General features: G+C 73.6%; 92 protein-coding genes and 1 pseudogene (1 of these 93 running past the window's edge). 28 read left to right on the forward strand and 65 right to left on the reverse strand.

Annotated elements, in window-relative coordinates:
* Positions 1 to 262 precede the first annotated feature (262 nt).
* The 3 genes from NX801_RS12570 to thyX all read right to left on the reverse strand — a co-directional run bounded on the left by NX801_RS12570 (position 263) and on the right by thyX (position 4,130).
* Positions 263 to 1,948, reverse strand: a complete 1,686-nt coding sequence (locus NX801_RS12570; protein WP_258787641.1) for a ribonuclease J — start codon at positions 1,946 to 1,948, stop codon at positions 263 to 265.
* Positions 1,949 to 2,247: 299 nt separating this feature from the next.
* Positions 2,248 to 3,147 (reverse strand): 4-hydroxy-tetrahydrodipicolinate synthase, encoded by a 900-nt coding sequence (gene dapA, locus NX801_RS12575; protein WP_258787651.1) that lies wholly within the window; start codon positions 3,145 to 3,147, stop codon positions 2,248 to 2,250.
* 242 nt (positions 3,148 to 3,389) lie between these two features.
* Positions 3,390 to 4,130, reverse strand: a complete 741-nt coding sequence (thyX, locus tag NX801_RS12580) for an FAD-dependent thymidylate synthase (RefSeq protein WP_258787652.1) — start codon at positions 4,128 to 4,130, stop codon at positions 3,390 to 3,392.
* A gap of 372 nt (positions 4,131 to 4,502) precedes the next feature.
* Between thyX and NX801_RS12585 the strand changes: the two genes are divergently transcribed.
* Both NX801_RS12585 and NX801_RS12590 read left to right on the forward strand, forming a co-directional pair.
* Positions 4,503 to 4,745, forward strand: a complete 243-nt coding sequence (locus NX801_RS12585; protein ID WP_258787654.1) for a hypothetical protein — start codon at positions 4,503 to 4,505, stop codon at positions 4,743 to 4,745.
* A gap of 308 nt (positions 4,746 to 5,053) precedes the next feature.
* Positions 5,054 to 5,644, forward strand: a complete 591-nt coding sequence (locus NX801_RS12590) for a hypothetical protein (protein WP_258787656.1) — start codon at positions 5,054 to 5,056, stop codon at positions 5,642 to 5,644.
* Position 5,645: 1 nt separating this feature from the next.
* Here the strand turns inward: NX801_RS12590 and NX801_RS12595 are convergent, their stop codons facing one another.
* From NX801_RS12595 to eccD, 6 genes are all read right to left on the reverse strand, one after another.
* Entirely contained in the window at positions 5,646 to 6,098 is a 453-nt protein-coding gene (locus NX801_RS12595) for a DUF485 domain-containing protein (RefSeq protein WP_258787658.1), read from the reverse strand.
* Positions 6,098 to 6,853, reverse strand: coding sequence for a 4-hydroxy-tetrahydrodipicolinate reductase (gene dapB / locus NX801_RS12600; RefSeq protein ID WP_258787659.1), 756 nt, complete (start codon positions 6,851 to 6,853; stop codon positions 6,098 to 6,100). The genes NX801_RS12595 and dapB overlap by 1 nt, the downstream gene beginning before the upstream one ends.
* A 254-nt stretch (positions 6,854 to 7,107) precedes the next feature.
* Positions 7,108 to 8,487, reverse strand: coding sequence for a M16 family metallopeptidase (locus NX801_RS12605; protein WP_258787660.1), 1,380 nt, complete (start codon positions 8,485 to 8,487; stop codon positions 7,108 to 7,110).
* Positions 8,484 to 10,712, reverse strand: coding sequence for a polyribonucleotide nucleotidyltransferase (locus NX801_RS12610; protein ID WP_258787661.1), 2,229 nt, complete (start codon positions 10,710 to 10,712; stop codon positions 8,484 to 8,486). The genes NX801_RS12605 and NX801_RS12610 overlap by 4 nt, the downstream gene beginning before the upstream one ends.
* Before the next feature lie 572 nt (positions 10,713 to 11,284).
* Positions 11,285 to 11,575, reverse strand: a complete 291-nt coding sequence (gene rpsO, locus NX801_RS12615) for a 30S ribosomal protein S15 (RefSeq protein ID WP_006346214.1) — start codon at positions 11,573 to 11,575, stop codon at positions 11,285 to 11,287.
* Positions 11,576 to 12,053: 478 nt separating this feature from the next.
* Entirely contained in the window at positions 12,054 to 13,592 is a 1,539-nt protein-coding gene (gene eccD, locus NX801_RS12620) for a type VII secretion integral membrane protein EccD (protein ID WP_258787662.1), read from the reverse strand.
* Between the two features lie 477 nt (positions 13,593 to 14,069).
* On the opposite strand from eccD, the gene eccCa reads away from it, so the two are divergent.
* Complete coding sequence (gene eccCa / locus NX801_RS12625) at positions 14,070 to 18,041, forward strand: type VII secretion protein EccCa (protein WP_258787664.1); 3,972 nt, start codon at positions 14,070 to 14,072, stop codon at positions 18,039 to 18,041.
* 78 nt (positions 18,042 to 18,119) lie between these two features.
* Here eccCa and NX801_RS12630 read toward each other — a convergent pair whose 3' ends face one another.
* From NX801_RS12630 to eccB, 7 genes are all read right to left on the reverse strand, one after another.
* Positions 18,120 to 18,422 (reverse strand): WXG100 family type VII secretion target, encoded by a 303-nt coding sequence (locus NX801_RS12630; RefSeq protein WP_258787666.1) that lies wholly within the window; start codon positions 18,420 to 18,422, stop codon positions 18,120 to 18,122.
* A gap of 79 nt (positions 18,423 to 18,501) precedes the next feature.
* Positions 18,502 to 18,846 (reverse strand): WXG100 family type VII secretion target, encoded by a 345-nt coding sequence (locus tag NX801_RS12635; RefSeq protein WP_258787667.1) that lies wholly within the window; start codon positions 18,844 to 18,846, stop codon positions 18,502 to 18,504.
* Positions 18,847 to 18,915: 69 nt separating this feature from the next.
* Positions 18,916 to 20,028, reverse strand: a complete 1,113-nt coding sequence (locus NX801_RS12640; protein WP_258787669.1) for a S8 family serine peptidase — start codon at positions 20,026 to 20,028, stop codon at positions 18,916 to 18,918.
* Between the two features lie 178 nt (positions 20,029 to 20,206).
* On the reverse strand, positions 20,207 to 21,877 hold the full coding sequence (locus tag NX801_RS12645) for a hypothetical protein (RefSeq protein ID WP_258787671.1): 1,671 nt from the start codon (positions 21,875 to 21,877) through the stop codon (positions 20,207 to 20,209).
* 6 nt (positions 21,878 to 21,883) lie between these two features.
* Positions 21,884 to 22,303 carry a DUF2563 family protein gene (locus tag NX801_RS12650; RefSeq protein WP_258787674.1) on the reverse strand — a complete coding sequence of 140 codons (420 nt, stop codon included), beginning with the start codon at positions 22,301 to 22,303 and terminating at the stop codon, positions 21,884 to 21,886.
* A 155-nt stretch (positions 22,304 to 22,458) separates the two neighbouring features.
* Entirely contained in the window at positions 22,459 to 23,715 is a 1,257-nt protein-coding gene (gene mycP, locus NX801_RS12655) for a type VII secretion-associated serine protease mycosin (RefSeq protein ID WP_258787676.1), read from the reverse strand.
* A 14-nt stretch (positions 23,716 to 23,729) separates the two neighbouring features.
* Positions 23,730 to 25,256, reverse strand: coding sequence for a type VII secretion protein EccB (gene eccB / locus NX801_RS12660; RefSeq protein WP_258787678.1), 1,527 nt, complete (start codon positions 25,254 to 25,256; stop codon positions 23,730 to 23,732).
* 291 nt (positions 25,257 to 25,547) lie between these two features.
* Between eccB and eccE the strand changes: the two genes are divergently transcribed.
* The 9 genes from eccE to NX801_RS12705 all read left to right on the forward strand — a co-directional run bounded on the left by eccE (position 25,548) and on the right by NX801_RS12705 (position 38,211).
* A complete protein-coding gene (eccE, locus tag NX801_RS12665) occupies positions 25,548 to 26,954 on the forward strand; it encodes a type VII secretion protein EccE (protein WP_258787679.1) in 1,407 nt (468 codons plus the stop codon).
* Positions 26,954 to 27,664: a hypothetical protein gene (locus NX801_RS12670; protein ID WP_258787680.1), complete on the forward strand. Its 711-nt coding sequence runs from the start codon at positions 26,954 to 26,956 to the stop codon at positions 27,662 to 27,664. The genes eccE and NX801_RS12670 overlap by 1 nt, the downstream gene beginning before the upstream one ends.
* 401 nt (positions 27,665 to 28,065) lie before the next feature.
* Positions 28,066 to 28,299, forward strand: coding sequence for a DUF397 domain-containing protein (locus tag NX801_RS12675; protein ID WP_258787681.1), 234 nt, complete (start codon positions 28,066 to 28,068; stop codon positions 28,297 to 28,299).
* 235 nt (positions 28,300 to 28,534) lie between these two features.
* Complete coding sequence (locus NX801_RS12680) at positions 28,535 to 31,924, forward strand: SCO5717 family growth-regulating ATPase (RefSeq protein WP_258787887.1); 3,390 nt, start codon at positions 28,535 to 28,537, stop codon at positions 31,922 to 31,924.
* 226 nt (positions 31,925 to 32,150) lie between these two features.
* Positions 32,151 to 34,061, forward strand: coding sequence for an ABC transporter substrate-binding protein (locus NX801_RS12685; RefSeq protein WP_428986132.1), 1,911 nt, complete (start codon positions 32,151 to 32,153; stop codon positions 34,059 to 34,061).
* 7 nt (positions 34,062 to 34,068) lie between these two features.
* Positions 34,069 to 35,163, forward strand: coding sequence for an ABC transporter permease (locus tag NX801_RS12690; protein ID WP_258787682.1), 1,095 nt, complete (start codon positions 34,069 to 34,071; stop codon positions 35,161 to 35,163).
* Complete coding sequence (locus NX801_RS12695; RefSeq protein WP_258787683.1) at positions 35,160 to 36,167, forward strand: ABC transporter permease; 1,008 nt, start codon at positions 35,160 to 35,162, stop codon at positions 36,165 to 36,167. Before NX801_RS12690 ends, NX801_RS12695 begins: the two co-directional genes overlap by 4 nt.
* Entirely contained in the window at positions 36,164 to 37,159 is a 996-nt protein-coding gene (locus tag NX801_RS12700; RefSeq protein ID WP_258787684.1) for an ABC transporter ATP-binding protein, read from the forward strand. The genes NX801_RS12695 and NX801_RS12700 overlap by 4 nt, the downstream gene beginning before the upstream one ends.
* Positions 37,156 to 38,211, forward strand: coding sequence for an ABC transporter ATP-binding protein (locus tag NX801_RS12705; protein ID WP_258787685.1), 1,056 nt, complete (start codon positions 37,156 to 37,158; stop codon positions 38,209 to 38,211). The genes NX801_RS12700 and NX801_RS12705 overlap by 4 nt, the downstream gene beginning before the upstream one ends.
* Before the next feature lie 424 nt (positions 38,212 to 38,635).
* On the opposite strand, the gene NX801_RS12710 is transcribed toward NX801_RS12705, so the two are convergent.
* The 8 genes from NX801_RS12710 to rimP all read right to left on the reverse strand — a co-directional run bounded on the left by NX801_RS12710 (position 38,636) and on the right by rimP (position 47,643).
* Complete coding sequence (locus tag NX801_RS12710) at positions 38,636 to 39,574, reverse strand: bifunctional riboflavin kinase/FAD synthetase (RefSeq protein ID WP_258787686.1); 939 nt, start codon at positions 39,572 to 39,574, stop codon at positions 38,636 to 38,638.
* A 413-nt stretch (positions 39,575 to 39,987) separates the two neighbouring features.
* The gene (gene truB / locus NX801_RS12715; RefSeq protein WP_258787688.1) at positions 39,988 to 40,896 is read right to left on the reverse strand and encodes a tRNA pseudouridine(55) synthase TruB; all 909 of its coding nucleotides are present in this window, start codon (positions 40,894 to 40,896) and stop codon (positions 39,988 to 39,990) included.
* Entirely contained in the window at positions 40,893 to 41,426 is a 534-nt protein-coding gene (gene rbfA / locus NX801_RS12720) for a 30S ribosome-binding factor RbfA (protein WP_258787690.1), read from the reverse strand. Before rbfA ends, truB begins: the two co-directional genes overlap by 4 nt.
* A gap of 131 nt (positions 41,427 to 41,557) precedes the next feature.
* Positions 41,558 to 41,851 carry a DUF503 domain-containing protein gene (locus tag NX801_RS12725; RefSeq protein ID WP_258787691.1) on the reverse strand — a complete coding sequence of 98 codons (294 nt, stop codon included), beginning with the start codon at positions 41,849 to 41,851 and terminating at the stop codon, positions 41,558 to 41,560.
* A gap of 329 nt (positions 41,852 to 42,180) precedes the next feature.
* Positions 42,181 to 45,282, reverse strand: coding sequence for a translation initiation factor IF-2 (gene infB / locus NX801_RS12730; protein WP_258787692.1), 3,102 nt, complete (start codon positions 45,280 to 45,282; stop codon positions 42,181 to 42,183).
* Positions 45,283 to 45,431: 149 nt separating this feature from the next.
* Complete coding sequence (locus NX801_RS12735) at positions 45,432 to 45,710, reverse strand: YlxR family protein (RefSeq protein ID WP_258787694.1); 279 nt, start codon at positions 45,708 to 45,710, stop codon at positions 45,432 to 45,434.
* A gap of 350 nt (positions 45,711 to 46,060) precedes the next feature.
* Positions 46,061 to 47,092, reverse strand: coding sequence for a transcription termination factor NusA (gene nusA, locus NX801_RS12740; RefSeq protein WP_258787696.1), 1,032 nt, complete (start codon positions 47,090 to 47,092; stop codon positions 46,061 to 46,063).
* Between the two features lie 2 nt (positions 47,093 to 47,094).
* On the reverse strand, positions 47,095 to 47,643 hold the full coding sequence (rimP, locus tag NX801_RS12745) for a ribosome maturation factor RimP (protein WP_258787697.1): 549 nt from the start codon (positions 47,641 to 47,643) through the stop codon (positions 47,095 to 47,097).
* Positions 47,644 to 47,802: 159 nt separating this feature from the next.
* On the opposite strand from rimP, the gene NX801_RS12750 reads away from it, so the two are divergent.
* From NX801_RS12750 to NX801_RS12765, 4 genes are all read left to right on the forward strand, one after another.
* Positions 47,803 to 48,417, forward strand: a complete 615-nt coding sequence (locus NX801_RS12750) for a hypothetical protein (RefSeq protein ID WP_258787699.1) — start codon at positions 47,803 to 47,805, stop codon at positions 48,415 to 48,417.
* Positions 48,414 to 48,830: a ferritin-like domain-containing protein gene (locus tag NX801_RS12755; RefSeq protein WP_258787701.1), complete on the forward strand. Its 417-nt coding sequence runs from the start codon at positions 48,414 to 48,416 to the stop codon at positions 48,828 to 48,830. Before NX801_RS12750 ends, NX801_RS12755 begins: the two co-directional genes overlap by 4 nt.
* Positions 48,831 to 49,050: 220 nt before the next feature.
* Positions 49,051 to 49,977, forward strand: coding sequence for an aminoglycoside phosphotransferase family protein (locus NX801_RS12760; RefSeq protein WP_258787703.1), 927 nt, complete (start codon positions 49,051 to 49,053; stop codon positions 49,975 to 49,977).
* 235 nt (positions 49,978 to 50,212) lie between these two features.
* On the forward strand, positions 50,213 to 51,181 hold the full coding sequence (locus NX801_RS12765; protein WP_258787704.1) for a slipin family protein: 969 nt from the start codon (positions 50,213 to 50,215) through the stop codon (positions 51,179 to 51,181).
* Positions 51,182 to 51,452: 271 nt separating this feature from the next.
* On the opposite strand, the gene NX801_RS12770 is transcribed toward NX801_RS12765, so the two are convergent.
* From NX801_RS12770 to NX801_RS12810, 9 genes are all read right to left on the reverse strand, one after another.
* Positions 51,453 to 53,162 carry a proline--tRNA ligase gene (locus NX801_RS12770; protein WP_258787705.1) on the reverse strand — a complete coding sequence of 570 codons (1,710 nt, stop codon included), beginning with the start codon at positions 53,160 to 53,162 and terminating at the stop codon, positions 51,453 to 51,455.
* A gap of 39 nt (positions 53,163 to 53,201) precedes the next feature.
* Positions 53,202 to 53,789 carry a GNAT family N-acetyltransferase gene (locus NX801_RS12775; RefSeq protein WP_258787706.1) on the reverse strand — a complete coding sequence of 196 codons (588 nt, stop codon included), beginning with the start codon at positions 53,787 to 53,789 and terminating at the stop codon, positions 53,202 to 53,204.
* A 15-nt stretch (positions 53,790 to 53,804) separates the two neighbouring features.
* On the reverse strand, positions 53,805 to 54,650 hold the full coding sequence (locus NX801_RS12780; RefSeq protein WP_258787707.1) for a GNAT family N-acetyltransferase: 846 nt from the start codon (positions 54,648 to 54,650) through the stop codon (positions 53,805 to 53,807).
* A gap of 303 nt (positions 54,651 to 54,953) precedes the next feature.
* Entirely contained in the window at positions 54,954 to 56,111 is a 1,158-nt protein-coding gene (ispG, locus tag NX801_RS12785) for a flavodoxin-dependent (E)-4-hydroxy-3-methylbut-2-enyl-diphosphate synthase (RefSeq protein ID WP_258787709.1), read from the reverse strand.
* Positions 56,112 to 56,352: 241 nt separating this feature from the next.
* On the reverse strand, positions 56,353 to 57,654 hold the full coding sequence (locus tag NX801_RS12790) for a M50 family metallopeptidase (protein ID WP_258787711.1): 1,302 nt from the start codon (positions 57,652 to 57,654) through the stop codon (positions 56,353 to 56,355).
* Positions 57,651 to 58,901 (reverse strand): 1-deoxy-D-xylulose-5-phosphate reductoisomerase, encoded by a 1,251-nt coding sequence (gene dxr, locus NX801_RS12795; RefSeq protein WP_258787713.1) that lies wholly within the window; start codon positions 58,899 to 58,901, stop codon positions 57,651 to 57,653. The genes NX801_RS12790 and dxr overlap by 4 nt, the downstream gene beginning before the upstream one ends.
* Before the next feature lie 304 nt (positions 58,902 to 59,205).
* Positions 59,206 to 61,164, reverse strand: coding sequence for an acyl-CoA dehydrogenase family protein (locus NX801_RS12800; protein ID WP_258787714.1), 1,959 nt, complete (start codon positions 61,162 to 61,164; stop codon positions 59,206 to 59,208).
* Positions 61,165 to 61,476: 312 nt separating this feature from the next.
* Positions 61,477 to 62,919 carry an aldehyde dehydrogenase family protein gene (locus NX801_RS12805; RefSeq protein WP_258787716.1) on the reverse strand — a complete coding sequence of 481 codons (1,443 nt, stop codon included), beginning with the start codon at positions 62,917 to 62,919 and terminating at the stop codon, positions 61,477 to 61,479.
* Positions 62,920 to 63,216: 297 nt separating this feature from the next.
* A complete protein-coding gene (locus tag NX801_RS12810; RefSeq protein ID WP_309505826.1) occupies positions 63,217 to 64,065 on the reverse strand; it encodes an EamA family transporter in 849 nt (282 codons plus the stop codon).
* A 786-nt stretch (positions 64,066 to 64,851) separates the two neighbouring features.
* Between NX801_RS12810 and NX801_RS12815 the strand changes: the two genes are divergently transcribed.
* Positions 64,852 to 65,688 (forward strand): DUF4190 domain-containing protein, encoded by an 837-nt coding sequence (locus NX801_RS12815; RefSeq protein ID WP_258787718.1) that lies wholly within the window; start codon positions 64,852 to 64,854, stop codon positions 65,686 to 65,688.
* Positions 65,689 to 65,691: 3 nt separating this feature from the next.
* On the opposite strand, the gene NX801_RS12820 is transcribed toward NX801_RS12815, so the two are convergent.
* From NX801_RS12820 to NX801_RS12830, 3 genes are all read right to left on the reverse strand, one after another.
* Positions 65,692 to 66,354 carry an SAM-dependent methyltransferase gene (locus tag NX801_RS12820; RefSeq protein ID WP_258787720.1) on the reverse strand — a complete coding sequence of 221 codons (663 nt, stop codon included), beginning with the start codon at positions 66,352 to 66,354 and terminating at the stop codon, positions 65,692 to 65,694.
* A gap of 98 nt (positions 66,355 to 66,452) precedes the next feature.
* Positions 66,453 to 68,012 (reverse strand): PucR family transcriptional regulator, encoded by a 1,560-nt coding sequence (locus tag NX801_RS12825; protein ID WP_258787722.1) that lies wholly within the window; start codon positions 68,010 to 68,012, stop codon positions 66,453 to 66,455.
* Positions 68,013 to 68,999: 987 nt separating this feature from the next.
* Positions 69,000 to 71,063: an ATP-binding protein gene (locus NX801_RS12830; protein WP_258787724.1), complete on the reverse strand. Its 2,064-nt coding sequence runs from the start codon at positions 71,061 to 71,063 to the stop codon at positions 69,000 to 69,002.
* A 472-nt stretch (positions 71,064 to 71,535) separates the two neighbouring features.
* Between NX801_RS12830 and gabT the strand changes: the two genes are divergently transcribed.
* Entirely contained in the window at positions 71,536 to 72,870 is a 1,335-nt protein-coding gene (gabT, locus tag NX801_RS12835) for a 4-aminobutyrate--2-oxoglutarate transaminase (RefSeq protein ID WP_258787726.1), read from the forward strand.
* 549 nt (positions 72,871 to 73,419) lie between these two features.
* A complete protein-coding gene (locus NX801_RS12840; protein WP_309505827.1) occupies positions 73,420 to 74,121 on the forward strand; it encodes a phosphatase PAP2 family protein in 702 nt (233 codons plus the stop codon).
* On the opposite strand, the gene NX801_RS12845 is transcribed toward NX801_RS12840, so the two are convergent.
* The 7 genes and pseudogenes from NX801_RS12845 to NX801_RS12875 form a co-directional block, all read right to left on the reverse strand.
* Positions 74,048 to 74,506 (reverse strand): hypothetical protein, encoded by a 459-nt coding sequence (locus NX801_RS12845; RefSeq protein ID WP_258787728.1) that lies wholly within the window; start codon positions 74,504 to 74,506, stop codon positions 74,048 to 74,050. The genes NX801_RS12840 and NX801_RS12845 overlap by 74 nt on opposite strands.
* A 219-nt stretch (positions 74,507 to 74,725) precedes the next feature.
* Complete coding sequence (locus tag NX801_RS12850) at positions 74,726 to 76,144, reverse strand: NAD(P)/FAD-dependent oxidoreductase (protein WP_258787730.1); 1,419 nt, start codon at positions 76,142 to 76,144, stop codon at positions 74,726 to 74,728.
* A 34-nt stretch (positions 76,145 to 76,178) separates the two neighbouring features.
* A complete protein-coding gene (locus NX801_RS12855; protein WP_428986133.1) occupies positions 76,179 to 77,069 on the reverse strand; it encodes an ABC transporter permease in 891 nt (296 codons plus the stop codon).
* Positions 77,069 to 77,992 (reverse strand): ABC transporter permease, encoded by a 924-nt coding sequence (locus NX801_RS12860; protein WP_258787732.1) that lies wholly within the window; start codon positions 77,990 to 77,992, stop codon positions 77,069 to 77,071. The genes NX801_RS12855 and NX801_RS12860 overlap by 1 nt, the downstream gene beginning before the upstream one ends.
* A 119-nt stretch (positions 77,993 to 78,111) precedes the next feature.
* A pseudogene (locus tag NX801_RS12865) lies at positions 78,112 to 79,245 on the reverse strand (ABC transporter ATP-binding protein); the annotation flags it as partial.
* 456 nt (positions 79,246 to 79,701) lie between these two features.
* Entirely contained in the window at positions 79,702 to 80,949 is a 1,248-nt protein-coding gene (locus tag NX801_RS12870; protein WP_258787734.1) for an ABC transporter substrate-binding protein, read from the reverse strand.
* A 44-nt stretch (positions 80,950 to 80,993) separates the two neighbouring features.
* On the reverse strand, positions 80,994 to 82,499 hold the full coding sequence (locus NX801_RS12875; RefSeq protein ID WP_258787735.1) for a gamma-aminobutyraldehyde dehydrogenase: 1,506 nt from the start codon (positions 82,497 to 82,499) through the stop codon (positions 80,994 to 80,996).
* A 235-nt stretch (positions 82,500 to 82,734) separates the two neighbouring features.
* On the opposite strand from NX801_RS12875, the gene ybiA reads away from it, so the two are divergent.
* Complete coding sequence (gene ybiA / locus NX801_RS12880; protein WP_258787736.1) at positions 82,735 to 83,283, forward strand: riboflavin biosynthesis intermediates N-glycosidase; 549 nt, start codon at positions 82,735 to 82,737, stop codon at positions 83,281 to 83,283.
* Between the two features lie 268 nt (positions 83,284 to 83,551).
* On the opposite strand, the gene NX801_RS12885 is transcribed toward ybiA, so the two are convergent.
* Positions 83,552 to 84,370 (reverse strand): DUF4190 domain-containing protein, encoded by an 819-nt coding sequence (locus NX801_RS12885; protein ID WP_428986134.1) that lies wholly within the window; start codon positions 84,368 to 84,370, stop codon positions 83,552 to 83,554.
* 489 nt (positions 84,371 to 84,859) lie between these two features.
* Here NX801_RS12885 and NX801_RS12890 point away from each other — a divergent pair, with 489 nt between their 5' ends.
* The 3 genes from NX801_RS12890 (at position 84,860) to NX801_RS12900 (ending at position 87,530) form a co-directional block, all read left to right on the forward strand.
* Positions 84,860 to 85,885, forward strand: coding sequence for an adenosine deaminase (locus NX801_RS12890; protein WP_258787894.1), 1,026 nt, complete (start codon positions 84,860 to 84,862; stop codon positions 85,883 to 85,885).
* 173 nt (positions 85,886 to 86,058) lie between these two features.
* Positions 86,059 to 86,760 (forward strand): glycerophosphodiester phosphodiesterase, encoded by a 702-nt coding sequence (locus tag NX801_RS12895; protein ID WP_258787896.1) that lies wholly within the window; start codon positions 86,059 to 86,061, stop codon positions 86,758 to 86,760.
* The gene (locus tag NX801_RS12900) at positions 86,757 to 87,530 is read left to right on the forward strand and encodes an SAM-dependent methyltransferase (protein WP_258787737.1); all 774 of its coding nucleotides are present in this window, start codon (positions 86,757 to 86,759) and stop codon (positions 87,528 to 87,530) included. The genes NX801_RS12895 and NX801_RS12900 overlap by 4 nt, the downstream gene beginning before the upstream one ends.
* Positions 87,531 to 87,632: 102 nt before the next feature.
* Here the strand turns inward: NX801_RS12900 and NX801_RS12905 are convergent, their stop codons facing one another.
* Positions 87,633 to 88,169, reverse strand: a complete 537-nt coding sequence (locus NX801_RS12905; protein ID WP_258787738.1) for a hypothetical protein — start codon at positions 88,167 to 88,169, stop codon at positions 87,633 to 87,635.
* Between the two features lie 176 nt (positions 88,170 to 88,345).
* Positions 88,346 to 89,782, reverse strand: a complete 1,437-nt coding sequence (locus NX801_RS12910; RefSeq protein WP_258787739.1) for a gamma-aminobutyraldehyde dehydrogenase — start codon at positions 89,780 to 89,782, stop codon at positions 88,346 to 88,348.
* A 218-nt stretch (positions 89,783 to 90,000) separates the two neighbouring features.
* Here NX801_RS12910 and NX801_RS12915 point away from each other — a divergent pair, with 218 nt between their 5' ends.
* The 4 genes from NX801_RS12915 to NX801_RS12930 all read left to right on the forward strand — a co-directional run bounded on the left by NX801_RS12915 (position 90,001) and on the right by NX801_RS12930 (position 94,635).
* On the forward strand, positions 90,001 to 90,492 hold the full coding sequence (locus tag NX801_RS12915) for an Lrp/AsnC family transcriptional regulator (protein WP_258787741.1): 492 nt from the start codon (positions 90,001 to 90,003) through the stop codon (positions 90,490 to 90,492).
* Positions 90,477 to 91,865, forward strand: coding sequence for an aspartate aminotransferase family protein (locus NX801_RS12920; RefSeq protein WP_309505828.1), 1,389 nt, complete (start codon positions 90,477 to 90,479; stop codon positions 91,863 to 91,865). Before NX801_RS12915 ends, NX801_RS12920 begins: the two co-directional genes overlap by 16 nt.
* Positions 91,866 to 92,749: 884 nt before the next feature.
* Positions 92,750 to 93,493 (forward strand): ABC transporter ATP-binding protein, encoded by a 744-nt coding sequence (locus NX801_RS12925; protein ID WP_258787742.1) that lies wholly within the window; start codon positions 92,750 to 92,752, stop codon positions 93,491 to 93,493.
* Entirely contained in the window at positions 93,475 to 94,635 is a 1,161-nt protein-coding gene (locus NX801_RS12930) for a hypothetical protein (RefSeq protein ID WP_258787743.1), read from the forward strand. The genes NX801_RS12925 and NX801_RS12930 overlap by 19 nt, the downstream gene beginning before the upstream one ends.
* Before the next feature lie 100 nt (positions 94,636 to 94,735).
* On the opposite strand, the gene NX801_RS12935 is transcribed toward NX801_RS12930, so the two are convergent.
* From NX801_RS12935 to rpsB, 9 genes are all read right to left on the reverse strand, one after another.
* A complete protein-coding gene (locus NX801_RS12935) occupies positions 94,736 to 95,821 on the reverse strand; it encodes an ABC transporter ATP-binding protein (RefSeq protein WP_428986135.1) in 1,086 nt (361 codons plus the stop codon).
* 91 nt (positions 95,822 to 95,912) lie between these two features.
* Complete coding sequence (locus NX801_RS12940) at positions 95,913 to 97,628, reverse strand: ABC transporter permease (protein WP_428986136.1); 1,716 nt, start codon at positions 97,626 to 97,628, stop codon at positions 95,913 to 95,915.
* Positions 97,604 to 98,740 carry a thiamine ABC transporter substrate-binding protein gene (locus NX801_RS12945; RefSeq protein WP_258787745.1) on the reverse strand — a complete coding sequence of 379 codons (1,137 nt, stop codon included), beginning with the start codon at positions 98,738 to 98,740 and terminating at the stop codon, positions 97,604 to 97,606. Before NX801_RS12945 ends, NX801_RS12940 begins: the two co-directional genes overlap by 25 nt.
* A 422-nt stretch (positions 98,741 to 99,162) precedes the next feature.
* Positions 99,163 to 100,275: a dual-specificity RNA methyltransferase RlmN gene (gene rlmN, locus NX801_RS12950; RefSeq protein ID WP_258787746.1), complete on the reverse strand. Its 1,113-nt coding sequence runs from the start codon at positions 100,273 to 100,275 to the stop codon at positions 99,163 to 99,165.
* Positions 100,276 to 100,588: 313 nt separating this feature from the next.
* Positions 100,589 to 101,752: a phosphatidate cytidylyltransferase gene (locus NX801_RS12955; RefSeq protein ID WP_258787747.1), complete on the reverse strand. Its 1,164-nt coding sequence runs from the start codon at positions 101,750 to 101,752 to the stop codon at positions 100,589 to 100,591.
* A complete protein-coding gene (gene frr / locus NX801_RS12960; RefSeq protein WP_258787748.1) occupies positions 101,752 to 102,309 on the reverse strand; it encodes a ribosome recycling factor in 558 nt (185 codons plus the stop codon). Before frr ends, NX801_RS12955 begins: the two co-directional genes overlap by 1 nt.
* A 204-nt stretch (positions 102,310 to 102,513) precedes the next feature.
* On the reverse strand, positions 102,514 to 103,278 hold the full coding sequence (pyrH, locus tag NX801_RS12965; protein WP_258787749.1) for a UMP kinase: 765 nt from the start codon (positions 103,276 to 103,278) through the stop codon (positions 102,514 to 102,516).
* A 158-nt stretch (positions 103,279 to 103,436) separates the two neighbouring features.
* Entirely contained in the window at positions 103,437 to 104,273 is an 837-nt protein-coding gene (tsf, locus tag NX801_RS12970) for a translation elongation factor Ts (protein ID WP_258787750.1), read from the reverse strand.
* A 98-nt stretch (positions 104,274 to 104,371) separates the two neighbouring features.
* Complete coding sequence (gene rpsB / locus NX801_RS12975; RefSeq protein WP_258787751.1) at positions 104,372 to 105,283, reverse strand: 30S ribosomal protein S2; 912 nt, start codon at positions 105,281 to 105,283, stop codon at positions 104,372 to 104,374.
* A 276-nt stretch (positions 105,284 to 105,559) separates the two neighbouring features.
* On the opposite strand from rpsB, the gene NX801_RS12980 reads away from it, so the two are divergent.
* Positions 105,560 to 106,201 carry a M23 family metallopeptidase gene (locus NX801_RS12980; protein WP_258787753.1) on the forward strand — a complete coding sequence of 214 codons (642 nt, stop codon included), beginning with the start codon at positions 105,560 to 105,562 and terminating at the stop codon, positions 106,199 to 106,201.
* Here NX801_RS12980 and NX801_RS12985 read toward each other — a convergent pair whose 3' ends face one another.
* The 10 genes from NX801_RS12985 to lepB (NX801_RS13035) all read right to left on the reverse strand — a co-directional run.
* Positions 106,202 to 106,843, reverse strand: coding sequence for a class I SAM-dependent methyltransferase (locus tag NX801_RS12985; RefSeq protein WP_258787755.1), 642 nt, complete (start codon positions 106,841 to 106,843; stop codon positions 106,202 to 106,204).
* Between the two features lie 227 nt (positions 106,844 to 107,070).
* Positions 107,071 to 107,631: a TetR/AcrR family transcriptional regulator gene (locus NX801_RS12990; RefSeq protein WP_258787899.1), complete on the reverse strand. Its 561-nt coding sequence runs from the start codon at positions 107,629 to 107,631 to the stop codon at positions 107,071 to 107,073.
* Between the two features lie 53 nt (positions 107,632 to 107,684).
* Positions 107,685 to 108,521, reverse strand: a complete 837-nt coding sequence (gene whiG, locus NX801_RS12995) for an RNA polymerase sigma factor WhiG (protein ID WP_258787757.1) — start codon at positions 108,519 to 108,521, stop codon at positions 107,685 to 107,687.
* 296 nt (positions 108,522 to 108,817) lie between these two features.
* Positions 108,818 to 110,080 carry a DNA-processing protein DprA gene (gene dprA / locus NX801_RS13000; protein WP_428986138.1) on the reverse strand — a complete coding sequence of 421 codons (1,263 nt, stop codon included), beginning with the start codon at positions 110,078 to 110,080 and terminating at the stop codon, positions 108,818 to 108,820.
* 512 nt (positions 110,081 to 110,592) lie between these two features.
* The gene (locus NX801_RS13010) at positions 110,593 to 112,206 is read right to left on the reverse strand and encodes a YifB family Mg chelatase-like AAA ATPase (protein ID WP_258787759.1); all 1,614 of its coding nucleotides are present in this window, start codon (positions 112,204 to 112,206) and stop codon (positions 110,593 to 110,595) included.
* Positions 112,206 to 112,568, reverse strand: coding sequence for a YraN family protein (locus tag NX801_RS13015; protein WP_258787761.1), 363 nt, complete (start codon positions 112,566 to 112,568; stop codon positions 112,206 to 112,208). Before NX801_RS13015 ends, NX801_RS13010 begins: the two co-directional genes overlap by 1 nt.
* Positions 112,569 to 112,797: 229 nt before the next feature.
* Positions 112,798 to 113,106: a DUF2469 domain-containing protein gene (locus tag NX801_RS13020; protein ID WP_258787763.1), complete on the reverse strand. Its 309-nt coding sequence runs from the start codon at positions 113,104 to 113,106 to the stop codon at positions 112,798 to 112,800.
* Between the two features lie 66 nt (positions 113,107 to 113,172).
* Positions 113,173 to 113,742 carry an NUDIX hydrolase gene (locus NX801_RS13025; RefSeq protein WP_258787902.1) on the reverse strand — a complete coding sequence of 190 codons (570 nt, stop codon included), beginning with the start codon at positions 113,740 to 113,742 and terminating at the stop codon, positions 113,173 to 113,175.
* 4 nt (positions 113,743 to 113,746) lie between these two features.
* The gene (gene lepB / locus NX801_RS13030; RefSeq protein WP_258787765.1) at positions 113,747 to 114,505 is read right to left on the reverse strand and encodes a signal peptidase I; all 759 of its coding nucleotides are present in this window, start codon (positions 114,503 to 114,505) and stop codon (positions 113,747 to 113,749) included.
* Between the two features lie 208 nt (positions 114,506 to 114,713).
* On the reverse strand, positions 114,714 to 115,343 hold the 3' portion of the coding sequence (gene lepB, locus NX801_RS13035) for a signal peptidase I (protein ID WP_258787767.1). 468 nt of this gene lie beyond the right edge of the window; 630 of the gene's 1,098 nt are visible here — the last part of the coding sequence; its start codon lies off the right edge, out of view; the stop codon is at positions 114,714 to 114,716.

A 115,343-nucleotide genomic window follows, 5' to 3' on the forward strand; every position in this document is an offset into this window, starting at 1 on the left:
CTTTTTCCGCTTCCTGCTCTCGGAATTTCGTATCCAGCGGCCACTGGGGGCCTTGCCTTCCGGTTCCGTCTTTCGACTTTCCCTTTCGGCGGTTCCGACTTTATCAGAGATTCTGAGTCGGTATTTCCACCGCTTCCCTGAAGCGCTGCGGACACACGGTGGTGCCGGGCTTCCCGGTCGGGCGGAGCCGTCAACGTACTGGAGCGGGGCGCTCGGATGCAAATCCGGGGCGCCCCGCTCCTGTTGTGGCCCTTCGGACCGGTCAGACCTCCACGACGACCGGGAGGATCATCGGACGCCGGCGGTAGGTGTCGGAGACCCACTTGCCGATCGTGCGGCGGATCAGCTGCTGGAGCTGGTGGGGCTCGACCACACCGTCCTGGGCGGACCGGTTGAGCGCGTCCTCGATCTTCGGGAGCACCGCGTCGAAGGCGGCGTCCTCGATACCGGAGCCGCGCGCCTGGAGGTGCGGGCCACCGACGATCTTGCCGCTGGAGGAGTCGACCACCACGAAGACCGAGATGATCCCCTCGTCCCCGAGGATCTTGCGGTCCTTGAGGTGGACGTCGGTGACATCGCCGACCGAGAGGCCGTCGACGTACACATAGCCGGCCTGGACCTTGCCGCTGATCTTGGCCTTGCCGTCGATCAGATCCACCACCACGCCGTCCTCGGCGATGACGATGCGGTCCTTGGGGACGCCGGTCAGCGCGCCCAGCTCGGCGTTGGCGCGGAGGTGCCGCCATTCGCCGTGCACCGGCATCAGGTTCTTCGGCTTGCAGATGTTGTAGAAGTACAGCAGCTCGCCGGCCGAGGCATGGCCCGAGACATGGACCTTGGCGTTGCCCTTGTGGATGACGTTGGCGCCCCAGCGGGTCAGGCCGTTGATCACGCGGTAGACCGCGTTCTCGTTCCCCGGGATCAGCGAGGAGGCCAGGATCACGGTGTCGCCCTGGACGATCCGGATCTGGTGGTCGCGGTTGGCCATCCGGGACAGCGCGGCCATCGGCTCGCCCTGGGAACCCGTGCAGACCAGTACGACCTCGTGGTCCGGCAGGTCGTCCAGGGTCTTGACGTCCACGACGAGGCCGGCCGGCACCCGGAGGTAGCCGAGGTCCCGGGCGATGCCCATGTTCCGGACCATCGAGCGGCCGACGAAGGCGACCCGGCGGCCGTACTCGTGGGCGGCGTCCAGGATCTGCTGGATGCGGTGGACATGGCTGGCGAAGCTCGCCACGATGATGCGCTTCTGGGCACCGGCGAAGACCGAGCGCATCACGTTGGAGATGTCGCGCTCGGGCGGGACGAAGCCGGGGACCTCGGCATTGGTCGAGTCGGAGAGGAGGAGATCGATCCCCTCCTCGCCGAGCCGGGCGAAGGTCGGCAGGTCGGTGAGCCGGCGGTCCAGCGGAAGCTGGTCCATCTTGAAGTCGCCGGTGTGCACGACCATGCCCGCGGGGGTGCGGATGGCGACCGCCAGGGCGTCCGGGATGGAGTGGTTGACCGCGACGAACTCGCAGTCGAAGGGGCCCAGCCGCTCACGGTCGCCCTCGGACACCTCCAGGGTGTAGGGGCGGATCCGGTGCTCCTGGAGCTTGGCCTCGATGAGGGCGAGCGTCAGCTTGGAGCCGATCAGCGGGATGTCCGGCTTCAGCCGCAGCAGGTAGGGGACGCCGCCGATGTGGTCCTCGTGGCCGTGCGTGAGCACGATGCCCTCGACCTGGTCGAGACGGTCCCGGATGCTGGTGAAGTCGGGCAGGATCAGGTCGATGCCGGGCTGCTCCTCCTCGGGGAAGAGGACACCGCAGTCGACGACGAGCAGGCGGCCGCCGTACTCGAAGACCGTCATGTTGCGGCCGATCTCACCGAGGCCGCCGAGCGGGGTGACGCGCAGGCCGCCCTTGGGCAGCTTCGAGGGCGCGCCCAGTTCGGGATGCGGATGACTCAAAAGACTCTCCTCACCATGCGCGCCACGTACCGCGGAGGCACGTGGCGCGCATGTCATGTCGTGCACTTGCTCTGGTCGGGTGGGGACGGACCGGCTGAAGATCGTTCCGTGCCGCTCCCCTCGTTCGCCCCGTCCGCGTCGGCTGGGCCGGCTGGGCCGGCTGTTCCCTCGGGGTGCTTCGGGCGCTGTGGCGCGCCGCGCGCCTCGGCAGGGCCGTACGGTTCGGGCAGTTCGGTGGATGTGGCCGGCTTAATACGATCTTGCGGTCCGCTGGTCGTATTCAGTTATGAAGTCTGTGGCTAGAGCTGTACCCCGCCGGCGCCCAGATCGATCTTCAGCTGGGCGGTCTCCTGGGCGGTCAGCTCCACCAGCGGCAGGCGCAGCGGGCCGCCGGGCAGGCCCTGGAGGGCGAGGGCGGCCTTGGTCGTGATGACGCCCTGGGTGCGGAACATGCCGGTGAAGACCGGCAGCAGCCGCTGGTGGATCTCGGTGGCCTTCTGGACGTCCCCGGCGAGGTGGGCCTCGATCAGGGCGCGCAGCTCGGGGGTGACGACATGGCTCACGACCGAGACGAAGCCGACCGCGCCGACGGAGAGCAGCGGCAGGTTGAGCATGTCGTCGCCGGAGTACCAGGCGAGGCCGGAGCGGGCGATGGCCCAGCTGGCGCGGCCCAGGTCGCCCTTGGCGTCCTTGTTGGCGACGATGCGCGGGTGCTCGGCGAGCCGGACGATCGTCTCGGTGTCGATCGGGACGCCGCTGCGGCCGGGGATGTCGTAGAGCATCACCGGCAGCGCGGTGGCATCGGCGATGGCCGAGAAGTGACGGTACAGGCCCTCCTGCGGGGGCTTGTTGTAGTAGGGCGTCACGGCGAGCAGGCCGTGCACGCCGGCGCGCTCGGCGGCGAGGGCGAGCTCGACGGAGTGGCGGGTGTCATTGGTGCCGATGCCGGCGACGACGTGGGCCCGGTCACCGACCGCCTCCAGTACCGCCCGGACGAGCTGGTCCTTCTCCGCGTCACTGGTGGTCGGGGACTCACCGGTGGTGCCGTTGATGATCAGGCCGTCGTTGCCCGCGTCCACCAGATGGGCGGCGAGTCGCTGAGCGCCGTCGAAGTCGAGTGCGCCGTCCGCCGTGAAGGGCGTGACCATGGCGGTGAGGACCCGCCCGAAGGGGGTCTGCGGAGTGGAGATCGGAGCCATGGGTAACACGCTACTCGCTGCTCAGCGCGTGAGGTCCCTTCGGGGACGTCTAATCAGGGGGAGCCCGGCACTGCCTGCTCGGGGGTTCAAGCAGTGCCGGGTCCGTTTCGTCAGCCTAGATGAACTTCACATAACGCCGCAATACGGACGCTTCAGGCGGCTGACCCGGCGGCCCGGAGGGCGGACGGCGACGGCACGACCACCCTCCCCGCCGGGCCCGGACGTCCGTCGGCGGCGGCGTGTCAGGGGGCGACGCGACCGTTGGCGTTGAACGCGGCGTAAGTGAGCGGCATCAGCTTCGCCCACTCCCGCTCCATCCGTTCGCCCACCATCTCGATCTCCCGCTGCGGGAACGAGGGCACCTTCGCCTGCTCGTGCTGGGTGCGCAGGCCGAGGAAGTGCATCAGCGAGCGGGCGTTGCAGGTGGCGTACATGGACGAGAACAGGCCAACCGGGAGCACCGCCCGGGCCACCTCGCGGGCGACCCCGGCCGCCAGCATCTCCTGGTACGCCTCGTAGGCGTCCAGGTACGAACGCTCCATCGTCCGGCTCACCAGGGCGTGCTGCTCCTCGCTGCCCTCGACGAAGACGTACTTACCGGGGCGGCCCTCCTGGACCAGCTTCCGGGAGGTGTCCGGGACGTAGAAGACCGGCTCCAGACGGCGATAGCGGCCCGACTCCTCGTTGTAGGACCAGCCGACCCGGTGCCGCATGAACTCGCGGAAGACGAAGATCGGGGCACTGATGAAGAAGGTCATCGAGTTGTGCTCGAACGGGCTGCCGTGCCGGTCGCGCATCAGGTAGTTGATCAGCCCCTTGGAGCGCTCCGGGTCCTTGTGGAGCTCGTCGAGCGACTGCTCACCGGCCGTGGAGACCCGGGCGGCCCACAGCACGTCCGAGTCGGCCGCGCTGTGCTTGACCAGCTCGACGGTCACCTCGCTGCGGAACGTGGGCTTGAGGTCTTCGGCGGGGGTGTCGCTCACCGGCGGGTCCTTTCACATGCGTCGCTCGGGCGGCGACAACTCTACGGGCCGCCACCGACAGCGTCGGACAGCGGCCGGCGGCCGGGGACACCGGTTGACGGTCATGGACACCGGCTGACGGCCGGGGGCACCGGCTGACGGGGGGCGCGGCCGGGACCGCCGGGACATTCTTCGGATGATCTGGGGAATTCGGGCACCAAATGGCTGTCGCGTACGTCTCATTCGACAGCGGGGGTCGGCCCCGCCCGGCGATGCCGTCCCGGTCCCGTCCGGACCGGACCGGTGCTCCCGTACCGGCCGCCCCGCCACCCGTCCGCACCGCCCGTTCGTCCGTCCGTCCGTCCGTACCGAGAGATCCAGGAGAGTCCCCAGATGTTCCGCCGGCGTGAGGCCGTCCCGTTCGCGTTCGTCGCCGAGTCCGAGCGTTTCCAGAGCAATGTCACTCCCCCGCCCCGGCAGCGTGCGAGCCTGCCGCAGCTTGCCGGCCGCGGTCTGGTCGGGCTGACCGTCGTGGCCGGCCTGGTCGGTTCGCTGCTCTTCGGCCTGCCCGCGCTGGAGGCCGGACCGGCCGCCGGCCAGCACGCCCAGCAGTCCGAGGCGTCCGACGGCCGCTGATCCGCCCCCGGCCGGCCGCTCGGGGCCCGGACCGGCCATCCGGCCGGCCGGCCCCTGAGCGGGTGCCTGCCGAACACCCGGCACCGGTCCCGGCCGGAGCCCGGCTGACACCCGAACGGCCCGGGACGGCCCGGGACCGCGCCGTCCCGGGCCAGGGCCGGGAGCCGCGCGGGAGCGCCGTACCGCCGCTCCCCCACCGCTCCCGCACCGCCTCGTACGGCCCCCTGCGGTGGCCGGTCCTCGGAGGCCTGGGTAGCCTCACCGGGCACACCCCCCTTGCCGAGCGTGTGTGTGAGTGAGGATCCTCCGTGCCCCTGTCCTTTCTGACGGCCGACCGTGCCGCCGACGAGACCCCCACGACCGCCGGGCTCACCGGTGACAGCGCCCTGCCGTTCGACGATCACGACGCCTGGCGCCGGCCGTACCGTCCGGGGCCGTGGCGGGTCGGGGCGGCCGCGCTGGCGCTGCTGCCCGCCGCGTTTCTGCTGCTCGCCGCCGTGGGGCTCGTCCTCACCGGCGCCCTGACGGCGGCGGCCGTCAGCCTGGGCGCGGCGCTGCTGGTGATCGCCGCCGCGCTGCGCCTGCTGCGCATGGGTGTCTGGGTGAGCCGGCACGGAGTCCGGCGCGTCGGCTTCCTCGTCGCCCGGACGGTGCCGTGGGCGCGGGTGGCCTCGATGCGGACGACGCAGCAGCCGGTGCGGCTGCTGGGGCTGCCGCGCACCGTGCAGGGGCAGGCGCTGGTGCTGACGGAGCGCGGCGAGCGGGCACAGCCGGACGGCGGCCGGAAGCTGGTGCTGCTGACCGACCGGAACGCGGACTTCCTCTCCCGGGTGGAGGCGTTCGACCGGGCCGCCGACACCGTGGAGGCCTGGGGCGAGGAGTACGCCGTCCGGGGCTGAGTCAGCTTCCGGCGGGCCGGCCCGCGCGCAGCGCGATGGCGCGCTTCATGGCCTCGCGGGCGCGCGGGGTGTCCCGGGCGTCCTGGTAGGCGACGGCCAGCCGGAACCAGCAGCGCCAGTCGCCCGGGGCCGCCTCGGTCTCGGCGCGGCGCCGGGCGAAGACGGCGTCGGCGGAGTCCCGGTCCACCCGGCCGGACGGGGTGCGCTCCAGTTCGTCCACCGGCAGGCCGCCCTCGGCCTCCAGCTCGGCGGCGAGCCGGTTGGCGCGCAGCACGAACCGGGTGTTGGCCCAGAGGAACCAGGCGCCGATGGCCGGGATGACCAGGGCGGCGATCCCTATGGCGACGGTGACGGGGGTGCCGAGTCCGATGAGCGCCACGGCCCGGCCGCCGACCAGGACGAAGTAGACGACCAGGACGGCGGCGGTGACGGCGTACGACAGTTTGGCGCGCATCAGCCCAGGTCCAGGAAGTGTTCCAGGCCGAAGGTGAGGCCCGGGGCGGAGCCCACCCGGCGGGCGCCCAGCAGGATGCCCGGCATGAAGCTGCTGTGGTGCAGCGAGTCGTGGCGGATGGTGAGCGTCTCGCCCTCGCCGCCGAGCAGCACCTCCTGATGGGCCAGCAGGCCCCGGAGGCGTACCGCGTGCACCGGGACGCCGTCGACGTCGGCGCCCCGGGCTCCGTCCAGGGCGGTTGCGGTGGCGTCCGGCTGGGCCGGCAGCCCGGCCTCGGCGCGGGCGGCGGCGATCAGCTGGGCGGTGCGGGTGGCGGTGCCGCTGGGGGCGTCCACCTTGTTGGGGTGGTGCAGCTCGACCACCTCCACCGACTCGAAGAAGCGGGCGGCGGCCTGGGCGAACTTCATGGTGAGCACCGCGCCGATGGAGAAGTTCGGGGCGATCAGCACTCCGGTGCCGGGCGAGGCGTCCAACCAGCCGGTGAGCCGGGCCAGCCGGTCGTCGGTCCAGCCGGTGGTGCCGACCACGGCGTGGATGCCGTGACGGACGCAGAACTCCAGGTTGTCCAGGACGGACGCCGGGGTGGTCAGCTCGACGGCGACCTGGGCGCCCGCCTCGGTCAGCGTCTCCAGCCGGTCGCCCCGGCCGAGGGCGGCGACCAGCTCCATGTCCCCGGCGGCCTCGACGGCGCGTACCGCCTCGGAGCCGATGCGGCCCTGGGCACCGATGACCGCGACCCGCAGCTTGCTGCTCATCCTCGCCTACCTCGTTCTTCTTCCGTGGTTCCGGGTGGCCCCGGGTTCTGGGTGGCCCGGGGCCGGGGGCCGTGACCGCTCCTGACCGCGGCCGTGGCCGCTCCGGAGCGGTGCTTGTGGCCGTGGCCGCCCCGGGCCCGCCCACCGGACGGCCCGGGCCGGGCCGGGAGCCGAACCGTCCGGGCGGCCGGCCCGGCTCCGGGTGGGGCGGGGGTCCCGCCGGCCGCGCCCGGGCGGGCGCGGCCGGAGCGGGGTCAGGCCACCGCCCGGTGCAGGCGGTCGGCCTGCTTGTCCTTGAGCGGCCCGATCACCGACAGGGACGGCCGCCGGCTGAGAAGCTCGCCGGCCACCTCCCGTACGTCGTCGGGGGTGACGGCGCCGATCCGGGCCAGCATGTCGTCCACCGACATCTGCTCGCCCCAGCACAGCTCGCTCTTGCCGATGCGGTTCATCAGCGCGCCGGTGTCCTCCAGGCCCAGCACCGTGGAGCCCTTCAGCTGGCCGATGGCACGGGCGATCTCCTCGTCCGACAGGCCCTCGGCGGCCACCCGGTCCAGCTCGTCCCGGCAGATGCCGAGCACGTCGTGGACCTGGTTCGGCCGGCAGCCGGCGTACACCCCGAAGAGGCCGCAGTCGGCGAAGCCGGAGGTGTAGGAGTAGACGCTGTACGCCAGCCCCCGCTTCTCCCGCACCTCCTGGAAGAGCCGGGACGACATGCCGCCGCCCAGTGCCGCGTTGAGCACCCCGAGCGCCCAGCGGCGGTCGTCGGTGCGGGCGAAGCCGGGCATGCCGAGCACCACATGGGCCTGCTCGGTGCGGCGGTTGAGGAGCTCGACGCGGCCGGCCGCGCGGATGGCGCGGCTGCCCTGCCGGGGGCCGGTCGGGACCGCGTCGGTACGGCTCAGGGCACCGGCCTTCTCGAAGGCGCGGCGGACCTGGCGCACCACCGTGGCGTGGTCGACGTTGCCGGCGGCGGCGACGACCAGCCGGGTCGGGTCGTAGTGCTTCTTGTAGAAGCGGGCGATCCGGCTCCGGTCCAACGCGTTGATGGTGTCGACGGTGCCGAGGACCGGGCGGCCCAGCGGGGTGTCCCCGAGCATGGTGTGCGCGAACAGGTCGTGGACGCAGTCGCCGGGGTCGTCCTCGGTCATCGCGATCTCTTCGAGGATCACCCCGCGCTCGGCGTCGACGTCCTCCTCACGAATCAGCGAGCCGGTGAGCATGTCGCACACCACGTCGATCGCGAGCGGCAGATCGGTGTCGAGCACCCGCGCGTAGTAGCAGGTGTACTCCTTCGCCGTGAAGGCGTTCATCTCGCCGCCGACCGCGTCGACGGCGGCCGAGATGTCCAGGGCGCTGCGCCGCCGGGTGCCTTTGAAGAGCAGGTGCTCCAGGTAGTGGGTGGCGCCGTTGAGCGCGGGCGTCTCGTCGCGGGAGCCGACGTGCGCCCAGATGCCGAAGGTGGCGGAGCGCACCGACGGCAGGGTCTCGGTGACCACCCGGAGGCCGCCGGGGAGGGTGGTGCGGCGGACCGTGCCGATGCCGTCCTTGCCGGGCAGCAGGGTTTGGGTACGGGCGACGGCCCGCGCCTCCGAAGAGGTGCGGGCCGTCGCCCCGGAACTACGGGAGGTCACTTGTCGGTGCCCCCGGCGGCGCCGTCGGCCGAGCCCTCGGCGTCCTCGTCCGCGATGACGGGGATGAGGGAGAGCTTGCCGCGCTGGTCGATCTCGGCGATCTCGACCTGGACCTTGGAGCCGACCGCGAGCACGTCCTCCACGTTCTCCACGCGCTTGCCGCCGGCGAGCTTGCGGATCTGGGAGATGTGCAGCAGGCCGTCCTTGCCCGGCAGCAGGGAGACGAACGCGCCGAAGGTGGTCGTCTTGACGACCGTGCCCAAGTAGCGCTCGCCGACCTCCGGCATGGTCGGGTTGGCGATGCCGTTGATCGTGGCGCGGGCGGCCTCGGCCGCCGGGCCGTCGGCGGCACCGATGTAGATGGTGCCGTCGTCCTCGATGGTGATCTCGGCGCCGGTGTCCTCCTGGATCTGGTTGATCATCTTGCCCTTGGGGCCGATGACCTCACCGATCTTGTCCACCGGGATCTTGACGGTGATGATCCGCGGGGCGTTCGGGGACATCTCGTCCGGGGTGTCGATCGCTTCCATCATCACGTCGAGGATGTGGAGGCGGGCGTCACGGGCCTGCTTGAGGGCCGCGGCCAGGACGGAGGCCGGGATGCCGTCCAGCTTGGTGTCCAGCTGGAGGGCGGTGACGAACTCCTTGGTGCCGGCGACCTTGAAGTCCATGTCGCCGAAGGCGTCCTCCGCACCGAGGATGTCGGTGAGGGTGACGTAGTGCGTCTCGCCGTCGATCTCCTGGGAGATCAGGCCCATGGCGATACCGGCGACCGGGGCCTTCAGCGGCACACCGGCGTTCAGCAGCGACATGGTGGAGGCGCAGACCGAGCCCATGGACGTCGAGCCGTTGGAGCCGAGGGCCTCGGACACCTGACGGATCGCGTACGGGAACTCCTCGCGGGTCGGCAGCACCGGCACCAGGGCGCGCTCGGCGAGGGCGCCGTGGCCGATCTCGCGGCGCTTCGGGGAGCCGACGCGGCCGGTCTCACCGGTGGAGTACGGCGGGAAGTTGTAGTTGTGCATGTAGCGCTTGCGGGTCACCGGGGAGAGGGTGTCCAGCTGCTGCTCCATGCGGAGCATGTTGAGGGTGGTGACACCCAGGATCTGGGTCTCACCGCGCTCGAACAGCGCCGAGCCGTGCACGCGCGGGATGGCCTCGACCTCGGCGGCGAGCGTACGGATGTCCGTGACGCCGCGGCCGTCGATGCGGACCTTCTCCTTGATGACGCGCTCACGGACCAGGGACTTGGTCAGCGAGCGGTACGCCGCGGAGATCTCCTTCTCGCGGCCCTCGAACTGCGGCAGCAGCTTCTCGGCGGCGACGGCCTTCACCCGGTCGAGCTCGGCCTCGCGCTCCTGCTTGCCGGCGATGGTGAGCGCCTGGGCCAGCTCGGAGCGGACGGCGGCGGAGAGCGCCTCCAGCACGTCGTCCTCGTAGTCGAGGAAGATCGGGAACTCGCCGGTCGGCTTGGCGGCCTTGGCGGCGAGGTCGGACTGCGCCTTGCAGAGGACCTTGATGAAGGGCTTGGCGGCCTCCAGACCGGCGGCCACGACCTCCTCGGTCGGCGCCTCGGCGCCGCCCTTGACCAGCTGGATGGTCTGGTCGGTGGCCTCGGCCTCGACCATCATGATCGCGACGTCGCCGTCCTCCAGGACCCGGCCGGCGACGACCATGTCGAAGACGGCCTCCTCCAGCTCGGTGTGGGTCGGGAACGCCACCCACTGGCCGCGGATCAGGGCGACCCGGGTGCCGCCGATCGGACCCGAGAAGGGCAGGCCGGCCAGCTGCGTGGAGCAGGAGGCGGCGTTGATCGCGACCACGTCGTAGAGGTGGTCGGGGTTGAGCGCCATGATCGTCTCGACGACCTGGATCTCGTTGCGCAGGCCCTTCTTGAAGGACGGGCGCAGCGGCCGGTCGATGAGCCGGCAGGTGAGGATGGCGTCCTCGGACGGGCGGCCCTCGCGCCGGAAGAAGGAGCCGGGGATCTTGCCGGCCGCGTACATGCGCTCCTCGACGTCCACCGTGAGGGGGAAGAAGTCGAGCTGGTCCTTGGGCTTCTTGGAAGCGGTGGTGGCCGACAGCACCATGGTGTCGTCGTCCAGGTACGCCACGGCGGAGCCGGCGGCCTGCTTGGCCAGGCGGCCCGTCTCGAAGCGGATGGTGCGGGTGCCGAAGGAGCCGTTGTCGATGACGGCCTCGGCGTAGTGGGTCTCGTTCTCCACCAGCGGTTTCTCCGTAACTTGGTTACTTTTGCGTCTTTGCGTCCCGCGCCCGTGTGGCGGGGGACGGGGCGGAGATGCGCGCCTCGTGTGCGGGCCGGTCTTCGATCGAAGCACCCGGAGTGCTCTCCGGGGGCCACTACCGAGGACCGGCGATGGCGACGCGCGCCTCTCCTCGTGTGTCCTGCGGTGTTGTGCTGTCGTGCTGTTGTCGTGCGGTGCTGTGCGGTTTCCCGCGGCGCCGTGCGATTCCGTACGGCCGACGGCCGAGCGGTCGTACAGCCGTACAGCCACATCAGTCGTACGGCTGTGGTGCGGCTCCGCGGTCGTACGTCCTTCGTACGGCTCGTACGGCCGGGGGTGCCGACGGGTTCCGCGTTTCCGCGCGGTGCCCCGGTGACACCTGTTGGTCCGCAGTCGTCCGCAGGACGTGCTGGGACCAGACTACAAAGCCGGGGTGACAGTCCGCACGTACAGCGCCCCTGCCCCGGGCGCCGGGGCGTACGCCGGGCGTACCTGACGTACGACGAAGGGAGCGGCTCCCTCGGTGCGGGAACCGCTCCCTTCGCTGCGCCTTACTTGGCGCCGCCGGCCGCGCCGCGGCGGATGCCGAGGCGGTCGACCAGCGTACGGAAGCGCTGGATGTCCTTCTTGGCCAGGTACTGCAGCAGGCGGCGGCGCTGGCCGACCAGGATCAGCAGACCCCGGCGGGAGTGGTGGTCGTGCTTGTGGGTCTTGAGGTGCTCGGTCAGGTCCGAGATGCGGCGGGAGAGCATCGCGACCTGGACCTCGGGGGAGCCGGTGTCGCCCTCCTTGGTGCCGAACTCGGCCATGATCTGCTTCTTCGTAGCGGCGTCGAGAGACACGCGTACTCCTCTGGTGTTCCATGCGCCCGCGAGTGCCCCTGGTCTTGGTCTCAGGGGAGCTTCCGTGACTCGGAGGCGAGGGTCCGATGAGCGCTGCCCCCAGAGAATCCGGAGGCGCGTACACAAACGGCCGTTGTCGAGCCTACCAGCCACCGGGGACCACCCCGGACGGGACCCCGGTGGCCGCGGTGCCCCGGGGGGCGGCGGGGCCTCGCCGCCCCGGCCCGGTGGCACGGGCGGGACACGTACTCCGCGTACTCCGCGTACTCCGGTACGGCCCCGGCAGGGCCGCCCGGTACCGCTCCCGGGCTCCCCCGTGGAGCCGCCGGAGGGCACCCGGGCGTACCGGGTGCGGGCCCGGCCGGTCCGGGGCGGGCCGGCGGCGGCCGGTCGGGGGGCACGGCGTGCAGGAGGTCACGGCGCCACGAGGCCACGGCGCCACGGCGTCACGAGGTCACGGCGTCAGGAGGTCACGGCGTCAGGAGGTCATGGCGCGGATGGTGTGGTAGACGCCGAAGACCGCGAGGCAGAGCGGGATCAGGGTCAGCAGGACGAAGCCCTCGGCTATCTCCAGGAAGCGGCCCCAGAAGGGGGTGACGCCCGCGCGGGGGACGATCAGGCCGATGGCGGTGATCACGCCGGCGACGGCGGCCACCGCGGCGGCCAGCCAGACGGTACGGAGGTCGAGACCGCCGCCGTCGCCCCGGAGCGCGGCCCGGACCAGGGCGCTCGGCGGGTTGAGGCAGAGGCCGAGGCCCAGCAGGAGCAGCGACCCCAGACCGGCGGCGAGGGCGCAGCCGACCTGGGCGGTGTAGCGGAAGAGGTGGGCGCGCATCATCATCGCCACGCCCGTCGCGAAGGCCAGCAGCTGGCCCCAGAGGCCGGCGGAGAAGCCCAGGACGGCCGAGGCGCCGACGGCCAGCAGGGCGCAGCCGCCGACCAGGCCGACGAGCAGCTCGTGGCCCCGGTGGACCCGGGCCGCGACGGCCACCGGGTCGACCGGCTCCGCCGGGGTGGGCTCGGCCCCGTACCCGGCCACGGTGGTGCGCGGCGGGTCGAAGCCGAGCGGCAGCCGGGCGAACCGGGTGGAGAGGGCGGGCAGGAAGGCGAGCGCGCCGACGGCGAGCGGGGCGCAGACGGCGGCGGACTCGACCGGGGTCATCCCGGTCAGCACGGCGGCGAAGGTCACGAGGAGGCCGACGGCCGAGGCGAGGACGAAGGCGACGAAGGGTCCGTCACCGGCCGGGGAGACCGCCGTCAGCACCACGGAGACGACCAGGACGGCGGCGCAGGCGACCAGGAACTGGAGCCGGCCGGCCCCCTGGCCGCCGGCGAAGGGCAGCAGTCCGGCGCCGCCGACGGCGGCGTTGGCCATGGCGCCGATGCCCAGCGCGACGGCCGAGCCCCGGTCGTCGTAGACCCGGGCCCGGACACAGGCGAGGGCGAGCAGCAGCACGCCCGCCACCCCGGCGAGGATGCCGGGCAGGCCGTGCGTGTCGTGCCGGGGGTCGGCGGTGAAGAGCACCAGGGCGAGCAGGACCAGCAGCGCCGAGCCGCCGAAGAGTCCGGCGCCGCGCATCAGGCCGTCGTTCCACATGGTGCGGTCGCGGGCGACGGCCGAGGCGACGGCGTCGGAGACGTCGTCGAAGACGGCGGGCGGCAGCGACTCCGCGAACGGGCGCAGCGAGAGCAGCTCGCCGTCGAGGATCCGCTGGGCGGCGAGACCGCGGCCGCTGTCCAGGACGGTGCCGTCGCGGCGCACCAGGTGGTAGCCGACGGGGGCACCGGGGGCGGGGCTCTGGCCGGACAGCCGGAGGATCTCCGGGTACAGGTCGGCCAGCGCGATGTCCTCGGGGAGTGCCACGTCGACCCGGCCGTCCGGGGCGACGACGGTGACGCGGCAGAAACCGGTGCCGCCGGCGGACGGCTGGGCGGGAGCCGGCTGTCCGGGTCCGGCAGTGGGGCCGGCGCCCGGTCCCGTGCTGGCGCCGATGCCGGCTGAGGCCGTCGTACTCACCTGCTGCTTCCCCCTCGTGTGGGCCGTGCGTTCCGTCCGGCCCGTTCGTCCGCCGGCTCGCTCCCGTGCGTTCCGGCCGCCTGTCCGTGCGCCGGCCCGGCCGCCCGTCCGTTCGTCGGCCCGGCCGCCTGTCCGTCCGCCTGTCCGTTCGCCGGCGACTCCGTGCGGGCGTATGAGCGTACGGGTGTGACGGGCTTACGGGTACGACGGGCATACCGCCGGGCTTCCGGGCCGGTGGGACCGGGAGCCCGGGGAACCGGCCTGCTCCGCGCGCCCCTCGCCGGGCGGCCCGGAGCGGGTCCGCCGGGCGGTGGTGGCCGGAACGGGCCGGATCGCACCCGGGTGCGACCGTGCCGCGTCAGCCTACCGTCCGGACGTGTCCGGGCACGCAAGTAGGATCCCTCCCCGCGGACGGTTGCCCGTCGCCGAGGGGGCGCCGAGGGGGACCTCTCCGTCCGCCGAGGGATTGGGTGAGCTGTGAGTCAGATCGTCGTCAAGCGCCCGCCGCGGGTACTGCCGCCCGAGGTGGACGGCGAGCCGGTGCCGCTCCAGCCGCCGCCGGAACTGCCGCGCGGCCAGCAGGAGGGCGTGCTGATGCAGCTCCTGCCCACGCTGGGCATGGGCGGTTCGGTCGTCTTCTTCTTCATGACCCCGAGCCCCGTGATGCGGATCATGGGCATGGTGATGATCGCGTCCACGGTGGCCATGACCATCGCGATGCTGGTGCGCTACCGGCGCGGCACTCAGGGGCAGTTGGCCGATCTGCGGCGGGACTACCTCTCGTATCTGAATCAGACCCGCCGGGCGGTGCTGCGGACGGCGCGCCGCCAGCGGGACGCGCAGTACTTCGTGCACCCCTCCCCCGAGCAGCTGTGGGCGCTGGTGGCCGAGGGCAGCCGGGTGTGGGAACGGCGCGTCGGTGACGACGACTTCGGGCAGGTGCGGGTCGGTCTGGGCAGCCAGGAGCTGGCCACGCCGCTGGTGGCGCCGGAGACGGCGCCGGTGGACGAGCTGGAGCCGCTGGCGGCGGGCGCGATGCGGCAGTTCCTCACCGCCCACTCCACGCTGGACGGACTGCCGATGGCGGTGTCGCTGCGGGCGTTCGCGCAGCTGACGGTGAGCGGTGACGAGGAGTCGGTGCGCGGGGCGGCCCGGGCGATGGTCGGTTCGCTGGCCGCGCTGCACTCCCCCGAGGACCTGGTGATCGCGGTGGCGGCCGGCCGGGACACGGTGCCGCTGTGGGAGTGGGCGAAGTGGCTGCCGCACGTCCAGGCGCCCGGTTCCGGGGACGGGGCGGGCACCCGGCGGCTGATCACCACGGACGCGGTGGAGCTGGAGACGATGCTGGCCGGGCGGCTGGAGGGCCGGCCCCGGTTCCAGCCGGGCGGCCAGCCGCTGCTGGACCAGCCGCATGTGGTGATCGTGCTGGACGGGCCGTCGGTGCCGCCCATGTCGCCGCTGGCGGGCGAGGGCCTCCAGGGTGTGACGGTGGTGGAGCTGGTCCCCGGGGAGCCGGCCGAGATCCGCGGCGACCTGTCGATGGTGGTCCGGCCCGGCGCCCTGCGGCTGGAGTCGCACCACGGGCTGGTGTACGACGGGACACCGGACCGGCTCGGCCCGGAGGCCGCCGAGGCGCTGGCCCGGCAGCTGGCGCCGCTGCGGGTGGCCGCGGGCGGGGACGACGACCAGCCGCTGCTGGCCAACCTGGACTTCACCGATCTGCTGAACCTGGGCGACGCGGCCTCGGTGGACGTGGCCCGGACCTGGCGGCCGCGCTCCCAGTCGGAGCGGCTGCGGGTGCCGATCGGCGTCGGCGAGGACGGCGTGCCGCTGATGCTGGACCTCAAGGAGGCGGCCCAGGAGGGCATGGGCCCGCACGGACTCTGCGTGGGCGCCACCGGTTCCGGCAAGTCGGAGCTGCTGCGCACCCTGGTGCTGGGGCTCGCGGTCACCCACTCCTCGGAGACGCTCAACTTCGTCCTCGCGGACTTCAAGGGCGGTGCCACCTTCGCCGGGATGTCCCGGATGCCGCATGTGGCGGCGGTGATCACCAACCTGGCGGACGATCTGACGCTGGTGGACCGGATGGGCGACTCCATCCGGGGCGAGCTCAACCGGCGGCAGGAGATGCTGCGGGACGCCGGCAACTACGCCAACATCCACGACTACGAGAAGGCCCGGGCGGCCGGCGCGCCGTTGCAGCCGCTGCCCTCGCTGGTCCTGGTGATCGACGAGTTCAGCGAACTGCTGACCGCCAAGCCGGACTTCATCGACATGTTCGTCCAGATCGGCCGGATCGGCCGGTCGCTGGGCGTGCATCTGCTGCTCGCCTCGCAGCGCCTGGAGGAAGGCAGGCTGCGCGGTCTGGAGACGTACCTCTCGTACCGGATCGGTCTGCGCACCTTCTCCGCCGCCGAGTCGCGGGCCGCCATCGGGGTGCCCGACGCCTACCACCTGCCGAACGTGCCGGGCTCCGGCTACCTCAAGTTCGGTACGGACGAGATGCTGCGGTTCAAGGCGGCGTACGTCTCCGGGGTCTACCGGACCGGCTCGCGCGACGCGCTGCCGAGCGGCCCGCTGCCGGTGGACCGGGCCCCGGCGGTGTTCACGGCGGCCCCGGTGCCGGTCCGGTACGCCCGGCCGGCCGCCACCGCCGCCGTGCCCGCGCCGCGCGGCGGGGACGACGCGCTGGCGGACACCGTGCTGGACGTGATCGTGCGCCGGCTGGAGGGGCGCGGCGTCGAGGCCCACCAGGTGTGGCTGCCGCCGCTCGACAACCCGCCGCCGCTGGACGAGTTGCTGCCCGGCCTGGCCGGGGTGCCCGGGCGCGGGCTGACCCAGCCGGGGTACGAGGGCGCGGGGCGGCTGATCGTCCCGCTGGGCGTGGTGGACAAGCCGTTCGAGCAGCGCCGGGACACCCTGTACCGGGACTTCTCGGGGGCGGCGGGCCATATGCAGATCGTCGGCGGGCCGCAGTCCGGCAAGTCCACCCTGCTGCGGACCCTCGTCTCGGCGTTCGCGCTCACCCACACCCCGCACGAGGTGCAGTTCTACGGGCTGGACTTCGGCGGCGGCTCGCTGTCCTCGGTGGCGGGGCTGCCGCACGTCGGCGGGGTCGCCTCCCGGCTGGACCCGGAGAAGGTGCGGCGGACCGTGGCGGAGGTGTACGGCATCCTCACCCGGCGCGAGGAGTACTTCCGTACCGCCGGGGTGGACTCCATCGCCACCTACCGGCGGCTGCGGGCGCGCGGTGACATCTCGGTGGCCGAACAGCCGTGGGGCGATGTCTTCCTGGTCATCGACGGCTGGGGCAACTTCCGTACGGACTACGAGGGCCTGGAGCCCGCCGTGGTGGACATCGCGGCCCGGGGCCTCGGTTACGGCATCCATGTGGTGGTCACGGCGTCGCGCTCCATGGAGGTCCGCGCCAACATGAAGGACCACCTGATGAACCGGCTGGAGCTGCGGCTCGGTGACACCATGGACTCGGAGCTGGACCGCAAGGTGGCGGTCAATGTGCCGACCGGGGTGCCGGGCCGGGGCATCACCCCGGAGCGGCTGCACTTCATGGCGGCGGTGCCGCGCATCGACTCCATCAACTCGGACAGCGACCTCTCCGAGGCGAGCGCCGCCATGGCCCAGGAGGTCGGCCGTCACTGGACCGCCCCGGGCGCCCCGGCGGTACGGCTGCTGCCGCGCGAACTCCCGGCCGGCCGGCTGCCCGCCGGGTACGCCGAGCCGGAGCGCGGGATCGCCTTCGGCATCGACGAGAACAACCTGGAGCCGGTCTTCGCGGACTTCGAACGCGACCCGTTCTTCCTGATCTTCGGGGACAGCGAGTCCGGCAAGTCCAATCTGCTCCGGCTGATGATCCGGCGGATCACCGAGCGGTACGACGGGGACGCGGCGAAGTTCTTCGTGATCGACAACCGCCGCGCGCTGCTGGACGTCACCCCCGCCTCGCATCTGGCGGAGTACGTGCCCATGTCCAACAACATGGAGCACCATGTCGACGCCCTGGCCGACCTGATCCAGCGCCGGACCCCGCCGGCCGACGTCACCGCGCGCCAGCTGCGGGAGCGGAGCTGGTGGAGCGGGCCCTCGGTCTTCGTGGTGGTGGACGACTACGACCTGGTCTCCACATCGAGCGGCAACCCGCTGGGCGCCCTCACCGAACTGCTGCCCTTCGCCCGGGACGTGGGCGTCCGCTTCATCATCGCCCGGGGCGCGGCGGGCGCCAGCCGGGCGACCTACGAGCCCTTCATGCAGCGGATGATGGAGCTGGGCGCCCAGGGCGTGCTGCTCTCCGGCGACCTCCAGGAGGGCGAGATCCTCGGCGGCGTCCGGATGCGCCCGCAGCCGCCCGGCCGGGGTGTCTTCGTCTCCCGCCAGCGCGGCAACCCGCTGGTCCAGACGGGGCTGCTGGCGCCGGAGGGGGACGCGTACTAGCGGGCGAATACGACAGGGTGGGCACCTCCCGTGCGTGCCCACCCTGTCAGTTCGCGTCTCCCCCGGCGCGGGGGGCCGTCACTCGTAGTAGCCGGCCGCCTTGCGGTCGCCGGCCTGGTACTTCGGGCCCGCGTCACGGACGGCGCGGGCGATGCCCATCAGGGCCTCGTGGATCGCGCGGGCGTCCTTGTCCCACTTCTTGTGCATCCCGTCGGCGGCCGTCTTGGCCTCACCCTCGAAGTGGTCCGAGATGCTGCGGATCTTGGTCTGAAGCGCCTCCAGGGAGGCGTCCAGGTCCTTGGCCTGCTTCTCGATCACACCCGCCGCGTGGTCCAGCGACGAGTAGGTGACGGCCATCAGGTCGTCGTTCTGCCCTGTCATGATCTCTCCGGTTCTATCGGTCGTGCTGCTGGTGACTGCCGGTGGCCGCGGGGTCGCGAGGCCGCAGGCCGCGGCTGTGTCAGAGGTTGGAGATGTTGGAGTGGGGCCGTCCCGCGCCGACATCGACCTTCACGCTGTGCACGGTCTGCTGCACGTCGTCGTCGGTGTTGGCGGCGGTGGTACGGGTCTTCCCGATGGCCTCCTGGAACTTCGCCAGCAGCTTGCCGATATCCACCATGTGGTTGTTGATCTCGTTCTGCTTCTTGTTGTACGCACCGGCGCCGATACCGCGCCAGTTGCCCTCCAGGCCGTCGATGACGCCCTGCAGCTGGGAGAGCTGCGCCTTGACGTTGGTGAACTGCTGGTCGAGTTCGTCCTGGAAGCCCTTGAGACTGCTGTCTCCGACCTTCTGCTGTCCTGCCATGGGGTTACTTCCTCCCGTTGTGAATGTGGAGCTGGTGGTAGGTGGCTTGGTGGTGAGAGGGCCGGCCGCTCAGGCGCGCTGCCGCCGCCTGCGGGCGAAGGCCACGGCGCCGCCCACGACGAGCACCGCCGCCACGGCTCCGCCCACGATCAGCGCGGTCCGGCCGCCCCCGCCACCGTCCGTGGCGGCGGCCTTCTCGGGCCCGGGGGCGCCGGGCTCACCGGATGTGCCGGCCGCCTCGCCGGACCGGGCGGGCGAGGGTGAGGGCGAGGCCGGGGCGGTGGGCTTGCCGTCCGACCGCTTGTCGGTGAGCGGACTGATGTCCGGGTCACCGGGCTTGCCGAGGCCGCGGTTGATGTGGGCGGCGGGGCGGGAGATGCCGTGCCCCAGGTAGTTGCTCACCGACCCGGGCGTCCAGTCCTTGCTGCGCCCGGCCGACTCGAACATCACCCGCAGGACCTGGTTGGCGGTCCAGTCGGGGTGGGCGGACCAGATCAGCGCCGCACCGCCGGAGGCGATGGCGGTGGAGAAACTGGTGCCCTGAGTGCCCTCGCAGTAGCGCTTGAGGGTCTCGTCGCACCAACTCGGTATGTCCACCCCAGGGGCGGCGATGTCGATCGACTCACCGTGCTGGGAGAAGTCAGCGACCTTGCCTTTCGGGTCGGTAGCCGCCACGGCGACGACCTCTGTGAAGCTGGCGGGATACTGAAGCTTGTTGTCCTTGTTGCCATTGTTGCCGGCACCGGCGAAAATCAGCTTTCCCTTGCTGAAGGCGTAATGCACGGCATCCCGCACGCCGAAACTGGTGAACTCTCCGGCCATGGACACATTGATGATCTGCGCCTCGCTGTCAGCGGCGGCCCGAATGGCCTGTTCCTGGTCGAATCCGTTGACCTTGACCTCATCCTGCAACTCGGTGTCGGAGATACGGAAGGGGATGATTTTGGCTCCGGGAGCCACTCCCTGAAGCCCGCCACCTTTACCGGTTCCAGCGATGAGTTCCGCCACGGACGTCCCGTGACCCCGGTAATCGTCCGTCTCCTCACCAGGCGTCCCCGACAAGTCCTTGCCCTTCAGCACTTGGCCTTTGAGAGCGGGCGTGGAGGGATTGACGCCACTGTCAATGACGGCAACCTTGATGCCCTCGCCAGTGGTCTTCTTCCACATCTCCTCGACGTGCATGGCACTCAGATACCACTGCTGTGGCCGTGCACCATCAGCGGGAGCGGCAATTGCGATGCCACTGACACCGGGGAGCAGCACCGCAACCGCCGTGGCGCACACCAGAGCGCGTCCGCGAGACGTCCGAGCAGCCCTGCGGGACTGGGGCTTCACGTGCTTCATCCTGACTTCCGAGCCTTCAGCGGGTCTGGTCGATCACCGGGGGAACGGCCTCGCGCTGCTTGGCCGCCCAGGTCTCCTCGTCCTCGACCAGGTAGTCCGGCCGGGTCGAGGAGTTCCGCTCCCGCTCCTCGGGCTTCTCACGCCGCCCCGCACGCCCGCTTACTGGCCGCTGACCGGACTTGTCGTTCTGCCCGCCGTTGCGCGGTGTGCCCACCACACCGTTCGGGCTGGAGGTACCGCGTCCGCCGGACCGGGTGACAGGCGTCTGTCCGGCCCGCCCGGTGGCGCCCTGCTGGCCGCCGACGACCGTTCCCTGCGGAATACGCCGACCGTTCGCCGCACCACTGCCGGCACGCTGGGGTTTGCCGCCCATGATGGGCGAGGTACGGCCGTTGACCGGCTGCTGACCCGCCGCACCCGCACGACCCGCCGTGGGTGACGCTCCCCCGCCGCCAGGCACTCCGCTCCGCCCGAACGGCCCGGCTCCGGAAGCGCCGGCGCGCCCGGCCGGGGAAGGCCGTCCACCGGTCACCGGACCGGTTTCCTCGGCACGGCTGACAGCCCGGCCCAGGGGGCCGCGGCCCCCGGTTCCGCCGGGGAGGCCGACCCGGGCGACCCCGTAGGTTCGCGGCACCGATTGCGTGCCGCTGGTACGCGGAGCCGTGCCGCCCACCGGCGTGAGGCCGCCGGTGGGTACAGAAACCTGAGGGTTCGCGGCAGGAACGGTGCCCGGAGACGCGGGCGGCGCGCTGACAGGTCCGGGAGCGGGCGCCACCGGGGTGGTGACGCTGTCGATGTTCGTCGTGGTGTCGAGCTGCGGCGCCCGGCCCACCTCACCGAGGTGACCGGGGCGGTGAGAACCGGACCCACCGCTGTCGGAAAGCCGCGTGTGTCTCACCGGAGCGACTCCGCCGTGCGTTCCGCCGTTGTCTCGCCGCGACTCGTTCACCCTTGTGGGGCTGTCCCTGACTCCGCCGATCGGAGGCGGCACATCGACATTCAGCAGCTTCGGTGGCTTCGGGGGCTCCTGGGCGGCCAGGGTGGTCTCGGAGACCGAGTAGTAGGAGGCCAGCCGGTTCATCTGGTTGATGGCCTCCTGGCGGTCCTGCTCGACCTGGAGGGCCTTCTGGTACTCCTTGTTGGCCTCGATGCGCTCCGGAAGCGCGAAGTCCTCCGGCTTCTTCTGCACAAAGCGGTTGTCGCGCGGCGGGCGGGCGTTGCGGACCGAGGCGAGGCCGGTGCTGGCGACCTGCATCTGGGAGCCGACCGTGGTGGCGAAGCCGGCCAGGCCGTAGGCGTACTTGACCAGCTCGGAGCCGTAGCGGCGGAACTCCTCGGCGCCCTCGCCCTCCCAGTGGACCGCCTCGACATAGCCCGCGAGGTCCCGGGCCGCCGTGTTCAGCGCGGTGGTCACGTCCTGGAGGGACTTGCCCGCGTTCTCCAGCTCGGCGGGGTCGGCGGACTCCAGAAAGTCCAGCATCACGTTGAGCTGTGCGTTCTCGAAGTCCGTGCGCCCGAGGACGCTTCCGCCCCCGGTGAAGAAGGAGAACGTGTCGTTGAGCGTCTCCGCCGTCTTGACGACGGCGAACCGGCCGGCGACGGCACCGCGACGGGTCGCCTGTGCCTCCTCCATCTGCTTCAGCATCTGGCCGGGAGTGGGCGGCTTGGGCTGCTGTTCCTCACTCATCGCTGGTCACCCCATGTCCGTCGTGCCGCTCTTGGTGCCCTCACGGGGCCGCTTCGGCTCGTCCTTGTGCTCGTACTGCTCCGCCTCACGGGCCTGGCGCACGAGGATGGTGTGGAAGCGGCGGCGGGTGTCGTCCTCCACGTTGTCGTAGCCGACGTCGGAGGCGTGGACGCCGATGTTGTACAGCTCGATCTGCTCTCCGAGGGACTTGGAGAGCCTGATCAGCTCCGTGTGGACGCGCTGGTACTGCGCGTGGAAGCCGTCGGCCTCGGCGAAGTGGAGGCCGGTGCCGAAGGCTGCGCGGTCCACCGCCTGCCGGGCCACCTGGCCGCTGCCGGCGTGGCCGCTCTCCAGGCGCGTCAGCAGGTCGTCCACATGCTGCTGGAACTTCCTCAGCGCTCCCACACCGCGTGTGAGGTCAGTCAACGGAATCCCCCGATCCCCGTGTCGCGAGCATGCTGCCCGTCTCTCCCCGTTTCTCCGGCGGTTGCCCCGTGTGCACCGGAGTGACGCGCCGGACCTGCGTCGTTCGTGGGACCACTCTAGTCATCGGGTCCGACAGCTCCCAAGCGCGTTGTGCGTCATGTGGGATTCGGCCGGGCGTGGTTCTCCCGGCGGCGGCGGAAGTCGCGCACCGCCACGGCGCCGCCGGCTATGGCGGCGACCAGGACGCCACCGCCCACGACGACATAGGTGGCGAGGCGGGTGTCGCGCTGCTCGGGGGTCTCGCCCAGGTGCAGTTCGGCGGGTGTGGGGGCCTCGGCGCGGGTGATGCCCTCGTTGGCGACCGGCCGGTCGACGGGGTTGTCGTCCTCGGTGAGGGCGCGTACCGGATCGACCACGCCCCAGCCGACCAGGCGGTCGTGTCCGGCGACGGAGCGCTCGGCGGTCTGCTGGAGCTGGGCGACCACCCGGCGGGCCGGCCAGTCGGGGTGCTTGCTCTTGACCAGGGCGGCGACCCCGGCGACGTACGGCGCGGAGAAGCTGGTGCCGTTGTCGGCGCAGTGGCCGCCGCCCGGGACGGTGGAGACCATGTCGACACCGGGCGCGGCCAGTCCCACGAAGTCGCCGGACTGGGAGAAGTAGGCGCGCTCGTTGTTGCGGTCGGAGGCGGCCACGGCCAGGACGCCCTCGAACGAGGCGGGGTAGGTCTTCTTGACATTGCCGCCGAGCCCGTCGTTGCCGGCCGATGCGACCACCACGATCTCGTGGTCCAGCGCCTGCCGGACGGCCTGCTCCAGTTCGGCCTCGGGTTTGACGGCGTTCGCCGTGTCCTGCGAAATGTTGATGACGTCGGCCTTCTCGGCGATGGCGTGCCGGATGGCGTCGGCGAGGGTCTTCGCGGTGCCGTGGCCCTCGGCGTCGTTCTGCTGAATGGGGATGATGGTGGCGGCCGGGGCGAGACCGGTGAAGCCGGTGCCCGGGGCCGGGCGGGCGGCGATGATGCCGGCGACCTTGGTGCCGTGGCCGACGGTGTCGGTGGTGCCGTCCTCCTTGCCGCGCTCCAGCTCCTTGCCGTCCTTGTCCTTCTTCGGGAGCAGGTTGATGCCGCTCTTGGCGGCCACGGCCCCGGTCAGCTGGGGGTTGCGGATGTCCACACCGGTGTCGATGACGGCGACCCGGACGTTCTCGCCGGTGGACTGCTTCCACAATTCGTCCAGCATCACCCGCTGGAGCGACCAGGGACGGCCCTCGTACGGCTTGCTGGGGAAGGTGCACTGGCCGCCGCTGTCGTCCGCGACGGCGGTCCCGGCCAGGGGGCCGCCGGCCAGGGCGAGCAGCACGAAGGCGGGGACCGGCAGGGCGGCGAGAAGGCGGCGGGAACCGCTGGTGGTCATGGGTCGTCCCGCTCTCAGGAGCCCTGCGGCTGGCGGGCGGCCCCGGTGGACAGCCGGGGGCCGGTGGGGAGGAAGGCGGACCAGGCGGCGGGGACGGGGCGCGGATCGACGTCCTTGTAGCCGAGGCGGTTTTGGGCCTGCTGGGCCTCCAGTTGGCGGGCCTCCCGCTCCTTCCGGGAGTCGGGTTCCCCGATGCCCGCGTCGGCGCCGGTGGTGTCGCCGTTGGACTGCATCGCGTACCGCAGCCCGCTGTCGGTGACCAGGAAGAGGAAGCCGGTGCCGGTCTCGGCACCCTTGAACTGGCGGAAGAGCTGACCGGATCCGGGGGTGACATAGGCGCTGCTGGAGCCGGTGGGCAGTGGGGCGGGGAAGTCCTGGCCGGCCCAGGTGCTCAGCGTGGTGCGGCCGTTGTCGCCGTCCACCTCGCGGAGCACATTGCAGACGGTGTTGCGGCCGCCCTCACCGGTGCCGGCGTCGTTGACCGTGGCGGGAGCGGCGCGCGGCCACTTCCGGTCCTCGTCGAAGGCGTCGCCCGGTCGGATGGCGCCGGCGCTCACCCGGGTGGCCTGGCCTCCCTGGCCGAGTTTCAGCAGCTGGCGGCTGGCCAGCAGCAGCTTGGCGGTGAAGTCGGAGACGGGTGCGATCCGGTCCCGGAGCACCACGTAGTGCTGTTCGCGCGTGCCGTCGGTGGAGCTGAGGACCATGCCCACCTTGCCGGTGTCCGGGTCGAGTTCGCCCGGTGCGTCCGCCGGTGCCCCGATGGATCCGGGGACACGGGGAAAGTCGATCGGGTCGCCCTGGTGCAGGGTGTCCAGCCAGGCGGCGGAGACCCGCTGGGGCTCGCGCTTCTGGCCGGCGAGCAGCCGGAGCAGCAGTTCGCCCCTGGCGAGCCGGTAGGCCGTACCGTCGGCGTCGACCACGTACCGGGTACGGTCCGGGCCCTCGACGTAGAGGAGTTCGCCGCCGCGCAGCCGGTTCTCGCCCTCGGTGCGGTGCTCGTCGCGCGGGGCGAGGATGAACGCGGCCTTCTGGATCGCTCTGCCCCCCTCGCCGGGACGCTCGCAGACCGCCCACCGCTTGGCCGCCCCGGCCTCCTCGGGGTCGGGCAGCCGGTCGGGGGCGTACGGGATGCCGAGGGTGGCGCCGTGCGGGATCTCGCCGTCGTCGAGGACCGACTCGCTGACGTTGATGACCTTGCCCTTGTCGGGGTCGAGCAGCAGCTTCGCCGAGGACATGTTGAGCACCGGGTGCAGCTGGGTCTTGCCATGGGTCTTCAACACCACATAGCGGGTGGTGGACTTGCTGGCGATGATGACGTTCTCGCCCGGTATGTCCCATCCCTTGGGCGCCACCGGCTTGAACATGCCCCAGGCTCCGAAGGCGGCCAGGATCACCACACCGACGATCGCCCCCGGGAGCACGGCCCGCAGGGGGCGGGGCGCGCCCTCCTCGGAGCCGCTCACGTGGGGCTGCACGAACTGGGCGACCAGTCTCCGCTTGGCGAAGGTGTAGGCGTTGAGTTCGTCGCGACGCGATGCCATGTGTCCGTAGTCCCTCTCCCCGCTGGGCGACCAGGTTCCCACACCGCCCGGACGACCCATGACGGGCCTCCGGCCCGCCAGGGCCCGGCGGGTCCCACGGCCGAGTGAGCCCGAGGGAGCCGCGCCACCCGCACTCTGCCGGTCCCTCGCCCCGGTGGGCCCCTCGGACGGAGTCCGGGGGAGAACCGGGCCCGGAAAATAAAGCGCTAGGCTGAGCGGCCGGTCGGCGGCCAGGGGATCCTGGCCGGTACGGAGCACGATCGGTACGGAGCACGAGGGGGCAACGCGGCGATGGGTACGGCGACGCGCGTGCGCGCGGGACGGGACGGGGGCCGCGGCTCCGGCGCTTCCCGCCGGCGCCGTGGGGACGGCCGGCCCGGCGGCCCCGGCCCGCGTGGTGGCCGCCGGAACGCACCCGGCGGGCGTGACCGGCGCGGGGGACGCGGTGCCGCGCCCACCGGCGGTGGGGTCCCGGCGGCGGTGCTGCCGCGCCCGTTGTCGGGCACCAGCCGGCTCGGGCCGGTGCCGCTGCGCCTGCTGGTGTGGGTGGAGGCGGGTCTCGCGGTGGCCGCGGTGGGCGTGGCGCTCGGCGGCCCGTGGTTGATACCCGCCTGCGTCGTCGGCGGCCTGCTGGCGCTCTACGCGCTGATACGGCGCCGGGGGCAGGCTCTTCAGGACTGGCTGGCGTCCGCGCTGGCCCTGCGCTCCCGGGTCCGGGGCGCGACGGTGCCCGACCGTTCGGTGGACCCGTCCCTGGCGGTGCTGGCGGAGGGCGTTCCGGCGCTGCGCCCGTATCCCTGGATGGACCGGAAGCGCCGCACGGTCGGCATGATCGGGGACGGTGCCCAACTGACCGCCGTGGTGCGGGTGGAGGCCGGCGGCGGTGCGCTGCGCCCGGCGTCCGGTGCCCGGGCGCTGCCGCTGGCCGTGCTGGCCGACGCCCTGGTGGTGGACGACATCGCCCTGGAGTCCGTGCAGTTGGTGCAGCATGTGCGCCCGGCGCCCGCGCCCCATCTGCCCCGGCAGTCGGCGGCCCGGCTCTCCTACGCCCCGCTCCAGGAGCGGGCGGGCGCCCCGGCGGTGCGGATGACCTGGGTCGCGGTGAAGCTGGACCCGGAGCTCTGCCCGGAGGCCGTCGAGGCCCGGGGCGGCGGCCTGGAGGGCGCCCAGCGCTGTCTGGTGCGGCTGGCCGACCATGTGGCGAGCAGGGTCACCGGCGCCGGGTTCCAGGCCACGGTGCTGGACCAGGAGGAGTTGGCCTCCGCCCTGGCGCTCGCCTCCTGCGCCAGCTCCCGGCTGGCGGCCCGGGCGAGCCAGCCGGACGCCGCCCCGCAGCGCCGTACCGCCGAGACCTCCCGGGTCTGGCGGTGCGACGACCGCTGGCACACCACGTACGCGGTGGGCCGCTGGCCCGAGTTGGGGCGGGCGGCCACCCCGCTGCCCCGGCTGGTCTCCTTGCTCACCTCGGTGCCCGCCTACGCCACCACGGTGAGCCTCACCCTCCGGCAGGGCAGGCGCCGGGGCGCGCTGGACGTCCTGGGGCACGTCCGGGTCACCGGCGGCTCCGACACCGAGCTGGTCGCGGTGCGCCGGGAACTCGAACAGACCGCCCGGAGCGCCAAGGTCGGCCTGGTACGACTCGACCGCGAGCAACTCCCGGGCGTGCTGGCCACCCTGCCCCTGGGAGGTACGCGCTGATGCCCCGTCTCGCTTCCGTACGCCGCGGCCCGCGCGGTCCCCGGCCGGCCGGACACACCCTGGACCTCGACGCTCTGCGCGCGCTCTCGCTGCCCGTCGGGGACGACGGAGTGGTCATCGGTGACGACGCCGAGGGCCGGCCCCAACTGATGGGCCTGCACCGGCCCGCGCCGTACGACATCCTGCTCATCGGCGGCCTGTGGACGGCCCAGGTACTGGCGCTGCGGGCCGCCGCCACCGGGGCGCGGGTGGCGGTGGAGACCGGCCGGGCCCGGGAGTGGAGCGGGCTGGCGCACGCGGCGGGTGCCGGGCTGGACTGCGTCACCCTGCACGACGTGGGCCGGGTGCCGCCGCTGGGCGCCACGGCCGACAGCCCGGTCGTGGTGGTGCGCGACTGCGGCATGCGGCCGCCGCGCGGACGGGTGGTCTCCGCGCCCTGGCTCTCGGTGCTGACCCTGCTCCCCTACATGAGCCCGGTGGCGCCCCGGTTGATGCGCGCCGCCTCGCTGGTGGGCGTGCAGCGGGTCTCCCCGGACGAGGCCCGGCAGGCGGGCGGCATCCTGGGGCTGGCCCCGGTGGAGGTCGAGGCGCTGCCGACCCTCGGGGACGGGGTGACGCTCTGGTACGCGGACGGCGAGCGGCAGTGGGTGGTGACCAACCCCACCGACGCCGAGTCCGGACTGCTGGGCACCGCCCGGCGGGTGGACTGACCGGACGGCGGACGGGCCGACGGCGCACGTCGGCGGGCGATCCGATCGGCACCGCACATCGGCGGGCGATCCGATCGGCACCGCACGACGGCGGACCGGCCCGGCCGGCACCGCACGACAGCGGACCGATCCGGATCCGGCCGGTGCCACAGGCCGGCGGACCGAGCCGGCCGGCACCGCACGACCGTGGACCGATCCAGTCGGCCGGCACAGGGCCGAAGCGCCTCATGACCGGTGGCGGGACGGTGTCCCGGTGGGCGGACCCGATGGCTCCGCTCGTCGCCCTCCGGCGGTGGGCGGGCTGCCCTAAGATGGTGAACGGTGACCCAAAGCGACGCGCAACTACGCTTCGCCATCGGGGGATTGACCCGGTCGCCGACCACGATCGAAAGGACAGCCTGATGGGGACTGCTCAGGAGAAGGACGAGCTGTACGCCCTGGACATCTCCGGTGTCGAGTGGCACGGCGCACCCGGCACCACCCCCGACGAGGAGCGGGTCGAGATCGCGTATCTGCCGGGCGGAGCCGTGGCGATGCGGTCCTCCCTGGACAAGGACACCGTGCTGCGGTTCACCGAGGCGGAGTGGCACGCCTTCGTCCTGGGCGCCCGGGACGGGGAGTTCGACCTCGACTGAGGCCGCCCGGTCCCGCATGCGGGACGGCCCTCCCGGGGTGGTCGTACGGAAAGCTAGGGTGGGTCCGGACGCGTGCGCGCGTCCGGGGGAGAGCCGGGCCGACCGGCAGTCGACGGCGGCCCCCACCCACGACGGCACGAAGGTGCTCGCACGACGGCACAAGGGTGCACCCACGACGGCACTAAGGTGCTCACACGGCGGCACGAGGGTGCTCGACCACACGCAGGAGGCAGTAGTGAGCGGCGACCGGGACGACATCCACGGGGACTGGAAACTTCCCGTCGACGAGTCCGACGCGGACGCCGTCGAGCCCACGGGTGAGTTCACCATCGACTACACCCCGCCCGCCTGGTACACCCAGAACACCCCGGGCGACGACGGTCCCGGCCAGGGCGCCGTCCCGGCCGTTCCCCCGCCGCCGCAGGGCCCTCCCGTGGCGCCTCCGCCGCCGGCCGGCCTTCCCACCCACCCCGCTCCGGCCGATCCGGAACCGGCGGCCCGGCCGTTCGGTGACGGCCCGGCGGAGAGCGGGGCGACCATGCGCTTCTCCCCGGCCGCGCTGCGGCGGGAGATGGCCGAGCTCGACCGGCAGCGCGCGACCCGGGCGGCGGACGCGCCCGGCGCGGCGGGCGGCGATACGGCCGGCCCCGCCGCCGGGCAGCCGGGCCCCACCGCTCAGCCGGGTTCCGGGGCGGACCCGACGCCGGAGGCCGGGAGCGGCAGGAGCGGTGACGTGCCGGGCGGTACGGCGCCCCAGGCCGGACCCGTACCCGGGGCGGACACCACCGCTCCCGAAGGCCACGGGCACGGCGCCGGCCTCCACGCGCCCGACGGCAACGGCGACGAGGACCCTCACGCCGCAGGGCACGGTACGGCCCAGGCCCCCGGTGACGCGGACCGGCCGGACAACGCCGCCGACACGGCCGACACCGCCACCAGTGCCTCGGCGGAGCCGGGGCCCACCGGCGCCCCCACCGCGGGCACGACGGACTCCACGGAGACCGCAGGCCCCGCAGACGCCACAGGCATCACCGACACCGCGGACGCCGCCGAGACCACGGACCCCACAGACACCGCGGGCACCGCAGGCCCCGCCCGTCCCGCCGGAGACCCCGCGCCCGTCACCGAGGCGGCCGAGTCGCCGGAGGCCGGACCGGCGAACGGCCCGGCGATCGGTACGGAGCCGGGCCCGGCCACGGCCGACGGCCCGGTGCCGGAGGCCGGGGCGCCCGAAGCCGGGGCGCCCGAAGCGCCGGCCGGCGCCGCCATACCGGCGGAGGGCACCGCCCAGCAGCCGGTGACCCCCGCACCCGCGCAGCCCTGGGGGCCCGGCCGGACGGGCCCCGCCCTGCCGCCGCTGCCGCCCGCCTTCCAGCCCGCCGCGCCGCAGGCCCCGGGCGCCGAGGGGGCGGTGCCGGGCCATGGCTTCCCGCGGCCCGGAGCCGTACCGCCCGGGGTTCCCACTCCCCCGCAGGCCCCGGCTCCCCAGCCGGCCGCGCCCCCGGCGGGGTGGCAGCAGCCCCCGGTGCCGGACGCGCCCCGGCCCCCCGCCGCCCCGACGCCCCCTCCGGCCGCGCCCGCGCCACAGGTGGACGCCGGAAGCGGCTACGGCTTCCCGCACCCCGGTCCTGCCGGGTCCGGCGTCCCGAGCGCCCCCGCGCCCGGCTACGGCTACCCCCCGCCGCCCGTGTCCCCGGGCCCCGCCCAGCCGTCCGGCGGCTACGGCTTCCCGCACCCGGGGCAGCCGCCCGTACCGCCCCAGCCGCAGCCGGCCGCCCCGGCGCCGCTGCCCCAGCCCGGGCCGTACGCGGAGTCACAGCCGCCGGCTCAGTCCCAGCAGCCCCAGCAGCCGGAGCCGGAGCCGTACGCCCAGCCCCAGCAGCCCCACCCGGGTCAGCCGTACGCCCAGGCGCAGCCCGCGCCGGCACCGGCGCCCACCGACCCCCGGGCCGGGGGCGGCTGGCCGGGCCCGGCTCCGCAGGAGCAGCGGGACCACGCGGTACCGGGCGCGCCGCTCGGCTACACGGCGGCCGTCGAGCTCTCCTCCGACCGGCTGCTCCGCAACCCCCGGCCCAAGGCCAAGTCCAGCCGGACCCCCTCGCCGGCCTCCCGGTTCAAGCTGGGCGGCAAGCGCGAGGAGGCCGAGCGGCAGCGGAAGCTGGACCTGATCCGCACCCCGGTCCTCTCCTGCTACCGGATCGCGGTGATCTCGCTCAAGGGCGGGGTCGGCAAGACCACGACCACCACCGCGCTGGGCTCGACCCTGGCGACCGAGCGGCAGGACAAGATCCTGGCCATCGACGCCAACCCGGACGCGGGCACGCTCGGCCGCCGGGTGCGCCGCGAGACCGGGGCGACCATCCGCGACCTGGTGCAGGCGATCCCGTACCTGCACTCGTACATGGACATCCGCCGGTTCACCTCGCAGGCGTCCTCCGGTCTGGAGATCATCGCCAATGACGTGGACCCGGCGGTCTCCACCACGTTCAACGACGAGGACTACCGCCGCGCCATCGAGGTGCTGGGCAAGCAGTACCCGATCATCCTCACCGACTCGGGCACCGGTCTGCTCTACAGCGCGATGCGCGGAGTCCTGGACCTCGCCGACCAGTTGATCATCATCTCCACCCCCTCGGTGGACGGTGCCTCCAGCGCCTCCACCACGCTCGACTGGCTCTCCGCGCACGGCTACGCGGACCTGGTGCAGCGTTCGCTCACGGTCATCTCCGGGGTCCGGGAGACCGGCAAGATGATCAAGGTGGACGACATCGTCCAGCACTTCCAGACCCGGTGCCGGGGGGTGGTCGTGGTGCCCTTCGACGAGCATCTGGCCGCCGGTGCCGAGGTGGACCTGGACATGATGCGCCCCAAGACCCGGGAGGCGTACTTCGCCCTGTCGGCGCTGGTGGCCGAGGACTTCGCCCGGGCGCAGCAGGCCCAGGGGCTGTGGACCGGCGACGGCCACGGGGCCCCGCCGCAGCTGGCCCCGCCGATGCCCGGCCAGTACGCCCCGCAGCCGCCGGCCCCCGGACAGCCGTACCCGGGCCAGCAGCCTCCGGCGCCGTTCCCGCAGCAGCCGGGGGCGCAGCAGCCCGGGGCGGATCACCCCTACGCCGCCCAGCAGCCCTTCGTACCGGGCCAGTTCGCCCCGCAGCAGCCGGCGGCCCCCGGGCAGCCGTACCCGGCGCCCCAGCAGCCCGGTCAGCCGTACCCGGCGCCTCCCGGCGCGGCGGCACCGCCCGTTCCGCCGGGTCCCACCGCGCCCGGGCCCCAGCCGGACTGGTCCCAGCAGCCCCAGCAGCCCGCTCCCCCGCCGGGGGCCGTGCCGGGGCAGCCCGCCCCCGGCCAGCCGTACCCCGCGCCACCGCAGCAGTACGAGCAGTTCTCGCGGTACGAGCAGCAGCCGCCCCCGCCCGGCCCGTACGGCTACGGCTACCCGGCCGCCGCCCAGCCGGGACAGCCCCGGCAACCGGCGCAGCCACAGCCGGGGATGCCGTACCCACCGCAGCAACAGCCCTACCCCGGGGCGCCGTTCACCGACGAGCCGGCCCAGCAGTCGGCTCCGGAGCCGGCGCCGGAGGCCCCGCCGCTGCCCCCGCGGACACCGCCGCCCGCCCAGCAGTAGGGCGTCACCGGAGTGGACCACTGAGGGCCCGTACCGCCGTCGCGCGGTACGGGCCCTCGCCGTGTCCGGCCGGTGCTCCCCGGCGTACGCCGCAGGACAGCGCGGGGCAACGGGGTGTTCACGCCTCGTTGACGGGCCGCCACCGCTGGTGGACCATCGTCACCACCCCGGCGCCCAGAGATCCCCCGTGCCCTGCCCGAGCGAGCCACCACGCGAGGTCGATGTCATGGTCACTACGGCTTCCCACCGCACCGCGCGGCCGCTGCTCGCCCTGGGCGTCGCGGCCACCGCCCTGATCGCGGCCCAACTCCCCTCCTCCGACCGGGCATACGCCCACGCGAACGCGGACACGCACACCACCACGGCCATGGGCCCCTCCGCGGCCTCGGCCCTGTCCCCGGCCGTCACCACCGCGGACGACCGTCTCGGCAAGGTCCTCACCCTCGCGGTCTCCCAGAGCGTGGACTCGCTCAGCCCGTTCCTCGCCCAGCGGCTGACCTCCACCACCATCCACCGCCTGGTCTACGAGTATCTGACCAACTACGACCCCGAGGACGGCCGGACCATTCCCGGCCTCGCCACCGCCTGGAAGTCCTCGCCGGACAAGCTCACCTGGACGTACACCATCCGGGAGAACTCCACCTGGTCGGACGGGAAACCGGCCACCGCCGAGGACGCCGCCTGGACCTTCCGCACCATGATGACCAACCCCGACGCGGCCACCGCCAACGGCAGCTTCACCGCCAACTTCCGGGAGGTCACCGCCCCCGACCCGCACACCCTGGTCATCCGGCTGAAGAAGCCGCAGGCCACCATGGTCGCGCTGGACGTGCCGATCGTGCCGAAGCACATCTGGGAGAAGGTGCGGGACTTCTCCACGTTCAACAACGACCGTTCGCTCCCGGTCGTCGGCAACGGCCCCTTCATCCTGACCGACTACAAGGTCGACCAGTACGTCCGGCTGAGGCCCAACAAGAAGTTCTGGCGCGGTGCTCCGAAGATCGACGAGCTGGTCCTGAAGTACTACAAGGACGGCGACGCGGCGGTGGCGGCGCTGCGCAAGGGCGAGGTCTCCTTCGTCCCCAACCTCACGCCCGCGCAGGCGGCTTCGCTGAAGTCGGCGCCGGACGTCAAGGTCAATGACGCTCCAGGCCGCCGCTTCCTGGCGCTCGCCGTCAACCCGGGTGCCCGGGCCCGGGACGGGCAGCGGTTCGGCAACGGCCATCCGGCGCTGCTGGATCCGGCGGTGCGCACGGCGCTGTTCCTGGCGGTGGACCGGGCGACCCTGGTGGAGAAGGTGTTCCAGGGGCACGCGGTGGCGGGTCAGGGGTACATACCGCCGCGCTTCTCGCGGTACGCCTGGCACCCGGCCCCCGCGCAGGAGCGGGCGTACGACCCCGAGCTGGCCGCCCGCACCCTGGACGCGGCCGGCTACCGGAAGAACGCGGCCGGGAAACGCACCGGGAAGGATGGCCGGGCACTGGACTTCCGTATCCTCTGCCACGCCACCGACCCCCACGACAAGGCGATCGGCAAATACCTCCAGGAGTGGTGGGGCAAACTCGGCGTCGGACTCACGGTGGAGTGCCTGGACAATATCACCGACCCCTGGCTGAAGGGGGATTACGACCTCGCCTTCGACGGCTGGTCGGTCAATCCCGACCCGGATTTCGTGCTCTCCATCCACACCTGCGGCGCACTGCCCGCCACCCCCTCGGACACCGGCTCCACCGACAACTTCATCTGCGACCGGACGTATGACGCGCTCTACGCCCGGCAGGCGGCGGAGTACGATCCGTCGGCCCGGGCGGCGCTGGTGAAGCAGCTCCAGTCGCGACTGTACGACACCGGCTTCATGAACGTCCTCGCCTATCCCAACGCCGTCGAGGCCTATCGCACCGACCACATCGCCGCCATCACCACCATGCCCGCAGCGGCCGGAAACCTCTGGGGCCAGGACGGCTACTGGAGCTGGTGGTCCGCGAAACCCGCCGCCGCGCTCGGGAGCGGGGACGGCTCCGGCGACGGTGTCTCCACCGGCGCGGTGCTGGGCGCGGCCGGGGCGGTGGTGCTGGTGGCGGCGCTGGCCGCCTGGGCCGTGGTACGCCGCCGGTCCTCGGCCGACGACCGCGAGTAGCGCGCCGATGACCACCACGAACCCCTCGGTCGCCCGCGCCCACGAGGACGGCCGGCGCGGGGGTGGCCGGCGCGGGGGACGGCGCCCGGGCGACCGGAGCAGTTCGGTGCCGCCGTATCCGCGCGCGCCGGCCTACCTCACCTACCTGGCCGGGAAGCTGTCCGGTGCGGTGGTGTCCCTGCTCGCCGTCCTGGTCACCGGCTTCTTCCTGTTCCGGATCGTGCCCGGCGACCCGGTGGCGGCGATGACCCGGGGCATGCCGACCTCGGCGGAACAACTGGCGACACTACGGCGGCAGTTCGGCCTGGACCTGCCGGTCTGGCGGCAGTTCACCGACTACTGCGGCCGGGCGCTCACCGGCGACCTCGGCACCTCGTACCAGTTCCGGCAGCCGGTCGGCGAGCTGATCGCCCAGCGGCTGCCCGCGACCCTGCTGCTGACCGGGGTGGCGGTGGTGCTCTACTCGGCGCTCGGGCTCTGGCTCGGCACCCGGTCGGCCTGGCGCCACGGCGGGCTCGGGGACCGGCTCAACACCGGTCTGGCACTGACCCTCTGGTCGGTGCCGTCGTTCTGGCTCGGGCTGCTGCTGATCATCGTCTTCTCGGTGGGCGTCGGTCCGGTACCCGGGCTCTTCCCGACCGGGGGGATGTCCTCCGGGACCACCACAGGGCCGGCCCAGGTCCTCGATGTGGCGCACCACATGGTGCTGCCGGTGCTCACCCTGGTGGCGGTGGGCTACGCGCAGACCCTGCTGGTCACCCGGGCCTCGCTGCTGGACGAGATGGGCGGCGACTACCTGGTGACCGCTCGGGCGAAGGGCTTGCGGGACGATCTGGTGCGCCGCCGCCACGCGGTGCCCAACGCGCTGCTGCCGACCGTGACCATGGTCTTCATCAATCTGGGCCATGTGGCGGCGGGTTCGATCCTGGTGGAGACGGTGTTCTCCTGGCCGGGTCTGGGCGGGCTGTTCTACCAGGCCCTCTCGGTACCTGACCTGCCGCTGGTACAGGGCCTGTTCATGGTGTTCGCGGGGGCGATGATCGTGATGAATCTGCTGGCCGACCTGGCGTATCCGTTGCTCGACCCCCGGGTGGGCCGATGACCGCGCCGGACGGACCGGCGCCGTCGTCCGGTCGCGGGGCGACACCGTCGTCCGGTCGCGGGGCGGCACCGGATCCGGAACCGCCGTCGACCGCGCACGGGGCGGCACCGGCCCCTGCGGCGCCGTGGACCCCCTGGACCCGGCGGCGCCGGTCGGCCGCCCGGTTCTGGCGCCGCTACCGGGCGCACCGGGCCGGGCTGTGCGGGCTCGCGGTGCTGCTGGTGATCGCCCTGGTGGCGCTCGCCGCCCCGCTGCTGGTCGGGGACGGCGCCCGGAGTGTGACCGACGCGCCCGGGACGGCCCTGGAGGAGCCGAGCGGGCGCTTCCCGCTGGGCACCGACCAGTTCGGGCGTCCGGTGCTGGGGCTGCTGGTCTGGGGCGCCCGGGTCTCGCTGACGGTGGGGCTGCTGGCGGCGGCGCTCTCGGTGGCGATCGGCACCCTGATCGGGGTGGCGGCCGGGCACTTCGGCGGCTGGTTCGCGACCGTGGTCATGCGGATCACCGACTGGTTCCTGGTGATGCCGACCCTGGTGCTGGCGATCGTGCTGGCCACGGTGCTCTCCCGGAGCGTCTGGACGGTGATCCTGGCGATCGGGGTCACCGTCTGGCCCACCACCGCCCGGCTGGTGCGGGCCCAGACCATCGCGGTGGAGTCGCGGCCGTACATCGAGCGGGCCCGGGCACTGGGCGGTGGCCACCTCCATGTGATGCGCCGCCATGTGCTGCCCAACGTCCTGCCGCTGGTGCTCTCGCAGACCACCCTCTGCGTCTCCTCGGCCATTCTCACCGAGGCCACCCTCGCCTTCCTGGGGCTCGGGGATCCGACGGTGGTCTCCTGGGGCGGGATGCTCCAGGACGCCCGGGAGGCGGGCGCGGTCTCCTCGGGCCACTGGTGGTATCTGGCACCGCCCGGGATCGCGGTCGCGGTGGTGGCGCTGGCCTTCACCCTCTGCGGGCGGGCGCTGGAGTCCGTACTCAATCCGAGGCTGGGGGTGGGGCGTTGAGCCTGCTGGAGATCCGGGGGCTACGGGTGACCTATGGCCGGGGGCCGTCCGCCGTGCCCGCCGTCCGGGGCGTGGACCTCACCCTGGCGGCCGGGACGACGCTGGGCATCGCCGGGGAGTCGGGGTGCGGCAAGTCCACCCTGGCGCTGGCGCTGCTGCGGCTGCTGCCGTCCTCGGCCCGGCTGGCCGGGACGGTGCTGCTGGACGGCGAGGACGTGCTCGGGATGCGCTGGGGGCGGCTGCGAACGGTGCGCTGGGCGGGCGCCTCGATCGTCTTCCAGGGCGCGATGCACTCGCTCAACGCGGTCCACCGGATCGGTGACCAGATCGCCGAACCGCTGCTGGTGCACCGCCGGGAGACGGCCGCCGGGGCGCGGCGCCGGGCGGCGGAGCTGCTGGAGCAGGTGGGACTGCCCGCCAGTCGGGCGGGCGCCTATCCGCACGAGCTGTCCGGGGGGCAGCGGCAGCGGGTGATGATCGCCATGGCGCTGGCCTGCGCGCCCCGGCTGATCGTGGCGGACGAGCCGACCACCGCCCTCGATGTGATGATCCAGGCGCAGATCCTCCGGCTGATCGAGCGGCTGGTGGCCGAGCAGGGCATCGGTCTGGTGCTGATCAGCCACGACCTCGCGGTGCTGGCGGACACCTGCGACCGGCTGGCCGTGATGTACGCGGGCCGGGTGGTCGAGGAGGGCCCGGCCCGGACGGTGTACGACGCCGCCGCGCACCCGTACGGCCGGGCGCTGTCCGCAGCCTTCCCGCGCGTCGGGGACCCGGCCTCCCGGCGGGCCCCACGCGGACTGCCCGGTGACCCGCCGGACCCGGCCGCGCTGCCGGACGGCTGTACGTTCCATCCGCGCTGCCCGGTCGCGCTGGCCGGGTGCGCCGAGGAGGACCAGCCGCTCCGGGCGGCGGGCCCGGGCGCCCATCTGGCCGCCTGTGTCCATGTGGCGGGCGCCCCGGTGGACGGCCCGGCGGGAGGGCGCCCATGACCGGCGCGTACGCCGAGGGGGCGGCCGGGCCCCGGAAAACGGAGGCGTCCGGCCCACTGCTGGCCGCCACCGGGCTGCGGGTGACCTTCCCCGGACGGCGGGGCGGCCCGGAGGTCCGGGCGGTGGACGGGGTGGAGCTGGCGATCGGCACCGGGGAGATCGTCGCCCTGGTCGGGGAGTCGGGGTGCGGCAAGTCCACCCTGGCCCGGGCGCTGCTGGGGCTGCTGACACCCTCGGCCGGGTCGGTGGCCTTCGCCGGGGAGCCGCTGGCGTACCGGGCCCGGGCGCTCAGGGCGTACCGGCGGCGGGTGCAGCTGGTGCTCCAGGACCCGAGCGGCTCGCTCAACCCCCGGCACACCGTGTACGACGCGGTCGCGGAGGGCCTGCGCGTCCACGGCGTACCGGGCGGGCGGGACGAGCGGACGGCGGTGGCCCGGGCGCTGGCCCGGGCCGGGCTGCGGCCGCCGGAGCGGTTCTTCGGGCGCTACCCGCACGAGCTGTCGGGCGGCCAGCGGCAGCGGGTGGTGATCGCCGGGGCGCTGGTGCTGGAGCCGGAGCTGATCGTGGCGGACGAGCCGGTGGCCTCGCTGGACGCCTCGGTGCGCGGCGAGATCCTGGCCCTGCTGCTGCGGCTCCGGGACGAACTGGGCCTCGCCGCGCTGGTGGTCACTCACGACCTGGGGCTGGCCTGGAACATCGCGGACCGGGTGGCGGTGATGTACCTGGGCCGGATCGTGGAGACCGGCACGGTGGAGGAGGTGCTGTCGGCGCCGCGCCATCCGTACACCCGGGCGCTGCTCTCAGTGCTGCCCGGCGGCGGGGCGGAGCCGGTGGTGCTGACCGGTGAGCCGCCGGACCCGGCCCGGGTGCCGGACGGCTGCCGGTTCCATGTGCGCTGCCCCGTACTGGCCTCGGGCGAGGCGGAGCGGGCCGGGGTGGCGGACGCCTGCCGCACCCGGGACCCGGCGGTGCTGCCCGCGCACGGCCGGGACGCCGCCTGTCACTGGGCGGCGGCGGCCGGACGGGAGCCGGACGGCCGGGACGGGGGGTGAGGCGGAGCGCCGGCATCCCGGCACCGGGGTGCCCCCGACAGCCGGAAAAGACAGGGCGGGCCGGGAGCACCGGAGAAACGGAGCGGGCCGAGGGATCCGGGGGCCCCGGCGGCCGGACCCGGGAGGGTGGGCCGGGGCGCCCCGGACGGCGGAAGCACCGGGCGGCGGACAGACCGGAACACGCCGGCCGGCGACCGGACCGACCGGACCGGCAATCCCACCGGCCCGGCTGATCAACCCGCCGTCCGTCCCCCGGCCTCGGCGGACCGACCCGGCGGACGCCTCCACAGACCCGGCGGACCGGCCCGCCCGGCGCCCCGCGCCTCGGCAGGCACCCGACACCGCGCACGACAAGCTGCCCGACACCGCGCACGACGAACCGCCGACGCCTCGCCGGACGAGCCCCCTCGGCCGGCGAGCCGCCTCAGCGGGTCAGCTCCCGGGCCTTCTCGACGTCCGCCGCGATGGCCTCCAGCAGCGCCTCGATGGAGACGAACTTCTCCTGGCCGCGTACGTACGCCTGGAACTCCACGGCCACATGCAGCCCGTACAGCTCAAGGCCCACGCGGTCGATGGCGTACGCCTCCACGGTCCGCTCGGTCCCGTCGAACTGCGGGTTGGTGCCGACCGAGATGGCGGCCGGCATCCGCTCGCCCCCGGCGGTCAGCCAGCCCGCGTACACCCCGTCGGCCGGGATCGCGGTGTGCGGCAGGGTCTCCACATTGGCCGTCGGATAGCCCAGCTCCCGGCCGCGCTGCGCCCCGCGCACCACCACGCCCTCGACCCGGTGCGGACGGCCCAGGATCTCGGCGGCGCCCGCCACATCGCCCTCGGCCACCAGCCGGCGGGTCAGGGTGGAGGAGAACGGCTCGCCGCCGCCCGCCGTGCCGCTGACGTAGAGGTCCACGACCTCCACCGTGTAGTCGTACGTCTCACCCAGCTCGGCGAGGAGCGCCACATCACCGGCGGCCCGGTGGCCGAAGCGGAAGTTCGGGCCCTCCACCACCGCGCACGCGTGCAGCTTCTCGACCAGCACCTTGACGATGAAGTCGGCGGGCGACAGCCGGGAGAAGTCGGTGGTGAACGGCAGGATCAGCACCGCGTCCACACCGAGCCCGGCCATCAGCTCGGCGCGCCGGTGGTGCGGGGCGAGCAGCGGCGGGTGGCTGCCGGGGCGAACCACCTCGCTGGGGTGCGGGTCGAAGGTGACGACGACCGAGGGGACGCCGAGCTCCCGGGCCCGCTCCACGGCCCGGCCGATGATCAGCTGGTGACCGCGGTGGACCCCGTCGTACGAGCCGATGGTGACGACGCTGCGCCCCCAGTCCTGGGGGATGTCCTCCAAGCCACGCCAGCGCTGCACTGTGACCGCTCCTCGCCCGAACCCGTGTACGTCTTGACCGTTGCGCAGGTCTAAGACTGCCATGCCCGGCGCGCGCGGCCCGCATCGGTACCCGGCGCACCGCTTCCGGGACCCGGCGGCCCGCCGGACGCGCGGCGGCCCGGCGACCGGCACCCCGCCCGGAGGCATGGACGGCGGACCGGCGACCGACACGGCCCGGGGGCGCACAGACAGCGACCCCCGGGACGGCGGCCCCGGGGACGCCCGGACGGCAGAAGGCGAACAGCGAGGAGCGGGGTGGCGGTCCCGAAGGTCCGCCACCCCGCTCCTGGCCCCGCTCCCGGACCCGGCTCCTGACCGGCCCGGACCGGTCACCCCACAGAGCTCCCGGCCGGTCATGGCCGTCGGGCTCGCTCAGCCTCGCCCGGCCTCGCTCAGCCGAACACCGCCAGGCTCTTCGCCTTGCCGTTCTTCTCCTCCACCAGCGCCAGGAAGCGCCCGTCGGGGCCGAAGGCGGCCACGGGAGCGGAGGGCTGGGCGGGCATGTCCAGCCGGACGCCGTTGAGCAGCAGCCGGGCGCGCCGCTCGTCCACGTCCCAGCGCGGGAACGCCGCTGCCGCCGCCTCCGCGACCGGCATCACGGTCAGCTCCTCCTGGAGCTGGTCCAGCGTCCGGGCCGTGTCCAGCTTGTAGGGGCCGACGCGGGTCCGGCGCAGGGCGGTCAGATGGCCGCCCACGCCGAGCGCGGCACCCAGATCGCGGGCGAGGGCCCGGATGTAGGTGCCCGAGGAGCAGACGACCGAGACGACCAGGTCCACGACCGGGGTGCCGTCCTCGGCGACCGCCTCCCGGAGGTCGTACACCTGGAAGGAGGAGACGGTGACCGGCCGGGCCGGGATCTCGAACTCCTCGCCGCCACGCACCCGGGCGTACGACCGCTTGCCGTCGATCTTGATGGCGCTGACCTTCGACGGCACCTGCATGATGTCGCCGGTGAGCGCGGCGACCCCGGCGTCGACCGCCTCCCGGGTCACCCCGGAGGCGTCGGCGGACGAGGTGATCTCGCCCTCGGCGTCGTCGGTGACCGTGTCCTGGCCGAGCCGGACGGTGCCCAGGTACTCCTTCTCGGTGAGCGCGAGATGGCCGAGCAGCTTGGTGGCCCGCTCCACGCCCAGGACGAGCACCCCGGTCGCCATCGGGTCCAGCGTGCCCGCGTGGCCGACCCGCCGGGTGCGGGCGATGCCGCGCATCTTGGCGACCACGTCGTGCGAGGTGAAACCGGCCGGCTTGTCGACGACGATCAGCCCGTCCGGCGGGGTGGCGCGTGTGGTGCCCTGACTCATTCGGCGGTCTTGTCCCTCCCGACGGCACCGGTGTCGTCACCGGTCTCGTCGGCATTGTCGGCGGCGTCTGCGTCCTCGGCGGCGTCAACGGCGTCAGCGGTCTCGTCGTCGCCCGCCTTGCGGTACGGGTCGGCCTCCCCGGCGTACCGGGCGCCCGAGGAGGTCTCCCGGACCCGGGCGTCGGAGGCACGGGCCTTGTCGAGCAGATCCTCGATGGTCCGGGCGTTCTCCGGGAGGGCGTCCGCCACGAACGCCAGGGTCGGGGTGAACTTGGTGCCGGCGGCCCGGCCGACCGCCGAGCGGAGCACGCCCTTGGCGCTCTCCAGCCCCGCCGCCGCACTGGCCCGGTCCTCGTCGTCGCCGTAGACCGTGTAGAAGACCGTGGCCTCCCGCAGGTCACCGGTGACGCGGGTGTCCGTGATGGTCACATGCGTACCCAGGCGCGGGTCCTTGATGCCGCGCTGCAGCTTCTCGGCGACCACCTCCCGGATGAGGTCCGCCAGCTTCTTCGCCCGCGCGTTGTCGGCCACTGGTCCTTCTCCATTCCTGCCTTGCGCCGTACGGCGCGATCGGCCGCGCCGTACCTTCCCGCCGTACGGTCAGTCTTCTTCTGTGCCGTACGTTCGGTCTTCTGTGCCGTACGTGCCATACGTGCCGTACGTCAGTCTTCTTCAGTGTGGAACCGGCGCCGTACGGACAACAGCTCCACCTCGGGCCGGGCGGCGACGAGCCGCTCGCACCGGTCCAGTACGTCCGTGATGTGCCCGGCGTCCCCGGACACCACCGCCAGCCCGATCTCGGCCCGCCGGTGAAGATCCTGGTTGCCGGTCTCGGCCGCGCTCACCGGATACTTCCGCTGGAGTTCCGCGACGATCGGCCGGACGACGGAGCGTTTCTCCTTCAGCGACCGTACGTCGCCGAGGAGCAGATCGAAGGACAGCGTCCCCACATACATGCGTTGCCCGGATCTCCCGCCGGTACGGGTTCGTGTGCCGGCCCGGGGGACGTCCCCCGCCCTGCCGGCGCAGCCAGTGGCCCCGCCGGACGGAAGAGAGTGGCGGGACAGAGAAACCGTACACGCAACGGCCGGGGCCGATCGACGGAAATATCTCCGCCGACCGGCCCCTGCTGTCGCTGACGCGCCTGGTCACCGTCCCACCGGCCCCGGACCCGGGCTCCGCACAGACGGAACGGGAACCGGGCGGCCGGTACGAGCCGGGCCACCGGGCCCCGGCGCGCGGTCTCCCGCGCGCCGGGGACGGATCACCGGCTCGGCCGTCCGGGTCAGACGCGCGGCTTCTCGCGCATCTCGTACGTCGCGATGACGTCGTCCACCTTGATGTCGTTGAAGTTTCCGAGGTTGATACCGCCCTCGAAGCCCTCGCGGATCTCGGTGACATCGTCCTTGAAGCGACGCAGACCGTGGATGGTGAGGTCCTCCGCGATGACCTTGCCGTCGCGGACGAGGCGCGCCTTGGTGTTGCGCCGCACCTCGCCGGAGCGGATGAGCACACCGGCGATGTTGCCCAGCTTGGACGAGCGGAAGACCTCGCGGATCTCCGCCGTACCGAGCTCGACCTCTTCGTACTCGGGCTTGAGCATGCCCTTGAGGGCCGCCTCGATCTCCTCGATGGCCTGGTAGATCACCGAGTAGTACCGGACGTCGACGCCCTCGCGCTCCGCCATCTGCGAGGCACGGCCGGCCGCGCGGACGTTGAAGCCGATGACGATGGCGTCCGAGCCCATGGCCAGGTCGATGTCCGACTCCGTGACCGCACCGACGCCGCGGTGCAGCACCCGGATGTCGACCTCCTCGCCCACGTCGAGCTGGAGCAGCGAGGACTCCAGGGCCTCGACCGAACCGGAGGCGTCACCCTTGATGATGAGGTTGAGCTGCTGGATCTCGCCGGCCTTGAGCACCTTGTCCAGGTCCTCCAGGGAGACGCGGCGCACGCGCTTGGCGAACGCGGCGTTGCGCTCCCGGGCGGCACGCTTCTCGGCGATCTGACGGGCCGTACGGTCCTCGTCCACCACCAGGAAGTTGTCACCGGCACCCGGCACGTTGGTCAGACCGAGGACCAGGACCGGAGTCGACGGGGTCGCCTCCTCCACGTTCTCGCCCTTGTCGTCGAGCATGGCGCGGACACGGCCGTAGGCGTCGCCCGCGACCATGGTGTCCCCGACCCGCAGGGTGCCGCGCTGGACCAGGACGGTCGCGACGGCGCCGCGGCCCTTGTCCAGGTGAGCCTCGATCGCGATGCCCTGCGCGTCCTGGTCCGGGTTGGCCCGGAGGTCGAGCGAGGCGTCGGCGGTGAGGATCACGGCCTCGAGCAGGGAGTCGATGTGCAGACCCTGCTTGGCGGAGATGTCGACGAACATGGTGTCGCCGCCGTACTCCTCGGCCACCAGGCCGTACTCGGTCAGCTGACCGCGCACCTTGGTCGGGTCGGCGCCCTCGACGTCGATCTTGTTGACCGCGACCACGATCGGCACGTCCGCGGCCTTGGCGTGGTTGAGCGCCTCGACCGTCTGCGGCATGACACCGTCGTTGGCCGCGACCACGAGGATCGCGATGTCGGTGGACTTCGCACCACGGGCACGCATGGCGGTGAACGCCTCGTGACCCGGGGTGTCGATGAAGGTGATCTTCCGGTCCTCGCCGTTGACCTCGGTCGCGACCTGGTAGGCACCGATGTGCTGGGTGATGCCGCCGGCCTCGCCCGCGACCACATTGGTCTTGCGGATCGCGTCCAGCAGTCGGGTCTTGCCGTGGTCGACGTGACCCATGACGGTCACCACCGGCGGACGGGAGACGAGCAGGTCCTCGCCGCCCTCGTCCTCGCCGAACTCCAGGTCGAAGGACTCGAGCAGCTCGCGGTCCTCCTCCTCCGGGCTGACGATCTGAACCTGGTAGTTCATCTCGTCACCGAGGAGCTGGAGGGTCTCGTCGGAGACCGACTGGGTCGCGGTGACCATCTCGCCGAGGTTCATCATGACCGCGACGAGCGACGCCGGGTTGGCGTTGATCTTCTCCGCGAAGTCGGTGAGCGACGCACCGCGCGACAGGCGGACGACCTCGCCGCCACCGCGCGGCAGCATCACGCCGCCGACCGACGGGGCCTGCATGGCCTCGTACTCCTGGCGCCGCTGCCGCTTCGACTTGCGGCCACGACGGGCCGGGCCGCCGGGACGGCCGAAGGCGCCCTGCGTGCCACCGCGGCCACCGGGACCGCCGGGACGGCCACCGAAGCCGGGACGACCGCCGAAGCCGCCGCCACCGCCGCCGGGACCACCCGGACGACCGCCGCCGCCACCGCCACCGGGACGGCCGGCGAAACCGCCGCCACCGCCGCCGGGACCGGCCGGACGACCGGCGAAGCCGGGACGACCGCCGCCGCCACCCGGACGACCGCCGCCGCCGGGACCGCGGCCGCCGGGGCCACCGCCGGGACGCGGGCCGGCAGCCGGACGCTGCGGCATCATGCCGGGGTTCGGACGGTTGCCACCGGGCGCGCCGGGGCCACCGGGACGGGGCGCCTGCGGCCGGGGCATCGCGCCCGGAGTGGGACGGGGACCGCCGGGACCGGCCTGCGGACGCGGACCGGCGGCGCCGGACTGCGGACGGGGACCGCCCTGACCGCCGCCGGCGCCCTGCGGACGCGGGCCGCCGGGGGCACCGGGGCCGCCCGGACGCGGGGCACCGCCCGGCCGGGGCGCCTGCGGGCGCGCCATGCCGGTGGAACCGCCGGAGGTGAAGGGGTTGTTGCCCGGACGCGGACCCGCGGGACGGGCACCGCCCGGACGCGCGGACTGGCCGCCGGGGCGCGGGGCGCCCGGACGGGCACCGCCCTGGCGCTCCTGACGGTCCTGGCGCTCCGAACGCTCCTGGCCGGACTGCTGCGGACGGCCGCCCGGACGGGGGCCGGGAGCCGCACCGGGCCGGGGACCGGCGGCCGGGGCCGACGGAGGCGCGGTGAACTCCGGGTTGGCCGGGGCCGGGGAGGCGGGCGCCGGCTTGGGCGCCGCGGCCGGCTTCGGACCCGGCACCGGGCGCGGGCCGAGGGCCGGCGCCGAGGGCTTCTCGGCCGCCGCCGGCTTCGGCGCGGGGGCGCCGGGCTTCGGGGCGGCGGGACGGGCCGCCTGCGCCGGGGAGGGCGCGGCGGGCTTGGCGGGGGCGGCCTTGCGGGGCGCGCCCGGCTTCGCAGCGGACTTGCCGGCGTTGCCGCCGGGCCCCTGCAGTGCGTCAGTCAGTTTGCGTACCACCGGCGCCTCGATCGTCGAGGACGCCGAACGGACGAATTCACCGAGTTCCTGGAGCTTGGCCATGACGACCTTGCTCTCCACACCGAACTCCTTGGCGAGTTCGTATACCCGGACCTTAGCCACTTCGCTCCTTTGAGGTCCGGATTACCGCCGGACCGTCGCTACTTCATGGGCGTACTCATCGCGTACTCATCGAGTGCTCATCGCAATCTCGACCTACTTCCAACTCGCGAGGTACCTGAACCGCACGGGGTCCCGTGCCGTACTTCTTCTTACGATGCCGCCCGCTCGACGTACCGTCGGAGATCCGCGGTGTCGAGCGGCCCGGGGAGCCGGAAGGCCCTCGGGAACGCCCGGCGGCGGACCGCCAGGTCGAGACAGACGGAGGCGGGATGCACATAGGCACCCCGACCGGGCAGCGTACCGCGCGGATCGGGGGCACAGCCGCCCGCGATCATCACGATGCGCAGCAGATCGCGCTTGGCCGCTCGCTCCCGGCACCCCACACAGGTGCGTTCAGGGCAGGCGCGGGTGTGAGTCCGGCCAGACACGACTAAGTCTACCTCCCCGTACCGACCTCACCTCGATGGGGCGGAGGCCGAACAGTGCTGCCTTCTATGATCGCCGCGATCACGTCGTCGCACAACGTGATCGGAACGTTGCTTATTCCCCGGCGCCGCGGGGCCAGTCGTACCGGTTGGCGCCACCGGGCCCGGCGTACCGCTCGCCGTTCCGGCGCACCGGCCCCGGAAGACCGGTCCGCCCGGCCCCCGGGTGCGGAGGCCGGGCGGGCTCGCCGTACCGGTGCCCGGACCGGAACCGGACCGGAATCGAACCGGAACCAGACCCGGTCGGGCCCGGTCCGCTCCGGGTGCCGGCCGGCCCGGGTGCCGGGTGCCGGTCAGCCCTGGCGGGCCGGGCGGTCGACGGCCTGCTCGGGGCCCTGGCCGGGGACCTGCTCGGTGTCCGGGCGGATGTCGATGCGCCAGCCGGTGAGGCGGGCGGCGAGCCGGGCGTTCTGGCCCTCCTTGCCGATCGCCAGCGACAGCTGGTAGTCCGGCACGGTGACCCGGGCCGACCGGGCGCCGAGGTCCACGACCTCCACCTTGGAGACCCGGGCCGGCGAGAGGGCGTTCGCCACCAGCTCGGCCGGGTCGTCCGACCAGTCCACGATGTCGATCTTCTCGCCGTGCAGCTCGGCCATGACGTTTCGGACCCGGCCGCCCATCGGGCCGATGCAGGCGCCCTTGGGGTTCAGCCCCGAACGGGTGGACCGGACGGCGATCTTGGTGCGGTGGCCGGCCTCGCGGGCGATGGCGGCGATCTCCACCGAGCCGTCCGCGATCTCCGGGACCTCCAGCGCGAAGAGCTTCTTCACCAGGTTGGGGTGGGTGCGGGAGAGCGTCACCGAGGGGCCGCGCACACCCTTGGCCACCCGGACCACATAGGTGCGCAGCCGCAGGCCGTGCGGGTACTCCTCGCCCGGCACCTGCTCCTGCACCGGGAGGATGGCCTCCAGCTTGTCGTCCAGCTTGACCAGGACGTTCTTCGGGTCCTTGCCCTGCTGCACCTGACCGGCGACCACATCGCCCTCGCGGCGGGCGTACTCGCCGAAGGTGATGTCGTTCTCCGCGTCCCGCAGCCGCTGCTGGATGACCTGGCGGGCGGTGCTCGCGGCGATCCGGCCGAAGTCCGACGGGGTGTCGTCGAACTCCCGGGGCTCCTGCCCCTCCTCCAGATCGGCCGCCTCCTCCTTCGCCCACACGGTCACATGGCCGGTCGAACGGTCCAGGACGACCCGGGCGTGACGGCGGGCACCCTCGGTGCGGTGGTAGGCGATGAGGAGGGCCGACTCGATCGCCTCGACCAGCAGGTCGAAGGCAATCTCCTTCTCCTGCGCCAAGCCCCGCAGGAGCTTCACGTCGATGTCCACGGCTACGCCTCCTCTTCTTCCTTGTTGTCGTTGTCGCTGAGGTCCTCGGGCTCGAGATCCTTGGAATCCTTGGGATCCTTGCGGTTGAACTCGATCTCCACCCGCGCCTTGAGGATTTCGGAGAACTCGACCCGGCGCCGGGTGGGCTTGCGGCCCTTCACGCCGGGGACCTCCAGGTCGAGACCGTCCTCGTCCACCGCGAGGATCCGGGCCACCAGTTCGCCGCCCTCGCGGGAGAGCAGCCGCACCAGGCGGCCGGTGGCGCGTACGTAGTGGCGGTGCTCGGTGAGGGGGCGGTCCGCTCCGGGGGAGCTCACTTCGAGGACGTACTCCTCGTCGCCCATCGCGTCCGTCTCGTCCAGCTTCGCGGAGAGGTCGCGGCTCAGGTCGGCGCAGGCGTCGAGCTCCACGCCCTCGTCCGAGTCGACGACGATTCTCAGCACCCGGCGGCGGCCGGCCCGGGACACCGCGATCTCTTCCAGATCCAGTTGCCTGGCCGTGACGAGCGGCTCCAGCAGTTCGCGCAGCCTCTCGCTCTGGGTGGTGCTCATCCGGGTGACTCCTCGGCCGCGTGTGCTGTTGTGGGATCGTCGCGTGTCAGATCAAAGGGTATCCGGTCGCGAGGGGTGTTGCCGTCCACCCCGGACCGGCCGCGGGTACGCTCGCCTGCGGTGATCTTGGTACCCGCCGGCACCGGCCGAGGAGGACACGTGGGGCGCACGGACACGACCCGCAGACGCGCGCTCGCCACGTCGGGCGCCGCGACGGCGGGCCTGGTGGCACTGCCGGGGCTGAGCCTGCTGCTCACCGGCTGCTCGGCGGACGACGGGGCGGACGCCGCCCGGGACCGGGCCGCCGCCGCGCGGGCCGCCGCGGCCGAGACCGCGCTGCGGCGCCGGTCGGCGGCGGTGAGCGGGGGGCTGCTGGCCCGGTACGACGCGGTGCTCGCCGCCCACCCCCCGCTCGCCGCCCGGCTGAACCCGCTGCGCGCGGCGGTGGCCGAGCATGTGGCCGCGCTGGGCCCGGTGGCGGCGGCCTCCGAGGCACCCGCGCCGGCCGGGCCGCCCTCCCCCGCCCGCGCCACGGGGACCCCGCCGCCGGGTTCCCGCCCGCCGGAGCCGGCCCCGGCGGCCACCACCGTCCCCGCCGCCCCGGAGGCGGCGCTCACCGGACTGGCGGACGCGGTGCGGCGGGCCTCCGACGCCCATGCCGCCGCCCTCACCGACGCCCCGCCCGAGTACGCCCGGCTGCTGGCCTCGGTGGCCGCCGCCGGCGCCGTCCACGCCTATCTGCTGACCGCGCCGGCCGAGGGAAACGGTTCATGAGCGTCCTGGAGGCCGTACAGGCGGCCCTGGCGGCCGAGCACGCGGCGGTGTACGGCTACGGGGTCGTGGGCGGCCGGGCCGGAGCCGCGCGCCGGACCGACGCCGCCGCCGGGCTCGCCGCGCACCGGGCCCGGCGGGACGCCCTGGAGCGCACCGTCCGCGACCTGGGCGGCACCCCGGTCGCCTCGGCGCCCGCCTACGCCCTGCCGTTCCCGGTGCCGGACGCGGCCGGCGCGGTACGGCTCGGCGCCGAGCTGGAGGACCGGGTGGCGGGCGTCTACGCCGACCTGGTGCGGGCCGCCGGGGGCGCGCTGCGCCGGGAGGCGGCGGTCGCCCTCCGGGAGGCCGCGGTCCGGTCGGCACGCTGGCGGGGCGGCGGCGTAGCCTTTCCTGGGCTCGCCGAGCGGCGGTGACCCGGCCGGGCCGCCCGGACGCCCGGACGCCCGGTTGCCCGGCGCGGCCGGCGAAGCCGGAGCCCCCGGCCGGGGATGCCGGTGGAGCCGGGGAGACCGCACGGCCCGCGACACCGCCGGGGCGGGCCATGTCCGCCGGTGGCCGGTGACGCCGCCGGGACCGGCGAAGCCGAAGCGGGCCGAAGAACCGAGGAAACCGGAGAAGGGGAACGACGCGCGCATGGCTTTCGAACCGCCGCGGCGACTGGTACGGGCGCTCGGCGAGGCCCATGGGGAGGCCGTCGCGGGCGACTGGCTGGCCCGGCTGCCGGAGCTGGCCCGGGAGGCGGTGGCGGCGCGGAAGGCCGAGGTGGAGCGGGTCGTGGCGCCGGGCGGCCGGAGCGGCCTGGTGCTTCTGGTGCGGCTCCCCGACGGCACCCCGGCCACCCTGAAGGTGGCGCCGCCCTTCGCCGCGCCCGGCCGGGAGCGGGCGGCGCTGGCCCACTGGAACGGCTGGGGCGCGGTCCGCGTGCTCGGCGCCCCCGGCGACGGGCCGGACACCGGCGACGGGCCCGGGCTGCTGCTGGAACGGCTGAGCCCCGATGTCACCCTGCGCTCGCTGCCGGAGGCCAAGGCGCTGCTGGAGGCGGCCGGCACGGTGCGGCGGCTCTGGGTGGAGCCGCCCGCGGGGCACGGCTTCGAGTCGGTCGCGGACCGGACGGCCCGGCAGGCGGCGGTGATGCGCGACCGGGCGGCGCCGGAGCCTCCCGGGGTGGTCGCCCTGGTGACGGCCGCGCTGGAGGCCCGGGAGGCGCTGGTGGCCGATGCCCCCGAGTGCCTGCTGCTGCACGGCTGCTTCCGGCAGGGCAAGGTGCTGTCCGCCGGGCGGGCGCCGTGGCTGGCGGTGGGCCCGGACCCCCTGGTGGGCGAGCGCGCCTACGACCTGGCCCGGCTGGCGCGGGACCGGGTGGAGGACCTGGTGGCCGCGTCCTCCGGGTCGGCCGCCGCCCGGCGCCGGGTGGGACGGCTCGCGGACTCGCTGGAGGTGGACCGGGAGCGGCTGCGCGGCTGGACCCTCTTCCGGGCCGTGGAGTCCGGCACCCGCGCCCTGGCCGCCGGCCGGCGGCAGGACGGCGAGGTGCTCCTGGAGTTCGCCGCCTGGCTCTGAGCGGCCGGCTACCGGCCCCCGGCTAAGATCCCGGGCCCGGACCGCGCCCCGGCACCGGTCCCGGCCCGGGTTCCTACCCCGGCCCGGCTTCGGCTCCGGCGCGCTCCTCCACGTACGCCCGCGCTGCCCCCGTTCGAGACCCGCAAACCCTCCCCTCGGCGGAGCATTGGTGCGATATTGGGCATGACCGCACCGTGCTCCAGCCGGCTCCGTCCGGCCCGACGGGAGGGTCCCCATGGTCGAGGAACTGCTCACGGCGGCAGCGGCGGCCGGCACCGGCGCCCTGCTCTATCTGGGCTCCGCCGCCCGGGTGATCAAGCAGTACGAGAAGGGTGTCGTGCTGCGCTTCGGACGGCTGCGGAGCGGCGTACGCGGGCCGGGGCTGACCCTGGTGGTGCCGTTCATGGACCGGCTGCACCGGGTGAACATGCAGATCGTGACGCTCCCGGTGCCCGCGCAGGACGGCATCACCCGGGACAATGTGACCGTCCGGGTGGACGCGGTCATCTACTTCAAGGTGGTCGACGCGGCGGCGGCGCTCCTGCGCGTCGAGGACTACCGGTTCGCGGTCTCCCAGATCGCCCAGACCTCGCTGCGCTCCATCATCGGCAAGAGCGAGCTGGACGATCTGCTCTCCAACCGGGAGAAGCTCAACCAGGGGCTGGAGCTGATGATCGACAATCCGGCGGTGGACTGGGGCGTGACCATCGACCGGGTGGAGATCAAGGACGTGTCGCTGCCCGAGACGATGAAGCGCTCGATGGCCCGGCAGGCCGAGGCGGACCGGGAGCGGCGGGCCCGGGTGATCAACGCGGACGCCGAGCTCCAGGCGTCCCGGAAGCTCTCCGAGGCGGCCCGGGAGATGTCCGGGCAGCCGGCCGCGCTCCAGCTGCGGCTGCTCCAGACGGTGGTGGCGGTGGCGGCCGAGAAGAACTCGACGCTGGTGCTGCCGTTCCCGGTGGAGCTGCTGCGCTTCCTGGAGCGGGCCGCCCAGCAGCAGCCGCCGGCGCCGGAGGCCCGGCCGGAGCCGCCGCCGGACGCCCCGCGCCCCGCGATGACGGTGCGCGAGCCGCACGCCCGGGAGCACCGCGCCGGATCGCCCGAGCTTCCGCAGGACCGGCCGGGCGCGGCGGAGCCGCCGCCGTCACCGGCCGCCGCGGCCCAGGCGCGCGAGGAGGAGACCGGCGCGGCCGGCTGCATCTGACCGGCCCGGCGCCGCCGCGCCCGTATCGCCGTCCGTACCGCCGCCGCCCGTATCGCCTCCGGGCCGTACGGACCGCCCCGGGCCGTACGGACCGCCTGCGGCCCCGCACGACCGGCCCCGGGACCGTACGCACCGGCCTCGGGGGCGTACCCGGGCACACGGGCCGGTACCCCGCCCGGGCCCTCCCGGACGGGGCACCGGCCCGCAGTACACGCCTCCCGCCGTCAAGCGGCGCCCCCAGGCCCCGTCGGACGGGCGGTCCCGGCCCCCGTCAGGCGGTGGTTCCCGACGCCGTCAGCAGGGCGATGGCCTCGTCCACGGTCAGCTCCTCGCGCTCACCGGTGCGGCGGTCCTTGAGCTCCAGCACCCGCTCGCCCGAGCGGCGGCCGGCGACCAGGATCTTCGGCACACCGATCAGCTCGGCGTCGGTGAACTTCACGCCCGGCGAGACACCCGCCCGGTCGTCCACCAGGACCCGCAGCCCGGCCTCGCCCAGCTTCTCCGCGACCTCCACGGCCAGCTCGGTCTGGAGCGCCTTGCCGGCGGCGACCACATGGACGTCGGCCGGGGCGATCTCGCGCGGCCAGCACAGGCCCTGCTCGTCGGCGGTCTGCTCGGCCAGCGCCGCGACCGCGCGGGAGACGCCGATGCCGTACGAGCCCATGGTGACCCGGACCGGCTTGCCGTGCTGGCCCAGCACATCGAGCTGGAAGGCGTCGGCGTACTTGCGGCCCAGCTGGAAGATGTGACCGATCTCGATGGCGCGGTCCAGCTTCAGGCCGGTGCCGCAGGCGGGGCACGGGTCGCCGTCCTCGACCACCACGACGTCCAGGTACTCGTCGACCTCGAAGTCCCGGCCGGCGACGACGTTCCTGGCGTGCTTGCCGGGCTGGTTGGCGCCGGTGATCCAGGAGGTGCCGGCGGCGATCCGCGGGTCCGCGAGGTAGCGGACCTTCTCCAGGCCCTGCGGCCCGACATAGCCGCGCACCAGGTCGGGGCGGCCGGTGAAGTCCTCGGCGGTGACCAGTTCGACGGTGGCCGGGGCCAGGTGGTCCTCCAGCTTGCCGAGGTCCACCTCGCGGTCACCGGGCACCCCCACGGCCACGATCTCCCCGTCCACCTTGACCAGCAGGTTCTTCAGGGTGGCGGAGGCCGGCACGGCCAGGTGCGCGGCGAGCGTCTCGATGGTGGGGGTGTCGGGGGTGTCCAGCTCCTCCAGCGGGCCGTGCTCGGTGGTGTCGGCGGACGGCGCGGTGAAGGTCACCGCCTCGGTGTTGGCGGCGTAGTCGCAGGCCGGACAGTAGACGAAGGTGTCCTCGCCGGCGGCGGCCGGGGCGAGGAACTCCTCGGAGGCCGAGCCGCCCATGGCGCCGGAGACGGCCGAGACGATCTTGTGGCGCAGACCGAGCCGCTCGAAGATCCGGATGTACGCCTGGCGGTGCAGCGCGTACGACTCCGCCAGCCCCTCGTCGGTGGTGTCGAAGGAGTACGAGTCCTTCATCTGGAACTCGCGGCCGCGCAGGATGCCCGAACGCGGGCGGGCCTCGTCGCGGTACTTGCTCTGGATCTGGTAGAGGATCACCGGCAGGTCCTTGTAGGACGTGCACTGGTCCTTGACCAGCTGGGTGAAGATCTCCTCGTGGGTGGGGCCGAGCAGATAGTCGGCGCCCTTGCGGTCCTGGAGGCGGAAGAGCTCGGCCCCGTACTCCTCCCAGCGCCCGGTGGCCTCGTACGGCTCCTTGGGCAGCAGCGCGGGCAGCAGCACCTCCTGGGCGCCGATCGCGTCCATCTCCTCGCGGACCACCCGGGTGACGTTCTCCAGGACGCGCTTGCCGAGCGGCAGCCAGGACCAGATGCCGGCGGCGTTGCGGCGGACGTAACCGGCGCGGACCAGCAGCTTGTGGCTGAGCGTCTCGGCGTCCGCCGGGTCGTCGCGCAGTGTCTTGACCATCAACCGGGACATGCGCTGGACCTGGGCCATGGGGATCTCTCCTGCGGTGAAAAGTGTGATGCCAGGAGGTTAGCCGCGGTCCGCCGGTCGGCGGAAATCAGTTCCCTCCGGGCGCTTGCCGCCGGGCCGGAGCAGCGGCAGCGGGGCACCCATCACGGCGAACGGCCGGGCGGCGCTCGGGAAGCGCACCCGCCGGGCCAGATCGGTGTAGCCGAGCGAGCGGTAGAGCCGCCGGGCGGGGCTCTCGGTGTCGATGGCGGAGAGGATCGAGCGCGGCTGCCCGGAGGTGTCGGTGATGGCGGTGATCAGCTCCCGGCCGATGCCCCGGGCCTGGTGGTCGGGGTGGACATGCAGCTCGGTGATGGCGAAGGAGTCGTCCAGCCACCCCTGGGTGCCGGTGCTCCTGAGGTACGGCTCCACGACGGTGGACCACCACTGGGAGCGGTCGTTGGGCATCCCGTACACGAAGCCGACGAGCCGGCCGGTGGCGGTGGTGGCCCCGTAGGCGCGGGCGCCCGGGGTGGCCAGATGGCGGAGGACGATGTGGTGCCGCACCCGGACCTCGTCCTCCCCCAGACCGAAGGCGAGGGCCTGGACGGCGAGGGCCTCGTCCACCCGGGGGGCGAGGTCGATCGGCTGCACCACCACGTCTTCCATGCGCCGACCTTAGCCCTAGAAGAGCACGCTCATGAAGGCGCCCACTTCGCGGAAGCCGACCCGTCGATAGGCGGCGCGGGCGGGGGCGTTGTAGTCGTTGACGTAGAGCGAGACGAGCGGCGCGACATCCGCGAGGGCGTACCGCAGCACGGCCGCCATGCCGGTCTCGGAGAGGCCCTTGCCCCGGTGTTCGGGGGCGACCCAGACACCCTGGATCTGGCAGGCGTGCGGGGTGGCGGCGCCGATCTCGGCCTTGAAGACGACGCTGCCGTTCTCTATCCGGGCGAACGACCGCCCGGCGCCGACGAGTTCGGCCACCCGGGCCTGGTAGAGCAGCCCGCCGTCCCCGGCCATCGGGGAGACCCCGACCTCCTCGGTGAACATGGCCACGCAGGCGGGCATGATCACGTCCATCTCGTCCTTGCGGATCCGCCGCACCAGCGGGTCCGGCTCCACCTCGGGCGAGGGCCGGTCCGCGACCATCAGCGGCTGGTGGGCGCGGACGTCCCGGGCGGGGCCCCAGCTCGGTTCGAGCAGCCGCCACAGCTCGGCGGTGGGCTCGGCGGGGCCGACGATCGAGGAGCAGCGCCGGCCGGAGCGCCGCGCCCGTTCCGCGAAGGCCCGGACCGCCTCGGGCCCGGCGCAGATCGGCACCAGATTGGCGCCCGAGTAGCAGAGTGAGCGGAGCCGCCCGTCGGCGTACCAGCCCCACATCTCGCCGCCGAGCCGCCAGGGGTCGAGCCCGGCGACCCGAACGCGGGCGGTGACGAAGGCGTTGGCGACGGGGTCGCTCTCCAGCACGGCGAGGGCGGCGCCGAGGTCGCCGGGGTCGAGGACCCGGGTGGTGGTGTGCGTCAACACGAGGGGGCCTCACCATGCGGTCTGACAGGTCCTGGCACTGTACCCGCAGCCGCCGCCCCCATGACCAGCCCGCACCCCGGCCCCCGTGACCACCCGGCCACCTTCCGCCACCGGTCCCCCGGGCGCGGGTGCTCGTACGCCGTCCCCGCACCTCCCGGGGGGTGTGGGGCTCGCCGTCCGGCGGGCCCGGGGCTGTCCACCGGGGCCGGGGCGGGGCCGTACCCCGGAACCGGCTCGGGGGCGTACACCGGAACCGGCCGGCACCGGGGCGGGCGGGCCGGACGGCAGCGGTCCGGCGGGGGCTCAGCCGGCGATGGAGATCTGCGGCTCGCCGGAGGCGACACCGTCGGCGCGCATCTGCTCCGCGATCTTCAGGGCCTCGTCGATCAGCGTCTCCACGATCTTGGACTCGGGCACGGTCTTGATGACCTCGCCCTTGACGAAGATCTGGCCCTTGCCATTGCCCGAGGCGACACCGAGGTCGGCCTCGCGGGCCTCGCCGGGGCCGTTGACGACACAGCCCATGACGGCCACCCGGAGCGGCACCTCCATGCCCTCCAGACCGGCGCTCACCTGGTCCGCGAGCTTGTAGACATCGACCTGGGCGCGGCCGCAGGACGGGCAGGAGACGATCTCCAGACGGCGCTGGCGGAGGTTGAGCGACTCCAGGATCTGGATGCCGACCTTGACCTCCTCGGCCGGCGGGGCCGAGAGCGAGACCCGGATGGTGTCCCCGATGCCCTCGGAGAGCAGCGCGCCGAAGGCGACGGCCGACTTGATGGTGCCCTGGAACGCCGGGCCGGCCTCGGTGACGCCGAGGTGCAGCGGATAGTCGCAGGCGGCGGCGAGCTGGCGGTAGGCGTTGACCATGACCACCGGGTCGTTGTGCTTGACCGAGATCTTGATGTCCCGGAAGCCGTGCTCCTCGAAGAGGGACGCCTCCCAGAGCGCCGACTCGACCAGCGCCTCGGGGGTGGCCTTGCCGTACTTCTGGAGCAGCCGCCTGTCGAGGGAGCCGGCGTTGACCCCGATCCGGATCGGGGTGCCGGTCTCGCCGGCCGCCTTGGCGATCTCCTTGACCTTGTCGTCGAACTGCTTGATGTTGCCCGGGTTGACCCGGACCGCGGCACAGCCGGCGTCGATGGCGGCGAAGACGTACTTCGGCTGGAAGTGGATGTCGGCGATGACCGGGATCTGCGACTTCCTGGCGATCACCGGGAGCGCGTCGGCGTCGTCCTGGGTCGGGCAGGCGACCCGGACGATCTGGCAGCCGGAGGCGGTGAGCTCCGCGATCTGCTGGAGGGTGGCGCCGATGTCGGAGGTCCGGGTCGTGGTCATCGACTGCACCGAGACGGGCGCGTCGCCGCCGACGGCGACCGTGCCGACCTGGATCTTGCGGCTGACCCGGCGGTCTGCGAGCTTGGTCGGTACGGACGGGATTCCGAGAGAAATCGCGGTCATCTGCTGTGCAACCCCAAGGTGTGGATCGAGGTCCCGAGATCGGCGGGCTCCAGGCTTCGAGGTTACAGCCCCTCGGACAAACGGCCGGACACCACAGGGTGTCCGGCCGTTTGTCCGTATGTATGCCTGATGTGCGCCCGCGCGTGTCGGCCCGGGAGAGGTGTCCTCGTACGCCCCCGGGGCACCGGGACCGCCCGGAGGGCGCCCGGTGTGTATCAGGTGATACGGCCCGGGGCGCGGATCAGGTGATACGGACCGGGTTCACGATGTCCGCGACCAGCACCAGCAGCGTGAACCCGATGAACAGGCCCGCCACCACATAGGCGACCGGCATGAGCTTGGCCACGTCGAAGGGACCCGGGTCGGGGCGGCGGAAGACCTTGGCGATGTTCCGCCGGAGGGACTCCCAGAGCGCCCCGGCGATATGGCCGCCGTCCAGCGGCAGCAGCGGCAGCATGTTGAAGAGGAAGAGCGAGAGGTTGAAGCCGGCCAGCAGCATCAGGAACATCGCCACCAGGTTGGTGGTCGGCTGGTCGAGGTTCATCACCTCACCGCTGATCCGGGCCGCGCCGACCACGCCGACCGGCGAGTCGGCCTTGCGCTCGCCGTCCCCGAAGGCGGCGTTCCACAGGTCCGGGACCTTCTGCGGAATGGCGATGACCGACTCCACGCCGTTCTGGATCATGTCGCCCATCCGGTCGACCGAGGCGCCGAGGGAGAGCGGCACGATCTCGGTCTTCGCGGCGAAGCCCAGATAACCGGCCGGGACGAACTTGCCGGGGACCACTTCGCCGTCGGCGTCCTTGCGGGCCACCATGTTCTTGGCGAGCGTGGCGTGCAGCACCTGCTCCTTGCCGTCGCGGACGACGGTGAGGGTGGCCGGGCCGATGGTGTCGCGGATGCGGTCGGAGAGGGTGGCCCAGTCCTTGACCGGCCGGCCGTCGAAGGCGGTGATCCGGTCGCCGGCCTTCAGCCCGGCGGCCCGGGCGGGCGAGACCGGGTCGCCGGCGGCGCAGTTGTCGCGGTTCTCGCTCTGGGCGATGACGCACTTCTGGACGCCCGCCACCTCGGTGGTCTGGGTGGCGAAGCCGTAGGTCATCGCGACCCCGAGGAAGATGGCGACGGCGAGGACCAGGTTCATGAACGGTCCGGCGAACATCACGATGACGCGCTTCCACGGCTTGCGCGTGTAGAAGAGGCGGTCCTCGTCGCCCGGCCGCAGCTCCTCGAAGGCGGCCGACCTGGCGTCCTCGATCATGCCCCGCCAGGGCGAGGTGGACCGGGCCTCCAGGCGTCCGTCCTCGCCGGGCGGGAACATGCCGATCATCCGGATGTAGCCGCCGGCCGGGATGGCCTTGATGCCGTACTCGGTCTCGCCCCTGACCCGGGACCAGATGGTCGGGCCGAAGCCGACCATGTACTGCGGCACCCGGATGCCGAACAGCTTGGCCGTGGAGAGGTGGCCGAGCTCGTGCCAGGCGATGGAGAACAGCAGCCCGAACGCGAACAGCGCGATGCCGAGGACCGTCAACAGAATCGTCATGCGCGCGCCTCCGCGGTCGCCTTCGCTGCCAGTTCCCGGGCCCGGGCGCGTGCCCGGGTCTCCGCTTCCAGGACGTCCGGCACCGTCAGCCGGGTTCCCCCGGCGGGTGCGGCGAGTTCGCCGACGACGGCCGTGACGGTCTCCATGATGCCCGTGAACGGCAGCCGTCCGGAGAGGAACGCCTCGACGCACTCCTCATTGGCCGCGTTGAAGACCGCCGGGGCGGTGCCGCCGAGCTGCCCGACGTGCCGGGCGAGCTCGACCGACGGGAAGGCCTCGTCGTCCAGCGGGAAGAACTCCCAGGTGGAGGCGGTGGACCAGTCGAAGGCGGGGGCGGCGTCCGGCACCCGGTGGGGCCAGCCGAGGCCGATGGCGATGGGGCCGCGCATGTCCGGCGGGGTGGCCTGGGCGAGCGTGGAGCCGTCGGTGAACTCCACCATGGAGTGGACGTACGACTGGGGGTGGACGACGACCTCGATGCGGTCGAACGGGATGTCGTAGAGCAGATGGGCCTCGATGACCTCCAGGCCCTTGTTGACCAGGGTGGCGCTGTTCACCGTGATGACCGGGCCCATCGCCCAGGTGGGGTGGGCGAGCGCGTCCTCCCGGGTGACCTCGGCCAGCTCGGCCCGGGTACGGCCCCGGAACGGCCCGCCGGACGCGGTGACGACCAGCTTCCGGACATCGGCGCGGGTGCCGGCGCGGAGCGCCTGGAAGAGCGCGGCGTGCTCGGAGTCGACCGGGATGATCTGGCCCGGCCGGGCGAGCGCCTTCACCAGCGGGCCGCCGACGATCAGCGACTCCTTGTTGGCGAGGGCCAGGGTGCGGCCCGCCTCCAGGGCGGCGAGGGTCGGCGCCAGGCCGATGGAGCCGGTGATGCCGTTGAGCACCGTGTGGCAGGGCGAGGCGGCCAGCTCGGTGGCGGCGTCCGGGCCGGCCAGGATCTCGGGCCGGGGCTCGGAGCCGTACGCCTCCGCCAGCGCCTCCCGCAGCGCGGGCACCGCGTCCTCCCGGGCCACCGCGACCGCCCGCACCCCGAGCCGGCGGGCCTGGGCGGCCAGCAGACCGGGCCGGCCGCCGGCGGCGGAGAGCGCGGTGACGCGGAACCGGTCGGGGTTGCGCTCCACCAGGTCGATGGCCTGGGTGCCGATGGATCCGGTGGACCCGAGGATCACGATGTCCCGGCGGCCTTCGGAGGTGTCGAAGGCGATGTGCGGATCGGCGAGGGGGGCTGGGCTGTCGCTCATGCCCCCCATTCTTGCCGCATCCCCCGCCGCCCCCCGACCCCGGTGCCCCTTGAACGGGGCGGTACGGCACCGAGGGGACGGCTGCGCCGTACGAGACGGGGCCGGGCGGCGCGGGTGCCCGCGGCCGAGGACCGGCGGCCGCCCCGGGCCGGGGTGCGGGACCGGAGCCCCGGCCGAGGCCCGAGTCCTGCCCGGGCCCGGGGCACGAGGCCCGGGGCCGGGAGACCCGGGCCCGGCGCCGGGAACCTGGTACGGGCCTGGGCCGCACGACGGCGCCCCGGCCCCCGGCGGGGAGGGCCGCCGGTCAGTGGATCGGGCGGTGCACGTTCTCCCTGGCGGACGGGCCCGGGGTGGCGTCGGCGATCCAGGGGCCGTCCCCGCTGGGGTCGAGGATGCCCTCCTCCAGCCAGGCGTACGTCCCCGAGAGCACCCCCTTCACCACCGTGGCATCCAGGTCGTCGGTGTTGGCCCAGAGCCGTCCGAACAGTTCCTCGATCCGCAGCCGGGACTGCCGGCAGAAGGCGTCGGCCAGCTGGTACGCCTCCCGGCCGTGCGGCTCGGTCTTCCGGAGCATCTCGGCCCGGACACAGGCGGCGCTCATCGCGAACAGCTCGGCGCCGATGTCCACGATCCGGCCCAGGAAGCCCTGCTTGGTCTCCAGCCGGCCCTGCCAGCGGGACATGGCGTAGAAGGTCGAGCGGGCCAGCTTGCGGGAGGTCCGCTCGGCGTACCGCAGATGGCCGGAGAGGTCCACATGGCCGGCCGGGTGGAAGTCGCCGTAGGCGCCGGGGAGCTGGCCGGGTCCGGCGACCAGCTTGGGCAGCCACTTGGCGTAGAAGACACCGGCCTGGGCGCCCGCCCGCGCCTTGTCGCCCAGGGACTTCTCCGGGTCGATGATGTCCCCGGCCACGGCCAGATGGGCGTCGACCGCCTCCCGGGCGATCAGCAGGTGCATGATCTCGGTCGAGCCCTCGAAGATCCGGTTGATCCGCAGATCGCGCAGCAGTTGTTCGGCGGGGACGGCCCGCTCGCCCCGGGCGGCGAGCGAGTCGGCGGTCTCGTAGCCCCGGCCGCCCCGGATCTGGACCAGTTCGTCCGCGATCAGCCAGGCCATCTCGGAGCCGTACAGCTTGGCCAGGGCGGCCTCGATCCGGATGTCGTTGCGGTCCTCGTCGGCCAGCTGGCTGGAGAGGTCGAGCACCGCCTCCAGGGCGAAGGTGGTGGCCGCGATGAAGGAGATCTTGGCGCCGACGGCCTCGTGCCGGGCGACCGGCTTGCCCCACTGCTCCCGGGCGGCGGACCACTCGCGGGCGATCTTCAGGCACCACTTGCCGGCGCCCGCGCACATGGCGGGAAGCGAGAGCCGGCCGGTGTTGAGGGTGGTGAGCGCGATCTTCAGTCCGGCGCCCTCGGGGCCGATCCGGTGAGCGGCCGGGACCCGGACCTGGTGGAAGCGGGTGACGCCGTTCTCCAGTCCGCGCAGCCCCATGAAGGCATTGCGGTTCTCCACGGTGATCCCGGGCGAGCCCGCCTCCACCACGAAGGCGGTGATGCCGCCCTTGTGCCCCTCGGACCTCGGCACCCGGGCCATGACGACGAGGAGATCCGCGACCACGCCGTTGGTGGTCCACAGCTTCACGCCGTCCAGGACGTAGTCGTCGCCGTCCGGGACGGCGGTGGTGGCGAGGCGGGCCGGGTCGGAGCCGACGTCCGGTTCGGTGAGCAGGAAGGCGGAGATGTCGGTCCGGGCGAGCCGCGGCAGAAAGGTCTCCTTCTGCTCCTCGGTGCCGAAGATCTTCAGCGGCTGCGGCACGCCGATCGACTGATGGGCGGAGAGCAGCGCGCCGAGCGCCGGGCTGACCGAACCGGCCAGTGCCAGCGCCTTGTTGTAGTAGACCTGGCTGAGACCGAGCCCGCCGTACTTGGTGTCGATCTTCATCCCGAGCGCGCCGAGTTCCTTGATGCCGTCGATCACGGCGTCCGGGATCCTGGCCTCCCGCTCGATCAGGGCCCCGTCGACCTCGGTCTCCAGGAAGTCCCGCAGCTTGGCGAGGAACTCCTCGCCGCGCCGGGCCTCCTCGCCGCCCGGCAGCGGGTGCGGGTGGATCAGGTCGAGCCGGAAGCGCCCCAGGAACAGTTCCTTGGCGAAGCTCGGCTTGCGCCAGTCCTGCTCGCGGGCGTCCTCGGCGACCCGGCGCGCCTCGCGCTCGGAGACCTTGGGCCGGTGCGGTGACGTCTCGGGACGGGGGTGGGGAGCGGACATGTGGAGCTCACCTCGCCGCGGATTCGGGGCCGTCCGGCCGGCGGTCCTACCGGCCGGTACTACGCGAGCCTCATACCCGGCGGCGCGGGGCGCGAAAAGGGCCCGGCGGAGCGCACGGCGAACGGCCGGAACCCCCGCACAGTGGGTTCCGGCCGCCGGTTCCGCCGTACGGGGAACCGGAGTTCCGCCGTACGGGCGTGCGCTGTTCGTCGTACGGGCGAGCGCCGCCGTACGGGTTGTACCGCCGTACCGGCGAGCACCGCCGTACGGGTCCGCGCCGCCGTACGGGTCCGCGCCGCCTACGGGCGTGCGCTAGAGGGCCAGTCCGGTGAGGACGAGGACCCGCTCGTAGGTGTAGTCGTCCATCGCCCAGCGGACGCCCTCGCGGCCGGTGCCGGACCGCTTGGCGCCGCCGTACGGCATCTGGTCGGCGCGGTAGGAGGGGACGTCGCCGATGATCACGCCGCCGACCTCCAGGGCCCGGTGGGCGCGGAAGGCGGTCTGGAGGTCATGGGTGAAGACGCCCGCCTGGAGGCCGTACTTGGAGGCGTTGACGGCCGCGAACGCCGCCGCCTCGCCCTCCACCCGGGCGACCGAGAGGACCGGTCCGAAGACCTCCTCGGTGGCGAGGGTGACGGAGTCCGGCAGGTCGGTGAGGACGGTGGGGGCGTAGCTCGCGCCCTCCCGCTTGCCGCCGGTGCGCAGAGTGGCGCCGGCCTCGACGGCCTCGTCCACCCAGGACTCCACCCGCTTGGCGGCGTCCTCGCTGACCAGCGGGCCGACCTCGGTGGCCGGGTCGGAGGGGTCACCGGTGACCTGCGCCTCCACGGCGGCGACGATCTTCGGCAGCAGCCGGTCGTAGACGGCGGCGTCCGCGACCACCCGCTGCACCGAGATGCAGGACTGGCCGCCCTGGTAGTTGGAGAAGGTGGCGATCCGGGTGGCGGCCCAGTCCAGGTCCTCGTCGGAGGCCCAGTCGCCGAGCACCACGGCCGCGCCGTTGCCGCCCAGCTCCAGGGTGCAGTGCTTGTGCGGCACCGACTCCATGATCGCGTAGCCGACCTGCTCGGAGCCGGTGAAGGAGATGACCGGCAGCCGCTCGTCCTGGACCAGGGCGGGCATCTTGTCGTTGGCGACCGGCAGCACCGACCAGGACCCGGCCGGCAGCTCGGTCTCGGCCAGCAGCTCACCGAGGATCAGCCCGGAGAGCGGGGTGGCCGGGGCGGGCTTGAGGATGATCGGGACACCGGCGGCGATGGCCGGGGCGACCTTGTGGGCGCAGAGGTTCAGCGGGAAGTTGAACGGGGCGATGCCCAGCACGACGCCCTTGGGGAAGCGGCGGGTCAGCGCCAGCCGGCCCTGGCCGCCGCCATCGGTGTCCAGGCGCTGGGCCTCGCCGCCGTTGAACCGGCGGGCCTCCTCGGCGGCGAACCGGAAGACCGAGACGGCCCGGCCGACCTCGCCGCGCGCCCACTTGATGGGCTTGCCGTTCTCGGCGGAGATCAGCTGGGCGATCTCCTCGGTGCGCTCGGTGAGGCGCTTGACGACATGGTCCAGGGCGGCGGCCCTGACGTGCGCCGGGGTGGCGGCGAACTCGTCCAGGACGGCGTGCGCGGCGGCCACGGCCTCTTCGACCTGCTCGTCGGTGGGCACGCTGACGCTGCCGACCGTGCGGCCGTCCCAGGGGGAGGTGACGTCGAAGGAGGTCTCGCCGGTGGCCTGGCGGCCGGCGAGCCAGAAGGCGGTGACGGTCATCGCGTAATCCCGGCCCTTTCGAGGCTGTGCGGTGGTGGGTTCTTGCGCTTGCCACCGTAGGGCCGGGGGCGGTGCCGGTGGTTTGTCCGCGATGGAGTGGTCCGGGACCCGCCCCTTCCGTTACGGAGCAGGGGGCCATCGTCGGCCACGGAGCAGGGGCCCGGCCGGGCCGCCCGGACGGCCCGGTGGCGGACCGGTTTCTCCCCGGCCGGGCGGCGGAACGGTTCCCCCTCGCCGGACGGCCGACCGGCTCTCCCCGGCTACGGCTCCGGCGCCGGACCGGTTCACCCGCTCGCGTCAGCGTCCGCGTTCCGTACTGACGATCAGACAGACCCCGGCCAGCACGATCGCGCCGCCCAGCAGGACCGGCCCGGTCAGCTCCTCGCCCAGCAGCAGGACACCGAGGGCGACGGCGACGACCGGGTTGACGTACGCGTAGGTCGCCACCAGCCCGAGCGGGGCGCGCTGGAGGAGCCAGGCGTAGGCGGTGAAGGCGACCAGCGAGCCGAAGACGACCAGATAGCCCAGGGCCGTCCAGGAGCGGGCGGACCAGGCGGAGACGTCGAGGCCGCGCCACTCCCCCGCGACCAGGCCGGCCACCAGGCAGCCGAGGCCGCCGGCGAGCATCTCGTACGCGCTGGCCGCGAAGGGGTTGGCCGGCATCGGCAGCCGCCCGGACGTGAACGAGCCCACCGCCCACATGACGGTGCCCGCGACCACGGTGAGCACCGCGCCGATCCGTATCTCGCCGCCGAGCCCCGGCAGGGTGAGCACCCCGAGCCCGGCGAGCCCGAGCAGCACCCCCGCCAGGGCACCGGGACCCGGCCGGTCGCCGGTGACCCGGCGGAGCAGCACCACCCAGGCCGGGACGACGGCGACCAGCAGCGCGGCGAGCCCGGAGGGCACGGACCGCTCGGCGACCACGACCATGGCGTTGCCGCCGAGCAGCAGCAGAAGCCCGACCAGCGCGGCGGAGCCGAGTTCGCGCCGGCCGACCCGCAGTGCCGCCGGGCCCGTCCGCCACCGGACCAGGGCGGCGAGCAGCGCCCCGGCGACCAGGAAGCGCGCGGCGGCGGAGAGGAACGGCGGCATGGTCTCGACGACCACCCGGATGCCCAGATAGGTGGAGCCCCAGACCAGGTACACGACCGCCAGCGCCGCCCAGACCGCCCGGCCGGTCCCCCGGCGGCCGGGCGGCGCGGAGGGCGCGAGCGGTGCGGAAGGCGCGGGGCCGGGCGCCGGACCGGCCGGGGGCGCCGCGAGAGCCGGGGCACTCGCTGGGGGCCGAGGGGACGGAGGGGGCGAGGACGTTGTCATGGACGCGAGACTGGCGGAGATCACTCGGCAGGGGCAAAGACTTTGCCCGCGTCCGGGCAGAACGAGCCACCTTCACGCGGTGCGCGAGAGACACGACAAGCGGTGAACGGCCGAGAGGGCCGCAGAAGGTCGGCAGGGGGCGGTGAACGGCCGGCAGAGGGCGGCGAAGGGCCGGCAGAGGGCGCAGAAGGTCGGTGGAGGGCGGCGAAAGGCCGGTGGAGGGCGAGGAAGACCCGAGGGCGGCGCCCCCGGAGGTTGGTCGGCAGCGGGCGGTCGGCGGGGGGCGAGGACGGCATCTGGTGATCAATCCGGTCGAGCCGGGAGTGACTGGTTGGTAACCTCACACGTCTCTCCGGACGATCAGCTCATCCGACGCTGCTCCCCCCTTCCGTGCCGCCGAGCTCCTCTGTTCCCCCGATTTCCCCGATCCCGAGGTCGCGCATGCCCCTGCCCCCGCCGTCCGACGCCCCGTCGCCCTGGGACGCCCCCGCCCCGGACGGACCGTCCGCCGAGCCCGCCGGGACGGCACCTCACCCGCCGGGCACCCCGGGTGCTCCGGGCGATCCGGCCGGGCCAGGCACTCCGGGCGGCGCCCCGGGCACCTTCGGTCCGCCCGTGCCGGCCACCCCGGCCCGGGGTCACGGCACCCCGGCCGGGCCCGTGCCGCCGAAGCCGCAGAACGGGCTGGGCACCGCCGCGCTGACCCTGGGCGTGATCGGCGTCGTTCTCGGGATGCTGGTCGTGCTCTTCTGGCTCTCCTGGCTGCCCGCCCTGCTGGCCCTGATCTTCGGGATCATCGGCATGGTCCTCGCCCGCGGGGGCCGGGCCACCAACCGGGCCGTGGCGATCACCGGTGCCGTCCTGGGCGTCGTCGGACTGCTGATGTCGGCTGGCGGCGGGGTGCTGACCTTCACCACGGTGGCCGACAAGGTCCGGGAGGCCGAGGCCCGGGCCGACAAGGCCGACAAGGCCGACAAGGAACGGACTGAGCGCGCGGCGGAGGCCCGGGCGTCGGCCTCCGCCTCGGCCGCCGCCGAAGCGGCCAGGAACCTGGCGTTCGGTGACACCTTCACCTACGACAACGGCCTGCGGGTGACGGTCTCCGCCCCGGAGCCGTACGACCCGGGAGACGGCCTCGTCTTCGGCCACCGCAAGGGCAACCGGGCGGTGCTGATGAAGGTCACCATGGTCAACACCGGTCCCGCGGCGGTGGAGGTGGCGAAGATGGGCTGGCCCTCGGTCACGTCCGGCGGCGGAGCCGAGGCGGAGCTGATCGTCGACGGCACCGGGCGGACAAAGGTGATCGTCGACAGTCTCGCGCCGGGGCGGACGGCGGTCGGGGCGTACGCCCTCTCGCTGCCGCCCACGGCGGCCGGCGGACGGATCGAGGCGGCCTTCCCGCCCGACCGGTTCCGCCCGGACGGCCCCCGCTGGAACGGCGAGCTGGACTGACCGTCACTCCGCCGGGCGGCGCCGGACCCGCACCACGTTGTCCAGCCGGGTGCACTCGCGGCCGTCGGGGGCGGTCTGGCTCCGCTCGTACTCCTCGCAGCGCACCACCTCCCACTCCCCCGGCGGCAGGCTTAGCCCGGCGAGGACCTCGTCCGCCATCGGCAGGCTGACGCCCGGGTAGCCGTCCGGGTCCCACGGCGGCGGACCGGCGTGGCCCATCACCAGCAAGGTGCCGCCGGGCGCCACCGCCGCGACGGCGTCCCGCAGGATCCGCTCCCGGGGCATGCCCTCGCCCGGGGAGTGCAGAAAGCCGGAGGTCACCAGGTCGTACCGGCCCTCCGGGAACGAGACGGCGAGGTCGTGGCGCTGCCACTCGATCAGGTCGGCCAGGCCCTCTTCCGCCGCCTGCCGGGCCCCGCGCTCCAGCGCCACCCCGGAGATGTCGGCGGCCGTCACCCGCCAGCCCTGCCGGGCCAGCCAGAGGGCGTCGCCGCCCTCGCCGCAGCCGAGGTCCAGGGCGTGGCCCGGGGTGAGGCCGGTGATCTCGGCGACCAGGGTCGCGTTGGGCCTGCCGCTCCATACGCGGTCGCGTCCGGCGTACCGCTCGTCCCAGTAATCGGCGTCGTACGAAGAGGAGTTCGCCGGATTCGGCGCGTCGGTCGTCATGGGGCCGATGGTGTGCCGGGCGGGGGGCCGGTGCCAATTCTTCTTGCGGTTCCGGCAAAGGTACGGCGTCGGCCGTGCGGCCCGCCGGGGCCCGGCCGTCAGCCGCCGGTGGCCTCGCCGGTCGTCTTGAGCGCCAGCCAGAGCTCCATCCGGACGTCCGGGTCGTCCAGCGAACGGCCCAGGATCTCCTCCACCCGCCGCATCCGGTAGCGCAGGGTGTGGCGGTGGACGCCCAGATCGGCGGCGGCCGCGTCCCACTGGCCGTGCCGGGAGAGCCAGGCCCGCAGCGAGGCGACCAGATCGCCCCGGCCGGTGGCGTCGTGCTCCCGCAGCGCCCGCAGCAGCCCGTCGGCGAAGGCCCGTACCGCGTCGTCGGCGAGGAGCGGCAGCACCGAACCGGCCGCCAGTTCCTCGTGCTCCACCAGCGCCCGGCCCCGGCGGCGGGCCACCGAGAGCGCCTGTTCGGCCTGCTTGTACGCGCCGGCCGCCGCTATCGGCCCGGCCGGCGCGGAGAGGCCGATCGCCAGCCCGGCCTCGTCCGCCTGCTGGGCGGCGTACCCCTCGCAGGCACCGGCCACCGCGCCGCCGTCCGCCGCCAGCACCACCAGCCGCTCGTCCCCCTCGGGCACGGTCAGCACCGCCTCGCCCGCGTGGGCGGCGGCCGCCTCCAGGGACTCCGCCAGCACCCCGAGCGGGGGGCCGGCCGCCGGGTCCCGGTCGCCGGCCGGCTCCGCGATCAGCAGCCGGAACGGGGCGTCCAGCAGCCGGTCGTACAGGTCGCCGGCGACCGTCCGGGCGTGGTCGGGCAGGCCGGAGAGCAGCAGCCGCAGCACCGCGGCGCCCAGCCGCTGTTCGGCGGCGGCGAGCGAGCGGGACCGCTCGGTGGTGAGGGTCAGCAGGGCGACGGCCGAGTGCACGGCGTACCGCTCGGCCGTGCCCAGCGCGGACCCGGTACCGACCGCCAGCGCCCCGCGCACCCGCCGGCCGGTGCCCAGCGACTGGAGCTCCACCCGGTCCTCGGTACCGGCGGTGACCGCGCTGGCCGGGGCGGCCCGGTCCCGCAGCCGCCGCACGTCCGGGGTGAGCCGGGTGGCCCGCCGGGTCGCCCACGGCGGGGCGGCGGCCACCACCGCCCCGGAGGCGTCATAGAGCGCCGCCCAGCCCTTGACCTGCGCCGCGAGCCGGGCGACCACCGCGTCCGGGCCCTCCCCGAGGGCTGCCCGGGTCAGCTCCCGCTGCGCCTCGAACCCGGCGGTGACCGCCCGGTACTGGTCGGCCGCGATGGCCGCCGAGACCGCCTTGGCGATCGCCAGGAAGGCGGTCGGCCGGGGCACCTCAAGCAGCGGCATGCCCTCGGCGCGGGCCGCCGCGAGCAGCGCCGCCGGGACCTCCTCGTAGTGGACGCCCACCCCGAAGCCCAGCCCGGCCACCCCGGCGTCCGCCAGCCGCCGGACGTACCGGCCCACCGCCTCCGGATCCTCGGCGTCCAGCGTCAGACCGGTGATGAGCAGCAGCTCGCCGCCCTCCATGTACGGCACCGGGTCGGCCAGCTCACTGGCGTGCGCCCACCGGACGGGCGTGCCGAGCCGGTCCTCCCCGGCGCGGACGACGAGCTTCAGCGCCGAGTGCTGGACGAGCGAGGCGAGCGTGGGCGGCATGGGACCGGCGGACCTTCGGGAGCGGGTTTTTCGCCGTCCCGTATGAACGACGCCCCCCAAGTCTGCCAGCACGTCCCACTCCCGCACCCCAACCGGTACCCGGTCGAGGGCGGGGCGCACCGGGCGGCCCTCCCCTTGGGCCGACCGGGCAACCGCCCGCTCACGGGGCCGACCCGGAGAACAGGCGAATGAAAACGGGGCCCGTTGCTACCATCACCCCAGCTCACGAAGTGTCGGCCCCGCGCTTGCGGGGGTGGTCCCGACCTGGAGTGGCGGGACTACAGCAAGGCCGAGTCGGCCCCGCGCTTGCGGGGGTGGTCCCGACTTGATCCAGTTGGACCAGGCGGTGTCGGCGTCGGCCTCGCGCTTGCGGGGGTGTTCCGGCCGTGGGGGTGAAGGCCGTCGGCCGGAGCGCGTCGGCCCCGCGCGGGCGGGGGTGTTCCGTCCGGGACCGGGACGCCGTAGTGGGCGGACAGGTCGGCCCCGCGCTCGCGGGGGTGTTCCCTCCCGGAGCCCGCCCCGGCCGCGCCGCCCGGCGTCGGCCCCGCGCAGGCGGGGGTATTCCGGCGGACATGTCCGCGCTGAAGTACAGCGTCGGGTCGGCCCCGCACGGGCGGGGGTGTTCCAGGCAGCAGCTTGACGCGCCGCCAAAGCCCCTCGTCGGCCCCGCGCACGCGGGGGTGGTCCGTCCTCGTGGACACGGGGCGCGTACGGGGTGTCGCCGGTCCCTGCGGTTGCGGGGGTGCTCCCCCGGTGACGATGTACTGGACGATGTCGGGCATGTCGGCCCCGCGATGCGCGGGGGTGTTCCCCTGCCGCCCGTAGTGGCGGAGGCCCCGATCCCGTCGGCCCCGCGGATGTGGGGGTGTCCCGATCGGGGCGATGACCCAGACGTTCGCCAGGGGTCGGCCCCGCGACGGCGGGGGTGGACCGCCAACCGGGCCTGCCGCCCGGCGCAGCCTCGTCGGCCCCGCCGAAGCGGGGGCCCTACCCCCGCAGGTCCACCAGGAGCGGGGGGGTGTGGTCGCCTCGGACGGTGCTGAGGGAGAGGACGGCGTGGCCGGGGGGGAGGGCGTGGGCCAGGTCGGAGGCGGACCAGCGCTGGCGCTCGACCTCGCGGACGGTCACCGCCTCGGCGGTCGCCGCCTTGCCGGTGACCAGGCGGCGCATCAGGTGGAGCGCCTTGGTGAGCGGCTCGTCGGAGATGATCTGCCGGTTGGTGACGTCCCGGGTCTGCACCCACTCGGTGCCCCAGGTCTCCGCGAAGTGGCCGCCGTCCCAGGGGGCGAGGCCCGCGAAGGCGACCCGGCAGCCGACCGCGCCGAGCAGCGGTCCGCGCAGCGGCTCGGGGACGTCCTCCAGGGTGCGCAGCGCCAGTACGACGCCCGCGTTGGCCGAGCGCAGCCGGCGGACGGCCCGGACGGCCTCGGCGGTGACCGTACTGGTGGCGTCGTCCAGCACCAGGCAGGCGAAGAGCGAGCGGTCGCCCCGGGCGAGTGCCGCCTCGGTGAACTGGGCCAGCAGCAGCCGGGCCACGATCCGGGACGCCTCGGCGTGGCCGCGCTCGGGCAGGTCGACCCGGACCCGCAGCGGGTGTTCCAGGGCGTGCGGGGAGAACCGGGGCGCCCGACCGTCCGGGCGGAAGAACCGGGCCAGGGCCGGCCGGTCCAGGGTGGCGATCCGTTCCGAGAGCAGCACCCCGATGTCGTCGCCGCGCTCGGCCTGGCGCCGCCGGGCGTCCAGCTCCCGCAGCTGGGCAGGGTCGGCGGCGACGGCCGCCCGGAGCCGGGCGAGCGCGCCGGGGTCGCCGTCCAGCAGTTCGCGCAGCTCGGGGACGGCGGGGAAGCGGCCGTACGCGGCCCGGTGGGGACCGATCAGCTGGGCCAGCGCGGTGGCGGCCCGCCGGGTGTCCGGCACCAGGTCTCCGACCAGCGCCTCGGCCAGCGGGCGGGCGGCCTCGTCGGGGTCGTCGGTGCCGCCGTAGAGGTCCAGGTCGTGGCTGGAGTCGGGGCGGCCGACCGAGACCACCACGTCGAAGGCGGCGTCCGGGGCGAGCGCGGTGCCCTGGGCGGTGACGGCGACCACGGCGGCGCGGTTGGCCAGTGCCTGGAGGCAGAGCGCCTCGGTGACCGGGCGGGTGAGCCGGACCGTCTTGCCGGAGCCGGCCGGGCCGACCGCCAGCAGCGAGGTGCCGAGCAGCTCCGGTTCCAGGGCCAGTCCGGTGGTGCGCCGGGGGTACGGGTTGCGGGGGCTGTCGGTGACGGTGCCGATCCACACCTGGCCGGTGACCAGGTCGTGGGTGGCGCTGCGCACCGGCAGGTCCCGGGCGCCGGAGGGGTGCCCGCAGGCGGCGGCGCCGTGCGCCCGTACCGCCTCGGTGAAGGCGGCGAGCCGGGCCGGCCGGGTGCGTACGCCCTGCCAGGCGCGGGTGATCCGGGCGTGGTCCACGTCCCGCAGCGCGCCTGCCCGGGTGGCCTCGGCGAGCCGGGCGGCGGCGTCCGGGAGCCCGGCGTCCCGCAGCTCGGGCCAGTCGGCCGGGTCGGCGCCGGGGGGCGGCGGCGGGGGCGGGGCGGTGCCCTCGCGGGGCGTGGCGTACCGGCGCCAGATCTCCGGGATGTGCCCGATCCGGGCGAAGAAGACCAGCAGTCCGCCGCCGACCAGGGCGTAGTAGACATAGCTGGCGTTCCGCCAGGTCTCCGGGTCCCGGCGCCAGGAGTCGGGGGTGAAGGCGAGCAGCGGCCAGAGCCAGTAGTGGCCGAGGTAGTTGTTCCAGAGGAGGGACCAGAGCAGCCAGCCGCTCAGCAGGGAGATCACCGCGCCCACGAAGAGCCGCCGGGCGGGCACCGGGTCGGGCTCCTCCCGGGGCCGGGGCCGGTGGCCGAACCGCCACACCCCGGGCTCGGCGGGCGGCCGGGGCACCCGCAGCCAGGAGGCGGTGTCCCCGCCGGCCGGGGCGGGCGCGTGCCGGGGCGGCGGCGGAACGGCCGGGCGCGGCGGCGGAGGCTGCCTCAGCCGGGCGCCCCCTGCGTCGTACGTACCGTCGGTCTCCATGAAACCCCTGCCCCCTGACAGCCAGGACGTGCGCGTCTGTGCTCCGGTCAATCTAGTGCCCCGCCCCCGGCGACGGGGGTGCCCGCGCGTCCGTTTCCGCTGCGACGACATCACGACGTGCCGGGCGCCCGCTTCCGGCGCCGCCCGCGCGCCCGTTCCCCGGGGCTGCCCGCGCGCCCGCCCGGGGACGGCCCGGCGCAGGACCCCGGCCTCGCCCGGCACGGGCCCCCGCCGGGCTGCCCTCCCCGCCCCGCTTGGCCCACCACCGGCCCGCCTGTGCCCGGGGCCGCCCGCGCGCCCGCCCGGGGCCGACCGGGCTGCCCTCCCCGCCCCGCCTCCGGCCCGCCTATGTCCGTGGCGGACAACGGCCCGGCTCCCACCACTCCCGAACGGCGCATGCCCGCTTCCGGCCCGCGCGCCTAGCCTGCGAACAACAAGCAATGAGCGTCCGTAACACCCCCAGGAGCCCCGCATGACCGAAATCCCGCAGGAGCGCCGCGTCGTCACCGCCATCCCCGGCCCGAAGTCGCAGGAGCTTCAGGCCCGCCGCACCGCCACCGTGGCCGGTGGCGTGGGCTCCGTGCTGCCGGTCTTCACGGCCCGCGCGGGCGGCGGCGTCATCGAGGACGTCGACGGCAACCGCCTCATCGACTTCGGCTCCGGCATCGCCGTCACCTCGGTCGGCGCCTCCGCCGAGGCCGTGGTGCGCCGGGCCTCCGCCCAGCTCGCCGACTTCACCCACACCTGTTTCATGGTCACCCCGTACGAGGGGTACGTGGAGGTCTGCGAGGCGCTGGCCGAGCTGACCCCGGGCGACCACGCCAAGAAGTCGGCGCTCTTCAACAGCGGCGCCGAGGCGGTGGAGAACGCCGTCAAGATCGCGCGCTCGTACACCAAGCGCCAGGCGGTCGTCGTCTTCGACCACGGCTACCACGGCCGGACCAACCTGACCATGGCGCTGACCGCCAAGAACATGCCGTACAAGCACGGCTTCGGTCCGTTCGCGCCCGAGGTCTACCGGGTGCCGGTGGCGTACGGCTACCGCTGGCCGACCGGCCCGGAGAACTGCGGCCCGGAGGCCGCCGCCCAGGCCATCGACCAGATCTCCAAGCAGATCGGCGCCGAGAACGTCGCCGCGATCATCATCGAGCCGGTGCTCGGTGAGGGCGGCTTCATCGAGCCGGCCAAGGGCTTCCTCCCGGCCGTCAGCCAGTTCGCCAAGGACAACGGGATCGTCTTCGTCGCGGACGAGATCCAGTCCGGCTTCTGCCGCACCGGCCAGTGGTTCGCCTGCGAGGACGAGGGCATCGTCCCGGACCTGATCACCACCGCCAAGGGCATCGCGGGCGGTCTGCCGCTCGCCGCCGTCACCGGCCGCGCCGAGATCATGGACGCGGTGCACGGCGGCGGTCTGGGCGGTACCTACGGCGGCAACCCGGTGGCCTGCGCCGGCGCGCTCGGCGCCATCGAGACCATGAAGGAGCTCGACCTCAACGGCAAGGCCAAGCGCATCGAGGAGGTCATGAAGGGCCGCCTCGCCGCCATGCAGGAGAAGCACGACATCATCGGTGACATCCGGGGCCGCGGCGCCATGATCGCCATCGAGCTGGTCAAGGACCCGGCGACCAAGGAGCCGAACCCGGAGGCCGCCGGCGCGCTCGCCAAGGCCTGCCACGCCGAGGGCGTGCTCGTCCTCACCTGCGGCACCTACGGCAACGTCCTGCGCTTCCTGCCGCCGCTGGTCATCGGTGAGGACCTGCTCGACGAGGGCCTGGACGTCATCGAGTCGGCGCTCGCCGCGCTCTGACCCCGCCGCCGGTACGGCCGTACCGGCGCCCACCGCCGGTCGGTACGGCCGGACGCCGGTGCCGGTACGGCCGTACCGGCGCCGCTCCGGGACCGTCGTCCCGCCCGGGAGCCCGGGGCCGCCCGGGGCCGTACGGGCGCCGGGCCGTACGGCGTCCGGAGGCGGGTGAGCCGGACTCCGCACTGACCCGGTGTCACCGGCGGGCCCGCGAGGTCACGGGGTGTGAAGAAGCTGTGGGGGGCCGATGGCGGGATGGAGATCCGGCTGTCGGTCCCCCCGTTCTCTGCCGTACCGTTTCGGCAGGTGAGAGAAAACAGCCGCTCGCGAGCCATCCCGGGCGGCGCCGGAACGGGGCTTCCCCGGCACCGTTCCGGTCGTGCCCCGCGGGGCGCTTCCGGAGCCTCCGGCTCCGGTTCTCCTCAGCGATCGGACGGCTGCCCGCCCCAGACCCCCCGGGGCGCGCGGTGCACCGATCCGGCCGGCCGTCCCGGAACCACCCCCCCTGTTCCGGGACGGCCGGCCCTTCTCGCGTTCCGCCCGCTCACGGCCGTGCTGACGGCTCTCGCGCTCTTCGCCGTGATCACCTGGCAGGTCATGACCCATGGCCCGGCGGCCCGGCTGGACGAGCGGGTCTCCGCCGCGCTGGCCGGGCGCGGTCCCTCCTGGCTCACCGAACTCGGCGCCGATCTGGGCTCGGTCCCGGTCGCCCTGCCGGTGCTCGCCGCCGCCCTGGTGCACGCGGTACGGCGCGGCCGGCGGCGGGCGGCGCTGTACGCGGCGCTCGCCATGGCTCTCGTACCGGCGCTGGTGGTCCCGCTCAAGGCGCTGACCGCCCGGCCGGGGCCGCTCACCGACGCGATCGGCTACTTCCCCTCCGGGCACACCATGACCGCCCTGGTCGCCTACGGCTGCGCGGCGGCCCTGACGCACCGCCGGCTGCTCCCGGTCGCCGCCCTGCTCACCGCCGCCACCGGCGCCTGTCTGGTGCTGCGCGGCTACCACTGGCCGCTCGACGTGCTGGGCAGCCTCTGTCTGGGCACGGCGGTCCTGGTGGTGGCCGCCCGACCACCGGCAGCGGGCCGGCCGAACGGACCGAACGGACCGGACGGACCGGACCGGCACCGGCGCCGGTGGGCGGACCGGCGCCGGTGCCCCGGCGAACCGGGCCGTCAGTCCATCACGGGCGCCCCCGGTCGCGTAACCGGGCGGCGGCCTCGTGCACGGCGAGCTCCAGCAGCACCGGGTCACTGAGCGTGCCGCTGCCGTCCGGGGCCACCAGCCAGCGGGCGGCGCCGATCCGGCGGCGGGGGTGCGGAACGGCGATCCAGCTGCCGTCCCCGGCGGTCCTTATCCCGGTGCCCAGCCAGCGCCCGGCGGTACCCGGCGGTACGAAGAAGCCGAGCCGGGCCGACGCGGTGCCGGCCAGTACCGGGCCCGGCCGGTCGGTGAGCCGGGTCAGCACGTCGAGCGTCGCCCGGCCCAGCTCCCCCGGCATGATCAGTACGTCCCAGCGCCGGCCGGCGGGCAGAAGCGCGACCCCCCGCGGATCGCGCTCCCACTCCCACCGGCAGACACCGGGGTCGGGTGCCACCGACGCCAGCCACTCCAGTGCGGCCCTGGCGTCCGAACCAGTCATTGTCGATTGCCTCCGTGTCCGTCTGTGACTGCCCCTTGCGGCAGTGCGCTCACACGGAAGAGCGGCGATGACCGGTCTCATTACGCGAGTTGGCCCAGCATGAAGTGGTGAAGAGGGATCACAGGGGCGCACGGCGGGGCGCACGCGCACCCGCTCCCGGTTCCCCGGAGTCAGGCGCCCTCCCGCGCGCCCCCGCCTCCGCGGGGAGGGCCCGTCGGATCAGCTGTCGAAGCCCAGTCCGAAGCGGTCCATCGCCCGCAGCCACAGATTGCGCCGGCCGCCGTTGGCGTCGGCACGGGCCAGCGACCACTTGGTGATCCCGATGCCCGCCCAGGCGATCGGCTCCGGCGGGAACGGCAGCGGCTTGGAGCGCACCATGGCGAGCGAGGTCCGCTCGGTCCGCTCCCCCGCCAGCAGGTCCAGCATCACATCGGCGCCGAACCGGGTGGCCCCGACGCCGAGACCGGTGTAGCCGGCCGCGTAGGCGACCCGGCCGCCGTGGGCCGTGCCGAAGAAGGCGGAGAAGCGGGAGCACGTGTCGATGGCGCCGCCCCAGGCGTGGCTGAACCGGACACCGGCCAGCTGCGGGAAGCAGCGGAAGAAGTGCTCGGCCAGGGTGAGGTACGTCTCCGGGCGCTGGTCCAGCTCGGCGGTGACCCGGCCGCCGAACCGGTAGATCGCGTCGTACCCGCCCCAGAGGATCCGGTTGTCGGCGGAGAGCCGGAAGTAGTGGAACTGGTTGGCGCTGTCGCCCATGCCCTGCCGGTTCCGCCAGCCGACGGAGGCGAGCTGCTCGTCGGTGAGCGGCTCGGTCATCAGGGCGTAGTCGTAGACCGGGACGGTGTAGTGGCGCAGCCGCTTGACCAGCGACGGGAAGACATTGGTGCCGAGCGCGACCTGCCGGGCGAGCACCCGCCCGTACGGAGTGCGCACGGCCATCCCGCCGCCGGAGCGGACGAGTTCCTCGGCCCGGGTGTTCTCGTACATCCGGACGCCCAGCTCCTGGCAGGCCCGCTTGAGGCCCCAGGCGAGCCGGGCCGGGTTGAGCATGGCGACCCCGCGCCGGTCCCAGAGCCCGCCGAGGAAGGTCGGGGAGGCCACCTCGGCGCGGACCGCGTCCCGGTCCAGCAGCTCCAGGCCGTCGGTGAGGCCGAGCCGACCGGCCGCCTCGTACAGCTCCTCCAGCTCCGCCAGCTGGTGCGGCTCGGTGGCCACGTCGATCTCGCCGGTGCGCTCGAAGTCGCAGTCCATGCCGTACCGCTCGACGGCCGCCTCGATGGCGTCCAGATTGGCGGTGCCCAGCCGCTCCAGGGTGGACATCTCGTCCGGCCAGCGGCCCAGCCCGTTGCCGAGGCCGTGGGTGAGGGAGGCGGCGCAGAAGCCGCCGTTGCGGCCGGAGGCGGCCCAGCCCGCCTCCCGGCCCTCGATGAGGACGACGTCCCGCCCGGGGTCGCGTTCCTTGGCGAGCAGCGCGGTCCACAGTCCGCTGTAGCCGCCGCCGACGACCAGCAGGTCGCAGTGGTCGGTGCCGGTGAGGGCGGGCAGTGCTCCGGGCTTGCCGGGGTCTTCCAGCCAGAAGGGGACGGGCTGGGCGTCCGAGAGGGATTCGGCGGCACTACGCATGGCGGCTGGGGCCATGGCTTCCAACTCCTTAGGGGGAGAACCGGTGTGTCTACCGGGTCGCGGCGGTGCGCTTTCGCCGGGCGGCCACGAGCTGGCCGGCGACGACCACCAGCACGGCGAGGACGAACATCGCCGTACCGATGACGTTGATCTGCACGGGCGTACCGCGTTGTGCCGAGCCCCAGACGAACATGGGGAAGGTCACGGTGGAGCCCGCGTTGAAGTTGGTGATGATGAAGTCGTCGAAGGAGAGCGCGAAGGCGAGCAGCGCGCCCGCCGCGATGCCGGGGGCGGCGATCGGCAGGGTGACCCGGAGGAAGGTCTGCACCGGTCCCGCGTAGAGGTCCCGGGCGGCCTCCTCCAGCCGGGGATCCATGGACATCACCCGGGCCTTGACGGCGGTGACGACAAAGCTGAGGCAGAACATGATGTGGGCGATGAGCACCGTCCAGAAGCCCAGCCGCGCGCCCATGTTGAGGAAGAGGGTGAGCAGCGAGGCGGCCATGACCACCTCGGGCATCGCCATCGGCAGGAAGATCAGCGAGTTGATCGCGCCGCGCGCCCGGAAGCGGTAGCGGACCAGGGCGAAGGCGATCATCGTGCCGAGCACGGTGGCGCCCACGGTCGCCCAGGCGGCGATCTGGAGCGAGAGGCCGAGCGAGCCGCACAGATCGGCGACCCCGCACGGGTCCTGCCAGGCGTCGGTGGAGAACCGCTGCCAGGAGTAGTTGAAGCGCCCGTTCGGCTTGTTGAACGAGAAGACCATCACCACGACATTGGGCAGGATCAGGTACGCGAGCGTCAGCAGGCCCGCGAGGACGACCAGGTCGCGGCGGAGCCGGCGCACCGCGGCGCCCAGCAGGCCCGCCGGCTTCCCCGGGCTCTTCGGATCCTTCGGATCGTTCGGATCCTTCGGGCCCGTCGCATTCCTCGGGTTCATCAGACCAAGTCCTCCGTTCCGGCCCGGCGGATGTAGACGGTGACCATGGCCAGCACGATCGCCATCAGGATGAAGGAGAGGGCGGCGGCCGTCGGGTAGTCCAGCACCCGCAGGAACTGCGACTGGATGACATTGCCGATCATCTTGGTGTCGGTCGAGCCGAGCAGTTCGGCGTTGACGTAGTCGCCGCTGGCCGGGATGAAGGTGAGCAGCGTCCCGGAGACCACGCCCGGCAGGGAGAGCGGGAAGGTCACCTTGCGGAAGGTGGTGGCGGGCGAGGCGTAGAGGTCCCGCGCCGCCTCGTGCAGCCGGCCGTCGATCCGCTCCAGCGAGGTGTAGAGCGGCAGGATCATGAACGGCAGGAAGTTGTACGTCAGTCCGCACACCACCGCCAGCGGGGTGGCCAGCACCCGGTCGCCCTCGGTCAGCCCCAGCCAGTTGGTGACGTCCAGCACCTTCAGCGCGTCCAGCGCGGCGACCACGGCGGAATCGTCGGCGAGGATCGTCTTCCAGGCCAGCGTCCTGATCAGGAAGCTGGTGAAGAAGGGCGCGATGACCAGCACCAGGATGAGGTTGCGCCAGCGCCCGGCCCGGAAGGCGATGAGATACGCCAGCGGGTAGCCGAGCAGCAGACAGAGCAGGGTCGCCGTCCCGGCGTAGAGCAGCGAGCGGACGAATTGCGGCCAGTACTCGGTGAAGGCGTCCCAGTAGGTGGCGAAGTGCCAGGTGACCCGGAAGCCCTGCTCCAGGGAGCCGGTCTGCACCGAGGTGGACGCCTGGTAGACCAGCGGCAGCGCGAAGAAGACCAGCAGCCACAGGATGCCGGGGAGCAGCAGCCAGTAGGGGACCAGTCGCCTGCGGGCGGGCGCCCGGCGGGGCGGGGCGGGCTCGGCCGCCGGGGACTTCTCGGCGAGGAGGGTCACGGCGAGTCCTCCGCCCGCTCGGCACCCGCGATGTCCTGCCCGGGGCCCGCGGTGTTCCGCCCGGGGCCCGTCGCGGCGCCGGGTCCGGCGCCCGACCCCGCGCCCGCCGCCGTCTCCTGCTCGGTGCCCGCCGCGATGTCCTGGTCGGCGTCGAGGCCGAAGGTGTGGGCCGGGTTCCAGTGCAGGACCACCTCGGCGCCGGGGACCAGCCGGGGGTCGCGCTCGATGTTCTGCTCGTAGACCTGGAGGCCGGTACCGGCCGGGCCGTCCACCGTGTACTGGGTGGAGACGCCGATGAAGGAGCTGTCGGTGATCCGCCCGGTGATCCGGTTGCGGCCGTCGGGGACGGCACCGGCGTCGTCGGCGTGGCTGAGCGTGATCTTCTCCGGGCGGATGCCGACCAGCAGTCTCCCGCCGGGGCGCGCCCCCGCCGGACATCGCTCCCCGGGCAGCCGCAGCTTGCCGCCGCCGGCGGTGACCACGACCTCGCTGCCGGTCCCGGCCACCTCGGCCGGGATCAGGTTGGAGGTGCCGAGGAAGTTGGCGACGAAGGTGGTGCGCGGGTGCTCGTACAGCTCGGCGGGGGCGCCCAGTTGCTCGACCCGGCCGCCGTTCATCACCGCGACCGTGTCGGCCATGGTCATGGCCTCCTCCTGGTCGTGGGTGACATGGACGAAGGTGATGCCGACCTCCGTCTGGATGCGCTTGAGCTCCAGCTGCATCTGGCGGCGGAGCTTGAGGTCGAGGGCGCCCAGCGGCTCGTCGAGCAGCAGGACCTGGGGGTGGTTGATGAGCGCGCGGGCGACGGCGACGCGCTGCTGCTGGCCGCCGGAGAGCTGGTGCGGCCGGTGCCGGGCCTTGTCCCCGAGCTGGACCAGCTCCAGCATCTCCCCGACCTGCTTCTTCACCGACTTGAGGCCGCGCCGGCGGAGGCCGAAGGCGATGTTCTCGAAGATGTCCAGGTGCGGGAAGAGCGCGTACGACTGGAAGACGGTGTTGACCGGCCGCTTGTAGGGCGGCAGATCGGTGACGTCCCGGTCGCCGAGGTGGACGGTCCCGGTGGTGGGGTCCTCCAGCCCGGCGATCATGCGCAGGGTGGTGGTCTTGCCGCAGCCGGAGGCGCCGAGCAGGGCGAAGAAGGAGCCCTGCGGCACGGTCAGGTCGAGCGGCTGGACGGCGGTGAAGGAGCCGTACGACTTGCTGATCCCGGTGAGACGGACGTCCCCGCCGGTGTACGTGTCAGTGGTGGTCATGGGTGGCGGTCCCAGGGGTTCGGGGATGGGGGATCGGGAGGCTGGGGATCTGCTGTTCTCGGGGATCTGCTGGGGATCGGGGATCTGCTGTTCTCGGGTGTGGTGTCCTCTGGGATCGGGTGGTCGGGACGGGGGTCCCGGGTGCTCGGGGCGGGGTCCCGGCGGAGTGCGCGGGCCGGCGCCGGGCGGGGGCGGGCGGTCCGGGTGCCCGAGTGCGGCGCCGGTGCCCCCGGGGCGCGGGGGGCGGACCGGCACCCCGGGCCCGGGCGGCGGGCACTCGGGCCGCTGTCCCGGGCCGGGACCCCTGGGCCGGGTCACCCGGCGCCGGGACCCCTGGGCCGGGTCACCCGGCGCCGGGGCCCCGGGCCGGGTCGCCCGGACTCCGGGCCCGGACCGGCACCCCGGGGGCACGGGAGTCCCGCGTCCGGTCATCCGGCCGCGCCCCGGCCCCGGGGCTCAGGCGCCGATGAGTTTGGCGAACTTCTCCTCGTACGCGGTCTCCTCGGCGCTGCTCAGCGTGCGGAAGGCGTGCGACCTGGCCGCCATCGCCCTGTCGGGCAGGATCAGCGGATTCGCCGCCAGTTTCGGGTCCAGCTCGGCAAGCTCCTCCCGCACCCCGTCGACCGGACAGACATAGTTGATGTACGCGGCGAGCCGGGCGGCGACCGGCGGCCGATAGTAGTGGTCGATCAGCAGTTCGGCGTTCTTCTTGTGCCGGGCCTGCGCCGGTACCAGCAGATTGTCGGTGGAGGTGATGTAGCCGGCGGACGGGACCGAGAATCGGATGTCCGGGTTGTCCGCCTGGAGCTGGATCACGTCCCCGGCCCAGGCGAGACAGGCGGCCAGATCCCCCTTGTCCAGGTCGGAGGTGTAGTCATTGCCCGTGAAACGGCGGATCTGCCGGGTGTCGACGCCCTTGCGGAGCCGGCCGATCGCGGCGTCGTAGTCGGCGTCGGTGAAGTTCCCGGGGTCCTTGCCCAGGTCGAGCAGGGCCATCCCGACCGAGTCGCGCATCTCGGTGAGGAAGCCGACCCGCCCCTTGAGCCTCGGATCGTCCAGGAGCTGGCCGACCGAGTCGACCTTCCGGCCGCCGGTCGCCCTCACGTTGTACGCGATGACGGTGGAGATGCCGGTCCAGGGGTACGAGTGGGCCCGGCCCGGGTCCCAGTCCGGGCGGCGGAACTGCGCGGTCAGATTGGCGTAGGCGTTCGGCAGGTTGGCCGGGTCGAGCCGCTGCGCCCAGCCCAGCCGGATGATCCGGGCGGCCAGCCAGTCGGTGACACAGATCAGGTCCCGCCCGATGTCCTGGCCGGCCGCGAGCTGTGGCTTGACCTTGCCGAAGAACTCCACGTTGTCGTTGATGTCGGCGGTGTACTTGACCCTGATCCCGGTCCGCCGGGTGAACTCGCCCAGGGTCGGGTACGACTTCTCGTCGTCGCTGATGTCCATGTACTCGGTCCAGTTGGAGAAGGTCAGCGTCTTCTCCCGGTCCGAGTGGTCGGTGGAGGCCGGCCCCTCGCCCTCCCGCTTGGCGGGCGGGATGCCGCAGCCGCTCAGTCCTGCGAGCCCGCCGAGGGTGAGCGCGCCGGCCCCCGAGGCGCGCAGCAGCGCCCGGCGGCCGAGGGCTCCCCGGCCACCGGTCAGGCTGCGCCGCGCCGCGGCCAGCTGGGCCGCGGAGAGGCTTTCGGGCTCGTACTGCTCCATGCGCTGTGCCCCTTCGGACGGTTCGGCGGGTGGCGGGCCGGGGCCTAGCGGTCCCCGAAAATGGTGCGGTGCCAGTCCTTCGCGGCCACCGCGGTGTTGTCGTACATCACATGCTTGACCTGCGTGTACTCCTCGAATGAGTACAGTGACATGTCCTTCCCGAAGCCGGAGGCCCGGTACCCGCCGTGCGGCATCTCGCTGATGATCGGGATGTGGTCGTTCACCCAGACGCACCCGGCCCGCAGCTCCCGGGTGGCGCGGGCGGCCCGGTAGACGTCCCGGGTCCAGGCGGAGGCGGCGAGGCCGTACGGGGTGTCATTGGCCAGCGCCAGGCCCTCGTCGTCGCCGTCGAAGGGCAGCACCACCAGGACGGGGCCGAAGACCTCCGCCTGGACGATTTCGCTCTCCTGCGCGGCACCGGTGATCAGCGTGGGCCGGTAGTACGCCCCGGGCCCCTCGGGTGCCGAGCCTCCGGTGACCACGGTGGCGTAGCCGCGCGCCCGCTGGACGAAACCGGCCACCCGGTCCCGCTGGGCGTGGCTGATCAGCGGACCCAGGTCGGTGGACTCCTCGAACGGATCGCCCAGCCGGACGGTCGCCATCAGATCCGCCACCCCGGCCGTGAACGCCTCGTACAGCGGGCGCTGCACATAGGCGCGGGTGGCGGCGGTGCAGTCCTGGCCGGTGTTGATCAGGGCGCCGGCCACCGCGCCGTGCACCGCCGCCTCCAGGTCGGCGTCGTCGAAGACGACGAACGGCGCCTTGCCGCCCAGTTCCAGATGGAGCCGCTTGACGGTGGCCGTGGCCAGCTCCGCGACCCGCTTGCCGACGGCGGTGGAGCCGGTGAAGGAGGTCATCGCCACGTCCGGGTGGGAGACCAGCTGCTCGCCCGCGTCCCGCCCGGCCCCGTTGACGATGTTGATCACCCCGTCCGGGATGCCCGCCTCGGTGGCCGCCTCGGCGAAGAGCAGCGAGGTGAGCGGGGTGAGCTCGGCGGGCTTGAGCACCACGGTGTTTCCGGCGGCGACGGCCGGCAGCACCTTCCAGGCAGCCATCTGGAGGGGGTAGTTCCAGGGGGCGATCGAGCCGATGACGCCGATGGGTTCCCGGCGTACGTACGAGGTGTGGTCACCGCTGTACTCACCGGCCGCGCGGCCCTCCAGCTGGCGGGCGGCGCCGGCGAAGAAGGCCGTGTTGTCGATGGTGCCCGGCACGTCGAACTCCCGGGTCAGCCGCACCGGCTTGCCGCACTGCAGGGACTCCGCGAGGGCCAGCTCCCCGGCCAGCTCGGCCAGCGCCCCGGCGAACCGGTGCAGCGCCGCCGAGCGCTCGCCCGGGGTGGTGCCCGCCCAGCCGGGGAAGGCCGCGCGGGCGGCGGCGACGGCCGCGTCCACGTCGTCCCGGCCGGCCAGCGCGTAGGTGAGGACCCGCTCGCCGGTCGCCGGGTCCACCACGGCGTGGTCGCGCCCGGAGCTCCCCGGTCGCAGTCGTCCGCCGATGTACTGCGCCCCGGCCGTGAAGCGGTCCGGTACCCGGTAGCGGTTGCCCATGACGCTCTCCGTTGTCCCGGCCGGTGTCCCGGCCGTCGTCCCGAGTCTCGTCCCGACTCGCGTCCCGGCTGTTGTCCCAGCCCGAATTGAGTGCCGATCCTGACAGAGCACCCCGACACCAACAAGGGATTCCGTTGTTGCCTTTTGGTTACGCGACGGATTCGGTCGACCATCTGTCGGGTGCCCCGGCCCATTCCGGTACGGAGTGTCAGTGGCGGCTGCGAGACTCACGTGCATGGGAACGGTCCAGGAGCTGATCGAGCAGGTCAGCAGGGGTGAACGAGTCAAGTATCTGCACTTCTGGGGGCATACGCCCAAGCCGGACGGCACCCTCGGGGCGAGCTGTCTCAGCCAGTGGTGGCCGGCGCCGTTCACCGTGGACGGGGTGGAGTACCGGACGGCCGAGCACTGGATGATGGCCGAGAAGGCCAGGCTCTTCGGGGATCCGGAGGCCGAGCGGCAGGCGATCGGCGCGGAGCACCCGGCCGGGGCCAAGAAGGCGGGCCGGCTGGTCCGGGGGTTCGACGACGCGGTCTGGGAGCGGGAGCGGTTCCGGATCGTGGTCGCCGGCAGCGAGCACAAGTTCGGTCAGGACGCCGCACTGCGGGCGTTCCTGCTCGCCACCGGCGACCGGGTGCTGGTGGAGGCCAGCCCCCGGGACCGGATATGGGGCATCGGCCTCCCGGCCGGCGACGAGCGCGCCGCCGACCCCGCCCGGTGGCGCGGTGAGAATCTGCTGGGCTTCGCGCTGATGGCGGCCCGGGAACGGCTCCGCGCGGCCTGACCGGCGGCGGGCCCCACGGGGGTGGGCCCGCCGCCGCTCGACCGCCGCCGCCTCGACCGCCGCCGTCGCCTCGCCGGAGCCGGTTCGGACGGCGCCCGGACGGAGCCGGTCCGGAGACCGGGCCCAGGGGTCCGGTTCAGGGGCCGGGCCCAGAGGTCCGGTTCAGGGGCCGGGCCCAGAGGTCCGGTTCGGAGGCCGGGCCGCCGGGGCCCTGCTCCGGCGACCTGGCCCGGGGGCCCGGTTCAGGGGCAGAGCCCGGGGTCCCGCCTCAGTGGCGGCCGACGCCCAGCGAGGTCGCGGAGGTCGAGTACGAACTGTCGTCGCCGACCGTCGTCCCGGTGCCGTTCCGGTCGCCCTGGACGACCGCCCAGACGATGAGCGACAGGATGACGGTGCCGATCACGATGCCGACCGCGCCCAGCACGATCCCGGCCGTGGCCATGGAGCCGTTGTTGGCCTCGCCCCGGTTCACCCGCTTGCGGCCGACGATGCCGAAGATCAGCGCGAGGATGCCGAGCAGGATGTTGAAGCCGTAGAGGCAGAAGCCGACCACGGAGATGATCCCGAGCACCAGCGCGGCGGTGCCCATGCCGTTGTTGGTCTGGTTGCCCCAGCCGCTGGCCTGGTTGCCCCAGCCGGGCTGGGGATAGCCGCCGGCCGCCGGATAGGCCGGGTAGCCGGGGTGCCCCGGACCGCCGAAGCCGGTCGGCCGCGGGGGCGTTCCGGTCGGCGCCGGATAACCGTACGGGCCCGGCGCGGGCTGGGCCGGGCCGCCCGGAGCGATCGGTGGCGGCGGTACGGCGCCGCCGATCGCGGTCGCGCCGCCCGGAGCGGCACCGGGGCCCCCGGGGTACGCCGGACCCGCGCCCGGGCCGTTCCCCGGACCGGGGCCGCCGGCCGGGGGCGGCCCGGCGGACGGCATGGAGGTGACGGTCTGCTGGTCGTGCACCGGCGGCGTCGGGCCCGGGGGCTTCCCCAGGTTCACCCGCTCCCCCTGCCCGTCCGGGTGCTGCTGTCCCTGCCCGCCCCCGGGCGTCCGGCTGCCGGGCGCGGCCCAGGGGTCGTTCGGCTGGCTCGTCTCTGACATGGGCCTCCCCGTTCGTCTCAGGTCATGCTAACGGCCGCCCCAGGCCCCCCGTCCGGCCCGGTCCGGCGCCCCGTCAGCTCCCCGGCCCGACCGGCATGGACCGGCCCCAGCACCTCGCGGAAGGCCGCCCGGGCCGCCCGGGCCGGGCCCATGGCCCGCACCGGGCCCGGGCTCACGGCCGGACCCGCCGTCCGCGTCCGACCGGTCGATGTCCCCACGTCCGCCCGGGCCGGACCCGCCGCGCCCGGTCCATGGCCGACACCCGGCCGGCGCGCTGCGGCCGGACCCGCCGTCCGCACGGCCGACCCGCGCACGCCCGGCCCGCGGCCCGCGCGCGGGGCGGGCGCTCGGGCGGTTGTCCCGCCGCCCCGGGTGCGGCCTACCATGACCCCCTTGCCCGGTCCCGCCCCGGCCACGGCGGTCTTCCGCCAGGGGCGCCGGACGGCCGGACCCGCCCCGGACCCCGTTGGAGGAGCCTCCCCGATGACGATGCCCGACTTCCACCCCTTCATCGCGGGGCTGCCCAAGGCCGAACTCCATGTGCACCACGTCGGTTCCGCCTCTCCGAGGATCGTCGCCGAGCTGGCCGCCCGGCACCCCGGCTGCCGGGTGCCGGCCGACCCCGAGGCGCTGGCCGAGTACTTCACCTTCACCGACTTCGCGCACTTCATCGACGTGTATCTGACGGTGGTCGACCTCATCCGCACCCCGGAGGACGTCCGGCTGCTGACCTACGAGGTCGCCCGGGACATGGCGCGGCAGAACATCCGCTACGCCGAGCTGACGATCACTCCGTTCAGCTCCACCCGGCGGGGCATCGACGAGAAGGCGTTCATGGCGGCCATCGAGGACGCCAGGACCGCCGCCGAGCGCGAACTGGGCGTGGTGCTGCGCTGGTGCTTCGACATCCCGGGCGAGGCCGGTCTGGAGGCGGCCGAGGAGACCACCCGGCTCGCCCTGGACCTGCGCCCCGAGGGCCTGGTCTCGTTCGGGCTCGGCGGACCGGAGATCGGGGTGCCTCGCCCGCAGTTCAAGCCGTACTTCGACCGGGCCCGGGCGGCCGGGCTGCACTCGGTGCCGCACGCCGGTGAGACCACCGGACCGGGCACCATCTGGGACGCGCTCAACGAGCTGGGCGCCGAGCGGATCGGCCACGGCACCAGCGCGCCCCGGGACCCCCGGCTGCTGGAGCACCTGGCCGAGCACCGGATCGCCCTGGAGGTCTGCCCCACCTCCAACATCGCCACCCGGGCGGTGGCCGAGCTGGACCGGCACCCGATCCGGGAGATGGCGGCGGCCGGGGTGCCGGTCACCGTCAACTCCGACGACCCGCCGATGTTCGGCACCGACCTCAACACCGAGTACGCGGTGGCCGCGCGGCTGCTCGGGCTGGACGAGCGGGGCATCGCCCAGCTGGCCCGCGACGCGGTCGAGGCGTCCTTCCTGGACCCGGCCGGCAAGGCGCGGCTCACCGCCGAGATCGACGCCTACACCGACGCATGGCTCCGGGGCTGATCCCCCCGGGAGGCCCGGGAGGCACAGAAGACGCGGGTTCCCCGGTCGGCCCGGTCGGCCCCGACGGCCCCGACGGCCCGGAATCCCCGGGCGCCCTGGACGTCCCTGTCGGCCCCGGTGGCCGGGAAGCCCCGTACGCGCCGGGGACGGGAAGAATGGACGCCATGCGTGCCATGCGTACCGTCACCGTCGTGGGCCACCGGGGCGACCCGTACCGGGTCCGGGAGAACACCGTCGGCTCCGTCCGCTCGGCGGTGGCGCGCGGCGCGGACGCCGTCGAGGTCGATGTCCGCCTCACCCGTGACGGCGTCCCGGTGCTGCTGCACGACGACACCCTCAAGCGGCTCTGGGGCGTGGACCGGCCGCTGGACCGGCTCACCCTGGCCGAGGTGCGCCGGCTCACCGGCCCGGCGGGTGTACCGACGCTGGCCGAGGCGCTGGCGGCGGCCGGTGGGCACCGGCTGATGCTGGACCTGCCGGGCGCGACCGAGGCGTCGGTGCGCGCCATCGTGGGCACGGTGCGCGAGTGCGGCGCGGCCGAGCGGGTCTACTACTGCTCCGGCGCCGCCGCGATGCTGCTGGTCCGGGCGGCGGACCCGGCCGCCGAGATCGCGCTGACCTGGACCACCCTGGCGCCGCCGCGCCCGGTGCTGCTGGACGCGGTGGCGCCGCGCTGGCTCAACTACCGCTTCGGGCTGGTCGGCCGGGCCCTGGCCGACCGGGTCCACCGGGACGGGCTGCTGGTCGCCGCCTGGACCGCCGACACCCGCCGGTCCATGCGTAGGCTGATCTTGAGCGGGGCGGACTCGATCACCACCAATCGCGTGGACGCCCTCGCGTCCGTACTGCGCCGCGGGAAGGAACACCGCACGTGAACGACAGAATCCGCACCGACATCGCCCACAACGCCCGGGTCTGGAACTTCTGGCTGGGCGGCAAGGACAACTATCCCGTCGACCGGAAGGTCGGGGAGAGCGTCACCGGCATGTATCCGAGCATCGGCGAGGTGGCCCGGGCCGACCGGGCCTTCCTGGGCCGGGCGGTCACGTATCTGGCGGGCGAGGCCGGGATACGCCAGTTCCTGGACATCGGTACCGGTCTGCCGACCGCCGACAACACCCATGAGGTGGCCCAGCGGGTGGCCCCCGACGCGCGGATCGTCTACGTGGACAACGATCCGATCGTGCTGACCCACGCCCGGGCGCTGCTGACCAGCTCCCCGGAGGGCGTCACCGAGTACATCGACGCCGACGCCCACGATCCGGAGAAGATCCTCGCCGCCGTCTCCCCCACCCTGGACCTGGACCGTCCGGTGGCGGTGATGATGCTCGGCATCCTCAACTTCGTGCTCGACACCGACCGGGCGCGGTCGATCGTCCGGACGCTGATGGACGCGGTGCCGTCCGGCAGCCACCTGGTCCTCACCCATCCGACGCTGGAGCTGGGCGGCGAGGGGAACGAGGAGGCGATGGAGTTCTGGAACAAGAACGCCACCCCGCCGATCCGGGCCCGCAGCCGGGCGGAGTTCGCCTCGTTCACGGACGGCCTGGAGCTGCTGGAGCCCGGCATCGTCTCCTGCGCCTCCTGGCGCTTCGCCCCCACCACCGAGGTCGCCCAGTTCGGCGCGGTGGCCCGCAAGCCGTAACCGCGCCCGGGTGGACGGAGCCGTACACGCGGGTTCGTACGGCTCCGGCCCGGGTGCGGTCCCCCTCCGGCGTCCCGGCGCCCCGGCGCCCCGGCGTCCCGGTCAGGCGGCCGGGAGCATCCGGGGGCCGATCGGGGCGGTGAGGGCGGCCAGGCGCTTGACGAGGCGGTGGACGATGAGCAGCGGCACCACCCCGAAGACCCCGAAGGACATGTCGATCAGCGTCCAGCCGAAGGGGATGTCCCGGATCCGGCCGCAGATCAGGGCGAGCGGGATGATCCCGGCGCAGGCGATCATGCCGAACTCGACGACCCAGATGTTCCGGACCGGGTCGCGGTAGGGGCCGTAGAAGGCGACCGCGATCACCAGATGGGCGAAGGCCAGCCAGTCGTTCCCGTACAGGAGGAAGGGATGGCGGCCGTCGGCGGCGTCCAGCCCCTCGCCCACCCGGAGCATCCACTCCCGGAGACCGGGGAAGGCGTCGGCGAGGAACGACGCCCAGCCGCCGTTCAGGGCGTCATTGGCCACGCGTACCTCGGTGACGAGCGGAAAGGCCGTCAGGCCGCTCAGCACCAGGCAGACGATGAAGAAAACCAACCACACGCGTATGCGCCGCAGCAGGGCGCCGGTCTCGCTCATGATCGGCAGCGTACGCCGGGGTTTACCCGCCCTTTACGCGGGGTCCCCGCCGGGCGCCCCGGGTCCCCGCCGGCCGCGCACGGCCGCCGGGGCGGGCCGGAGGTGATCCGGCCCGCCCCGGTGGATCCGCGGTGCGGGGTCCCCGGCCGGGACCGCCCGGCCGGGGTGGCACGGCGTCAGCCGAGCGAGGTCATCACGTGCTTGACGCGGGTGTAGTCCTCGAAGCCGTACGCCGAGAGGTCCTTGCCGTAGCCGGACTTCTTGAAGCCGCCGTGCGGCATCTCCGCGACCAGCGGGATGTGGGTGTTGATCCAGACGCAGCCGAAGTCCAGCGCCTTGGACATCCGCATCGCGCGGGCGTGGTCCCTGGTCCAGACGGAGGAGGCGAGGGCGTACTCGACGCCGTTGGCGTACTCCAGGGCCTGGGCCTCGTCGCGGAAGGACTGCACGGTGATGACGGGACCGAAGACCTCGTTCTGGATGATCTCGTCGTCCTGCTTCAGGCCGGAGACCACGGTGGGGGCGTAGAAGTAGCCCTTGTCCCCGACCCGGTGGCCGCCGGCCTCCACCTTGGCGTGCGCCGGGAGGCGGTCGACGAAGCCGCTGACCTGGGCGAGCTGGTTGGCGTTGTTGAGCGGGCCGTAGAGCGCGTCGGCGTCGTCCGGGGCGCCGGTCTTCGTCTCGGCGGCGGCCTTGGCCAGCGCGCTCACGAACTCGTCGTGGATGGACTCGTGCACCAGCACCCGGGTGGCCGCCGTACAGTCCTGGCCGGCGTTGAAGAAGCCGGCCACCGAGATGTCCTCGACCGCCTTGGCGATGTCGGTGTCCTCGAAGACCACCACCGGCGCCTTGCCGCCCAGCTCCAGGTGGACGCGCTTGACGTCCTTGGCGGCGGACTCCGCGACCTGCATGCCGGCGCGTACCGAACCGGTGATGGAGGCCATCGCCGGGGTGGGGTGCTCCACCATGGCCCGGCCGGTGTCACGGTCGCCGCAGATGACGTTGAAGACGCCCTTGGGCACGATCGAGCCGATGATCTCGGCGATCAGCACGGTGGAGGCCGGGGTGGTGTCCGAGGGCTTGAGGACCACGGTGTTGCCGGCGGCGAGCGCCGGGGCGAACTTCCAGACGGCCATCATCATCGGGTAGTTCCACGGCGCGACCTGGGCGCAGACCCCGACCGGCTCACGGCGCACGATGGAGGTGAGGCCCTCCATGTACTCGCCGGCCGAGCGGCCCTCCAGCAGCCGGGCGGCGCCCGCGAAGAAGCGGATCTGGTCCACCATCGGCGGGATCTCTTCGGTCCGGGTCAGCTCCAGCGGCTTGCCGGTGTTCTCGGACTCGGCCGCGATCAGGTCCTCGGCGCGCTCCTCGAAGGCGTCCGCGATCTTCAGCAGCACCTTCTGCCGCTCGGCCGGGGTGGTGTCCCGCCAGGCCGGGAACGCGGCGGCGGCGGCCTCCATGGCGGCGTCCACGTCCGCTTGGCCGGAGAGCGGAGAAGTGGCGTACACGTCGCCGGTCGCGGGGTTGACCACATCGATGGTCCGTCCGTCGGCGGCGTCCCGGAACTCCCCGTTGATGTAGTTGCGCAGACGACGCAGCTCGGTGGTCACGTGCCACCCCTCCTGTCGGTCTCGGTATTCGGTGCCCGGCGTTCGGTACCCGGTGCACGGTGTCCAGGCGTTGAGACACCCACCCTAGTCGGTGGGGCGACGCTTTCAACAGGGCCGACGGTCCAGAACTTCGGATACCGCACTTTCCGGGGCGTGATTCAACGAATTTCATCCGTCCGGGGTTGCGAGACCGACGAGTCCCGGTGCAGAGTGAGGATGTGGTCAGTCGAAGCGCAGAGCCCAGGGCCGGGAACGGGTCGTCCCCGACGATCGACGCCGTGTCCCTGGCGATCATCGAACAGCTCCAGGAGGACGGACGCCGTCCCTACGCCGCCATCGGGAAGGCCGTCGGCCTGTCCGAGGCAGCGGTTCGCCAGCGCGTCCAGAAACTCCTCGACCAGGGCGTGATGCAGATCGTCGCCGTCACCGATCCGCTCACCGTCGGCTTCCGGCGGCAGGCGATGGTCGGGATCAACGTCGAGGGCGACCTGGACCCGGTGGCGGACGCGCTGACCGCCATGACGGAGTGCGAGTACGTGGTGATGACCGCGGGCTCGTTCGATCTGATGGTGGAGATCGTCTGCGAGGACGACGACCACCTGCTGGAAGTGATCAACAAGCGCATCCGCACCCTCCCCGGTGTGCGCTCCACCGAGAGCTTCGTCTACCTCAAGCTCAAGAAGCAGACCTACATGTGGGGAACCCGATAGCCGTGAGCCAGGACCACAGCGACCTCTCCAAGTCCGCCTACGACCACCTGTGGATGCACTTCACCCGCATGGCGTCGTACGAGAAGAATCCCGTGCCGACCATCGTCCGCGGCGAGGGCACCTACATCTACGACGACAAGGGCAAGCGCTACCTCGACGGCCTCGCCGGGCTCTTCGTGGTCCAGGCGGGCCACGGCCGCCGGGAGCTGGCCGAGGTCGCGGCCAGGCAGGCGCAGGAGCTCGCCTTCTTCCCGGTGTGGTCGTACGCCCACCCCAAGGCCGTCGAGCTGGCCGAGCGCCTCGCCCACCACGCCCCGGGCGACCTGAACAAGGTCTTCTTCACCACCGGTGGCGGCGAGGCGGTCGAGACCGCCTGGAAGCTGGCCAAGCAGTACTTCAAGCTGACCGGCAAGCCGACCAAGCACAAGGTCATCTCGCGGGCCGTCGCCTACCACGGCACCCCGCAGGGCGCCCTCTCCATCACCGGTCTGCCCGGGCTGAAGGCCCCCTTCGAGCCGCTGGTGCCCGGCGCGCACAAGGTGCCGAACACCAATATCTACCGCGCCCCGATCTTCGGTGACGACCCGGAGGCGTTCGGCCGCTGGGCCGCCGACCAGATCGAGCAGCAGATCCTCTTCGAGGGCCCGGACACCGTCGCCGCGGTCTTCCTGGAGCCGGTGCAGAACGCCGGCGGCTGCTTCCCGCCGCCGCCCGGCTACTTCCAGCGGGTCCGCGAGATCTGCGACCAGTACGACGTGCTGCTCGTCTCGGACGAGGTCATCTGCGCCTTCGGCCGGCTCGGCACCGTCTTCGCCTGCGACAAGTTCGGCTATGTGCCGGACATGATCACCTGCGCCAAGGGCATGACCTCGGGCTACTCCCCGATCGGCGCCTGCATCGTCTCCGACCGGCTCGCGGAGCCGTTCTACCGGGGCGACAACGTCTTCCTGCACGGCTACACCTTCGGCGGCCACCCGGTCTCCGCGGCGGTGGGCCTCGCCAACCTCGACATCTTCGAGAGCGAGAAGCTCAACCAGCATGTGCTGGACAACGAGGGGAACTTCCTCGCCACCCTGCAGAAGCTGCACGACCTGCCGATCGTCGGCGATGTGCGCGGCAACGGCTTCTTCTACGGCATCGAGCTGGTGAAGGACAAGACCACCAAGGAGTCGTTCGACGAGGAGGAGACGGAGCGGGTGCTGTACGGCTTCCTCTCCAAGGCCCTCTACGACAACGGCCTCTACTGCCGCGCCGACGACCGGGGCGACCCGGTGGTCCAGCTGGCGCCGCCGCTGATCTCGGACCAGTCGACGTTCGACGAGATCGAGCAGATCCTGCGCGCGACGCTCACGGAGGCGTGGACGAAGCTCTGAGGTCCTGGGGCATCCGGTCCCCGGAGCCCGGGACTTTACGGCTCCGGGGACCGGGGCTTCGCCTCCCCGGGGCGGATGCGGACGCGGGACCCGGGGCTTTACGGCTCCGGGGCCCGGGGCTTCGCCTGGCCGGGGCCGGTGCTCTGCGGACGCGGGGCCCGGGACTCTGCGGGCCCGGGGCCCGGTGGCTCCAAGGCCCGGAGGCCCTGCGGCTCCGGTGCCTCCCGGGCCCCGGGGCGCCCGGCCGGGCCCGGGCGCCCCGGGGCCGTACCGGTGGCCCGGGCCCGGTGACCCGAGCGAGACCGGGCGCCCCGGCCGTACTGGCGGCCCGGACCGTACCGATGGGGCCGCGACCGGCGCCAGGGCCGTGCCGGTGGCCGCTTCGCACCCCCGACCCCGGGCCGGACCTCTCCGGCCCGGGGTCCCGCGCGTCCGCCCCCGGGCGGTGCCCCGTACGGCGGACCGTTGCCGGTGCCCCGTACGGCAGTCCCCCCTCGCGGCGCTCCCGTTCGGCGGTCCGCTGCCGGTGGTTCCCGTACGACGGCCCCTTCCCCGGCTCTCTCGTCCACCGGCCCCGCGTGGCGGGCCGGTGCGACGGCGCGCGCGGGCGGACACCGAGCGGCGGCCGGTGCGGACCGGCCGTGCGGTCCTGCCACGGGCCGGCCGGACGCCTCCCGGCGGGGCACCCGAAATGACCATTAGTCCGATCGTAGGTTGATCGCGGCCCGGATCCTGCCCCATCCGAGTGAGTTGGGGGGATCCGGGCCGTGTGCTGTGCGTCCAGCCGCCACCGCACTCCCTACGGTGCCCAGTGACCGATCGGCCCCGCCTTCGTTCCCCCGTACGGGGGACACGGGGGACGAGACATCCGCTCCGATTCCGAGGTGTACGCCATGGTGGCCCCGCCGGACAACGACGTGCTCTGGGCACGTTCCCTGCACTACTCCCCGCACGGCTCCCCCGCCCTCGACGGGGTTTCGCTGGGCGTCCGCGAGGGCGAGATCCTCGCCGTGCAAGGCCCCCGGGGATGCGGCAAGACGACCCTGCTGCGCTGTCTCTCCGGCCAGCTCGTCCCGGAACGCGGCGAGATCTGGTTCGCCGGTGCCGAGGTCCACACCCTGAGCGCGCGCCGCCGGGAGCAGCTGCGCCGGGACCGGTTCGGCTGGATCGACCCGGCGGGCGCGCTCGTCCCCGAGCTCACCGTCTGGGAGAACGCCGCGCTGCCGCTGCTGCTGCGCGGCACCCCGCACCGCGCGGCACTGGCCGCCGCCACCGACTGGCTGGAGCGGCTGGACGTCGGCCCCTGCGCCCGGCAGCGACCGGGTGCCCTCTCCCCCGCCCAGCGGCAGCGGGTCGCCGCCGCCCGGGCCCTGATCTCCGTACCGACCGTGGTCTTCGCGGACGAGCCCACCGCCACCCTGCACCGTGCCGAGGGCGCCCAGATGCTGCGCACCCTGACCACGGCCGCCCGCTCGCACCGGATCACCGTCATCCTGGCCACCCATCAGCCCGAGGTGGCCGCCGTCGCGGACCGCACCATCGAGCTGCTCGACGGGCGGCGGGTGGGCTCCGGGCAGCTGGGCGACGAGACGGAGGAGGGCCGGGACGCGTGTTCGCTCTCCGTCTGATTCTCGGCACCCATCCGCTGGTTCTGCTGCGGCGGCTGCTGGTCGTCGTCGCCGCCACCGGGGTCGGTCTGCTGCTGCTCTGCGCGCTCGGGTACGCGGTCGCGCACCCCGGCCGGCCCTCGGCGTCACTGCCCCGGCTCCTCTGGTGCGCGCTGCCGCTGGCCGCCGCCGCGCACTTCGCGGTCGCCGTCGCCAGGGCCGACCCGGTCACCCGGCCCCGGGCCGGTCTCTCGGCCGTCGGGCTCGGCTCCGGCCGGCTGTCCGGACTGGCCACCGCCTGGACCGCCTTCTGCTGCACCGTCGGCTCGGCGCTGGCGCTGCTGGTCTACCTCCAGCTGCGGGGCGGGCCGGCCGGGCGGGCCGCCGGCGCTTCCGAGCTGCTGGCGCCCGGCCGGCAACTGCCGCTGCCGGCCGCGCTGACGCTGCTCGCCCTGCTCCCGGCGGTCGCCTCGGTGGCCGTCGCCGTGTCGCTGCGGTCGCCCCGTCGACCGGCCGGCCGGAGCGGGGCCAGGGCCGGCGGCACCGAGGAGGCGGCGGACGACGGGACCCCGCCGGCCGGGCTGCCCTGGGGCGTGGCGCTGCTCGGCGCCGGGCTCGCCGCCGGGGCCTACACGGCGCGCACCGGTGCGGCGCCCCCGCCGGCCGGTCCGGCCGGGTCGCTGGGCGTACTGGCCGGCTGGCTGCTGAGCGCGGCGGGGCTGGCGGTCGCGGGGCCCGGGCTGGCCCATCTGTGCGGGCGGCTCCTCCAGGCGGGGAGCCCCGGCCCGGCCCGGCTGCTGGCCGGGCGCGGGCTGATGGAGCAGGCGCGCCGGGTGGGCCGGCCGCTGGGCGTGGCGTGCGCGGTGGCGGCCGCCACGCTGGCCGCCGCCACGCTGTACGGCAGCTCGGGCGCGGTGTCGCTCGGCCCGATGACCGGGCTGGGGGCGGGGCTGGTGGTCGCCTGTACGGCCGCCACCCTGCTGACGGCCGCGCTGGAGACCCGGCGGGCGCGGCTGGACACCCGGGACGCACTCCTCGAACTGGGTGCCACGGCCGCCCTGCTGCGTACCGCCGTGGCGCTGCGGGCCCTGGTCCTGCTCGCCGTCTTCGCCCCGCTCACCTGGGCCGTGGCGGCCCTCACGGTCCTGCCGCTGACCCGCTGAAGCCGCTGACCGGCCGAGGCGCTGACCGGCCGGCCCGCCGGGCCGGGGTCCCTCGCGGGGTCCCGGCCACGGGCCCGACCGTGCGGGCCACCCCTGTCGGTCAGCCCAGCACCACGATCTCCTCGGGCGCGAACCGCACCCCGACCTCCGCGCCCTCCTCCGGCGCCTCGCGCAGCGGCCACTCGGCCTCCAGCGGCGGGGCGCCGGCGGCGTCGGGGCGGAGCCGTACCGCCACATGGTGGCCCCGGAAGACCCGCCCGGCGACCGTGCAGCGCAGCCCGCCGGCCCCCTCGGCCGGGCGCACTCCGGCCGGCCGCACCAGCAGGCGGCGGGCGCCCTCCGGTGAGCCGGCCGGCACGGGCAGCCTGCCCCAGGGGGTGTCGGCGGCGGTGCCGGTCACGGTGGCGGCCACCACATTGTCGAAGCCCAGGAAACGGGCGACGAACTCGTCCGCCGGGCGCCGCCACACCTCCAGCGGCGTACCGGTCTGGGCGATCCGGCCGTCCCGCATCACCACCACCCGGTCGGCCAGCGCGAACGCCTCGCCCTGGTCATGGGTGACCGCCAGCACCGTGGTGCCCAGCCGCCCGAAGAGCGCGCGCAGCTCGGTCACCAGCCGCTCCCGCAGCCCCCGGTCCAGCTGGCCGAACGGCTCGTCCAGCATCAGCAGCCGGGGGTTCGGGGCCAGTGCCCGGGCCAGCGCCACCCGCTGCTGCTCGCCGCCGGAGAGCGCGGCCACCGCCCGGCGCCCGGCGCCCGGCAGTCCGACCAGCTCCAGCAGTTCGGCCACCCGGGCGGCCCGTTCGGCCCGGCCGGCGCCCCGCACCCGGAGGCCGAAGTCCACGTTGCCGGCCACGTCCCGCTGCGGGAACAGCTGGTGGTCCTGGAACATCAGGCCGAGCCCGCGCCGGTGCGGCGGGACGCCCCGCTGGTCGGCGCCGGCCAGCAGCACCCGGCCCGTGTCCGGCGGCTGGAGCCCGGCCACCACCCGGAGCAGGGTGGACTTGCCGCTGCCGCTGGGCCCGAGCACACAGACGGTCTCGTGCGCGGCGACGGCGAGGTCCACCCCGTCCAGCGCGGCACGGCCGCCGAAGCGTACGGTCACCCCCTCCAGGGCGAGCAGCGCGCCCCCGGGCTCCCCGGAGCCCGGCGGTACGGCGGCAGAAGGAGACACAGCGGGCGGCATCCCGGAATCCGGATTCTCGGAATCCGGCACCTCACCCTCCGGCCTCTCCGAACCCGGCATCCCGGAATCCGGCTTCGCAGAACTCGGCATCTCAGAACTCTCCCGAGCGGTCGGTCCGCAGGCGTTCGAGCAGCAGCAGTGCCACCGCGCAGACCACCATGAGGATCGTGGACAGGGCCATCGCCTGGCCGTAGTTGAGTGCCCCGGGCCGGCCGAGCAGCCGGGCGACGGCCACCGGCAGGGTCGGGTTGTCGGGGCGGGCGATGAAGACGGTGGCGCCGAACTCGCCCAGCGACACCGCGAAGGCGAATCCGGCGGCCACCAGCACCGCCCGGCGCACCAGCGGCAGGTCCACCTCCCGCCAGACCCGCCACGGCGAGGCGCCCAGCACCGCGGCCGCCTCGCGCAGCCGGGTGTCCACCGCGCGCAGCACCGGCAGCATGACGCGCACCACGAAGGGCACGCCGACCAGCGCCTGGGCCAGCGGCACCAGGATCCAGGAGGAGCGCAGATCGAGCGGCGGCTCGTCCAGGGTGATGAGGAAGCCGAAGCCGACGGTGACGGCGGAGACCCCGAGCGGCAGCATCAGCAGCGCGTCGAGGCCCCGCACCAGCCGGCCGGCGTCCCGGCTGAGCGCGGCGGCCGCGCAGCCGCCGATCAGCAGGGCGATGGCGGTGGCGGCGAGGGCGTACTGGAGGGAGTTCCAGACCGTCTGGAGCGGCGGCACCAGGAAGGTCCCGCCGCTCGCCCCGGCGTCCTGGAGCGCCCGGTAGAAGGTGAGCGCCTCCGGCCCGCCGAAGGAGCGGGCCACCAGCACGGCCGGCGGCAGCAGAAGCAGCAGCGCGATGGAGGCCAGCACCGCGCCGAGCAGCGTCCACTGCCCGGCGCCGCGCGGCCGGCGGGCGGTGGTGGCCGGGTCGACCAGCCGCAGCGCGGTCTCCCGGCGCCGTACGGTCCAGGCGTGCACGGCGAGCACCGCGCCGACCGCCGCGAACTGCGTCAGGGTGAGCACCGCCGCCGTGGAGAGGTCCAGCAGCTGGGCGGTCTGCCGGTAGATCTCGGCCTCCAGGGTGGCGTACGCCGGGCCGCCGAGGATCTGCACGACACCGAAGGAGGTGTACGTGAAGAGGAAGACCATCAGCGCGGCGGCGGCCACGGCGGGGGCGAGCGCCGGCAGGGTCACCCGCCGCCAGGCGCCGAGGCGGGTGGCGCCCAGTACCCGGGCGGCCTCCTCCTGGCGCGGGTCGAGCTGCGCCCACAGCCCGCCCACGGTGCGGACCACCACCGCGTAGTTGAAGAAGACATGCGCCAGCAGGATCGCCCAGACGGTGGTGTCGAGGCGGACGCCCCAGAGCTCGTCCAGCAGCCCGCCGCGCCCGACCAGGGCGAGGAAGGCGGTGCCGACCACCACCGTGGGCAGCACGAAGGGCACGGTGACCACGGCCCGCAGCAGCCGCCGGCCCGGGAAGTCGAAGCGGGCCAGCACATAGGCGCCGGGCAGCGCCAGCAGCAGGGTGAGCGCGGTGGAGGCGAGCGCCTGCCAGGTGGTGAACCAGAGCACGTCCCGGATCTCCGGGCGCCCCAGTACCTCGGCCAGGCGACCGGGCCGCCAGGAGCCGCCGTCGTGGAAGCCGCGGCCCACGATGGCGGCCACCGGCCGGCCGAAGAACAGGGCGAAGAAGACCACCGGCGGGACCATGAGCCCGGCCCGGACGGCCGCGCGCCGGGCGCGCCCGGGGCGGCGGGCGGCGGTCCGGTCCGGCGGCGCGGGCGCCTCGGGGGTTACTTCAGGACGAGCGAGGACCACGTCTGGATCCACTGGTCGCGGTGGGCGGCGATCTTCTCCGGGGCGAGGGTGGCCGGGGCGTCGATCCTGGCCCCGTGCCGGGTGAAGAGCGCGGGCAGTGCGGCGTCCCCGGCGACCGGGTTGACGAACATCTGGAGCGGTACGTCCTCCTGGAACCGCTTGCCGATCAGGAAGTCGATCAGCGCCTTGCCGCCGGCCTCGTTCTTCGCGCCGGTGAGCAGCCCGGCGAACTCGGTCTGCCGGAAGCAGGTGCCGGTGGCGACGCCGGTGGGTGCCTCCTTGGGCTGCGGCTTGGCGTACAGCACCTCGACGGGCGGGCTGGAGGCGTACGAGACGACCAGCGGCCGGTCGCCCTTGGCCTGCTTGCCGCCGGCCGAGCCGGAGAACTCCTGGTTGTAGGCGAGCTCCCAGCTGTCCACGACCTTGACGCCGTTGGCCCGGAGCTTCTTCCAGTAGCCGGTCCAGCCGTCGTCGCCGTACGCCGCGGCGGTGCCGAGCAGGAAGCCGAGGCCGGGCGAGGACCGCTCGGGGTTCTCCGTGACGAGCAGGTCCTTGTAGGCGGGCTCGGCCAGGTCGTCGAAGGTGGCGGGCGGGGCGAGCTTCTTGTCGGCGAAGTACTTCTTGTCGTAGTTGACGCAGATGTCGCCGGTGTCGACCGGGGTGACCCGGTGCTTGCCCCGGTCGAGCTGGACGGCGGCCGGGATCCGGTCCAGGCCCTTGGCTTCGTACGGCTGGAAGAGCCCGTTGTCCAGGGCGCGGGAGAGCAGGGTGTTGTCGACGCCGAAGAACACGTCGCCCTGCGGGGCGCCCTTGGTGAGGATCGCCTTGTTGACGGCCTCGCCGGCGTCCCCGCTCTTGAGCACCTTGACGGTGTAGCCGGTGCGCCGGGTGAACTCCTTGAGCACCGCCGGGGAGGCGTTGAAGGAGTCATGGGTGACCAGGGTGACGGTCTTGGAGTCGCCGCCGCCGGACGCCTGGCCGGAGCCGCCTCCGCAGGCGGCGAGCGCGGTGACGCCGAGCGCGGCGGCGAGCGCGCCCGCCGCGAGCCGGACGGTCCGGGTCCTGGACGTACCGGTTCTGGCGGAATGGGGGGCGGGATGGGTGGTGGTCACTGAGATTCCTCCTGGGGGTGGCCAGGAAGAGACGCGGCCCCGCCCGGCCCCCGACGGGACCCGGGCAGGGCGCAACAGCTTGAGTACGACCGAACTTCCTACCCAGAATGACCTGGGCGAGGTTCAGAGGGTCTGCGGTCCGGTGACCGCACTCTCAGCGCTGTGGCGCTCCCCTGTCGGATGTATGGAGATGTATGGATCTGTACAGACCTGCAGGGATCTGTACGGATCCGTGAGTCGCTGCGTTCCGTGAATCGCTGTATCAGGTGTATCAGCGGCCTCGTACGGCCTCGTCGGGTGCGCCCCGCGCGCGCCGCCGGTCCGACCGGACCGGAGTGTCGCTCGGATCGCACACGCAGAGGTGTTCGAGGTCAGGCTACTCAGGCTACAAGGTCACCGGCCGGGGGCCGGCCGGCGGCCGGTCAGCGCTCGGAGGCGGCGAGCTGCCCGCAGGCGCCGTCGATCTCCTGGCCGCGGGTGTCGCGGACGGTGACCGGCACCCCGTGGGCGGCGATCGCGGCCACGAACGCCTTCTCGTCCTCAGGGCGGGAGGCGGTCCACTTGGAGCCGGGCGTGGGGTTGAGCGGGATCAGGTTGACGTGCACGCGCCTGCCCTTGAGCAGTCGGCCGAGCAGGTCGCCGCGCCAGGCCTGGTCGTTGATGTCGCGGATCAGCGCGTACTCGATGGAGACCCGGCGGCCGGACTTCTCGGCGTACTCCCAGGCGGAGTCCAGCACCTCGCGGACCTTCCAGCGGGTGTTGACCGGCACCAGGGTGTCGCGCAGCTCGTCGTCGGGGGCGTGCAGCGAGACGGCGAGCCGGCACTTGAAGCCCTCGTCGGCGAACCGGTGGATCGCCGGGACCAGGCCGACGGTGGAGACGGTGATGCCGCGCTGGGAGAGGCCGAGGCCGTCCGGCTCGGGGTCGGTGAGCCGGCGGATGGCGCCGACCACCCGCTTGTAGTTGGCCAGCGGCTCGCCCATGCCCATGAAGACGATGTTGGAGAGCCGGGCGGGGCCGCCCGGGACCTCGCCGTCGCGCAGCGCCCGCATGCCGTCGACGATCTGGTGGACGATCTCGGCGGTGGAGAGGTTGCGGTCCAGGCCGGCCTGGCCGGTGGCGCAGAACGGGCAGTTCATTCCGCAGCCGGCCTGCGAGGAGATGCACATGGTGACCCGGTCCGGGTAGCGCATCAGCACGGACTCGACGAGGGTGCCGTCGTGCAGCCGCCAGAGGGTCTTGCGGGTGGTGTCGTCGTCGCAGGAGATGTGCCGGACGACGCTCATCAGCTCGGGGAGGAGTTCCGCGGCGAGCTTCTCGCGGGAGGCGGCGGGGATGTCCGTCCACTGGGCCGGGTCGTGGGCGTAGCGGGCGAAGTAGTGCTGGGAGAGCTGCTTGGCGCGGAACGGCTTCTCGCCGATCGCGGCCACCGCCTCCTTGCGCTCGGCGGGCGAGAGGTCGGCGAGGTGCCGGGGCGGCTTCTTGACGCCCCGGGGGGCCACGAAGGTGAGTTCTCCCGGTGCGGGGCGTGCCATGGCTCTCGTACTCCTCAGTGGTGGACAGTCCGCGGTGGTGCGGTGGGTCGCGGCCGTGCTGGTCGCGCGTTCCGCCGCGGCCCCGGTGCCGCCCGGCGCCGGAGGCGGACGTACGGCGCGGACGGCGACAGCGGTACGGCCGCCGCGGGGCCGGTACGGCCGGTGGGCCGGCGGCGGTACGGGGGTCGGTGGCCACCCGCGCCCGGGAGCCCCACCGGTTCGCCCCCGGGGGTGCGGGGCGGGGCGTGGAACGGAAAAGGGCCCGCCACCCGGGGCGGCGAGCCCTTCCAGAGTAACCGGACCGGCGGCGGAGTCAGCCGCCGACGAACAGCACCAGCAGCAGCCAGACCACCGGGGCGGTCGGCAGCAGCGAGTCCAGCCGGTCCATGATGCCGCCGTGGCCGGGCAGCAGGGTGCCCATGTCCTTGATGCCCAGGTCCCGCTTGATCATGGATTCGCCCAGGTCACCGAGGGTGGCGCTGACCGAGACCGCGAGGCCGAGCAGCAGCCCCTGCCACCAGAGCCCGCCGTCGATCAGGAAGTGGGTGCAGAGCGCCCCGGCCGCCATGGCGAAGGTCACGGCGCCGAGCAGGCCCTCGCGGGTCTTCCCGGGGCTGATCCGGGGCGCCAGCTTGCGCTTGCCGAACCGCCAGCCCACCGCGTACGCCCCGGTGTCGCTGACCACGGTCAGCAGCAGGAACGTCAGCACCCGCCAGGGGCCGTCGCCGGCGGTGAGCATCATCGCCACGAAGGTCGCCAGGAACGGCACGTAGAAGGCGGCGAAGACCCCGGCGGTGACGTCCTTGAGGTAGCCGTCCGGCGGTTCGGTCATCCGCCAGACCAGCACCGCGAGCGCGGTGAGCGCCATGGCCACCCAGGCGCCCTCGGCCCCCCGGACGTAGCCGGCGACCACCATCGCCGCGCCGCCGACCGCCAGCGGCACCAGCGGGGCGCGGATGCCCTTGCGCTCGGACAGCCGGGAGGTCAGTTCCCAGAGCCCGACGACCACGGCGACGACGATCACGCCGACGAAGGCGGCCTTCCAGACGAACAGCGAGGCCAGGATCACCACGCCGAGACCGACGCCGACCCCTATGGCGGCCCGCAGGTCGCGGCCGGCCCGCTTCTTGCCGCCGGTCCCCGCACCGCCGGCCCCCGCACCACCGCTCCTGCCGTCCCCGGGCTGCGGGGACGGGGCGGGCTGCGGCGCCACCGGCGGCGGGCTGGGCATGGGCTCCTGCGGCATCTCGTCACGGAACAGGGGACCGCTCAGCCGAGCGGCCCCCCGATCGCGGTCGTCCTGGTCTCCGCCGGCGGGTGTGTCGGGCACGAGGGGCATGGGCCGAGTCTGCTGTGCGCCATGCCCGTCGAAGGCGGGACCCGCCGGGGCCACCGGGGCGGGCCCCGGCGGATACCCCTGGTCGGGCGGACCCCACTGACCGCCCGTCGGCGGGGTCACCCGGGAGAAGTCGCTCATCAGACCTCGAGCAGCTCGGCTTCCTTGTGCTTGAGCAGCTCGTCCACCTGCGCCACGTACTTGGCGGTGGTGTCGTCGAGCTCCTTCTCCGCGCGGCGGCCCTCGTCCTCGCCGACCTCGCCGTCCTTGACGAACTTGTCGATGGTCTCCTTGGCCTTGCGGCGCACCGAGCGGATCGAGATCTTCGAGTCCTCGGCCTTGCCCTTGGCGACCTTGATGTACTCGCGGCGGCGCTCCTCGGTGAGCTCCGGGAAGACCACGCGGATGATGTTGCCGTCGTTGCTCGGGTTGACGCCGAGGTCCGAGTCGCGGATGGCCTGCTCGATGTTGCGCAGCGCGCTCTTGTCGAACGGGGTCACCACGGCCATGCGCGGCTCCGGCACCGAGAACGAGGCGAGCTGGTTGATCGGCGTCACGGCGCCGTAGTAGTCCGCCACGATCTTGTTGAACATCGCCGGGTGCGCACGCCCGGTGCGGATCGCGGCGAAGTCCTCCTTGGCGACCACGACGGCCTTCTCCATCTTCTCCTCGGCTTCGAGGAGGGTCTCTTCGATCACCACTAGCTCCTGCGTGTTGTGAAGTAGGCCCGCCTTGCTGAAGGGCCGCGGAACCTGCGTCGCGTCTTGTTCCTGCACGGTGTCCGACCGGCAGGGCTTTGTCCATCCCCTCCCGGAGCGCCCCGGGACGACCGGGGCGCGGGCCGGGGGGTCCGGCGGGGCGGGGCCCGTCCGCCCGCACGGCGGCGGCCGGGTCCCGGAGGATCAGGCCCTGGTGCCCTGGTCGCTCACGAGCGTGCCGATCTTCTCACCCTTGACCGCGCGGGCGATATTGCCCGCGGCGAGCAGTTCGAAGACGAGGATCGGCAGGTTGTTGTCACGGCAGAGCGTGATGGCGGTGGCGTCGGCGACCTTGAGGTCGCGGGAGAGCACCTCGCCGTACTCCAGGGCGTCGAACTTGACCGCGTCCGGGTTGGTCTTGGGGTCGGCGTCGTAGACCCCGTCCACCCCGTTCTTGCCCATCAGCAGCGCCTGGGCGTCGATCTCCAGGGCGCGCTGGGCGGCGGTGGTGTCGGTGGAGAAGTACGGCATGCCCATACCGGCGCCGAAGATCACGACGCGGCCCTTCTCCAGGTGCCGGACGGCGCGGAGCGGGATGTACGGCTCCGCGACCTGGCCCATGGTGATGGCGGTCTGGACGCGGGTCTCGATGCCCTCCTTCTCCAGGAAGTCCTGGAGGGCGAGGCAGTTCATCACGGTGCCCAGCATGCCCATGTAGTCCGAGCGGGCCCGGTCCATGCCGCGGACCTGGAGCTCGGCGCCGCGGAAGAAGTTGCCGCCGCCGATCACGACCGCGATCTCCGCGCCGGCGCGGACGACCGCCGCGATCTCCCGCGCGATGGCGTGCACGACGTCGGGGTCGACGCCGAGACCTCCGCCGCCGGAGAACGCCTCGCCGGACAGCTTCAGCATGAAGCGGCCGGACATCTTGCCCTGGTTGTCGTCGCCCTGTGCGGCGCCCTGATTCATGGAGATCTCCTCGTGCACATACGAAGAAGGCCATTGCCGGTGGGGTGGGTGTCCCTGCGGCAATGGCCTCCTCGTCAGATCTGCGGCTGTCCGGCGCGCGTGCGCGCGGGGCCCGCCCGGTCAACCCTAGCGGGCGCCCGCGTCGTTCGCGTACCGGCTCAGATGCCGACCTTGATGCGCGCGAAGCGCTTCAGGGTGACACCGGCCTCGTCCAGGATCTGCTGGACGGACTTCTTGTTGTCGAGCGCGTACGGCTGGCCGAGGAGGGTGACCTCCTTGAAGAAGCCGTTGACGCGACCCTCGACGATCTTCGGCAGGGCGGCCTCCGGCTTGCCCTCCGCGCGGGTGGTCTCCTCGGCGACGCGGCGCTCGGCCTCGACGACGTCGGCCGGGACGTCCTCGCGGGAGAGGTACTTCGGCGCGAAGGCGGCGATGTGCTGGGCCACGCCCTTGGCGACCTCGGCGTTCTCCTTGTCGAGCTCGACCAGGACACCGATCTGCGGGGGCAGGTCCGGCATGGTGCGGTGCATGTAGGCGGTGACGTGGCCGTCCGCGAACCGCTCGAAGCGGTCCAGCACGATCTTCTCGCCGAGGTTGGCGTTGGCCTCGTCCACGTACGCCTGGACGGTCTTGCCGGCCTCGATCTCGGAGGCGAGCAGGGCCGCGATGTCGGCGGGGGCGGTGGCGGCGACGTGCTGGGCCAGCGTGTTGGCGACGGCCTGGAACTTGTCACCCTTGGCGACGAAGTCCGTCTCGCACTTCAGCTCGACCAGGACACCGGAGGTGTTGTCGTCGGCGATCAGGGAGACGACGGCACCGTTCTCGGCGGAACGGCCCTCGCGCTTGGCGACGCCCTTCTGGCCCTTGACGCGGAGCAGCTCGACGGCCTTCTCGACGTTGCCCTCGGCCTCGTCCAGCGCCTTCTTGCAGTCCATCATGCCGGCGCCGGTGAGCTCGCGGAGCTTCTTGACGTCAGCGGCGGTGTAGTTCGCCATGATCTGTGAGTCTCTCTCGAAGTCTGGAAGATCTACGGGTGGACGGCGGGGGCTCCAGGAGCCCCCGCCGTCTCCTGCACGACCTGCGACCGGGAAGGTCAGGCCTGCTGCTCGGCGGCCGGAGCCTCGGCGGCGGGGGCCTCGGCAGCGGGGGCCTCGGTGGCCTCGGCCGGCTTCTCGGCCTCGGCGGCAGGCGCCTCGGCGTCGGCGGCCGGAGCCTCGTCCGCCTTCTTCTCGCCCTCGAGCAGGTCGCGCTCCCACTCGGCGAGCGGCTCGCCCGCGGCCTTCTCGCCCGGCTTCGAGTCACCGGTGGCGACGCCGGAACGGGCGATGAGGCCCTCGGCGACGGCGTCGGCGATCACACGGGTGAGCAGGGTGACGGAGCGGATGGCGTCGTCGTTGCCCGGGATCTTGTAGTCGACCTCGTCGGGGTCGCAGTTGGTGTCGAGGATCGCGACGACCGGGATGTGGAGCTTGCGCGCCTCACCGACGGCGATGTGCTCCTTCTTGGTGTCGACGATCCAGACGGCGCTGGGCACCTTCTGCATCTCGCGGATACCACCGAGGGTCTTCTCCAGCTTGGCCTTCTCGCGCGAGAGGACCAGGAGCTCCTTCTTGGTGAGGCCGGAGGCGGCCACGTCCTCGAAGTCGATCGCCTCAAGCTCCTTCAGACGCTGAAGGCGCTTGTAGACGGTGGAGAAGTTGGTGAGCATGCCGCCCAGCCAGCGCTGGTTGACGTAGGGCATGCCGACGCGGGTCGCCTGCTCGGCGATCGCCTCCTGCGCCTGCTTCTTGGTGCCCACGAACATGATGGAGCCGCCGTGCGCGACGGTCTCCTTGACGAACTCGTAGGCGCGGTCGATGTACGACAGCGACTGGAGCAGGTCGATGATGTAGATGCCGTTGCGCTCGGTGAAGATGAAGCGCTTCATCTTCGGGTTCCAGCGACGGGTCTGGTGACCGAAGTGGACGCCGCTCTCCAGCAGCTCCCGCATCGTGACGACGGCCATGGCCGTATCTCCTTGATTTCTCGGTTGTGTCCTGACGCCCCGGTCGCGCTGCTGCCACGAGGGACCGAAGAGCGCTGCCACGGCCGCCGGCCGGCTCTCGCCTGGCTTTCGACAGTGATGGCGGGGCGTGCGAAGTCGACCCGGTGACCCGGATCGCCAGAAGAAGTGTACGGGACCCGGACAGTGCCGGGTGACGGCGTTGTCCACAACCGACCGGTACTCCACAGATCCGGCCCATGATCACCGGCCCGCCCGCTTTCGCGGGAAGCTCCTCCCATGCACCGCATCACGCTCCTCCTGGCGCTCGCCGCCGCCCTCCCGGGCCTCGGCGCCCCCGCGTCCCCGCCGTCCCCCACCCCGGCTCCGGTTCCGGCTCGGACCCCGGCCTGGGTGCCGGCTCCGGCCCGGTCGATCCCGGCCCCCGCACCCGCGGAGGGGACACCCGGGGCACCCGACGGGCCGCCGTCCGGCGTCTGGCCGCTGGGGCCGCCGCGCCCGGCGGTGGTGTGGGGCTGGGAGCCGCCCGCCACTCCGTACGGGCCGGGGCACCGGGGTGTGGACCTGGCCGCCCCGCCGGGTGCCCCGGTATGGGCGGCGGCGGCCGGGCGGGTGACCTTCGCGGGCCCGGTCGGCGGTCGCGGGGCCCTGACCATCACCCTCGCGGCGACCGGCGACCCGCCCCTGCGCGTCACCTACGAGCCGGTCCGCCCCCTGGTGGCCCGGGACTCCCCGGTGGCGGCCGGGCAGCGGGTGGCGGTCACGGCCGCCGGGCGCTCGCACTGCGCCGGGACCTGCCTGCACTGGGGGCTGCGCCGGGGGGACCAGTACCTGAACCCGCTGTCGCTGCTGCCGCCGCACCTGCTGCGGGGCGCGCCGTCCCGGCTGCTGCCGCTGTGGGCGGCCGGGACCGTCCCGTGATCAGGCGGCGGGGCCCTGGCGGCGGGCCAGCAGATGGGCGTCGAGGAAGCCCCGCTCGGAGGCCGGGTCGTGGAGCAGCCTGGCGGACGTGACGAGCCCGGCCCCGGCCAGCGCCTCGGCGAACCGGTCCGCAGGCCAGCTGTAGGCGGGCGCCACCTTGTGGTCGAAGCGGACCGGCTCCGGTCCCCCGGTCGCGAAGAACGAGACCAGGAGGAGGCCCCCCGGCGCCAGGACACGCGCCTGCTCGGCGAGGAGCGCGGGCAGTTCGCCGGGCGGTGTGTGGATCGTCGAGTAATGGGCCAGCACTCCGCCGAGCGTGCCGTCCGCGACCGGCAGCGCCTCCATCCGCGCCTCGTCGAACCGCAACTCCGGATGGGCCCGCCGGGCGTGGTCGACCATGGCCGGGGAGAGGTCGAGCCCGAAGGCGTCCAGGCCCAGGTCGCGCAGCATGGCCGTCAGATGTCCGGGCCCGCATCCGACGTCGGCCGCCCGAGGGTTTCCCGTCCCGCGCACCAGTTCCGCGAAGGTGCCGACCATGGCCCGCGCGAACGGCCGCGTCTCCAGCCGGTCCGCGAAGAGCGACGCGTACAGCTCGACGACCCCGTCGTAGGCCGCCCTGGTCCGGTCCTGGTGCTCCACCACGGAGAGGACGCTAACAGCCGCCTCCGTACGGAGCCCTGCCACGGCCCCGCACCGCCGGCGGAGTGGCGGCGGCGGACGGGCAGTAGTGGCGACGGCGCCGGAGGAGTGGCGACGGCGGTGACGGTGGAGACGGTGGAGGAGGAGGAGGAGGTGGGTGGGAGGGGGCGGGGGGGCGGGGGGGGAGCCCCCCGGAAGGCCGGGACTGTGTGGAGAGGCGGGGCCTCGGGTCAGGTGCCCCGTACGCCGTGGAGCGCCATGGAGACCGCTGCCTCCGCGATGGCCGACGGGTCCTCCGCCGCGCCGAGCTCGATACGGCGGACCGCGGCGTCCACGACGCCCTGGAGGAACATGGCGGTCAGGCGCGGCTGGGGCTGGCCCAGGTCTCCGAGGGCTTCGACGATCATGGCGACCAGGCCGCCGTGGGCCGCGCGGATCTTCTCGCGTGCTCCGTCGTCCAGTTCGCTCGCGGAGATGGCGACGACGGCGCGGTGGCGCCGGTCGCCCACCAGGTCGAGCTGGCGGCGCACATACGCCTCGATCTTGCCCTCGGGGGTGTCGGCCCCCGCCATCGCAGCCTCCACCTCGGCCGCCCAGACCGGGAAGTCGACGGCGCAGAGCTCCTCCACGACGGCGCCGCGCGAGCGGAAGTACTCGTAGACGGAGGACCGGGCGAGGCCGGTGCGCTCGGCGAGGGCCGGGAAGGTCAGGGCGTCGGTCCCGCCTTCGGACAGGAGGGAGCGCGCGGCGTCCAGCAGGGCGGCGCGCTGCATGGTCCGGTGCTCGGCCACGGAGGCCGCTCGAATCCTGGGCACGGCTCCACTCTACGACCGCTCGTTCGACGTCAGCGCCCCACGTCGGCAAGCTTGGCCCTCAATTGGAGCACCGACTTGGTGTGGATCTGACTGACCCGGCTCTCGGTGACACCGAGCACATTGCCGATTTCCGCGAGGGTGAGGCCCTCGTAGTAGTAGAGGGTGACGACGGTCTTCTCGCGGTCCGGCAGGGTGTTGATGGCACGGGCGAGTAGGCGGCGCAACTCCCGGTCCTCGGCGACCTCGACGGGATTGTCCGCGGCGGTGTCCTCCAGGGTGTCCATGAGGCTCAGCCGGTCGCCGCCCTCGCCGCCGGCGTGCAGCAGCTCTTCCAGGGCGACGACGTTGGCCAGGGACAACTGGCTGAAGACGCCGTGGAGTTCCTCCAGGCCGATGCCCATTTCGGCGGCCACCTCGCCTTCCGAGGGGGTGCGCCTGAGCTGGGCCTCCAGGGTGGCGTAGGCGCGTTCCACGGCGCGGGCCTTCTGCCGTACGGAACGCGGGATCCAGTCGAGGGCGCGCAGTTCGTCGATCATCGCGCCCCGGATGCGGGTGATGGCGTAGGTCTCGAACTTGATCGAGCGGTCGATGTCGAACTTCTCGATGGCGTCGATGAGGCCGAAGACCCCGGAGGAGACGAAGTCGGCCTGCTCCACGTTGGAGGGGAGCCCCACGCTGACCCGGCCGGCGACGTATTTCACCAGGGGTGAGTAGTGCAGGATCAGCTGTTCCCGCAGCCGCTCGTCACCGGTGTCCTTGTACGACCGCCACAGCTCTTCGAGCGACGAGGGCGCGGGCGGCCGCACGGCGGCCCGGGCGGCAGGGGGCACCGCCCTGCGGTCGGACCCGGAGGTGTGCTGGGGCATGCGTCGCCTTGAGCCGTTCTGCTGTGGGGTGCGGGAAGCGGGCGGGGTGAGCCACGGGGCGGGCGCGGGACGGGACGGGGGCGCCGGTGAACACGGCGCGTGGAAGCGGTAATTCTGATGAGCGTAGCGTGACGAAGCTGTCGCTTTGCGCGAAGGACGCCCGATCGTGACGGACTCCGGGTGGGTCATCGGCCGCGTCTTCGAATGGGGCCGGCGGTGCGGGTGCCGGCGCTCCGGGGGCCGCCGGGGAGGCTGCGAGGGTCATCGGCATCACCTTTTCACCCGAATGCCCCAGGTCAAGCACCGCCTCGCCGGGCATTCGGACGGCGTGCGGCGCGGGGCGCCAGGGCCCACGCGGCTCCGTGTCGCTCGACATGGCCGAGGGAGTGGAGTTCGTACAGCCTGCCGAGTGTTTCGTCAACGCTGGTGCCGGCGGCGCGGGCGAGGTCGGTGACCGTGGCGGTGGTGCCGGGTGACGGCAGGGCGTCGAGCACCCGTGCGGCGGTCGGGGCGAGCAGGTCTCTGGGGAGCAGCGGGCCGCGCCGTCGGGGCGCGAGGTCGCCCATGTCTCCGACGTGTTCCGCGATCTCGGCCGCGTCGGTGACGAGGAGGGCGTCTCCACGCAGGAGTTCATGGACGCCGGCGGAGAGGCCGCTGGTGACGGGCCCGGGGACGCCCATGGTGAACCGGCCGAGCCGCTGGGCGTGCCGGGCGGTGACCAGGGAGCCGCTGCGGTATTCGGCCTCGACCACGACGGTCCCCCGGGTGAGGGCGGCGATGACCCGGTTGCGGAGGACGAACCGGCTGCGGGTGGGGTGGTCACCGGGCGGCAGTTCCGCGACGATCAGCCCTTGTTCCGCGATGCGTTCGACGAGCGCCGCGTGGCCGCGCGGGTAGGGGACGTCGACTCCGCAGGCCAGGACGGCGACGGTGGCCCCGCCGGCGGCGAGGGCACCACGGTGCGCGGCGCCGTCGATGCCGTAGGCCGCCCCGGAGACCACGACCCAGCCGCGTTCGGCGAGTCCGGTGGCGAGGCCGGCGGCCACATGGGCGCCGTAGGGAGTGCAGGCACGGGCGCCGACGAGGGCGACGGAACGGAGCGCCCAGTGGCGCAAGTCGGGTCCGCCGCGTACCCAGAGGCCGAGGGGGCGGGTGTCGCCCAGGTGGTCGAGCTGGCTGGGCCACTCCGGGTCGCCGGGGACGACGAAGCGTCCGCCGCAGGCGGCGACGGCGGCCAGGTCGGCCTCGGGGCGGGCTACCGCGGCGCGGGCCCGGAGCCCTTCGAGGCGGCGTGGGCTCACCCCGGCCAGTTCGGGGTCCTGGCCGGTCCGGGTGGTGAGCCGGGTGAGGAGTTCGACCGGTCCGAGTCGGCGGAGCCAGCGTCCGCCGTGCTCGTCGCCCGGTTCGAGGATCCGGGTGAGGGCGGCGCGGGCGTACCGCTCGTCGGTGGGCACGGCGGTCGGCCGGGTGGCCTCCCCGGCGACCGGGGCCGTCGCACCGGCCCTGCCGGGGCCGGTGGCCCCGGCGGGTACGGAGGTCCGGCCGGCCCCGGCGGTCACAGTGCTGCCGGGGGCCTGGGGGACATCGGGCTCCTGGGCGGTTCCGGGGGCCGGGGCGCTACCGGTCTCCCGGGTGGTACCGGTCTCGCAAGCGGTACTGGGGACCCGCGCGGCTCCGGGCGCCGGGGCAGTGTCGAGGACCGGAGCGGCGCCGGGCGCCGGGGCAGCGCCTGGTGGGGGTGCCTGATCGGTGTCGGCTCCGGGGAGGCCGAGGCCGACTGGATTCCGCCCTCCGGCCGGTCGCGGCGGGGCCGGGTGGTAGTGGGCGGCACCCCGGGCGCTCTCGGTGCTCTCCGGGGCCCGGATGATCGCGGCCCCGGTCCCGGCGCTGCTGGCCTCGGTGCTGCCGGCCCCCGCCCCGGTGCTCCCGGCCCCGGTGCTGCCGGTCCTGGCGCTGCTGGTCTCGGTGCTGCCGGCCCCGGCCCCGGCGCTGCTGGTCTCCGTACTGTTGGTCCCGGTGCCGGCGGTCTCGGTGCCGGCGGGCGGGTCGGCTGCTCCGGGGTGCCGGGTGCTCATCGGGCCTCCGTGGTGGCGAGGGGGACGCCGCGGGTGATGCCGGTGCGGAGCTCCAGGGCGAGGTGGATGTCCTGGACCTCGGGGCGGTCGCGTCCGGCGAGGTCGGCGAGGGTCCAGGCGGTCCGGAGGACGCGGTCCAGGCCCCGGGCGGTGAGCAGGCCTCGTTCGACGTCCCGTTCGGCGGCGGCCAGGGCACCGGGGGCGGCCTGCCAGCGGGTGCGCAGCTCATGGCCGGGCACCTCGCAGTTGACGGTCCAGGGGGTGGCGGCGAGCCGGGCGGCGGCCCGGGCGCGGGCTTCCTGGATCCGGGCGGCGACGGTGGCCGAGGTCTCGCCCCGGCCGCCCTGGCCCATGAGGTCGGCGCGGCTGACCGGCTGGACCTCGACGCGCAGGTCCACTCGGTCGAGCAGGGGCCCGGAGAGCCGCGCTTGGTAGCGGCGGATCTGTGAGGCGGGGCACTCGCAGCCGGCGCCGTGCAGGGTGTGCCGGCCGCAGGGGCAGGGGTTGGCGGCGAGCACCATGAGGAAGCGGGCGGGGAGGCGAACGACTCCGGCGCTGCGGGCGACGACGACATGGCCGGATTCCAGGGGCTGGCGGAGCGCGTCGAGGGCCTTGGCGGAGAACTCGGGCGCTTCGTCCAGAAAGAGCACGCCTCGGTGAGCGAGGGAGACGGCGCCGGGTCGGGGCAGGCCGTTGCCACCGCCGACCAGGGACTGCATGGTCGCGGAGTGGTGCGGCGCGCAGTAGGGCGGCCGGTGGACCAGGGGTTCGCCGGGTGGCAGGAGGCCGGCCACCGAGTGGACGGCGGTCACCTCCAGCGCCTCCTGCCGGGTCAGGGGCGGGAGCAGGCCGGGGAGCCGTTCGGCGAGCATGGTCTTGCCGGCTCCGGGCGGTCCGGAGAGCAGCAGGTGGTGGCCGCCGGCGGCGGCGACCTCCAGGGCGAGCCGGGCTCCGTGCTGGCCGGCCACGTCGGACAGGTCGGGTCCGTCGCCCGGGTCGGGGGCGAGTCCGGTGCCGACGCCGGCGCCGGGGACGAGCAGACCGGCCAGCATCGCGTCGGGCCGGCCCTCCTCGTCGGGTGGCTCATGGGGGACGGGTTCGTCGGCGAGGACGGCGATCAGCTGGCGCAGGGTGCGCACCCCGAGCACGGAGACGCCGGGTACCAGGGAGGCCTCTCCGGCGGTCTGCTCGGGCACGACGACCTGCTGGTATCCGGCCTCGGCGGCGGCGAGCACGGCGGGCAGCACGCCCCGCACCGGGCGGACCCGGCCGTCGAGACCGAGCTCTCCGATGAGGACGAGGTCGGCGATGGTCCGGGGGTCGATGCGCTCGGCCGCGCCCAGCACGGCGCAGGCCACCGCGAGGTCGAAGCCCGAGCCGCCCTTGGGGACGGAGGCGGGGCTCAGTCCGACGGTCAGCTTTTTCTGGGGCCACTCCGCTCCGGAGTTGACGATGGCGGCCCGGACCCGGTCGCGGCTCTCGACGAGGCTCTTGTCGGGCAGGCCGACCAGGGTGAAGGCCGCGACTCCGGGTTCGAGGTCGGCCTGGACCTCGACCACCACGCCTTCCACACCGACCAGGGCGACCGAGCAGGTGCGGGCGAATCCCATCAGGCCACCCCCCGCACGTGCTGCACCTCGGGAGCGCCGCGCCGGGGTAGCAGGACTCCGACGACGTCGATGCGCAGGCCTCCGGGCGGCGGGCCGCCGTGCCGGGCGAGCCAGCAGGCGGCGAGTTGTCTCAGCCGCTCGGTCTTGGCCGGGGTGACAGCGGCCAGGGGGTGCTGGAAGGCGCCCGTCCGGCGCGTCTTGACCTCGCACACGACGAGGGTGTCGCCGTCCCTGGCGACGATGTCGATCTCACCGGTCCGTCCGCATCGCCAGTTGCGTGCGAGCACCGTCATGCCGGCCTCGCCCAGCCGGCGCGCGGCCAGTCGTTCCCCGTATCGTCCCAGGGCGTCCGTCGTGGTCATCGGGCACCACCTCCGCCACCGACTGTGACGGAGGGCCGCGAAGCTTGTGGATCTTGGTGGACAACCGGCCGGTTGGGGACAACTTCGCCACCCGTGGCGGTGAATCGGCCCGTCCGGTGGCCCACCGTGAGCCACCGGTCGGGCGGCACTCACCGTCGCCGGCCCGGTGCGCGCCTGTCGCCTCGATACGCGGCCCGCCCCTGGGACCCGGCCCTGGAAGTCCTGGGCGTCAGCTGCCCGGGAGTTCGAGGTCGCTCTTGTTGAGCTCCTCGATGTTCACGTCCTTGAAGGTCAGTACGCGGACCTTCTTCACGAACCGGGCGGGACGGTACATGTCCCACACCCATGCGTCGGCCATGGACACTTCGAAGAAGACCTCGCCGTGCACCGAGTGCACCTGCATCTCGTAGTCGTTGGTGAGGTAGAAGCGCCGTTCGGTCTCGATCACATAGGTGAACAGCCCGACGACATCGCGGTACTCCCGGTAGAGCTTCAGCTCCATCTCGGTCTCGTACTTTTCGAGGTCCTCGGCGCTCATGGCATGTTCCCCTTCAGCCGTGCGTGCCCCCATTGTGCGCCAGCGAGCGGCGTGCCCCGGTCGCCCTCAGGCGTATTCCGGCGGCAGCACCACCGGCGTACGCGGAGGGCCCTCGACGAGCAGGGTGCGCAGCAGCTCGGCGAGTCGTGTCGGATACACCGTCTCACGCGTCGTGGAGACTTCGGCGGAGGTCCACCACCTCAGCCCCGCGACACTGCGCGACTCCAGCTCGGTGAGCCGGCCGGGGGCCACCTCCGTCCGGGTGGTGCGGGCCAGGTAGTACCACTCGTCCTGGTGCCAGCGCCGTCCGGCGAACGGAAACGAGCAGGTCCGCCGCCAGAGCAGCGGGCCGAGCCGGACACCGGTCAGGCCCGTCTCCTCGGCCAGTTCGCGCAGCGCCGCCTCCTCGCGGCTCTCGTCGCCCTCCAGACCGCCGCCGGGCGTGAACCACCAGGTGGTTCCCGGGTCGTCGGGCTCGTACCCGTGCATCAGCAGGATCCGGTCGTCCGGGTCGAGCAGTACCACCCGCGCCACCTTCCGCAGCGCTGTCCCGGAGGGCTCCCCGGAACCGGAGGGCTCCCCCGGCCCGGGAGGCCGCCTGGGCTCACAAGGCTCCTCCGGCCCGGAAGGCGCCATCGGCTCAGACACCGGCGGTCCGCTCGGCCAGGGCACCGGCCCGGGTGCGCCGCCGGGCCAGCGCACCGGCCACCGGCCCGTACGCCGCGCCCAGCAGGACGAGAACCGCTCCCGTCGCCACCGCGCCGGCCACGATCCGCACCGGGCCCGGCCGCGACACCCCGCCCGGCAGCGCGGCGAAGCCGTCGGGCCGCTCCACCGTGTCCAGACCGGTGAACGGCCAGGCGACCGCGTCCACCCGGGCCGTGACCGCCGAACGCGGCACCGAGCCCTGTTCCTGATCCTTCAGATGGATGCGGGAGTCCAGGGAGACCCAGCGCTGGTCGCCGAGGAGGAAGAGGTGTCCGTCGGGAACCGTGGCGGAGAAGTTCGTCGGCGACGCCTGTCCCGGGGAGGAGAGATACGGCTCGGGGACCGGCGTGCCGTTGACGGTGAGCCGGCCGCCGGTGCCACAGCAGGAGATCTTGTCGCCGCCGACGCCCACCACCCGCTTGACCATCGGGGTGTCACCCCAGAGCGTGTCCCGGAACACCACCACGTCACCGCGCCGCACCTCGGCGCCGTCGATCCGCTGGGCCAGGATCCGGTCGCCGGGACGGAGTGTGGGAACCATCGAATCGCTGGGCACGGTGTAGGGCCGGTAGACGACGGCTCCCCAGGCGAATCCGCCGAGGAAGAGGAGACAGCCCACGGCGACGGCCAGCCCCGACAGCACGGCGCCGGCCCGGCCGCGACCGCCGACCGGGTGTTGCGTACCACTCATACCAGCGCTCCCCGCCTCGGACCCCGACCTCCGGACGGCACCCTACCCGCGAGGCATTACCCGGCGGTACGCCTGGCAAGACACCGGACCGCCGCCCCGGCGGTGCGGGACGGCGGTCCGGTGCTGCGAAGGCCCGCGGCGGTCCGGTGCTGCGGAAGCCGGGGCCGCCGCCGGGCCGGGGCCCCGGCCACGGGTCCCCCGGCCGGTGTCAATCCCGTTCCGCGAGGCGCTTGCGGCGCCAGAGGACGAGCGGCAGCGCGCCGGCCAGGCCCAGCGCACCCGGGCCGGCCGCGGCGGCAGCGGCGGCGCTCAGCCCCTGCTGCGCGAAGGTGTCCGGCTCGGGCAGGGTGGCCCAGCGGGTGGCCGGCCAGGCGACCACGATCGCGCGCCCCACGACGTTCCCGTTCGGGACGGTGCCGTTGCCCTCCAGGTCCTGGTGGTACCGGGAGTCCAGGGAGTTCTGGCGGTTGTCGCCCATCACCCAGATCCGGCCCTCGGGCACCTTGATCGGGCCGAACGGCTGGTCGTCGCAGGGGGTGGAGCCGGGGTAGATGTACGAGGACTCCTCCAGCGGCTTGCCGTTGACGACGACCTTGCCGCCCTTCTTGCAGCTCACGGTGTCCCCGCCGACCGCGATGACCCGCTTGATCAGGTCCTTCTCGTCGGAGGAGGGCATCAGGCCGATCCAGCCCAGGAACCGCTGGAGCGGGTTGGGGTCGGGGGTCGGCTCGTTCTCCAGCCAGTGGCCCGGGTCGTTGAAGACGACGACCTCACCGCGCTGCGGCTCGGAGCCGAACCAGGGCGTCAGCTTGTCCACCAGCACCCGGTCCCCGCGCTG

This window comes from Streptomyces pyxinae (genome assembly GCF_024756275.1).
In the GTDB taxonomy this organism is placed as follows: domain Bacteria; phylum Actinomycetota; class Actinomycetes; order Streptomycetales; family Streptomycetaceae; genus Streptomyces; species Streptomyces pyxinae.

Bases quoted from the DNA above. Each gene is read 5' to 3' on its own strand.
- dapA (WP_258787651.1), bottom strand. From the start codon at position 3,147: ATGGCTCCGATCTCCACTCCGCAGACCCCCTTCGGGCGGGTCCTCACC.
- NX801_RS12585 (WP_258787654.1), top strand. From the start codon at position 4,503: ATGTTCCGCCGGCGTGAGGCCGTCCCGTTCGCGTTCGTCGCCGAGTCC.
- NX801_RS12595 (WP_258787658.1), bottom strand. From the start codon at position 6,098: ATGCGCGCCAAACTGTCGTACGCCGTCACCGCCGCCGTCCTGGTCGTC.
- dapB (WP_258787659.1), bottom strand. From the start codon at position 6,853: ATGAGCAGCAAGCTGCGGGTCGCGGTCATCGGTGCCCAGGGCCGCATC.
- NX801_RS12630 (WP_258787666.1), bottom strand. From the start codon at position 18,422: ATGACAGGGCAGAACGACGACCTGATGGCCGTCACCTACTCGTCGCTG.
- NX801_RS12635 (WP_258787667.1), bottom strand. From the start codon at position 18,846: ATGGCAGGACAGCAGAAGGTCGGAGACAGCAGTCTCAAGGGCTTCCAG.
- NX801_RS12640 (WP_258787669.1), bottom strand. From the start codon at position 20,028: ATGCACGTCGAGGAGATGTGGAAGAAGACCACTGGCGAGGGCATCAAG.
- NX801_RS12645 (WP_258787671.1), bottom strand. From the start codon at position 21,877: ATGAGTGAGGAACAGCAGCCCAAGCCGCCCACTCCCGGCCAGATGCTG.
- mycP (WP_258787676.1), bottom strand. From the start codon at position 23,715: ATGACCACCAGCGGTTCCCGCCGCCTTCTCGCCGCCCTGCCGGTCCCC.
- eccB (WP_258787678.1), bottom strand. From the start codon at position 25,256: ATGGCATCGCGTCGCGACGAACTCAACGCCTACACCTTCGCCAAGCGG.
- eccE (WP_258787679.1), top strand. From the start codon at position 25,548: ATGGGTACGGCGACGCGCGTGCGCGCGGGACGGGACGGGGGCCGCGGC.
- NX801_RS12670 (WP_258787680.1), top strand. From the start codon at position 26,954: ATGCCCCGTCTCGCTTCCGTACGCCGCGGCCCGCGCGGTCCCCGGCCG.
- NX801_RS12675 (WP_258787681.1), top strand. From the start codon at position 28,066: ATGGGGACTGCTCAGGAGAAGGACGAGCTGTACGCCCTGGACATCTCC.
- NX801_RS12685 (WP_428986132.1), top strand. From the start codon at position 32,151: ATGGTCACTACGGCTTCCCACCGCACCGCGCGGCCGCTGCTCGCCCTG.
- NX801_RS12690 (WP_258787682.1), top strand. From the start codon at position 34,069: ATGACCACCACGAACCCCTCGGTCGCCCGCGCCCACGAGGACGGCCGG.
- NX801_RS12695 (WP_258787683.1), top strand. From the start codon at position 35,160: ATGACCGCGCCGGACGGACCGGCGCCGTCGTCCGGTCGCGGGGCGACA.
- NX801_RS12705 (WP_258787685.1), top strand. From the start codon at position 37,156: ATGACCGGCGCGTACGCCGAGGGGGCGGCCGGGCCCCGGAAAACGGAG.
- truB (WP_258787688.1), bottom strand. From the start codon at position 40,896: ATGAGTCAGGGCACCACACGCGCCACCCCGCCGGACGGGCTGATCGTC.
- NX801_RS12725 (WP_258787691.1), bottom strand. From the start codon at position 41,851: ATGTATGTGGGGACGCTGTCCTTCGATCTGCTCCTCGGCGACGTACGG.
- rimP (WP_258787697.1), bottom strand. From the start codon at position 47,643: ATGAGCACCACCCAGAGCGAGAGGCTGCGCGAACTGCTGGAGCCGCTC.
- NX801_RS12755 (WP_258787701.1), top strand. From the start codon at position 48,414: ATGAGCGTCCTGGAGGCCGTACAGGCGGCCCTGGCGGCCGAGCACGCG.
- NX801_RS12760 (WP_258787703.1), top strand. From the start codon at position 49,051: ATGGCTTTCGAACCGCCGCGGCGACTGGTACGGGCGCTCGGCGAGGCC.
- NX801_RS12765 (WP_258787704.1), top strand. From the start codon at position 50,213: ATGGTCGAGGAACTGCTCACGGCGGCAGCGGCGGCCGGCACCGGCGCC.
- NX801_RS12770 (WP_258787705.1), bottom strand. From the start codon at position 53,162: ATGGCCCAGGTCCAGCGCATGTCCCGGTTGATGGTCAAGACACTGCGC.
- NX801_RS12775 (WP_258787706.1), bottom strand. From the start codon at position 53,789: ATGGAAGACGTGGTGGTGCAGCCGATCGACCTCGCCCCCCGGGTGGAC.
- ispG (WP_258787709.1), bottom strand. From the start codon at position 56,111: ATGACCGCGATTTCTCTCGGAATCCCGTCCGTACCGACCAAGCTCGCA.
- NX801_RS12790 (WP_258787711.1), bottom strand. From the start codon at position 57,654: ATGACGATTCTGTTGACGGTCCTCGGCATCGCGCTGTTCGCGTTCGGG.
- dxr (WP_258787713.1), bottom strand. From the start codon at position 58,901: ATGAGCGACAGCCCAGCCCCCCTCGCCGATCCGCACATCGCCTTCGAC.
- NX801_RS12800 (WP_258787714.1), bottom strand. From the start codon at position 61,164: ATGTCCGCTCCCCACCCCCGTCCCGAGACGTCACCGCACCGGCCCAAG.
- NX801_RS12805 (WP_258787716.1), bottom strand. From the start codon at position 62,919: ATGACCGTCACCGCCTTCTGGCTCGCCGGCCGCCAGGCCACCGGCGAG.
- NX801_RS12820 (WP_258787720.1), bottom strand. From the start codon at position 66,354: ATGACGACCGACGCGCCGAATCCGGCGAACTCCTCTTCGTACGACGCC.
- NX801_RS12825 (WP_258787722.1), bottom strand. From the start codon at position 68,012: ATGCCGCCCACGCTCGCCTCGCTCGTCCAGCACTCGGCGCTGAAGCTC.
- NX801_RS12830 (WP_258787724.1), bottom strand. From the start codon at position 71,063: ATGGAGACCGACGGTACGTACGACGCAGGGGGCGCCCGGCTGAGGCAG.
- gabT (WP_258787726.1), top strand. From the start codon at position 71,536: ATGACCGAAATCCCGCAGGAGCGCCGCGTCGTCACCGCCATCCCCGGC.
- NX801_RS12845 (WP_258787728.1), bottom strand. From the start codon at position 74,506: ATGACTGGTTCGGACGCCAGGGCCGCACTGGAGTGGCTGGCGTCGGTG.
- NX801_RS12850 (WP_258787730.1), bottom strand. From the start codon at position 76,144: ATGGCCCCAGCCGCCATGCGTAGTGCCGCCGAATCCCTCTCGGACGCC.
- NX801_RS12855 (WP_428986133.1), bottom strand. From the start codon at position 77,069: ATGAACCCGAGGAATGCGACGGGCCCGAAGGATCCGAACGATCCGAAG.
- NX801_RS12870 (WP_258787734.1), bottom strand. From the start codon at position 80,949: ATGGAGCAGTACGAGCCCGAAAGCCTCTCCGCGGCCCAGCTGGCCGCG.
- NX801_RS12875 (WP_258787735.1), bottom strand. From the start codon at position 82,499: ATGGGCAACCGCTACCGGGTACCGGACCGCTTCACGGCCGGGGCGCAG.
- ybiA (WP_258787736.1), top strand. From the start codon at position 82,735: ATGGGAACGGTCCAGGAGCTGATCGAGCAGGTCAGCAGGGGTGAACGA.
- NX801_RS12885 (WP_428986134.1), bottom strand. From the start codon at position 84,370: ATGTCAGAGACGAGCCAGCCGAACGACCCCTGGGCCGCGCCCGGCAGC.
- NX801_RS12890 (WP_258787894.1), top strand. From the start codon at position 84,860: ATGCCCGACTTCCACCCCTTCATCGCGGGGCTGCCCAAGGCCGAACTC.
- NX801_RS12895 (WP_258787896.1), top strand. From the start codon at position 86,059: ATGCGTACCGTCACCGTCGTGGGCCACCGGGGCGACCCGTACCGGGTC.
- NX801_RS12905 (WP_258787738.1), bottom strand. From the start codon at position 88,169: ATGAGCGAGACCGGCGCCCTGCTGCGGCGCATACGCGTGTGGTTGGTT.
- NX801_RS12935 (WP_428986135.1), bottom strand. From the start codon at position 95,821: ATGCCGCCCGCTGTGTCTCCTTCTGCCGCCGTACCGCCGGGCTCCGGG.
- rlmN (WP_258787746.1), bottom strand. From the start codon at position 100,275: ATGGCACGCCCCGCACCGGGAGAACTCACCTTCGTGGCCCCCCGGGGC.
- NX801_RS12955 (WP_258787747.1), bottom strand. From the start codon at position 101,752: ATGAGCGACTTCTCCCGGGTGACCCCGCCGACGGGCGGTCAGTGGGGT.
- pyrH (WP_258787749.1), bottom strand. From the start codon at position 103,278: ATGAATCAGGGCGCCGCACAGGGCGACGACAACCAGGGCAAGATGTCC.
- tsf (WP_258787750.1), bottom strand. From the start codon at position 104,273: ATGGCGAACTACACCGCCGCTGACGTCAAGAAGCTCCGCGAGCTCACC.
- rpsB (WP_258787751.1), bottom strand. From the start codon at position 105,283: ATGGCCGTCGTCACGATGCGGGAGCTGCTGGAGAGCGGCGTCCACTTC.
- NX801_RS12980 (WP_258787753.1), top strand. From the start codon at position 105,560: ATGCACCGCATCACGCTCCTCCTGGCGCTCGCCGCCGCCCTCCCGGGC.
- whiG (WP_258787757.1), bottom strand. From the start codon at position 108,521: ATGCCCCAGCACACCTCCGGGTCCGACCGCAGGGCGGTGCCCCCTGCC.
- NX801_RS13010 (WP_258787759.1), bottom strand. From the start codon at position 112,206: ATGGGATTCGCCCGCACCTGCTCGGTCGCCCTGGTCGGTGTGGAAGGC.
- NX801_RS13015 (WP_258787761.1), bottom strand. From the start codon at position 112,568: ATGACCACGACGGACGCCCTGGGACGATACGGGGAACGACTGGCCGCG.
- NX801_RS13020 (WP_258787763.1), bottom strand. From the start codon at position 113,106: ATGAGCGCCGAGGACCTCGAAAAGTACGAGACCGAGATGGAGCTGAAG.
- NX801_RS13025 (WP_258787902.1), bottom strand. From the start codon at position 113,742: ATGGCGCCTTCCGGGCCGGAGGAGCCTTGTGAGCCCAGGCGGCCTCCC.
- lepB (WP_258787765.1), bottom strand. From the start codon at position 114,505: ATGAGTGGTACGCAACACCCGGTCGGCGGTCGCGGCCGGGCCGGCGCC.